Genomic DNA, 115343 nt, shown 5'->3' on the forward strand with positions numbered 1-115343 from the left:
ACTACGGCCGCCACAATGACGACTCCAGCAATGACGCCGATGATCCGACGACGTTTCTTCGCTGATTCCTGGGCCTCTTGCTGGGCGCGCAGGGCATCCCGCTTCGAGGTGCTGGCGGTTGACTTCTTGTCAGCCATCGGTTGAGGTCCCCTCATGCAATCAATGATGTGTCGCACATGATGGTAGCCGGTCGGCCAACCACCGCCGTATCCCGCTCGCGTATCAGCTGTTGATCCAGCGGTCCACGCACAGGGCGGTGCGGGGGCGCACGACCAGCCAGACGCCGCACAGCGCAAGGCCGAGATCACGCAGGATGTCCAGGGCATAGGTGCGCTGGGTGTGGGCCCAGCTGCGTTCGACGGGCCCACCGTTTCCGAAGCAACCGCAGTCCAGGGAGATGTGGCGAGCCCACACCGACGAGATACCGATGATGAAGACGACCATGGCCAGGGTCCCGAGCAGCCCGGACCACCGCGTCGCAATGCCGAACACGAGCATCAGTCCGACGATGATCTCAAGGACCGGCATCGCCCAGCCCACGACGGGGGCGAAGTCCCACGGAACGATCTGGTACGTGCGAACTGACCAGATGGTCGAGTCGATGTCGGTCGCCTTGATGATCCCTGCGACCAGAAGAGTGCCACCGAGGATGATCCGGGCCAGAAAGCCCACCCAGTCACGGACCTTGGCGGATCGCGACGACGGCTGAGAGTCCATGGCTGCCATCCTAGTTGGGTTCCCTGGCCGCGATCTGTGGGTCATCCGCCCTGCGGACGGCGAATTGCCGTCGGCGTGGGCGATCAGATGTCCGCATTGGTACCGAAGGTCACTTGGCCGCGTCGATGGCCTTGAGGAGCTCGTCGGGAGTGGTGTTGTTGCCGAGCTGCTCCCACCCCTCCCGCAGCTTGTCGTTAACCGCGAAGGCTGGAGTTCCAGGAACATCGAGGTCTTGCATCTTGTGAAGGCCCTTGTCATTGGCCTCGTTGACGAATTGTTCGGTCTGACGGGTGTCATAGATGTGCTGGAACCGGGTGAGGTTCGCACCGGTGATTCCGGCCTCGGAGGCGAATTCCTCGCGCAACTGGTCGTCTGTGTAGCCGACGCCCTCCTCCTTGGGCTGATGGGAGTAGACGGCATCGTGGTAGGCCTCGTACTTACCGACGACGTCTGCTGCGGCGGCTGCCATCGCAGCGCGCTGAGAGTTCTCACCCTCGATTCTCTGGTCGAGGAAGGTCATGGTGTGGTATTGGAGCCTGATCTCTCCCCTGGTGGACAGCTCGTTGAGCTGCTTGCCCAACGCGTCCTCAACGGCCTTGCATTTGGGGCACTGGTAGTCTTGGTAGACCGTCACGGTGGGAGCGCCCTTCTTCACCTTGTCCGGGTTGAGGGTGTACACGCCGGTCTTGGTGGCCGAGGGTGGGGTGATCTGTGTTGACGAGGCGCTGCCGTCGGACTTGTGGTTGATGCCGAGGATGACAGCGAGAATGATGGCTGCCACGACGACGACCCCGACGATGACGGCGATGATCCGTCGACGCTTCTGGGCAGCTGCCTGAGCTTCCTGCTGGGCTCGCAGCGCAGCGCGTCTCGAAGTACTTGTCGGGGTCTTCTTGTTCGTCATCGGTCCGGGGGTCCTCTCACACATGGCCAGCTGACACCCTCGATGGTAGCCACCGCTCCCAGCGGCTGTCGGGATCGTCCCCGGGCGGGGCCAGCCAGGTGGGCGTCGGCGTCAGAGCGAGCAGTTGTACCGCGGCAACCCGATCGAGGCGTCGTGGTCGACCATCCAACTCGTCTCGATCGTGCCGTTGGCCCAGGTGGCCGGCAGGGAGTCATCCCCGGCGAAGACCTTCTCGACGGCGTCTGCCTTCTCCGACCCGCTGACGAGGAACCACACCCGCTTCGACCGATTGATGACCGGCATCGTCACCGAGAGACGGTCCGGCGGGGGCTTCGGAGCATCCGTGACGCCGACAGCCAGTGCGGTCGTCGTGGGATTGAAGGAAGGATGGCCCGGGAAGAGTGATGCGACGTGGCCGTCCGGGCCCATTCCGAGCAGACAGATGTCGAAGACCACGTCGCTGAGTTCCTGGGCGTAGGAGTAGGCGGCCTCGTCGGGATCGGCCTTGCCATCGGCGGCCGGCATGACGTGGGTCTTCGAGGGGTCCAGCCGGATGGCGGCCGACAGCAGAGGCAGGGCCTGCAGGGAGTTACGGTCGGGGTGGCCGGTGGGGATGAACCGATCGTCACCCCACCACACGTGCAACTGGTCCGGACGGATCTGGGTGCACTCGGGAACGTCACCCATCGCGGCATAGACGGTATTGGCGATCCGCCCCCCAGTCAGACACAGGTCGATGCGTTCCTGGTCGGCCTGCACCTTGACGATGGTCTGGACGAGACGGTGGGCAACGCCTTCAGCCAGTCCTTGGGCGGATCGGTATCGCATGAGTCGTCGGTTCGTCATCATTCATCCCCATCACTCGTCGACGAGACACGGCCAGCTCCGTCGTGAATCTCGGCCATGACAGCGGTGAAGACCTCATCGGAATCCAGGCGGCGAAGCTCCTCGCCGATGAGCATCTGAACCTCACGGCGGTCCAGGGCCACACCACGAGCAGGTTCACCCGGAATCCGGTAGACGGCATACCGACCGCTGCGGCGTCGAATCTCGATGTCGCCGCCGGATGTCGACATGACGATGGCCGAGATTCCGGGGGCATCCGTGGACACCCTCTCCACCGGAACACCGAGCTGGAGCCCCAACCAGGCTGCCAGCAGCATGGCCGGTGCGTTGTCGGCGGCCGATTCCACCCGGGCAGCCCTGACGGTGGCGGGATGCTGATCCAGAGCAGCGGCAGCCAGCGCTCGCCATCCCGTGGTGCGAGGCCAGCAGAGGTCAGAGTCGCCTGGCGACAGATGGGCGGCACGTCGTGCCAACGTCCTGCAGGGATCCTTGTCAGCGGCCGAATCAGTGATGCGGCGGTCAGCCAGGGCTCCGATGGGATCAGCGGCGAGATCGTCGGGACCCGAGAAGGGCCACCAAGCGATGACGGGGGAGTCCGGTAGTAGCAGCGGAAGGATGACCGAGGCCGGTCGCTTGGCCATGGCTCCGGAGAACCGCAGCACGATGACCTCTCCGGGAGTTCCCTCGCCAGCGTGTACCTCGGCGTCGAGCTTGTCCTTGCGGGAACGGGTCGTGACCACCATGAGAAGACGCGACGGGTGCTGACGAGCAGCGTCTCGGGCAGCATCGAAAGCGGCGTCGAAGTCGGAGGAATCGCAGACACAGATGAGGGTGTGAACCAATCCGGAACCGGACCCGACGGTGCGACGGGCCTCCACGATGGCGGCGCCGATCTTCGACGCGGTGGTGTCGTTGAGTGTGACGATCATGTCTCCTCCTCAGGGTCTGCGCCAGACGAAGCCGCCCCGGGCGATCATCTCGTCAGCTTCGGACGGACCCCAGCTGCCGGACGGATAGTCGCACGGGGGAGTGTCGGACTCTGCCCAGAAGTCGAGCACCGGATCGAGGATCTTCCACGCCAATTCGACCTCCTCGTGCTGGGGGAACAGCGGCGGATCGCCCAGCAGGACGTCGAGGATGAGCCGTTCGTAAGCCTCTGGGCTTGCCTCCGTGAAGGAAGATCCGTAGGCGAAGTCCATCGTGACGTCGCGGATCTCCATCTGGGTGCTCGGCACCTTGGCGCCGAAGCGCAGGGTGACTCCTTCATCGGGCTGAATTCGCAGGACGACGGCGTTGGTGCCCAGGGCCGCAGTGTCGGAGAACGGCAGGTGTGGGGCTCGTTGCAGGTTGAGGGCCACCTCGGTGACCCGTCTCGGCATCCGCTTGGCGGTGCGCAGGTAGAACGGCACTCCTGCCCACCGACGGTTGTCGATGGTCAGCCGGACGGCTGCGTAGGTCTCGGTGCGGGAGTGCGGATCGACGCCGTCCTCCTCGAGGTATCCGCGTACCCGTTCTCCTCCCTGACTACCGGCAACGTACTGCCCGCGGCAGGTCTGGGTGGCCATGTCCTCAGGGGGCTGGATGGCGGCCAGGACCTTGGTCTTCTCGGCACACAGCTGCTCGGCGTCGAAGCTCGTCGGCTCCTCCATGGCGGTCAGGGCCATGAGCTGTAGCAGGTGGTTCTGGATGACGTCACGGGCAGCCCCGATGCCGTCGTAGTACCCCGCTCGCCCCGCAATGCCGATGTCCTCAGCCATGGTGATCTGGACATGGGAGACGTAATGGTTGTTCCAGATGGGATCGAAAATCTGGTTGGCGAACCGGAACGCCATGATGTTCTGGACGGTTTCCTTGCCCAAATAATGGTCGATGCGGAAGATCGACTCCGGGCTGAAGGCGCTCCCGGCGATCTCGTCGAGATCTCGCGCGCTTTCCAGGTCATGGCCGAAGGGCTTCTCGATGACGACCCTGCTCCAGTGGGAGGAGTCGTGGCCGGTCATGCCGTGGCGCTTGAGCTGGCTCACCACGGACTCGAAGGACTTCGGCGGGATCGACAGGTAGAAGGCATGGTTGCCGCCCGTTCCGCGTTCCTCGTCGAGCTCGCGGATCGTTCCTGCCAGTCGCTCGAAGGCTTGGTTGTCGTCGAATTCGCCGCGAACGAACCGGATTCCCTCGAGCAGTTGTTCCCACACCTCCTCGCGGAAGGGGGTACGAGCGTGCTCGGCCACCGCGTCATGAACGACCTTGGCGAAGTCCTCGTCCTCCCAGTCGCGTCGGGCGAATCCCACCAGCCCGAACCCTGGTGGCAGCAGGCCGCGGTTGGCCAGGTCGTACACGGCCGGCATGAGCTTCTTGCGTGAGAGGTCGCCGGTGACACCGAACATCACCAGGACGCACGGGCCCGCCACGCGGGGCAGCCTGCGGTCGGCTGGATCGCGTAACGGATTGATGCGATCGCCGCGCAGCCTACTGGTCGCCCTGGTGGTGCTTCCTGAAGCGTCTCGACCCGCCACCTCACCCGTCCTTCCGAAACCGGTTGTCATGATGCGGAACTGAGGTTCCACCAGCCCAACGGTAGTCGGTCGAGCTGTTCGGCTGGTTACCGTGTTCAGCGACAGGCGGACGGATATGTCCCGTTGCCGCACTCGACGATGAGGACATCCTGGGCAGGAAAGCCTAAAATCGTGAGGACGACCTTTCGCGGCACACCCTGTCTCACGGGTGTACCACGCCCAGAGGCGGTCTCAGCACATCTTCCGATTTCGAAGGACACCGTGAGCAACCAGACGACGCACGTGGCGACGGCGCCAGCCTCGCAGCGTCCCGACCCTGTCGAGACGAAGGTGGAGCAGACGCAGGAACGTACCCGACTGTCGACCCGCGACGTCGTGGGTGCTTACATTTCCTTGACCAAGCCGCGCATTATTGAGCTGCTTCTGGTGACGACCCTGCCAGTGATGTTCCTGGCGTCCCACGGGTTGCCCAAGCTCGGGCTGGCTGTCGCGACGATGCTTGGTGGTTTGCTTGCTGCGGCGAGCGCAAACGTCTTCAACTGCGTCATTGACGCCGACATCGACGAGAAGATGCGCCGGACTCGGCGTCGCCCCCTGCCGCGCCATCAGGTGCCGCGTCGGAGTGCCTTGATCTACGGAGTGGTCCTCGGTGTCGTGGCCACCCTCGTGTTGGGATTCGGTACGAACTGGTTGTCGGCCGTCCTGGCTCTGGTTGCCAACCTTTTCTATGTCTTCGTCTACTCGATGCTCCTCAAACGCCGTACCTGGCAGAACACGATCTGGGGCGGTATCGCTGGATGCTTCCCGCCTCTCATCGGCTGGACAGCCGTCACCGGACATGTTGGCTGGGAACCTCTCGTTCTGTTCCTCATCATCTTCTTCTGGACTCCGCCGCATACTTGGGCGTTGTCCTTCCGTTACCGCGAGGATTACAAGGCCGCCGGCGTGCCGATGCTCCCGGTGATCAAGGAAGCGCCCGAGGTCGCCGTCCAGATCCTCGTCTACACCGTCGCCACCGTTGCGATTTCCCTGGTGTTGTGGCCGGTGGCCCAGATGGGGTGGGTCTACGGCGGCGTCGCAGTGCTGGCCGGGGCGGTCTTCATCTTCGAGGCCATTCAGTTGCTGCGTCGTGCCAACGCTGGTCTACGTGACGCTCTGTTGAAGCCGATGCGCCTGTTCCACTGGTCGAACACCTATCTGTCCCTGCTCTTCCTGGCCATCGCGATCGATCCGCTCATCCATCTGTGACGGTCAAGGTCCTCAATTGGCCACCCCACGAGGCCATCGACGAGTACAGGAGCCGTCGGGGCCGGTGGCGTGGCATGGGAGCGTGATGGCATCCACTCAGGGTCCGAGCCTCGCTCCGGCACCACCGAGAGGAGCATATTTCGGCGCCGTCGTGCCACTGCATCCGGTAGCGTCGGATTAAGCAACGTGGCTGTGACAGCGCGTGAACACGCGACCCGAGGAGTATTTATGCCCACCATGTCAACTATTCGATAGACTCTGGGTACGAAGGTCGACCAGGCGGCCAAGCTGCTTGCCGACGGCTACCTGTTCCAGGAGAGGCTACGGGCGTCGAAGGGTCGTCAGGCCGGGGACGGCAGCCCCATTGATTTCACCTTCATGGGCAAACCGGCCACCTTGGTCCGTGGCAGCAAAGGTCTCGACCTCTTCTACGACACCAAGCGCATGATGCGCGAGGAAGCCATGCCCCTGCCCGTGCGCGGCCCGCTCTTTGGAGCTGGAGCTGTTCACGGCACCGACGACGACGTGCATCTGGCCCGCAAGGCCAACTTCGTCAAGGTGGTCTACGACGATGCTCAGATCGAGCGATTCAAGCCGATCATCGAGGACGAGATACGCAAGATGGTCCAGACGTGGGGCCGTCGAGAGGGCAACGTCTACGACGACACGGTGGTGGCCTACGGTCGCGCCGTCCTCAAGTGGGCCGGAGTTCCCGGTAGCGACGCCGATCTTGACCCGTGGGCCAAGCGCCTCGGCCAGATCGTCGAGGGCTTCGGTCACATGCCGGCCGGGCACACGCTGGCCTGGGTGAACCGTGCCCGCTGTGACAAGTGGGCCGCAGGTCTCATTGAGCAGCAGCGCAGTGGCCAGATCAACGCTCCGGAGGGCACGGCCCTGTGCGAGTGGGCTCGCTACCGCGGCACGGACGGCGAACTCCTTGACGCCAAGCTGGCCGGTATTGAGCTGCAGAACTCCACCCGTCCCGCCATCGCCGTGAGCCGTTTTGCCGCCTTCGCAGCCAGGTTCCTCGTGCTGTACCCCCAGTACCGCGAGGACATCGCTCGCGAGGTGGAGACCTCGGGGACCCTCGTCGACAACGAGCATGCCGTCGCTTTCGCCCAGGAGGTGCGCCGCCTCAGCCCCTTCGTGCCGATGCTGCCGGCCTTCGCCCGTGAGGACTTCGAATGGGAAGGTCGCCAGATCAAGGAGGGTCAGCGAGTCATCATCGACATTCTGGGCACGAATACCGACCCGAGTGAGTGGGATGAGCCACTGCGCTTCAAGCCGGAGCGTTTCCTGGGCGTCGAGCACGCCGAGGCCATCAAGGCCTTCGTCCCGCAGGGCGGTGGAGACGTCGCCACCGGTCACCGCTGCCCAGGGGAGAAGGTCGCTGTCACGGAGCTGGCTGCTACCGTCTCGGCCCTGTGCCAGCCGGGAATCAACATCGATCCGGGCGACCTGGATTACGATCCCACGATGATGCCGACGAGGCCGCGCAGTGGCGGCCGCGTGCAGAAGGACTGACGCCGAGCACGCTTGGTCGTTCGACGGGCACAGACTTGTAGTCGCACAGACAAACATGGCGGGCGGGCCAGGGAACGATTCCCTGGCCCGCCCGCCGTCGTGAGGAAGGTCGTCAGGACTTCCGGTTGAGCACCGGTGAAGGAGTGGGACGCACGCTGCACCACAAGGCTCCAACCGCCGCCGCTGAGAGCGCGACGCCCACCATGTGCCAGATCACCAGCCATGGGCTGAGGTGGGTGAAGTACTGGGAGTATCCGACGATGGCCTGGTAGACCTCGACGGCCATCAAGACAATGCTCCAGCGGCGCATCATGGCCAGCCCGCGGGTGGTGGCAATGGCCAGGCATGCGATCGTCAGGGCGACGGTGATCCACACTGAGATGCCATGCAGACGAGCGACGGTCTGAATGTCGAACCCGGTTCGTGCCGAGCCTGAGTCTCCGGCGTTGGGACCAGATCCGGTTACCACTGTTCCCAGCCACATCACGACGCACATCGTCGCCACGGTGGCTCGCACCAGCCCCATCGTCAGCCCGTCGACGGCCTCGCTCGAATGAGGACCGGCCAACCAGATCATCTTGACGTCGACAAGGATGATCGCCACTGACAGCAAGAGGTGCAGGGCTACGACAAACGGGTTGAGCTCGAGCAGCACCGAGATCCCGCCAATGACCGCCTGCAGAGCGATGGACACGAGGTTGATCCACGCCAAAGCCATGAGCTGGGCCGTGACATGAACTCGGTAGCAGCGGACGAGCAGGCCGATCGCCACCGCGACGAGGACGAAGGTCAGCAGGCGGTTGCCGAATTCGACGTAGGAGTGGATCCCCATCTCCTCGTGGGGCGTGAACGTCCCGGCGGTGCAATGCGGCCACGTGTTGCACCCCAGTCCAGAACCGGTCAGGCGCACCACCGCACCGGTGACGATGATGCCCATGTTGGTGATGAGAGCGGCGATGCACCAGCCGTACAAACGGCGATCTCGGGAGGTCATGAGATCCACTTGAACACCTTTCGTGCCAGTAGTCCGAGCAGAAGCGCCCAGATCAGCAGACTTGCCAATGGCCACCAGAGAGTCTGTCCGACGCCCCAGGCTCGCAGGGATTCCCCGAGCGCGGTCGTCGGGAGGACGGCGATGACGGGACGAATGGCCTCCGGGTAGTCAGCGAACGGCCACAGGATGGCACCGGCGACCAGGCCAACGATGTACACCAAGTTGGCCAGCCCGAGAGTGACCTCGGCCTTGAGGGAACCAGCCATCGCCAGGGCCAAGAAACTGAATGCCGACATGGCAAGGACGACGCTCACGAGGGCTGGCAGCCAGGCCAAGGCCGAACCGTGGGGACGCCATCCCAGGATCAAGGAGACGATGACGAGGAGGACCACCTGGGCAAGGCTGATGACAGAGTAGGACATCGCCTTGCCGGCCAGCAGGCCCGATCGTCCAAGGGGAGTGGCGGACAGACGTTCCATCACTCCGTATCTGCGTTCGAACCCGGTCATGATGGCTTGGGACGTGAAGCAGGTTGACCAGATGGCCAGTGCCAGGATCGATGGGGCCAGGAGGTCCATCGTCAGTCCGACTCGGTCGCCGAGGAATCGTCCGGCGACGAGGATCCCGATGGGGATGACGAGGGCCAGCAGCAGCTGTTCACCATTGCGCATCACGAGACGAATCTCTGTGCGGGCATGATTGCGGATTCGCGCAGCCGCCGGTGCCGCCTGTGGCGCGGGGTGAAGATCGAGTGTCGTCACGTCAGTGCCTCCCTGCTGCCCGGTCGCTGGTGTGTGTCAGGAACACGTCTTCCAGACTCGCCTCGGCGGTGAGTTCCGGCACGGTCCCGTGGACGGCGACCTTTCCTTGGTCGACGATCCAGACGTGGTCGGCCAGTCGCTGGGCCTCGTCCATGGCGTGGGTGGTCAGGACGACGGAGACCCCGTCGTGTCGCATCTGCTCGATGATGTCCCAGGTGTGGTGACGCGCATGGGGATCCATTCCCGACGTCGGTTCATCGAGGAAGACCAGCTGGGGACGTCCTATCATTGCGGCAGCGAGGTTGACCGCCTGCTGCTGACCACCGGAGAGACGTCGGTATGTGGTGCGTACGAAGGGCGTGATCGCCAGGGCGTCGATGAGGAGATCGGGATCGATCGGGTCGGCATGCAGACCTGCCATGTACTGCAGCAGCTCACCGGCCCGAATACCGCTCCAGGCGCCCGCGCTTTGCGGCATGAGACCAGTGGCGGCGGTGGCCTCGGGGCTGCCCGGGGCATGGCCGAGGACGTCGATACGCCCGGAGTCGGGGGAGACGAGAGAGGTGCAGCAGCGCATCATCGTCGTCTTGCCCGCACCATTGGGGCCCAGCACAGCGGTGATGGCGCCGGTGGCGGCGGACAGACTCAGCCCGTCGAGGGCCGTGACACGACCAAAGGTGACCCTCACGTCCTCGAGAATCAGAGCTTCTCTCGGAGCGTGAGGGTCACCACTCGGGGTCAAAGGGGTTCCTGGCACGACGGCCAGTGTAGAACCCTTCCACCAGTCACAGCCCGCTGCCAGCCTCCTTGGCGACGGCGCCGTACTCGTCGTTGCCGCCAGCTGAGTCAATCCGCATGCCGTAGAAGGAGCGGTAGACGAAGAAGCAGGCGACGAGGAAGAACACCGCAGCGAGGATGTAGGTGAGCGGTCCGGCACCGATCGACACTGCCAGCTCGACGGCCAGCAGACCGAAAAGGGTTGTGAACTTGATGACCGGGTTCAGGGCCACCGAGGAGGTGTCCTTGAACGGGTCACCGACGGTGTCACCAACCACGGAGGCATCATGCAACTCGGTGCCCTTGGCGTCCAGGTCAACCTCGACGATCTTCTTCGCGTTGTCCCAAGCACCGCCTGCGTTGGCCATGAAGATGGCTTGGTACAGGCCGAAGATAGCGATCGAGATCAGATACCCGATGAAGAAGTACGGATCGACGAAGGCGAATCCCAAGGCTGCGAAGAATACGCCCAGGAAGATGTTGAGCATGCCCTTCTGGGCGTACTCGGTGCAGATCTGGACGACCTTCTTGGAATCCTCGGTGGAGGCCTTCGTGGCGTTCTCATCGAGTTGCATGTTGTTCTTGATGAATTCAGCGGCTCGGTAGGCGCCGGTCGTCACGGCCTGCATCGAGGCTCCGGAGAACCAGTAGATGATGGCACCGCCGGCGATCATGCCGAGCAGGAACGGAGCGTGGGTCAGACCGAGCTTGTTGACCTCAGCAGCATTCGACAGACCGTCGGTCAGCATCATGATGATCGAGAAGATCATCGTGGTGGCGCCAACGACGGCGGTACCGATGAGAACCGGCTTGGCCGTGGCCTTGAAGGTGTTACCAGCGCCGTCCTGAGCCTCCAAGATGTGCTTGGCGACATCCCACCTGGGGGTGAATCCGTACTGCTTCTCGATGTCCTCGGAGACGTTCGGGATCTCCTCGATGGTCGACAACTCGTAGACGCTCTGGGCGTTGTCAGTGACCGGGCCGTAGGAGTCGACGGCGATCGTCACCGCGCCCATGCCAAGGAAGCCGAAGGCCACCAAGCCGAAGGCGAAGACAGCCCACTTGACCTCGCTCATGGCTCCCATGTCGCCCAGACCGGATCCGGTGCCGGAGACGAGGAAGGAGACACCCATGAGAGCGACGATGATGATGCCCAGCCAGAATCCGGAGAAGTTACCGGCAACCAGACCGGACAGGATGTCCAGGGAGGCGCCGCCTTCGCGCGCACTCGTGACGACCTCACGCACGTGACGGGAATTCGTCGAGGTGAAGGCCTTGACGAGCTCTGGGATGAGGGCGCCGGCCAGGGTGCCGCAGGAAATAATGATGGACAACTTCCACCACATCGTCCCGTCGCCCATCGAGCCGAGCATCCACCAAGTGGTGATGACGGTCAGCAGGATCGACATGACCGAGGTGATCCAGACCAAGGAGCTCAGCGGCTTCTCGAAGTCCATCTCGGTGACCTTGCCGTAACGCGCCTTGGCGACCGCGTTGTTGATGAGGTACGACACGAAGGAGGCAATCAGCATGACGACGCGAACCACGAAGATCCACACCAGCAACTGAACTTGCTCGGTCTGGTCCGGGACGGCTCCCAGTACGAAGGTGATGAGGGCGACGCCGGTGACGCCGTAGGTCTCGAATCCGTCAGCGGAGGGGCCAACCGAGTCACCCGCGTTGTCACCGGTGCAGTCAGCAATGACGCCGGGGTTACGGGCGTCGTCCTCCTTGATGTGGAAGGCGATCTTCATGAGGTCGGCGCCGACGTCGGCGATCTTGGTGAAAATACCGCCAGCGATACGCAGGCAGGCCGCGCCGAGGGACTCGCCGATGGCGAATCCGATGAAGCACGGACCAGCGAGATCACCGGGCAGCACCAGCATGATGAAGAGCATGAGGGTCAGCTCGACGCTGATGAGGACCATGCCGATGCTCATGCCGGAGCGCATCGGGATGTCGAAGGTCTCCCAGGGCGAGCCACGCAGGGAGGCGTGGGCGGTACGGGAGTTGGCGAAGGTGTTGACGCGAATGCCGTACCAGGCGACTCCGAACGACCCCGCCATGCCGACGAGGCTGAACAGCAGGATGATGAGCACCTTGGCGCCCATGTGCTCCAGGAGGAGGAAGTACACGACGATGACCGCCGCGATGAACGCCCACAGCAGCATGAGGAACTTGGCCTGCTGCTTGAGGTAGGTCTTACAAGTTTCGTAGATGAGCTCGGAAACTTCGTGCATCGCCTCGTGGACGGGCAATTTCTGCAGTTTGGAGTACGTCACCAGACCGAACACCAGACCGAACAGGCAGATCACCAGTCCGATCCACAGCAGTGCCGTTCCGGAGACGTTTCCGACTTGCTCATTGAGAGGGGGCAGTTTCAGATTGGCCTCACCGCCACCTCCTTCCTTGGCCTCCCCGCTGGAGCCGCATCCGGCTAGAGCGAGGGTCGTGAGAAGTACGGGTAGTGTGCAGCCAAATAGCCGCTTCATGGGGGAGGACCCCTTGTCAATCGTGTTCACGATCCTGTCTCTTCCCTGAGAACTCTCGTGCACCTGCGTCAGTGCAGGCCTTGTTTCTAACCGTATGACTTGTTCACGGCATTGTCAGCACTCGGGGTCCCAGATGTGCAGAATGTCACCGCGCCGGGCAAGTATCGCTCACGGGTACAGCGCGGCTCGGCATGCCCGGGCGAGACGGCGCCGAAAACAGCATCCTCGATGGGTGCTCAGGGCATGTCCCCCCGAGGCTCCTCACGACGACAGATCGGACGTCGATGATCTGTGCGGATATCGCGAGATGCGTAATGCGACGACGTCGTCGGGGCAGGAGCACGCCGGTTGTGCGGATGCACCACGCCAAGGCCGAGAAGCACATCGAGGTGAAGGTTGATGGACTGTGCCGGAGGTCGCAGGGTCGCACCGTCGCACCCGGCTGCCACTCCGCAACGGCGGACTTGCGACATCGTCGGTTGGTTCGGCGCCGACTCGTGAGCCCGTCGACGAGTCTCAGGCTGCCGGCGCGAGCCGGATCGGGCCCGTCGTACCGCGCTTCACCAGTTCGGGACGCACCAGTCTCTCTCCGAGGAAAGTGGCATCACCGCGTATCAGACCCATGAGGGACTGCACGGCCATCGTCGAGATGAGCCCGACATCCTGACGCAGGCTGGTCAGTGGAGGATTGGTGTACCGCATCAGCGCCGAGTCATCGCTACCGATCACCGAGACGTCGTGCGGGACCGTCAACCCCTGGGCGCGGGCGGCGCGGATCGCTCCCAGGGCCATGAGGTCGGAGCCGCAGATGATGGCACTGACCCCTTGATCGAGCAGGTTGACCGCGGCGCGAGCCCCGCCATCGACGGAGAAGACGGTGTTGCTGACGGTCACCTTGCCACGCCCCGCGAGACGACGAGCCATGGCTGCGCGTATGCCTTGCTCCTTGCGCTGCACCGGGACGTAACGTCGCGGACCCACCGCGAGGCCGATGTGCTCATGGCCCAGAGCGACGAGGTGGGCGACCGCTTGATCCATGGCTGACATGTCGTCGTCACTGATCTGCGGGGTAGCGATGTCGGGGGCATATCCATTGACAAGCACCAAGGGCAGCCCGACGTCGACCAGTTCCCGGTAGATCGCCATGTCTGCCGTGGTGTCGGCGTGAGATCCGGAGATGACGACGATTCCGGAGACCTGACGAGACCTCAGCACCCGGATGTAGTCGTCCTCGCGCATGCCGCCGGGGGCCTGGGTACACACCGCAGTTGCATACCCTTCCTTGGCCAGCAGGGTCTCGATTGCCTGGGCGTGGCTGGCGAATATGGGGTTGGTCAGCTCCGGGACGATGAGCCCGACGAGACCGGCCGTCACGGGTTTGAGATGCATGGGCCGCTGGTAACCCAGGACGTCGAGGGCGGTGAGTACGCACTGTCGGGTGGAGTCCGAGACCCCGGGCTTGTCATTGAGGACCCGGGAGACGGTGGCTTGACTGACACCTGCCTGGTCAGCGATCTCCGCAAGGGTTGGTCCGTTCATCTCTCCTCCTCCCGGCAGTGTGTCACGTCACTTCACCGCGCCGCCGGTCAGGCCGGAGACGATGTACTTCTGCAGCCAGAGGAACAGCACCATCGGGGGAAGGGCGGCGAGCACGGCGCCGGCCGCGAAGACTCCCCAGTTGGAGCTGGTCTCGGTGGACACGTACTGGTACAGGCCGATGGCCAAGGTCGAGGTGCGCGGGTCAGCTCCGAGGATGACTGATGCCACCACGTACTCGGTGAAAGAGCCGATGAAACTCAGTAGACCGACGACCGCCAGGATTGGGGCCACCAGCGGCAGGATGAGGGTGAAGAAGATGCGGGCGTGGCCGGCGCCGTCCACCCTGGCAGCCTCGTCGAGGGATTGGGGTACGGTGTTGAAGAAGCCGTACATGAGGTAGGTGTTCGCTCCCAGGGCTCCGCCCAGGTAGACCATGATGAGGGCCAACCGGGATCCGATCCCCAGGGCGGGGTAGACGTCACCGAGCCACGTCAGCAGCAGGAAGATGGCGACCACCGTCAGGAGCTGGGGGAACATCTGCACCAGCATGAGGGCCAGCAGGCCGCCGCGACGTCCCTTGAATCGCATACGGGAGAAGCTGTAGGCAGCCAGCGCTCCCAGGAAGACGGTGAAGATCGCGGTGAGCGCGGCGATGATGATGGTGTTGAGGTACCACTGGCCGTATGGACGCACCGGATCGCTCATCAGCTTGGTGTAGTTCGAAAAGTCCACCTTCGAGAACAGTTGGTTGGATCCCGTCAGGGTGCCAGATGGCGACAGGGATGCCGAGAGGACGTAGACCAGTGGGAAGGCTGCGAAGACGACGGCGATGATGCCCAGGAGGTGACGCCACCACTGAGACTTGAACCGCTTGGAAAACGGGGTGCGACGGTTGGCTTCCTTGATGGCAGAGGACACTGTTTCGGTGCTCATCAGTTGACCTCCTCGAGGGCCTTGGTCTGGCGGAATCCGAGCCAGGAGATCACGCCGACGATGATGAAGATGATGACGGAGAAGGCGCTGGCCAGACCGTAATCACGTCCGGCACCGGAGAAGGCGACCTTGTAGACCATCGAGATGAGGATGTCGGTGGCGCCGACGTCGAGGCTGGTGTCGGTGAAGCGAGGGCCACCGAGGGTCAGCATGTAGATGAGGACGAAGTTGTTGAAGTTGAAGGCGAAGGAGCTGATGAGCAACGGCGCCAACGGCACCATGAGTAGCGGCAGCTTGATCTTCGTGAAGGTCCGCCAAGCGCTCGCGCCGTCGATTCGAGAGGCCTCCAGGATGTCGCCCGGGATGGACTGCAGAGCGCCCGTCGAGACGATGAACATGTAGGGGAACCCCAGCCACAGGTTGACGATGAGGACGGCCGCCTTGGCGATCCACGGGTCCGTCAACCACGGGATGGACGCCCCGCCCAACAGCACCTGGTTGATGAAGCCGAATTCCTGGTTGAACATGCCCGACCACACCAAGGCGGACAGGAACCCTGGGAAGGCGTAAGGCAGGAGCATGAGGATTCGATAGAGCTTCTGGCCCTTCATGGACGTGTCGTTGAACAACAGGGCAAGGGCCAGACCGAGGGCGAAAGTCGTGAGCACCGACAGCACTGCGAAGGCGAAGGTCCATGCTGTTACTCGTAGGAACGGCCCGCGGACGTCCTGGTCGGTGAGAGCCTTCTTGAAGTTCTCGAATCCGACGGTGACCTTCCATCCGGGCTCCAACGCTTTTCCTGAGGCCGAGACGAAATTGCCGTGACCGTCATCCTTGTAGACGGTGCCCTTCTTGTCGGTCATCGTCCCGGTCTTCTTGTCGTAGGTCATCGTCGAGGTGAACTCGAAAGCCTGGGAGCCGGTGGTGGTGCGAATGAACCCTGCGGACGAATCCTTGGAGACGGGGACTTGCAGCTTGGAAATCTCATCGCTGCGCTGGGAGACCTCGGAGAAGGGAAGGACGCGGTAGCCAGGCAGGGATGTGATCTTGCCCAGAGAGTTGAGTTCAGCTCCCTCTACCGGCTCCAGTGCCTGGTCGGAGGTGCCGGCCCGCACCTGCTTGGTCTGCGGATCGATGACGATGAGGGCGAGCGTACCGTCCTGCTCCGCAACGGCGGAGTCGTAGACCGGGGCGTTGGGGACGCGTTCCTGGTTGTTGCGCTGGATGGCTGCGACGGCGTCGTCGCGACTGCCGTTGTGCCCGTCACCGTAGTTTGTGAAACCCACGTAGATCGTGTAAGCCATCACGCCCACCGAGAAGATGAGCATGAAGACGATGCCCGGAGCAAGGTACTTGGCCGGCAGCATCCGGTTGGGCGGCAGGTAGATGAGGGTGATGATGACGGCAATGGCACCGACGCCGATGGCCATCAAGGTCGATCCGTGGGCGATGGCGGTCATGACGCCGTAGATGGCGATCGCGTCGAGGACGCCCAGAAGTGCGATCTTGATGATCCAGGCCCACAGCGACCTGGAGTATTTGCCGCTGGCTGCGGCGACACGCTTTTCTCGTGCCTCGTGATCGGTGGTTGACGATGACGACATGATGTGGGGTTCTCCGGTTCAATGCGGTCAGGGAGGAAACGCCATCATTGGCGTTGTGGGGGGTGGGGCGCACGACCTCGTGCGCCCCACCTGAAGGCTGAAATCAGCCCTTCTTGATCTTGTCGTTGATGGATTTGACGGCCTTGTCCCAGGTGGCCTTGGAGTCAGAGGCCTTGCCGCTGATGATCTGAGCCTCGGCGACACCCCAGTCAGCCCACACCGAGCCCATGGCGGGGACGTTCGGCATTGGGACGGCCTTCTGGCCGACGGTACCGAATGCAGCGACGTCCTTGTCGGCGTTGGCCTTCTCGAAGGCTTGCTTGTTGGCCGGCGGTCGGTTGCCGACCTTGAACAGCTCGGCCTGCACGTCCGGGTTGCCGACGTACTCGACAAGGAACTTCTGGGTAGCGACGGCGTTCTTGGTCTTGGCGCTCATCCAGAATCCCTGCACACCGACGAACGGGGTGGCGGGCTGGTCACCAGCGGAGGGAACCTCGCTGATGTCGTACTTGATGCCAGCCTTCTTGAAGCCGCCGAGGCTCCACGGCCCGGTGAGGATGAAAGCAGCCTGTCCCTTACCGAACAGGTCCTTGGAGATGTCCTGGGAAATGTTGAGGTTGAGGTTCTTCGCCTTGCCCTGCTCGGCCAACCAGGCAGCGAATTTCTCGCCGTTGGCACCGCCCATGGTGACCTTGCTGGCGTCGAAGCCGTTGTCCTTGAGTTCGAAGACGGGGGCGCCGAAGGAAGCTTGGAACGGGTACAGGTGGTACGGATCGGCCTGCTTGGGATCAAGGCCGACGAGGAAGGGGTACTTCGCACCGGACTTCTTGCCCATCTCGATCATCTCGTCGAAGGTCTTCGGGGCGTCCTTGACGAACTTGGTGTTTCGAACCAGGGCAATGTTCTCGGTGGCGTATGGAACGCCGTAGATCTTGCCGTTGACGGTGAAGGCCTGGATGGCGACATCCTGGTAAGCAGAGGTGTCACCGAGCTCCAGCGGGGCGACGACACCGTTCTGGACCATGCGGCCGGTGCCGTCGTGGGCTGCGATGGCGGCGTCCGGACCCTTTCCGGTCGGAACCTGAGTGATGAAGTCGTCGGGAATCTTGGCGATGTCCTTGACGGCCAGGTTGACGGTGACGCCGGTGTCGTTCTTGAACTGCTCGGCGACCTTCCGAATGACGGGCTCACGGTTGGAGTCGGTCCACACGAGGATGGAGCCGGCGGCAGCGGCAGGGGAGGACTTGCCGGCGGCAGAGGGCGACGACTTCTCGGCGGAGTCATCATTGGCGCCACATGCGGACAGGACGCCGACGGCGGTAACGCCGAGGCTTCCAAGAAGCATTGAGCGACGGCTGATGTTGGACATGGGGTCACACCTTTCGGGGCAGCTCGACGCTCATCGTCGAGCATGGGTTGCGCATCGGGAGGACATCTCGTTGTCATTCCCTTGCAAGCTGCTGCAATTCTTGCAAAGTTTTTCATCGCTGCCCAGTGGCGCGGCCGGGTTTGTGACCTTTTTCACAGGATCGTGCGGTTGCCGCGGGCGGGGAGCGGCCCGCTCATGGTGACCCCGGGATAACGTAGGGTGTCCTAAGTTGCGTCGGAGTATCTTTAGGCAACAATGAAGTTGTGAAAAATTCGACCGACACCGAGATGGCCGCCGCAGGTCGCGACGTCGTCGGCGAGCACAAGCAGGGGAACATGGACAGCTCCACGAGGGATCGTGTGATGTCGTCCATCCTGCACAATGGCCCGTCGACGGCCAGCGAGTTGGCTGATCGTCTCGGTCTGACAGCAGCGGCAGTGCGCCGCCATCTCAGTTCCCTCGTCAATGAGGGCCTCGTCGATTCCCGTGAGAAGAGGATCTTCGGGGCCAGGGGGCGAGGCCGTCCCTCGCGCGTCTTCTTCCTCACTGATCATGGGAGGGCTGATTACTACACCGCCTATGACGACCTGGCGATCTCGGCTCTACGGCAACTTGCCGACGCCGTCGGACCGTCGGCACTCGATGCGGTGGCCAAGGCCCGAGTCGATGACATTGAGTCGCGGTATCGCGCCCTGCGGGAGAAATGTCCCGACGAGGTTCCTGCCCAGTTGTTGGCCGAGGCCCTGTCGGCAGACGGGTACGTGGCGACCACTCAGCCGGCGGGTGCCGGGCAGCAGATCTGCCAGCACAACTGCCCGGTTGCCGAGGTGGCCAAGGTCTTTCCGCAGCTGTGCGAGGTCGAGACCCAGTTGTTCTCCGAACTCCTCGGGTCGCACGTCCAGCGGTTGGCAACGATCGCTCACGGTGACGGGGTGTGCACCACCCACATTCCCGTCGACGTCGAGATCACCCGTCGGGCACTCTCCGAGCCGTCCAAGCGTCCATCCATCCGAAAGGATCACTCATGACCCAGGTTGACACCCCCACAAGCCTCCCGGGCACCGGCGCCAGCCAGGACGAACACCTGGCTGCCCTCAGCGGCTACAAATATGGCTGGCACGACTCCGATGCCTACGCAGCAGCTTCTCAGCGCGGACTGTCCGAGGATGTCGTGCGCGGCATCTCGGCCATGAAGCACGAGCCGCAGTGGATGCTTGACATGCGTCTCAAGGCCCTCAAGCTCTTCGGGCGCAAGCCGATGCCGACCTGGGGCGTCGACATCAGCACGATCGACTTCGACCAGATCAAGTACTTCGTGCGCGCTCAGGAGCGTCAGGCCCAGTCCTGGGAGGACCTTCCGACCGACATCAAAAACACCTACGACCGTCTGGGCATCCCGGAGGCCGAGAAGGATCGTCTGGTTGCCGGTGTGGCCGCCCAGTACGAGTCCGAGGTCGTCTATCACAAGATCAACGAGGAGCTCGGCAAGCAGGGAGTGCTGTTCCTCGACACCGACACCGCCCTCAGGGAGGAGCCCGAGCTCTTCCGTGAGCACTTCGCCAGCGCCGTCCCGCTCGGCGACAACAAGTTCTCCGCGCTGAACTCCGCCGTGTGGTCCGGTGGTTCCTTCATCTACGTACCGAAGGGCGTCCACTGCACCATCCCGCTGCAGGCATACTTCCGCATGAACACCGAGAACCTCGGCCAGTTCGAGCGGACCCTGATCATCGTCGACGAGGGTGCCTACGTGCACTACGTCGAGGGCTGCACCGCCCCGATCTACAAGTCGGACTCGCTGCACGCGGCCGTCGTCGAGATCATCGTCAAGAAGAACGCCCGTTGCCGTTACACGACCATCCAGAACTGGTCGAACAACGTGTACAACCTCGTCACCCAGCGTGCTTACGTCGAAGAGGGCGGCACGATGGAGTGGATCGACGGCAACATCGGTTCCAAGGCCAACATGAAGTACCCGGCCTGCTACCTTATGGGCCCGCACGCCAAGGGCGAGGCACTGTCGGTCGCTTTCGCCGCCGAGGGACAGCACCAGGACACCGGCGCGAAGATGGTCCACAACGCCCCGTACACGTCCTCGACGATCGTCTCCAAGTCGATCTCCCAGGGTGGCGGACGCTCGGCTTACCGCGGCCTCGTCGCCGTCGGCAAGGATGCCCATCACTCCTCCTCGGCAGTGCGCTGTGACGCTCTGCTGGTCGACGACATCTCCCGCTCGGACACCTACCCCTACAACGACATCCGTACCGATGAGGTGTCCATGGCCCACGAGGCCACCGTCTCCAAGGTCAGTGAGGACCAGCTGTTCTACCTCATGCAGCGTGGTCTGACCGAGGAGGAGGCCATGGCCATGATCGTGCGCGGATTCATTGAGCCGATCGCCAAGGAGTTGCCGATGGAGTACGCCCTGGAGCTCAACCGGCTCATCGAGCTGCAGATGGAAGGTGCGGTCGGCTGATCCGGCCCCGCCCCGACGAACCCCACTTTTCCCAGAAAGAGAGACACCGCGTTGAGCGCACCAGCCGCTGCGCCCCGAAAGGGCCACAACGTCGCCATCGAGAACGACGTCGAATCCCATCTGCACCCCACCCCGTCGTGGGAGGTCGCCGATCACCCCATGCCCACCGGGCGTGAGGAGATCTGGCGGTTCACTCCGATCAAGACCTTCACCCCGATCCTTTCCGAGCTCGCTCTCGAGTCGAGCCAGGAGGCCGGCGTCATCGACGTCGACGTCAGGGGGGCCGAGGGCATCACCGTCACCGACCTGGCCGCCAGCGAGCTGAATGGCCTGGCCGAGACCCCGCAGGACCGTCTGTCGGCTCTGGCCGCAGCCGACCCGCACGCCGTCAACCATCGTCTGGTCATCCCGGCCGAGGCCGAGCTCAAGGTCCCGGTCGAGATCACCGTCAATGGTCACAACGACGAGATCTCCTGCCACCACAACGTGGTCGTCGAGATCGGCAACCATGCCCAGGCCACCGTCATCGTTCGTCACCGTGGTGTGGCCCGTCTCGGTGAGAACTGGACCTTCCGCGTCGGTGACGGTGCCCAGGTGACCGTCCTCTTCGTCCAGGAGTGGGACGACACCGCCATTCACGGTGCCCAGATCTCCTTCGAGATCGGTCGTGACGCCACCGTCCGCACTGCCCAGGCCAGCTTTGGCGGCAAGGCCGTGCGCATTTCCCAGACCGCCTCCTACAACGGTCCCGGTGGCAACCTGACCCAGCTCGGTGCCTACTTCGCCGATGCCGGCCAGCACATCGAGCACCGCCTGTTCGTCGACCACAATGCCCCCAGCACCGAGTCCCACGTGGACTTCCGTGGTTGTCTGCAGGGCAAGGACGCGCACTCGGTGTGGATCGGTGACGTCCTCATCCGTCCGGTGGCCGAGGACATTGAGACCTACGAGTCCAACAAGAACCTCGTCCTCACCGAGGGCTGCCGTGCCGACGCCGTGCCGAACCTGGAGATCCAGACCGGCAATATCCGTGGCGCCGGACACTCCGCCTCCACCGGACGCTTCGACGCCGAGCAGCTGTTCTACCTGCAGTCGCGTGGCGTCGAGGAGGCCGAGGCCCGTCGTCTCGTCGTGCATGGCTTCTTCACCGACATCGTCCGCAGGATCGGCGTGCCAGAGATCTCCGAAGAGCTCGTCGCCCGCATCGAGGCCGAGCTCGTCGAAAACCTCGGCGCCTCCACCACGGTGGAGGAGGGCTGATGCCGGTCGTCACCAGTTTCTCGGCCCTCGAGGAGGATTCCCCGCAGGAGTTCGAGGTCGACGGCACCGAGATCGTCCTGGTACGCACCGAGGGTGAGGTCCACGCCATCGGAGCCATCTGCACCCATGCTCAGGTGCCGATGGCTGACGGTGACGTCGAGGACTGTGGCCTCGAGTGCTACATGCACGGGTCGATCTTCGACCTGCGCACCGGCAAACCCCGCAACCTTCCGGCCACCGAGCCGCTTCCCGTCTATCCCGTGACCATCGACGGCGACGACGTCCTCGTCGACGTCGCCAACCCCATCACGAAGGAGTCCTGAACCACCATGGCAACCCTGCAGATCAATGACCTTCACGTCGACGTCGAGACCGAGGCCGGTCCCAAGCAGATCCTCAAGGGAGTCGACCTGACCATCAACTCCGGAGAGGTCCACGCCATCATGGGCCCCAACGGTTCCGGCAAGTCGACCCTGGCCTACACCCTGGCCGGTCACCCCAAGTACACCGTCACCGGTGGTTCCGTCACCCTTGACGGTGAGGACCTGCTGGCGATGACCGTCGACGAGCGTGCCCGCGCCGGTCTGTTCCTGTCGATGCAGTACCCGGTCGAGGTGCCCGGCGTCTCCGTCGCCAACTTCCTGCGTACCGCTCGTACCGCCACCGACGGTCAGGCCCCGAAGCTGCGCACCTGGGTCAAGGAGGTCAATGAGGCCCTGACCCGTCAGGAGCTCGACCTCGACTTCGCCGAGCGGTCCGTCAACGAGGGATTCTCCGGTGGTGAGAAGAAGCGTTCCGAGATGGCCCAGCTCGAGCTGCTTCACCCGAGGTTCGCGATCCTCGACGAGACCGACTCCGGCCTGGACATCGATGCCCTCAAGGTCGTCGCCAACACCGTCAACCGGTACATGACCGACCCTGAGCACGGGCTCATGCTCATCACCCACTACACCCGAATCCTGCGTTACGTTAAGCCCACCCAGGTTCACGTCTACGTCGATGGCCGGGTGGCCGCCACCGGTGGTCCGGAGCTGGGCGAGGAGCTCGAGGCCGAGGGCTACGAGAAGTACGTGTCCGCTGTCAAGGCCAACTCCTGATCATGAGCTACGACGTCGAGAAGATCAGGAAGGATTTCCCCATCCTGTCCACCAGGGTGGGGGAGTACCCGCTGACGTACCTCGACTCGGCCAACACCTCCCAGAAACCGCAGGTCGTCATCGACGCCCTGAGTGAGCACTACGCCCGACACAACGCCAACGTTGCTCGGGCCATGCACCAGCTCGGGTTGGAGTCCACCCAGGCATACGAGGGCGGGCGTGAACGCATCGCGCGGTTCATCGGGGCGTCTCGTCCCGAGGAAGTGGTGGCCCTGTCGAACGCCTCGGAGGCTCTCAACCTGTGTGCCCACACCTTGGGTGAGCGTCTCGGACCCGGCGACGAGGTCGTCATCTCGGTGATGGAGCATCACTCCAACCTGGTGCCATGGCAGCTCGTGTGTCAGCGCACTGGAGCCACCCTGCGGTGGTTCGACATCACCGATGAGGGCCGTCTCGACCTCGAGAAGGCCGAGGCGGAGGGCCTCATCAACGAGCACACCAAGGTCGTCTCCCTGACCTTGGCCTCCAACGTGCTCGGCACGATCAACCCAATCGGGATGATCGCCGAGCAGGCCCATGCCGTCGGTGCCGTCATGGTGGTCGACGCATCCCAGGCCGTCCCACAGATGCCTGTTGATGTGTCGGCCCTGGGAGCTGACCTGGTGGCCTTCACCGGCCACAAGATGTGCGGCCCGACCGGTATTGGCATTCTCTGGGGGCGCTACGACCTACTCGCCGAGCTCCCGCCCTTCCTCGGCGGTGGCGAGATGATCGAGGTCGTGCGCATGGAGGGATCGACCTACGCCGAGCCCCCGCATCGTTTCGAGGCCGGCACCCCGCCGATCGCTCAGCTCGCCGCCCTCGGCGTGGCCGCTGACTATCTGGATGGCATCGGGATGGAGGCCATTGCCGAGCACGAGCACGAGCTCGCTGCCCGGATGCTCGAGGGTCTGCAGACCGTCAAGGGGGTGCACATCCTCGGACCGATCGACGCCACCGCCCGTACCGGCACGGTGTCCTTCACCATCGAGGGAGTACATCCGCACGACGCCATGAGCCTCATGGACGGTCACGGGGTCGCGGTGCGCGGTGGCCACCACTGTGCCAGGCCGTTGCACGAGTGGCTGGGAATACAGTCGTCCCTTCGTGCGTCGTCATACCTGTATTCCACCGCGGACGAGGTGGATCGGCTCGTCGAGTCCGTCGAGTACGCTCGGAGCTTCTTTGCCGGAGGTGTCGCATGAACGTCGAGGAGATGTATCAGCAGATCATCCTGGATCACTACCGGGAGAAGCACCACAGTGGTCTGCGCGAGGACTACGACGCCGAGGTGACCCAGGTCAACCCGTCCTGTGGCGACGAGTTGCTGCTGCGGGTTCACCTGGATGGCGACGTCATCTCCGACGTGTCCTATGACGCGGTGGGGTGCTCCATCTCCCAGGCGTCGACCTCGGTCATGACCGATCTCGTCATCGGCAAGACCATCGACGAGGCCCAGGAGCTCTACCGCGGCTTCCAGGAGATGATGCGCTCTCGCGGCACCATCGAGCTCGACGAGGACACCTACGAGGACGCCATTGCCTTCGAGGGAGTCGCCAAGCTCATGGCGCGAGTCAAGTGCGCGATGCTCGGCTGGTCAGCACTGGAGGACGGTCTGCTCAAGGCGACCGAGAAGGCTCCGGCCACTGCCGACGCGATCGCTGAGAAGAACGAGACGAAGGAGGAGGGCTGATGAGCGATGACAACGCCGTGCCCGCCCAGGAAGTGACGCTGACGGCCATGCCGACCGTCGACGACGTCATTGAGGCGATGAAGGACGTCATCGACCCCGAACTCATGGTCAACGTCGTTGACCTCGGCCTCGTCTACGGGGTCAACATCGACGACGAGGGCAATGTCACCATCGACATGACGCTGACCAGCCCCACCTGCCCGCTGACGGATCGGCTGGAGTACGACACCCAGACGGTGCTGGAGGGGATCGTCAAGTCCGCGACGATCAACTGGGTGTGGCTGCCGCCGTGGGGTCTGGAGCGCATCACCGATGATGGCCGGGCGCAGCTCCAGGCGATCGGCTTCAACGTCTGAGTCTGTCGTCACGCCCCTGTGCCCGCAGGGACTGACGGGAGGGGCCGGGGAAGACCCAGCCCCTCCCCGGGCACTCAAATACTGGAGGCCACCTCGTAGGCGTCCCAGATCGCGTACATGATATTGGCAGGCTTGCGGGCGTCCCCGATGATGTTGAACGGCAATCCGGTCGCCTCGACGGCGCCACGCAGGTCCTGCTCGGGCAGGTAGCCGATGGCGGCGACGACCGAGTCGGCGGGCAGTTCCTTCTCGTGGCCGTTGACCTCGACCATGAGCCCCTTCGGCGTGGTGTGCAGGGCCTTGGCATCAGCCATCACCTCGATCCCACGGAAGGGAACCAGGCGACGCAGCATGTCCTCATTGGCAGCGCACAGCGGGGCATTTCGGGTGAGAATGTCGGGTTCGGCCTCGACGATCGTCACCTCGGCCTCGGCTTCCCGCATTGCCAGAGCCAGCTCGCAACCCGTCAGGCCGCCGCCGATGATGACGATCCTCTTACCCAGTGAGTCACGATGGAGCAGGGCGTCGGTGGCGTCGACGACCGTGGTGTCATCACCCAGATCGAGTCGACGTGGTGTCGACCCGGTGGCCAGGATGATGTGATCGGCCCGGAAGGACGCGATGAGGTCGGCGGTTGCCGAGGTGTTGAGACGGATCTCCACGCCCAGCTCCTCCAGGGTCGTTCGGTACCAGTCGAGCAGGGCCAGGTCGTCCTCCTTGAAGGAGGGTTGGCCACCAGCGAGTACGACACCGCCGATGTGGTCGCTGGCCTCGACGATGACGGCCTCATGTCCGCGTTCGCTGAGGACTCGCGCTGCCTCCATGCCCGCCAGACCAGCACCGATGATGAGCACCCTCTTGGCGTGGTGCGGCAACACCGGATGCAGATGGGTGTCGGCCTCGCGTCCGGCCTCCGGGTTCACCGAGCAGTTCAGCACGGTGAACTTGCCGATACGACCGATGCAGCCCTCCTGGCAGGAGATGCAGGGACGTACTCGTTCCGGATGGTCGGTCTGCAACTTGATGACGATGTCCGGGTCCGCCAGGGTTGGTCGGGCCAAGGACACCATGTCGACGATCCCGTCGGAGACCGCATTGGCGGCAAGGTCAGGATCGTCCATCCGCCCTGCGACGATGAGCGGGATGTCCGGCAGAGCCTCCTTGAGTTCAGAGGCATAGGGCAGGTAGAGCCCCTTCTCCTGGTACATCGGCGGATGGTTCCAGAACCAGGCGTCGTAGCAGCCGACGTCGATGTCGAGGGCCTCGTATCCATAGGAGTGCAGCAGGCGAGCGGCCTCGATGCCCTCAGGCATGTCACGACCGACTTCCTCGAACTCCTCGTCGGGAAGGGCACCGACGTTCCAGTCCTTCATCATGGACTTCGGCGAGAAGCGGATCTGGACCGGGAAATCGTCCCCGACCGGCTCGTGGATGGCCTCGACGATCTCGCGCGGGAACCTCAATCGGTTCTCCAGCGAGCCGCCGTATTCGTCGGTGCGGTGGTTGAACCTCTCGATGGCGAACTGGTCAATGAGGTAGCCCTCATGGCAGGCATGCACCTGGATGCCGTCGAAGCCAGCTTCATAGGCAACCTTCGCGGCGATCCGGAACTGGGCGACGATCTGGTGGATCTCGTCCTTGGTGATCTCGCGGCAGGTGATCCTCGGATTCCACATGTAGGGGATTTCCGACGGGGCGGCCGGCTTCTCACCGGGACGCAGCACGACAGGCATGATGACTCGTCCGAACCCGGCGCCGACCTGCAGGACGATGCGGGAGTCATGGGCGTGGACCCGTTCCGTCATCTCCCGTGATGTCCGCAGGAAGCAGGCAGGAGACAGTGTCGGATTGGGCAACGTGCCGCTGGGCAGGTGTTCGATCGGGTTCGTCACCTGGCAGACGCCGGTGATGATGAGGCCGATACCGCCGGCAGCTCGCCGGACGTAGTAGTCGATTCCTCGTTGGTTCCAGCCGCCCTCAGCGGTGGACATGCCCAGTGGGCCCATCGGGCCCATGGCGTAGCGGTTCTTGACGTGGATGGAGCCGATGGTCGTCGGCTCGAACAGAATTCGATGGATCTCGCTCACAACAACCTCCCCCGGCCGGCGTCATCGATGACGCACTGAATTGGATGCCGTGTGCGTCCCTATTGTATTCGCTGGATGCGAACGCGGCGTCTGAATCCATTCAGACGCCGCGTCGGGGGCTGTAGGTCAGGTCGTGTGAGCCGACGGCTCACACGTCACCCCAGGTCATTGGTGGAGAAGGTGTCGCACTGGGCCGGGTCGCCGGTGTCGAAGCCGCGCTGGGCCCAGTGGACTCGCATCCCCGACGAGCCGTGGGTCCACTTGTCGGGCTGCACGCCGCCACCGTACTGACGCTGGATGTGGTCATCACCGACTGCTCGAGCGGCCTCGACGACCTTGGCCAGGTCGTCACGGGTGACATTGTCGATGACGTCGGCCTTGTTCTTCGAGGTCCACTTGAGATAGGTGCCGGCATAGCAGTCGGCCTGCAACTCCAGGCGTACTGACGCCGACTTCGGGCCGGTCTGGTTACCCGATGCGTGAGCCTCGGACAATGTCCCCAGCAGGTCCTGGGCGTGATGACCGTACTCGTGGGCCATGATGTAGGCCTCGGCAGCGGTGGAGGACTGAGTACCAAGCTGCTGCAACAAGGTGTCGAGGAAGTTCGTGTCAAGGTAGACCATCTTGTCCGGCGGGCAGTAGAAGGGCCCAGTCTGGGCGTCGGCGTGACCACACCCGGTGCGCGCCGAACGGCTGAACGGAGTCGTTTTGGCCTTGGTGTAGCCCTCGATCTGGGTTTCCCAGTACTCGTTGATGCTGGTGGCGTAGGCCGCCCAGCGGCAGTTGGGGTCCCTTTTGACGTCGGCTCCGCTGCGGCAGTGCGACACCGCGGCCGTCGAGTTGGCCGGGACGGTTTGTGATTGATCGTTCTGACCGAGCAGATCGCCAGGATTGACGCCCAGCAAAACCGCAATGAGAAGGACGACGACCCCGGCACCTCCTCCGATGGCGACACGTCCACCGCCGCCACCGCCACTGGGGGAGCCGATGGAACCGGGATCAATACCTGCGTCGTCCTTGAAATCCATGACGCCCCGTTTCAGACGGCGAACCAGCAGATGACGCCAGCGACGACCAGCACGGCTGGAATGACGATGGCCAACAGGTGCCACCACCGTTTCTCCAACCAGATCTGCGTCAGGACGCCAATGATGAGGCCAAGAACGCCCAGGGCGACCACCGAGCACCAGTAGGTGACGGGTTCACCACGCTGGCACACGTCGGCGGCCTGGTCGCAGAGGGACCACCACGCGAGATATCCGAATATCCCCAATCCAAGCACGGCGACGACAACACCGCAGATGACGAGAATCAGGTACCGGCGCCATGAACGGACGACGTCCTCAAGGTCGTCGTCATCCTCTGGTGCTGCTCGGCGTGGCGTACTCATGTCTGACATTCTGTCAAGATGTGGGGCATGATGTCTCCTTTCGCGCGGGGAAATGAACCCAACGTCGCCCGGAAAGACCCTGGAAAAGGCGTTGTCACCCTTCATCACGATCACGCCACGCGGATGGACGCCACCACCCTCTACGAATGTCTGTGGCTGCGCAGCGCAGTGTTCAACGGGGAGCAACAGTGCACTGAGCCGGACCTGGACGGACGAGAACTCGAACCCACCACGGTCCTGGTGTGGGCCTCGGTCGATGGGCATCCAGTTGGAACCCTGCGCATCCTTGACGACGACCACATCGTCATCGGGCGAGTCGTCGTCGACGACGACCACCGCGGCCTCCATATTGGCCGGCGCATGATGGATCTGGCCCTTGAACTTGCGCGCGCAGCCGACAAGGAGATCACCTTGCACGCTCAGTCGTACCTGGAGAACTGGTACGGCGATTTCGGTTTCGTCGTCACCGGGCCGCACTTCGACGAGGCAGGTATCGATCACGTCCCCATGACCTTGGGACGCTGATTCCTCCAGACTCCCCATTTGGTCCAAGGCGTCAGGACGGGGGAAGATGGGCCGGTGCTGCAGGTCAAGGATGTGGAGGTGCGAGTCGGAGCCAGACTCCTGCTCAACCCAGTGAGTTTCCAGGTCACCGCTGGGGACAAGATCGGTTTGGTGGGTCGAAACGGTGCCGGCAAGACGACCCTGACCCGCATCCTGGCGGGTGAGGGGCTACCCGCCGCAGGTTCGGTGAGACGTACCGGGGAACTCGGCTACCTGCCTCAGGACCCCCGCGATCCTGACATGGAGACCATCGCCCGAGCACGAATCCTCTCGGCCCGTGGCCTGGACCACATGCTCGAACGGATGCGTACCCTGGAGCACCAGATGGCCAACGGCTCCGACGAGGAGCGGGCGGTCGCGATGGACAAGTACTCCAAGGCGGAGGACCGTCTCATCGCCGCTGGCGGTTACGGAGCCTCTGCCGAGGCTGCTCGGATCGCGTCGAACCTGGGACTTGACGATCGCGTGCTGTCCCAGCCACTCAAGAACCTTTCTGGTGGTCAGCGTCGTCGAGTCGAGCTGGCGCGCATCCTGTTTTCCGGGGCAGACACCCTCCTCCTGGACGAGCCGACCAACCACCTGGACGCCGACTCCATCGTCTGGCTGCGCAGCTTTCTGCAGTCCTACTCGGGCGGGGTTCTCATGATCTCCCACGACACCGGTCTGGTGGAGGCCACCGTCAACAAGGTCTTCCACCTCGACGCCAACCGCGCCACCCTCGACATCTACTCCATGGGGTGGAAGCTCTATCTGGAGCAGCGGGCTGCTGACGAGAAGCGTCGTCACAAGGAGAGGATCAACGCCGAGCGCAAGGCTGCTGCCCTGCAGGTTCAGGCTGACAAGCTGCATGCCAAGGCGACGAAGGCCGTTGCCGCCCAGCAGATGGCCCGGCGCGCCGAGAAGCTGCTTGCCGGGGTAGAGGGAGAGAGAGCTGTCGACAAGGTGGCCGCCATCCGCTTCCCCGACCCGGCCCCCTGTGGCAAGACGCCTCTGATGGCCCGCAACCTCACCAAGACCTACGGTTCCCTGGAGGTCTTCACTGGGGTGGACCTGGCCATTGACCGGGGATCCCAGGTCGTCGTCCTGGGGCTCAATGGTGCCGGAAAGACAACCCTGCTTCGGATCCTGGCCGGCAAGGAGACCCCCGACACCGGCGAGGTCATCGCCGGGCATGGCCTCAAACTGGGCTATTTCGCCCAGGAGCACGACCTGCTGGACATGGATCGCACTGTGCTGGAGAACATGGCCAGCGCAGCGGCTGATCTCGACGAGACCGAGATGCGCAAAGTGCTGGGCTCCTTCCTCTTCACTGGCGACGACGTCCACAAACCGGCTGGGGTGCTCTCCGGCGGCGAGAAGACCCGTCTTGCCCTGGCCACCCTCGTCGTCTCCTCGGCCAATGTGCTGCTGCTCGACGAGCCGACCAACAACCTTGACCCGGCCAGCCGAGAGCAGGTCCTCGACGCCATTGGCCACTTCGGTGGGGCGATCATTCTCGTCACCCACGACGAGGGAGCCGTCCATGCCCTCGACCCTGATCGGGTGCTTGTGTTGCCCGACGGCACTGAGGACATGTGGAGCGCTGACTACGCCGAGCTCATCAGTCTGGCCTGATATTGCAGTCCTGACGACCATGACATGCCGTAGCATGAGGGCGCACAGGACGTTGTCGAGGAGGGTTGATGGTCACACGTGCGCCCAGACTGGTTGGAGAGGCCAGACAGGCGATGGCCGAGGAATTGGCGGGTCGATACAACCAAGGTGCGTCCATCCGGTCGCTGGCACGCGAGTCCGGACGGTCCTACGGACTGGTGCAGAAGCTCTTGCGGGAAGCTGGGGTTGAGTTTCGTCCTCGTGGTGGTGCGGACCCGGCGTCGCCTGAGACCAAGGCCGAGCGTGAGACCGTGCAGCAGGAACAGGCAGATGATCAGCCCGACGTCGAGGCCCTCCGCCTGGCCGTCGAGACCGCAGTGGCCCGTGCGGAGAAGGCCGACCGCAAGGCACGCAAGGCTGAGAAGGCATTGCGCAAACTGCGTCGCAAGGGAGCCGGGAAGTCCCGCCGCAAGGCGGCCAAGGCGACCCTCAACAAGCATCGTGCCAAGGCCGAGAAGGCCGACCGCAAGGTGCGCAAGGCTCGTCGTCGCCTCGACGAGGTCGAACACGCAGCAGAGCCTCGTCAGTTCTGAGGGTCGTACGCGTCGACCGTGATCAGCGCGGGACCAGGGTGGTGATCTCCACCGCTGAGGTGACTTCCACCGCATCCACATGAATGTCCTGGACGTGGTGGGCGCTGGGCCCCATCGCGACGACGTCTGAGGCCGTCGGCCCGTCGAGGCCGACGACGGTGCTGATCTCCTCATGTCCGGCGACCTCGAACTGTGATTCCAGACCGGCCACGAGTTCGTCATGCTTGTGGGGCTGGATACCGATCATCCCGGTTGTCTCGCGCAACTGGTGCAGATGCTTGGGCAGGGGAGTGACGACGACGAGGAGGCCGTCGGGACGCAGTATGCGCTTGAACTCGTCGCGGTTGCGCGGCGCGAAAACGCACAACACGGCGTCCATGCACCCGGTGCGGATCGGTAGACCGGCCCAGGTGTCGGCGACGACAGCTGCCATCCGAGGATGGGCTCTCGCTGCCTTGCGAATGGCTGCTGATGAGACATCGGTGGCCAGACCGTGGGCAGTTGCGTGACCTTCGAGGACCTGTGCCAGATGATGTCCCGTTCCAGCCCCGACCTCGACGATGCTCCTGCGTTCGGCGAGGATCTCGGTGAGACGCCCGTCGAGGTCGTGGAAGAGACCGGCGTCAAGTACCCGCTGACGTGACGTGAGCATCGCGGAGGTGTCAGCGTTCGCCCCGGCTGGGGAGGTCGTCATCGTCACATGGCCCTGTTTGGCGATGTCGAGACAATGGCCTTCCTCGCAGCGCAGGGACCTCCCATCGAGGTCCATGGGTCTTTCGTGGCCACGGCGTTGACAGGTCGGGCACACCAGCCACGGCAGGGCCAGGGACAAGGTCGGCGTCACTTGGTGGTCGTCCTCGTCTCGGTAGTCTCGGACTCCTTGGGCGCCGAGATCCTGTTGGCCTTGGCCCGGCGCTTCTGACGATCCTTGACATCACCTCGGATGAGCACGAAGAGACCGATCACCGCGATGGCGGTGAAGCAGAACCACTGGATGGCATAGGACAGGTGCGGGCCATCATCGAGTTCTGGAAGTTCCAGGGGAACCAGACCCCTCTGGGCCGGCGCCATCGAGGTGGCCGTGATGTAACCGTTGACGTAGGTAATCCCCTGCGCCTTGCCGATGGCGTCGGAGTTGATGAGCCTGACCTTGCCCCGTACCGGGTCGGTGGCGGTGGGCTTGCCGTGTTCATTGCCCTTGACCCGCCCGGTGATCGTCACGGTTCCAGAAGGCGCTGGTGGCAAGGCCTGATTGTCACCGGTGGTGGAGGATCGCTTGAGGAAGCCGCGATCGATGAGAACGTGCTGACCATCCTTGGTGACGATGGGGGTGACGACCTCGGACCCTTCGTCATCGCCATTGCTGCGATAACGCACCTGAAGCTCGTGAGCCGTGTCGAAGGTGCCGGTGATGGTGGCCGGGCGCCACTGTTCCTGCGCGGTCACCGGGTGCTGACCCATGAGGGTCGACCACTCGACCGGTCGCTTGTTCTCGTTGGTACGGATGATCTCATTGGCTTCGCGGCGGCCCGACAGTCGGTGCAGTTGCCATTCGCCGAGGCGTACCATGACCAGGCCCAGCACAATGACCAGGAGGGTCAGGGCCACCCATCGAACCCACAGCTTCTTCACGTCCTCGAGCCTAGTTGGTCCTGCCACGTTGGCTGCCAACAGGTCTCAGGCATCCGATCCATGCCCAGGATTCAGTTCTCGTCGACCTCTCCATGGATCGTCACGGCCGGGTTCAGCTCCCCGCGAGTTTCCTCAGCGTGCTGGGAGGGCAAGGTGTCAGTGGTGCGTCGGTCCGCCGCATTGCCGAGGACGACAGCGATGGCAGGGATGACGGCAGCCCCCAGCAGGAAGGTCCACCGCCAGGGGCTAGGGGTGATGACGAGCCCGATGAAGCACAAGGTTCGCACCAGCATTGACCACAGATAGCGACGCTGACGCATCTCCAGGTCCTGGCTGGCAGATCTCTTGGCGGACGTGATGGAGTGCCGGGAGTCATGGTTCCCCCTGTGCCACCGAACACGTGCAGCGTCACTCACCCGTCCAGCCTAGGTCTGTGACGCCAATCAGGTCGAACCGTCCGAGCTCTTGGTGGTGGCCTGCGATAGGTTCATTCCATGAGTCCAGACACCCCGGGCCGCGTTGCCCTCGTCACAGGTGGATCGCGCGGTATCGGTGCTGCGATCGCCGCAGATCTGCACGCACAGGGATACCGAGTGGCTGCCACGAGTCGCTCGGCCACCGCACCTGAGGGGGTGCTGCCGGTCGCCTGCGATGTCACCGACGCGGACTCTGTCGACGCAGCATTCAGCCAGGTGGAGAAGGAGTTCGGCCCGGTTGAGGTGCTCATCGCCAACGCAGGCATCACTCGGGACGGACTCCTCGCCCGTATGAAGGAAGAGGACTTCACCGACGTTCTCGACACCAATCTCACTGGTACCTACCGCGTCATTCGTCGCGCCGCCAGGGCGATGACTCGCGCCCGGTTCGGGCGCATCGTCCTGACCTCCTCAGTGGTCGGCCTGCTCGGTTCGCCTGGCCAGGTCAACTATGCCGCGTCGAAGGCCGGCATGGTCGGTATCGCCCGGTCCGTAACCCGCGAGCTCGGTTCCCGTGGCATCACCTGCAACCTCGTCGCTCCCGGTTTCATCTCCACCGACATGACTGACGAACTGCCCGAGAAGGTCGTCGACGACTATCTGGAGCGTATCCCGGCCAAGCGGTTGGGAACGGTTGACGATGTCGTCGCCGCTGTCCGGTTCCTCGTCTCCGACCCCGCCGGGTACATCTCTGGTGCTGTGATCCCCGTCGACGGCGGGCTCGGCATGGGCCACTGACACCACGTACATCCATCCCCATCGACTGGAAGGACATCACCATGGGGCTTCTTGAAGGACGCACCATCCTCGTCACCGGCGTGACGATGCACACCTCGATTGCGTTCAAGGTGGCTCAGATCGCCCAGGAGCAGGGTGCACGGGTCATCGTCTCCAACCTGCCTCGGGCGGTCGGGGTCACTCGTCGCGCAGTGCGCAAGCTCGATCCGGTGCCGGAGGTGCTGGAGCTTGACGTCACCGACGACGACCAGCTCGCCGCCCTGCCCCAGCAACTGCGCGACCTCGGGGTGGAGAAGCTCGACGGCGTCGTCCATGCCATCGCCTTCGCCAACCCGAAGACGGCCCTGGGCGGCAAGTTCCTCGAGACCGAGTGGGAGGACGTCTCGGTAGCGGTGCACACTTCCACCTACTCCTACGTCTCCCTCATCACCGCCCTCGACGGGATGCTCGCCGAGAATGCCTCCGTCGTCGGTCTGACCTTCGACGCCACCGTCTCCTGGCCCTTCTATGACTGGATGGGAGTTGCCAAGGCTGGGCTGGAGTCAGCCAACCGTTACCTGGCTCGCTACATGGGTCCCAAGGGAGTGCGCTGTAACCTCGTCTCGGCCGGCCCGTTGGACACCATGGCCAAGACGGCCATTCCCGGCGCCGACGCCTTCAACGACCTGTGGGGAGAGCGTGCCCCGCTCGGCTGGGACACCAAGGACACCACTCCTGCCGCCAAGGGGATCGTTGCCCTGCTGTCCGACTGGTTCCCCGCCACCACCGGCGAGATGATCCACGTCGACGGAGGCATGGGTTCGACCGGAGCCTGATCAGGTCAGCGGCCACGAGGTGGCTGCTGTGATCGCTTGGGAGGCGGCGTTGCGCAACTGGCGCAACGCCGCCTCCCGCGTGTGCGCGCTGTGGGCCGTGATCAGCTGGTGGGTGGAGGCGAGTCCGGCGTCACAGGCGGTCAACACGGTCCATGCCGAGTCGAGGAGCCTCTGGTCGGAGGGGCGGTGACCGGTTAGATGAGGGGCAATGGCTTCAGGACGTTCCCCGGCAACCATGCCCAGATCACTGAGCCGGGATGCCGTGGCCGTCATCGCTGAACGAAGCAGGGGAGCCGCATCGGTGGGAGTTAACGGGGGCGGCGGAGCTACTGCTCGAGCGATAGCCCACTGCATGGCAGAACCGACAGGCTGGGGGATCCACGCCGTACCGGCGGGCACGGCAGCTGAGCCTTGATGACAGATGATGACAGCCCCGGCGTCGAGAGCCGCGTGATTGACCCGAGCTGGACCGCGCAGACCGGCGAGCTGGCCGGGAGCGGGCAACAGGAGGCCCCAGAACACCGGGGAGTCGTGGGGGGCGTGGGAGATCCGGGCCAGGGCCATCCGTATCGGGACCGAGGACAGCGGATCGTGCTCGGACAGGCCGAGGACTTCCTCAGGATCATGAACGTGGTGGGCCGCCGCCATCCCCAACAGCTCCGCCTCGGCATGGGGAGCGGTCGTGCGACCGGTACACAGCTCGTTGAGCAGACAGGTGAGACGGCAGCAGATCTCGAGCACCTGCCCAGATTAGACGCCCTGAGATGACATCGAAGGCCGCAGTTCCCGGCAACACCACGCCGACCTCGTCGCGCCAGCCAGTGAATGTCGCCGACACAAGGTAAGTTCATACTCATGAGTGCAGTGGCGCAGTTGGCAGGCGTGGGAGTCCGACGCGGGGAGCGATGGATCCTCGACAATGTCGACCTCGACGTCGAAGAAGGCCAGCGTTGGGTGCTGGTTGGTCCCAATGGGGCGGGAAAGACGACCCTTCTGCAGGTCTTGGGAGCTGAGCTTCATCCCACTGAGGGATTGGTCGAAATCCTCGACGAGATCCTTGGAGCCGTCGATGTCTTTGAGCTGCGCCCACGTATCGGCATGGCCTCCTCGGCCCTGGCACACCGCATCCCGGCCCAGGAGAAGGTCGGGAACATCGTTGTCTCGGCTGCCTGGGCTGTCGTCGGACGCTGGCGTGAAGCCTATGACGAGCAGGATGTCACCCGCGCCGATGATCTGCTGGAGCGTATGGGTCTAGTCGGCATGGTTGATCGCACCTGGGGCACCCTCAGCGAGGGGGAGCGTAAGCGGGTCGAGATTGCCCGAGCACTCATGACTGATCCTGAGCTGCTGCTCCTGGACGAGCCCGCGGCGGGCCTCGATCTCGCCGGTCGTGAGCAGTTGGTTGACGTGCTCTCGTCCGTCTTCACCGATCCTGATGCTCCTGCCTCAGTGCTCGTCACCCATCACCTGGAGGAGATCCCGGCTGGCGTCACCCATGCCCTGATCATGGCTGACGGCCGCATCGTGGCTGCTGGGCCGGTTGAGACGACCCTGACCTCCGAGGTTCTCTCGGGTGCCTTCGGAATGCCGCTGACCGTCAGCCATGTCGATGGCCGATGGAATGCTCGCGCCGCTCACTGATATCTGACGACGGGAGAACGCCGTGATGGAGCCCTTCGAGGACTGGCCGTGGCTGGTCTGGCTGGTCGGCTCGGCGGTGCTGGCCTGCACTGAGATGCTCACCGGTGATTTCACCCTGCTCATGTTGGCTGGTGGAGCGGTTGCTGGTGCCTTCACAGCTTTCTTCCTGCCGGGGATGATCCTGGTCCAGGCGATCGTGGCCGTGGCCGTCGCTATCCTCATGCTGGCGGTGCTGCGTCCCACCCTGTTGCGACGGGTGCGAGAGGCTCCCGGATACCGTTCGTCCTTGGACAAGTTGGTTGGCTCCAACGGCGTCGCGACCAGTGAGATCACCGATGGGCACGGACAGGTCAAGGTTGACGGGGAGGAGTGGTCGGCTCGGTCGGTCGAGCCCGGCATGACAATTGCCTCAGGCGAGAAGGTCGAGGTCTTCGAAGTGGACGGGACGACCCTCGTCGTATATCCAGTTTTCAAGAGCCTCGGTCCGTGATCTGGAGATTTGCCCCTGATCTGGGATGATGTAGACGGTGCCGGGTTGTGACCGGCACGGTCCAAGATCCCTTGCAGGAGTTTCCATGCCCCAGTTCATCGTGGTTCTGGTGGTCATTGCGCTGCTCGTCGCCTTCCTGGCCTCGAGCATCAAGATCATCCACCAGCAGAAGATTGGCTTGGTCGAGCGGCTCGGAAAGTTCAACCGACGACTCACCCCCGGCCCCCACCTGGTCATCCCCATCATCGATCGCGTGCAGTACAACCTCGACATGCGTGAGCAGGTCGTCCCCTTCCCGCCGCAGGGAGTCATCACCGAGGACAACCTGATGGTGAACATCGACTCGGTCATCTACTTCCAGATCGTTGACCCCGAGCGCGCCGCTTACGAGGCCCAGTCCTACAAGACAGCCATCGAGCAGCTCACCATGACGACGCTGCGAAACATCATCGGTGGCATGGACATGGAGGCCGCCCTCACCAGCCGCGAGGAGATCAACCAGAAGCTTCGGTCGGTCCTCGATGAGGCCACCGGAAAGTGGGGTATCAAGGTCAATCGCGTGGAGTTGCGGGCTATCGAGCCACCGCCCACCATCCGCGACGCGATGGAGAAGGGTGCGCGGGCCGAGCGTGACAAGCGGGCCGCCATTCTGTTGGCGGAAGGCCAGCGTCAGTCTCAGATCCTGTCGGCCGGTGGTGACCGGGAGTCTGCCATCCTGCGTGCCCAGGGTGATCGCGAGGCTGCCGTGCTGCGAGCCCAGGCCGACCGTCAGGCCCAGATGCTGCGGGCCGAGGGCGAGGCCCAGGCCATCACGACGGTGTTCAATGCCATCCATGCCGGCCAGCCCGACCAAGGTCTGTTGGCCTACCAGTACATGCAGATGCTGCCGACCCTGGCTCGCGGCGACTCCAACAAGGTCTGGGTCGTACCGTCCGAGCTCAATGACGCCCTCAAGGGGTTGGGATCGATGGCCGGCGGTGCACCTCAGGGGTCCGACGAGGGCGGGTTCTCGGTCGCCGATCCGAGCCGGTTCACCGCGCCGGAGAAGGTTGACGTCTTCGCCGAGATTGAGGCTCAGAAGGCTGAGGAGAAGGAGGCTTCCGAGGCCACCGTCCAACAGGCCATTCAGGAAGCTGCCAAGCTGGAGAATCCGGGGCTGTCAGGCAAACGTCACAAGGAGCCGAGCCAGGTTCTTGGCGCCTCGGCCCCTGTCCAGGTTGAAGCTCAGTCCGAGTCGACTGCTGCTGATCAGGGGCGACAGGGAGCTCCTGGAGACCAGGTTGATCAACCGGCCAACACCCAGTACGTCGGTGATCAGCACTTTGGAGGGCAGCGGCCTTCACAGGATCAGTGAGGTAGTTGGGCCGGGGCCATGATGGCCTCGGCCTCTCTGCTATCAGCGGACGGGGCGCCGATACGCGGCACGCTACGACGATGGGGTCCATTGACACCGTGCATGTTTTCTTGCATGATTATCGTGCAGGAAAACATGCACAGTTGTCGTATCCGTGTTGAGGAGTCCCTATGTCCCCCTCTCGAACATATGTCCATCCTGACGCGTCGGAGATTCTCCTTCCTCGGGTTCTCTATGCGTTGAGTGATCCGATTCGTCTTGAGATGGTGCGCCGCCTGTCGCTGGTCGAGGAGGCAGACAGTCTTGACTTGGCGGATGATCTGCCGCGCTCAACCTTGACGTATCACACCCGTATCCTTCGGGAGAACGGGATCACCTTTACCCGCTCTCAAGGCAGGTCTTGCCTGATTTCGCTGCGTGCCCGAGACCTCGAAGACCGTTTTCCAGGTTTACTCGACTCGGTCCTTGCTGGCTTGGTGGCCGACGCCTCCCGTGAGGACTCAGCCTCGTGATTGGCAGGTTGTGGCCTTATTTTGTGGGAACCGTCGCCCTCGGTCTCGATGCTTATGTCATTGCAGGCATGTTGCCCGAGATCGCATCGGATCTCGGCAGCGGTCCGGGCACGGTCGGGCTGGGTGTTGCTGCCTTCACAGCTGCCTACGCGATATCCGGGCCTCTTCTCGCAGGTGTTGCGGCCGGTGTTTACTCTCCACTGTCGTCTGCGGTGGCCGCACACAGTGTTTCGGCTGACCGGAGGGGACGCGCGTTGTCCTATCCTTGCGGGTTTGGCATGCGGCACTGTGTTTGGGGTTCCTCTTGGGCTGATGGTGGCTGACTGGGCCTCGTGGAGGTGGACCTTTGGCCTCATCGTCGGGGTCGGGCTATGCGCGATGCTGGGAATAGGTCTGCTTGGTCGTGGCCGGATAGCGAATGTGGAAACCCCCTCTGCGGGTGCACGCTTTGCGACTCTCGGCAAGGGGTCAAACGTGGTTACCATGCTGGTGACTCTATGTACCGGGATCGCTTCGCTGGGGTTGTACACCTATTTCATACCTCTGCTTGATGGCCTGGGCCTGAGTTCGGCCCGTGTATGGCTGATATGGGTGTGGGGGATTGGTGGTGCCATAGGTGCATTGTTTGTAGGTCGCGTGGTTGACGCGGTGCAACGTTCGACTGTCGTGACGGCCATGATCACCGCATTGCTCCTACTCTCATTCCTGATGCTGGCCTGGAATCCATCGGTCATTGTTGTGGTCATGAGCATTTTGTGCTGGGGGATGTTGGGGTGGGCTTCACTTGCCCCTCAGCAGCACACCCTTATGGCGGACAATCCCCATGATGGTACAACTGCTGTTGCCGCAAACGCGTCGGCAAATTATTTGGGATCGGCGATTGGATCGATGGCTGGTGCGGCCCTGGTTGACCAAGGTCTCGTCGGTGAAAGTTTGGCATGTGTCGCCGCACTCCCGGTCATTGTTGCGTTCCTGCTTCAGCTTGTGCGAATTCGCATGTCGACATGACGCGTCATCGTGTGGTTTCCCACTGGCGGGCATAACGTCCCGCCAGCACCCCGCAAGCGATGAGCTGGGCCAGGTGGAAGATCATGAGAGGCAGCACGATGAGACCGACCGGCTGTCCCGCGAACAGCACCGTCGCCATCGGTAGACCGGTGGCCAGCGATTTCTTGGTGCCGCAAAACTGTATGGCGATGCGGTCGTCACGGTCGAAGCCGAGCCATCCGGCTCCTGCCCAGGTCAACCACAGCATGAAGAACAACAGGACCAGGCATATGAGGGTCAGGACGATCATCGATGCGGGTGATACCAAGGCCCACATGTGTTCGCGCATACCTTCTGAAAATGCCGAATAGACGACGAGGATGATTGACCCCTGGTCGACAAATTTGAGTGGCTTACGTTGCCTCGTGACGAAATCTGCGGTCCACCGACGTGACAGCTGGCCCAACACAAACGGCAGCAGCAGTTGAATGATGACATCAAGAAAGCTCGACGCCTGAATCGTCAGCCCACCGCTCGTCGACATCATGAGGAGGGCCAGGACGGGGGTGAGGAAGGTCCCCAAGAGATTCGACGTGGTTGCTGCAACGATGGCCCCTGCGACGTTGCCGTGGGCGATCGAGGTGAAGTTGATCGACGACTGCACCGTCGAGGGCACCAGGCAAATCCACAACATGCCGACGTACAGGGTTTTGGGTATCGCCCAAGGCACTAGGCCGTGCATTGCCAGTCCGACGAGCGGAAAGACGACGAAGGTAGCGACCAGGATCGCTCCCTGTAACTTCCAATTCTTGAGACCGTCGAGAGTTTCGCGGGGTTCCAGCCGGGCACCATAGAGGAAGAACAGGATAAAGATAAGGACAGTGACGCCGTGATCGACGACGAGTACAGCCGGCCCCGTGGCAGGAAGGATCGACCCAATGATGGCCGTCACGACGATGGCGATGACGAATCCGTCGATGGGCAGCTTGCGGCGTGGCTTGGCGGAACTCACCTGCCCACGATAGCCACCGGTAGGTTGGAGCGGTGGCAACGTTCATAGACATCGACGATCCGGCCGATTCGCGCCTGGCCGACTACGTCAGCTTGCGCGACGTCAACTTGCGAAAGTCCTTGGAGGCTGAGCAAGGGCTCTTCATCGCGGAGGGGGCCAAGGTCATCCGGCGCGCTTGTGAGGCGGGGTACCCGCCCAGATCATTCCTGCTGGCTCCTCGCTGGATCGACGGTCTGCGCGATCTCTTCGACGACCTTGACGTCGAGGTCTACGTCGTCTCCGAGGCCCTGGCCGAGCAGGTGACCGGTTTCCACGTCCACCGTGGTGCTCTGGCGTCGATGTGTCGACAGACCCGCTGGAGCGCCGCCGATCTCACGGATGCTCGCCGGTTGGTGGTGTGCGAGGACATCGTGGACCACACCAATGTCGGCGCGATCATCCGGTGCGCCGCAGGCATCGGGTGGGACGGTGTCCTGTTGGCCCCCCGCGCCGCCGATCCGCTCTACCGTCGAGCCATCAAGACGTCGATGGGAACCGTCTTCCAGCTGCCCTGGGCCAGGCTCGAGGACTGGTCAGGTGGTCTCGACGAGCTGCGAAACCATGGCTTCACGGTGGCGGCAATGGCCCTGAGTGACGACTCGGTCACCCTGGACGGATTCTCCGCGGACCTGCGAGCCAAACCTCGGAAGGTTGCCCTGCTCATGGGCACCGAGGGGGCGGGTCTGTCGGCTCACTGGATCAGTCAGGCCGACGTCGTGGTGCGTATCCCGATGGCCGGAGGAGTTGACTCCCTCAACGTCGCAGCAGCCGCAGCGGTGGCTTGCTACGAGTTGCGGGACGTCACGCCCTCACGAATCAACCCTTCGGGGTGAGCGGCCAGTCGTCGGGGTAGAGATGGGCCACCTTGTCGTGCTGCTCGTCGAGCTTGCGACGTGAACGCTTGGACAGCCGATCCCCGAAGACGACGCCGTTGCAGTGGTCGGTCTCGTGCTGCAGACAGCGGGCGAAGAAACCGGTTCCGGTGACGGTGATGTCGTTGCCCCAGGGATCCTGGCCGGTACAGGTGGCCAGGTCGGGGCGGGCCAGGGACTGGAATCCGCCGGGCCAGGAGAGGCAGCCTTCGTCAGCAGCCTCGAGGCGACGATCGCGTCCCTCCGGCAGGGTGACGACCGGGTTGCAGAAGGCACCGTGGTGGACGATGCTGTCGGAGTCCGGGCAGATGTAGACGAACAGAGACAGGTCAACCCCCACCTGGGTTGCGGCCAGACCCACACCGTCGGCGGCGTCCATGGTGGTGAACATGTCACGAATGAGGGTCGTCAGGTCCTCGTCGAACTCGGTGACGGAGCGGGTCTGGGCGTGGAGAACAGGCTCCCCCCACCGGGTGACCCGGCGCAGGGACCCACCTTTGAACAGATCCTCCCAACGGGGGTCGTCATTGGGGGTGTGCTTGCGCATGGCTGATCTCCTGAGGTTGATGAATGTCCGGGGGTGATTGTCTCACGAGTGGGCAGGTGCCCGTGATCACCCGATGGTTGGGCCAACGAGCACCCGCATGACCCCGGGTTGGTCAATGGTGGTTTCGACCTGCCACTCGCCGGTCTGGTCGTCGCGGCAATGAACCGCGATGTGGCCCTCTTCCGGCAGTGCGGCCCAGACTCGGGTGCCGCTTTGCGTAGTCACGGTGATGTCACGCGGATTGGCCCCAGTGCTGTCGAATTCGTCAACCAGTTCGAGTCGTCCGAACCGGCCTTCCAACACCCCGACACTTCCCACCAGACGGTTGGCGACGAAGTGTTGGCCATCCGGGGAGGACACGATTGCAGACGGCTGGGCAGGTGCTTGGGAGAGATGGCCTCTCCGAGTAGGAACCTTTGACCAGCGCGATGACGGCGTCTCGGTGACGAATCGCCATTCTCGAGCCCACATGTCGTGTCCGGTGGGCCGGGACCAAGTGCTGACCGTTCCGGACAATTCTCCGGCGACGGTCAGGATCTGCTTGCGGCCGTTCTCGGTGAGGGTGAGGTGACGAGGGCCCATACCGGCAGGGGTCTTGAGAGAGCCAATGATCTCAGGACCAGCCTCGCTCCAGCGCAGGAAACAGACACGGTCGGCCCCCAGGTCGGTGACGGCGAGGTGAGCGCGATCCAACCAGGTCACCTGGTGGGCGTGAGGCCCTTCCTGACGGTCAGGCAGCGGGCCGGGGAAGGTGCGGTCCTTGCCCAGATCCAGGACGTGACGAACCATCGGCCGGGTCAGGTCCGACAGATCCACGAACTCAACCTGGCCGGAGGCGTAGTCGGCGATCGCCATGAGTCGACCGGTGGGATCGACGGCACCGTGACAGGGCGATTGGCCTTCCAGCTCGATGGTTCCGACAACCTGGAACTGGCGTCCGGGGTGGACGAGCCACAGGGTGTTGTCACGTTCGCAGAGCACGGCGACCACGTTGTACAGCGGTGTCGCCCAGGACGCGTCCCCGAGCTGGCAGCTACCGACGATCTCGGTGTGGATCCCGTCGGAATCATCGGTCAGCTGCCACGCGGTGATACCTCCGACCGAGACATCGGTGGTGCGATGGCAGGCAAGAACTGGGGTGACAGCCATGATTGGCAGCCTACTCACGATGAGCCTTCCACAAGGCCACATGATGCAGGACGGGGATTATCCACAAGCAATGACATCCAATGTCATGTGGTTGTCCACAGGACAGAAAATGATGGCGGATTTCGCGGGCTCGGACGACAACTGAAGATGTGAGGAGATCTGTCTGTATCAGTGTGTTGATCATCGTCATCGGGACGTGCCTGTTGGTTTTTCCTGCCCCTACGCGCAGCGTTGCGGCGCCGTCCGCGAAAGCTCTGTCGTGGCGAGCCCGACCGATGGGTGACCTTGGCGTGCCGGCCCGGAGGCGTCCTCCCGTGCCCGGTCGCGTCGTCAAGGGGTTCGATCCTCCGGCCAAGCCGTGGTTGCCCGGTAGCCGTGGGGTGGAGTTCGCGGCATCGCCGGGGGAGCCGGTGAGGACCGTCACCGCTGGGGTCGTCGTCTTCGCCGGACAGGTCGCCGGCACTGGGGCGGTCAGCATCATGTTGCCCGACGGACGGCGGACCACCCACATGCCGGTGGTTCCTGTCGTGGCAGTCGGTGACGTCGTCATTCCCGGTCAGGTCATTGGGCTGGTGGGCGTGGGACCGCCATGTTCCCGGACTTGTCTGCACTGGGGACTCAAGAAAGGAACCGAGTATCAGAATCCGATGACCCTGTTGGACACCGGGGTACGTCTCCTGCCAATGCAGGGGCGAGCTCGGGTGGTGTCGGTCAGACGGGGCCTTCGCCATCCCTTGGAGCTTCCCGGCGCGAAACCTCGTATGAGGTCTGCCGGCACGTTGATGCCGCCATGGCTGGGAGCCGGTCGTGATGGGGTGATCCTCGTCGACGAGCAGGTGGCTCGGGCCGTGGCCCGGAAGGGGTCACGCCCTGGGGTGAGCCTGACGAAAAGCCGTCCGTAGTCTCTCGGTGGACACGTGTGTGTAGATCTGAGTGGTGGCCAGTGACTCATGTCCCAGCATGTCCTGGACGGTTCGTAGGTCAGCTCCGCCCTCCAGAAGGTGCGTCGCCATGGCGTGACGCAGTCCGTGGGGCCCCAGGTCGGGGGAGTCCGGCTCGGCTCGCAGATGGGTGTGAACGATGCGTCTCACCACTCGTTGGTCGATCCGACCACCACGGGTGCCGAGGAAGAGTGCTCTTCCAGAGGTGGGGCAGACCCATTCCTGACGACGCCCCAGCCATTCGTCGACAGCGCGCAGCGCGGGCCCTCCCATCGGCACGGTGCGTTGCTTGTTTCCCTTGCCGGTCACTCGTACTGTCTGGCGAGAGTGGTCGACGTCACCCAAGTCCAGGCCACACAGCTCACCGACGCGCAGGCCACCTCCGTAGAGCACTTCCAGGATGGCGGCATCACGGGCACCCTGCGGTGACTCATCGCTGCGCGCCTTGGCAATCGCATCGTCAAGAATGTGGCGCGCCTGTTCGACGCTAAGGGTGGCCGGCAGACGTTTTGGAACCTTGGCCGAGGACAGGGCGGCCGTCGGGTCTCCGTCGATGAGCCCCTCGTTGGATGCCCATCGGAAGAAGACCCGCGCCGCTGACCAGCGGCGCTGCATGGTGGCCGCCGTTGCGCCAGCCAGCCTGGTGTCGGCCAGCCAGGCCCGCACGCGGGCTGTATCGATGTGTCCGATCGAGTTGACGCCGTGGTCGTGCACGTGCTCCATGAGGTCGGTGAGGTCAGCTCGGTAGCCACGAATGGTGTTGGGGGAGCGATGCAGGGTTGCGAGATGATCGGAGAAGTCCTCGATGGGCACCGAGAGCGCACTCGGAAGGCGCGGGGAGTCAGGGCGAGGATTCATCCTTCCCACTGTGGCCTGCCGCTGTCGGGATGGCGAGGTGGACACGCGGAGAGGAATGGTGATCTGAGAGGGAGGAGCACAGCTACGAGGAGGACGCCGGCGATTGGCTTGATCACCACTTCATGTCATAAACTGGCCGGGCAGTCCGGACTCTTTCGGGCTGACTTCGCATGCATCGACGTCATCGACACCGGACGTCCACGGTCCTGCCACGGCAGGCGGGCGAACGGTGATGCATCAGGAGGTGACGCAATCCCGCGTCGCCGCACAACCGTTTGGCACACCCGTGGTGTGCCCTGATGAGGAAGGACACGGTCATGGCCGTCGTCACCACTCGCCAGCTCCTCGAGAGCGGCGTTCACTTCGGACACCAGACCCGTCGCTGGAACCCGAAGATGAAGCGTTTCATCTTCACCGAGCGCAACGGCATCTACATCATCGACCTGCACCAGTCGTTGACCTACATCGACAAGGCTTACGCCTTCGTCAAGGAGACTGTCGCCAAGGGTGGCCAGATTCTCTTCGTCGGCACCAAGAAGCAGGCTCAGGAGTCCATCGTCGAGCAGGCCAGCCGCGTTGGCATGCCCTACGTCAACCAGCGTTGGCTCGGCGGAATGCTCACTAACTTCCAGACCATCTCGAAGCGCATCGCCCGACTCAAGGAGCTCGAGGCCATGGACTTCGACAAGGTCTCCGGCTCCGGTCTGACGAAGAAGGAGCTGCTCATGCTCTCCCGTGAGAAGGACAAGCTGGCCAAGGACCTCGGTGGCATCCGCGACATGCCGAAGACTCCTCAGGCTATCTGGGTTGTCGACACCAAGAAGGAGCACCTCGCCATCGACGAGGCTCGCAAGCTCAAGATCCCGGTTGTCGCCATCCTCGACACGAACTGCGACCCGGACGAGGTCGACTACCCGATCCCGGGCAATGACGACGCCATCCGTTCGGTGTCCCTGCTGACCCGCATCATCGCCGACGCCGTCGCCGAGGGCCTCATGGCTCGCTCCTCCGGCAAGTCCGGTGACCAGGCTGCCGAGGCTGAGCCCATGCCTGACTGGGAGCGTGAGCTCCTCCAGGGGGGCGACGCCAAGGCTGAGAACAAGACCGAGGCCAAGGCCGAGGAGCCGAAGGCCGACGCCCCCAAGGCCGACGAGGCCGAGAAGTCCAACTGAAGTTCGCCCACGTCTAGACAGGACTGAGATTACCCATGGCTATCACTGCTGCTGAGGTCAAGAAGCTGCGCGACGTCACCGGCGCCGGCATGATGGACGCCAAGAAGGCACTCACGGAGGCCGACGGCGACTTCGACAAGGCCGTTGACATCCTGCGCGTTTCCGGCGCCGCCAAGGCTGCCAAGCGTTCCGACCGCGAGGCCAGCAACGGCCTGGTCGCCGCTGCCGGTACTTCTCTGGTGCACATCGGCTCCGAGACCGACTTCGTCGCCAAGAACGAGGAGTTCATCGCCACTGCCAAGGAGATCGCCGAGGCCGTCGAGAAGGCTGGAGCCGACTCCAAGGACGCGGCCAACGCCGCCACCCTGGACGACGGCACCACCATCGCCGACAAGCTCGGTGAGCTCGCCGCCAAGATCGGCGAGAAGATCGAGCTCGCCAACGCCGCCCACGTCGACGGCAACGCCCACGTCTACCTTCACCGTCGTTCCCAGGACCTGCCCCCGCAGGTCGGCGTGATGGTCGAGTACGAGGGTGACGACAAGGAGGCCGTGCACGGCGTCTGCCTGCAGATCGCCGCCATGAACCCGCGCTGGCTGTCTCGTGACGAGGTCCCCGCCGACGTCGTCGAGCACGAGCGCACCGTCGCCGGTGACATCGCCCGCGAGGAGGGCAAGCCCGAGAAGATCATCGACCGCATCGTCGAAGGTCGTCTCAACGGCTTCTACAAGGAGAACTGCCTGCTCGACCAGCCGGCCATCTCCGACGACAAGATGTCCGTCGCCCAGACCCTTGAGGCCGCTGACGTCACCATCAAGCGCTTCGTGCGCTTCTCCGCTGGAGAGTGACTCCTTCCCGGTGTGAACCGGGGATGACTGACACGAACGGTCCCACCACGTGGTGGGACCGTTCGTCGTTCTCGGACTCGAGGGTTCGCTGGAGTTCAGGGGTCCCGGGCCATCCATGACGGGATCCCCGGGTAGTGAATGCCGGTCAAGACCACGGTGAACTGCGGCGGTAGCCATCCTCGGGCTAAGCTGAAGTGACGCATCCCGCGTCAATGTCCGCCGACCAGGAGAGATGATGCCAGAGCGCTACAACCGAGTTCTTCTCAAATTGTCCGGAGAGGTTTTCGGAGGGGGAGGAATCGGTGTCGACGCCGATGTCGTGGCCGCCAAGGCCCGCGAGATCGCCGATATCGCCAACAGCGGCGTCCAGGTGGCCGTCGTCGTCGGAGGTGGGAACTTCTTCCGTGGAGCTGAGCTTCAGCAACGCGGCATGCAGCGTGACCGCGCTGATTACATGGGCATGCTCGGCACTGTCATGAACTGCCTCGCCCTGCAGGATTTCTGTGAGAAGGCCGGAGTCGACACCCGCGTCCAGACCGCCATCACCATGGGCCAGGTCGCCGAACCGTACATTCCCCGCAAGGCTGAGCGTCACATGGAGAAGGGACGAGTTGTCATCTTCGGCGCTGGGTCTGGGATGCCGTACTTCTCGACCGACACCGTTGCCGCCCAGCGAGCCCTCGAGATCGGCGCGGATGCCCTGCTCATGGGCAAGCAGGGGGTGGACGGCGTCTATGACAGCGATCCCAAGACCAACCCGAACGCCCACAAGTTCGATGAACTGACCTACGACGAGTTCCTGTCACGTGACCTCAAGGTCGCCGACGCCACCGCCGTCGCCATGGCCAGGGACAACGATCTGACGATGATCTTCTTCAACCTCGAGACCCCGGGCAACATCGCCCGTGTCATCAATGGTGAGGAGATCGGCACCACCGTCCATCGCTGAACCATCGAAGACATACCAAGGAAGGACTACACAGTGAGCGACATCATCAAGGACGCCGAGAAGAAGATGGGGTCAGCGGTCGACCATGCCCGCGAGGAGTTCGCGGCCATTCGCACCGGACGTGCCAATCCCGCCATGTTCAACAAGATCATGGTCGATTACTACGGCGCCCCCACCCCCCTGCAGCAGCTCGCCAGCTTCCAGGTTCCGGAGGCTCGCACCGTCCTCATCGCCCCGTTCGACAAGAGCTGCGTCAACGAGGTCGAGAAGGCCGTCCGCGACTCGGATCTGGGGGTCAACCCCTCCAACGACGGCAACGTCGTGCGTTGTGTCCTGCCGGCCCTCACCGAGGAGCGCCGCAAGGAATACATCAAGATGGCCAAGGCGAAGGCTGAGGAAGGCCGTATCGCCGTCCGCAACGTCCGTCGCGCAAGCAACGACATCGTCAAGAAGCAGGAGAAGGACAAGGAGATCTCCGAGGACGAGATGACTCGTCTGGAGAAGGAGCTCGACCAGGTCACACGCAAGTACGTCGAACAGATCGACGAGCTCCTGAAGTCCAAGGAGAGCGAGCTCCTCGAGATCTGATCGGATTCAGGATGGACAACTCGCAGCAGAAGGCCACGGCCACACGTACCCCACGTGCTGGCCGTGATCTTCCTGCCGCCATCACCACGGGTGTGGTGCTGTGCGGGGCCGTCATCGGCACCGTCGGGTGGTGGCACTGGGGGTTCGTCCTGCTGATGGCCCTTGCTCTGGTGGCCGGAGCCATCGAGCTTCATCGAGCAATGGCTCGGCTGGGCATGGATTCTGCAGTTGTGCCGATCTGTGTTGGCACCGTGATGATGGTCGTCGGGGCCTACGCGGCCTCGACGATGGACCTCCACATCCTGCCCAACACCTTCCTCATTGCCACCCTCGGGGCGACGACGGTCGCGGCGATGGCATGGCGTCTGCCGCGCGGTTCCGACGGATTCGTCGAGGATGTCGCAGCGAGTCTGTTCACCATCGCCTACCTGCCGCTGTTGGGCTGCTTCGTCCCACTCATGATGGGAGACGACGGAGGCAGTCGGCGCATCGCCACCTGGATCCTCAGTGTCGTCGCCTCCGACACTGGCGGCTATGCCATCGGGGTGCTTTTCGGCAAGCATAAGATGGCCCCGATGATCAGCCCCAAGAAGAGCTGGGAGGGATTCGCCGGATCCGTCATCACGGCGGCCCTCGTCGGATGGGCCTGTCTGGGCGGCCTGCTCTCAGCTCCGGCATGGGCCGGTTTGCTCCTCGGCGTGGTTCTCGCGTTCACTGGGACTGCGGGAGATCTCGTCGAGTCGATGATCAAACGCGATGCCGGTATCAAGGACATGTCGAACTTTCTGCCCGGCCACGGTGGAGTGATGGACCGGCTGGACTCGGTGCTGTTCTCAGCACCCTTCGCATGGCTCGTCATGTCCCTGGTGCTGTGACCGTAGTCGCGGGGTCACTCCGCTATGAGCTTGACCAAGGTCCGATGATGTACTATTTACTGAGTAGTAGCTATTAGATATAGATGGGGGCGGAGATGGACATTATTATCATGGTCCTCATCGCCGTGTTGGTGCTGACAATGATACTACGTGGTGTCAGGAAGTCGGTATTCATTGTTTCCGTCATGGTCATCGCAGCGCTTTGCGTGATTCTGTTGTCGCTGCATGCGACGAGTGATCTGGGGCTGTCATGGTAAGGAACGACGACATCGAAGTCGAAAGTCAAACGGTGTCAGATGCGGAACGAATCCCGACTGGAGCAGGGCGGGTGTTTCCTACCGTGGGCTTCTGGGGAGCGAACCTCTTCCTGCTGGCCTACATTGGGGTTCTAGCGGGTGGATTCATCGTGCAATTCGGGTTGCATGAATACCCATGTCCACTGTGCATGCTTCAGAGGTATTCGATGATGCTTGCTTCTTTGGGGCCTCTTTACATCATTGTACGCACTCGGCGCGGGTCCGTGATGATGGCTGATTTTTGCCTGGGCTATGGCGTATCGATCCTCTCGGCGGTCCTTGGCGCAGCGGAATCGGCACGTCACATCCTGTTGCATATTCAGCCCGGGGATCCTGGGTATGGTTCCAAAGCTTTCGGGTTGAGCACCTACACTTGGGCCTTCATCACCTTTGCCATCGTCATAACATTCTGTGGCGTCATGATGATCTTCGCTCCGTGGCTTACCCCTCGTGGTGTCAAGGCCCACGCCATATCCGCTGTCATCATGTGGCTATTTGCCCTCATCGTCGTGGCGAACCTCGCCATGATCGTCTTTCTTGAGGGATTCCACTTCCTCCTGCCCGGTGATCCGGCCTGCTACGAGCTGGTGCAGAACTGTTCGCCGAGATGACGTCGCGGAACCGTACTTAGCAGACGTCGACTCGTGTGGTCGGATGGTGGGAGCTGGGGATAATGGGGGCATGATGTCATCGACCGGAAGTCCCGTCAGCACGTCAGGTCTTGTTCTCCCCTCCACGCCGCTCGCCGAGCCGGGCAAGGAAGTGCCACTCGTGGTGAATACCCCGAGTCGTGCGAAACCTCCTCTTCACTGGATCGATCTGAGCGTCGAGGAGAGGGTGCAGGCAGTCAAGGATCTCGGTCTGCCGGCCTTCCGCGCGCGCCAGATTTCCACCCACGTCTTCGACCGTTGGGAGGTTGACCCCACCGAGTGGACCGACCTGCCCAAGTCAGCCCGTCAGGAAGTCGCCGACGCCTGGTTCCCGACCCTGTTGACCCAGGTCTCCCGGCAGTCCTGCGACCGTGGCATGACCGTGAAGACTCTGTGGCGGCTACATGGCGGGGCGCTGGTGGAGTCGGTTCTCATGCATTACCCAGCCACCCGTCATTCTGCGGCTCGCACCACCTTGTGCATCTCCTCCCAGGCCGGCTGCGGCATGGCCTGCCCGTTCTGCGCGACCGGGCAGGGCGGTATCCAGCGCAACATGTCCACCGCTGAGATCGTGAGCCAGGTGCTGGCGGCCAACCGTCTCATCGAGGCTGGAGAGGTTCCCGGGGCCAGCGGCCGGGTTCACAACATCGTCTTCATGGGTATGGGCGAGCCGATGGCCAATTACCGTTCGGTGCTCACTGCGATTCGCACCTTGACCGCTGAGGGGCCCGACGGGGTTGGCATGAGTGCCCGGGCCCTGACGATCTCTACCGTTGGTCTCGTGCCGCGTATCAAGGCGCTGACTGAGGAGGGGATACCCGTCACCCTGGCCGTCTCCCTGCATGCCCCCGACGATGAGTTGCGTGATGAACTCATCCCGGTCAACCGTCGTTGGAAGGTCGACGAGCTCCTCGATGCAGCCTGGCAGTACGCCGAGAAGACCAAGCGTCGGGTCTCGATCGAGTACGCCCTCATGAAGGACATCAACGACCAGGCTGACCGGGCCGCCGTGCTGGCTCGCCAGATCCGTCGTCGTGGCGACTGGACCTGGGCTCACGTCAACCTCATCCCGCTCAACCCGACCCCGGGTTCGCGCTGGACGGCGTCACGCCCGGAGGATCAGGACGCCTTTGTCGAGACCCTGGAGCGCTGGAAGATTCCGGTCACGGTGCGCGACACCCGAGGCTCCGAAATTGATGGCGCATGTGGTCAGTTGGCTGCTGTGGGACGCTCGGAAGGTTTGGGCAACTAGTCCATTGGGCGAGCCAGGGGGATGGCTCGGGGCGATGTGGTGCGAAAATCATCCGAAGGACGTCTGCACATGAAGGAGGTCGCTGGATGGACAGCCAGCTCGAGGACGCCTACGAGGCAGTGCTGAAGCGCAATTCGGGAGAGGCCGAGTTCCACCAGGCCGTGCGGGAGATCTTCGAGTCCCTCGGCCCGGTGCTCGAGAAGAACCCGCAGTACGTCGAGGCAGCAGTCCTGTCGCGTATCTGCGAACCGGAGCGTCAGATCATCTTCCGGGTCCCGTGGGTCGATGACAAGGGCAAGGTGCGCATCAACCGTGGCTTCCGTGTCGAGTACTCGTCGGTACTGGGGCCGTACAAGGGCGGACTGCGATTCCACCCCTCGGTGTACCTGGGAACCATCAAGTTCCTCGGTTTCGAGCAGGTCTTCAAGAATGCGCTGACCGGTATGCCGATTGGTGGTGCCAAGGGCGGCTCGGACTTCGATCCGCACGACGCCTCCGAAGGTGAGGTCATGAGGTTCTGCCAGTCGTTCATGACCGAGCTCTACCGCCATCTCGGTGAGCACACCGACGTCCCTGCCGGTGACATCGGCGTTGGTGGCCGTGAGATTGGTTTCCTCTTCGGCCAGTACAAGCGGATCACCAACCGTCACGAGTCCGGGGTTCTCACCGGAAAGGGACTCACCTGGGGTGGTTCCTTGGTGCGCACCGAGGCCACCGGCTACGGTGCGGTCTTCTTCGTCCAGCGCATGCTGGCGACCAATGGGAGGTCCTTGGACGGCCTGCGAGTCACCGTCTCCGGGTCGGGCAACGTCGCCATATACGCCATCGAGAAGGCCCAGGACCTCGGTGCGACCGTCGTCGCGTGCTCGGACTCCAACGGGTACGTCGTGGATGAGAAGGGGATTGACGTCGCCCTGCTCAAGCAGGTCAAGGAGGTCGAGCGGGCACGCATCAGCGAGTACGCCGCTCGCCGCGACTCGGCCACCTTCCGCACGGACGGCTCGATCTGGGACACCACGGTTGACGTAGCCCTGCCCTGCGCGACCCAGAACGAGCTCAACGGTCAGGCGGCCGCCACGCTCATCCGGAATGGTGTGGTTGCCGTGGCCGAAGGTGCCAACATGCCATGTACCCCCGAGGCTGTGCACGCCTTCCATGACGCCGGTGTCCTCTTCGCTCCCGGCAAGGCCTCCAATGCTGGTGGTGTGGCCACCTCGGCCCTGGAGATGCAGCAAAATGCCGCGCGCGACTCCTGGGACTTCGACGCCACAGAGGCCCGCCTGCAGCAGATCATGGCTGACATCCATGATCGCTGCATTGAGACAGCTGACGCCTATGGCCACCCAGGCGACTATGTCATGGGTGCCAACATCGCCGGATTCACCAAGGTGGCGGACGCCGTCATCGCGATGGGTGTCGTCTGAGCTCCTCCATCCCACCTGGTCCGCCGCCGGTGGCAGCGAGATGATGGACGTCAGCAAGGGTGGCACACTCGGTCAGATTGGCCCCTTCACGAGTCCGGACGGATCCGGTGCTGTCTGCTCCGGCTGCTCGACCATCTCGATCTCGATGTGGGACGGGCTCATCGATGCGGCTCTGGGTGGACCAAACCAAACAGACCGCGGGGATCGAGGGGGACACAATCCCACTGGATCGTCGTGGAACCCGGCGACATCCGCACAGTCAGGCCGTGGGGACTGGAGATGACGTCAAGTTTCGCGATGAAGGTCTCGCCCTGCCAACCACCGCTTGCCGCGATGTCTATGGAACCCTCACCGACACGGCAGTGACACGTCAGCCACTCGTCATGGCCGACGACGAGGTCGAGGGCGGCGTCGAAGATGCCGAACTGGGGTTGGGCGCAGTGCCAGGACATCGCCCAGCCGTCACCGTCACCGCGAGGGGACACGACAATGTGAGAACCATCGACGATTCCCTGCACCGAGCGCGCCGGGTCGAACTTCCCGGAGACCGTGGGCAGGGTGCGGACAATTTCCTCGGGCTTGGGATCGATCCCCTCCACCAGCGCCGGAACGAGATGATCCCAGACGATCTGCAGAATCGCCTGTTTGTCCCCGGGGCCCTCGCCGACCTCATTGGTCATGACGACGACAGCGTCGACCTCGGGGATGACGAGGGCGAACTGGCCGAAGGCGCCGTCAAGACGGTAGCCGTGGCTCGAGATCCAGGTCTGCCAGCCATAACCCAGTCCCCACTCGGGGCCGGTGAGGCCATCGGATCCGACATGCTTGACGCGGTGCTGCTCGATCCATTCCCGGGGGAGCAGACGCTTGCCGTCATGGATGCCGTCGTCGAGGAGGAGCTGGGCGAACCGACCCATGTCCTCGGCGTCGATGTGCAGGCCACTGAACCCCAACGGAATGCCATCCATGTCGCCGGCCCAGCTGTGTGGCCCACAACCCAGCGGTTCCAGTACCTCTCGGGTGATGATGGCGTCGACATCCACCCCGGTGTGTCGACGCACGATCCGAGAGAGCAGCCAGGTGCCGAGATTGTTGTAGGCGAAGTCGGCCCCGGGACGTCCGGCAGGTTCGGTCGCCAACCACAGCTGAGCGGTCTCGGTGCTGGGAATTCGCAGTACGCCCAGGGGAGGCTCGGTGAGTTGTTCGGGGGAGTGGCCACTCGCCATCGCCAGGACGTCACGGACCCTGATGGATCTGGCTATCGGGCCGGTCTCACCGGTGCAGGAGGTGGGCAACAGGTTGGCCAGGGTGTCGTCGTACCCGAAGGCGCCACGGTCCACTGCGATGCCGACGGCAGCAGAGGTGAAGGTCTTCGAGCAGGAATAGACGAGGCCGGGGACGTCGGGGCTCCAGGGTGCCCAGCGACGCCGCCCGACGACCTGTCCGTGCTGACGGACGATGAGTCGATGGGGGTGGGCCCCGGCTTCTTCGAGGGCATCCGCGGTGATGTCGAGGACACTGTCGATCATGAATCCACTGTAGGGCCGCTGACCAGGGCATTGAGACGACGATTGAACGGATTCTCCCTCGAATCGGCCCTTCGGAATGGTCGTGACAGACTGGCAGGGTGAAGAAGGTCATCATTCTCGGCTCCACTGGATCGATCGGAACGCAGACCCTGGAGGTCATTGCGTCACGCCGTGACCAATTCGAGGTCGCCGGCATATCGGCAGGTGGTTCAGACGTTGGCCTGCTGGCCCAGCAGGTACTCGACTTCTCCATTCCCGTGGTGGCGATCGCACGGGAGGACGCAGCCGAGGAACTCATGAGAGCACTGGCTGTCCAGGCCGGGTCCCGCGATGTCCCGGTGCCCGATCCTCAGATCCTGGCTGGTCCGGAGGCTTCGACTCAGCTGGCCGGGATGCCCGCTGACGTCGTCTGCAATGCCATCACCGGAGCTGCCGGTCTGCGCCCGACCCTGGCAACCCTTGCTGCCGGGACGACCCTGGCCCTGGCCAACAAGGAGTCCCTGGTCATCGGTGGCAGGCTCGTCACTCAGGCGGCCGCTCCCGGACAGATCGTCGCGGTCGACTCGGAGCACTCCGCCTTTGCCCAGTGTCTGCGCGGAGGTGGACGCAATGAGGTGCGCCGTCTCGTCCTGACGGCCTCCGGTGGTCCGTTCCGCGGCCGTGACAGGGAGTCCCTGGCTGACGTCACCGCCTCCGACGCCATGAAGCACCCCACCTGGAACATGGGCCGCGTCATCACGATCAACTCCTCGACCTTGGTCAACAAGGGCTTGGAACTGCTCGAGGCCGCCCTGCTCTATGACGTCGACCTCGACGACATCACCGTCGTCGTCCATCCCCAGTCCGTCGTCCACTCCATGGTGGAGTTCTGGGACGGTGCCACCATCGCCCAGGCATCTCCACCCGACATGAGGCTGCCGATCGCCCTGGGTCTGTCGTGGCCCGATCGCATCCCTGACGCCGCGGCTGGTTGTGACTGGTCGACGGCCACCCAGTGGACCTTTGAGCCGCTGGACAACGAGACCTTCGGGGCTGTCGAACTGGCGCGTTGCTCGGGTAAGGCGTCCGGCACCGCTCCGGCCGTCTTCAATGCCGCCAACGAGTCCTGTGTCGACGCCTTCTGCGAGGGCCGCATCGGATTCCTCGACATCACTGACACCATCGCCACCGTCCTCGACGAGCATCTGTCCGGTGACGGCAATGGCGCGCCTGGCGCTCGTCACATCGGTGACGAAGCCCTCAGCCTCGACGCCGTGCTGGCGGCCGACTCGTGGGGCCGCCGCCGCGCCGCCGAGCTGTGCGCACGGGGACGCGGCCAGTGACCGTACTGGTCGAGGTGCTGGCGGGGATCCTCTTCTTCGCCCTCATCATCCTTTCGGTTCTGCTGCACGAGTGTGGCCACTTCATCCCGGCCAAGATCTTCGGGGTCAAGGTCACCGAGTTCTTCGCCGGATTCGGGCCCAAGATGTGGTCGGTCGAACGCGGCGAGACCGAGTACGGGTTCAAGTGGATACCGCTCGGCGGCTACGTGCGCCTGGTCGGGATGTATCCCGCCGAGGTGCATCACCGTCATGCCAACAAGCTGACGAAGCTGGCCGACGAGGCCAGGGCGGCCGAGGCCGAGGAGATCACTGACGCGGACTGCGGACGTCTCTTCAGCGACAAGCCCGTCTGGCAGCGTCTCATCATCATGAGTGGCGGAATCCTCACCAACCTGCTGCTGGCCTTCCTGTTGTTCTGGGGAGTGTTCGGCATCTACGGCCGGCCCGCCGAGACGACCACGGTGGCCGCGGTGACTCCGTGTGTCCAGATGGCCAGGACACAGGAGTGCTCGTCGGACGACCCGCCGGCCCCGGCAGCGAGAGCCGGGCTGCAGCCGGGGGACCGCATTGTCTCCTTCAACGGCGAACAGGTCGAGTCCTGGTCCCAGTTGCAAGAACTCATCCGTGACAACGGGGACGGGGGAGTCCGTCTGGAGGTGGAGCGGGACGGTCACCCGGTGGCTCTGAAACCGACTCGGACCATCCTCAATGAGATGCCAGACATCAACAACCCTGGCCGCAGCGTCAAGGTGGGATATCTGGGATTCAGCCCGACGATGGTGATCGTTCATTCCGGGCCGGGGGACACCGTCTCCCAGATGTGGGTGATGTCGCAGCAGTCGTTGAGCGCCCTGGCCAGACTCCCCGTGCTGACCTGGAATGTCGCCTCCGACATGGTCACCGGCAAGACTCGTGATGTCAACAGCCCGATGAGCATCGTGGGAGCGTCGCGAGTTGCCGGAGACATCGCAGGCAATGGGCAACTGACTTTCGGGGACAAGGTTGCCTCGGGAACGAGCTTGCTCGGTGGCCTCAATCTCTTCCTCTTCTGGTTCAACGTGGTGCCCCTGCCACCCATGGATGGCGGACATATCGCCGGAGCCATCTACGAGGCGTGCAAACGGCGGATCTTCCGGCTTGCGGGAAAGCCTGATCCGGGCCCGGCCGATACCGCGATGATGCTGCCCGTGGCATGGGTCATCGGCGTCCTCATGCTTGCCATGGGGCTCATCCTCGTCGTCGCTGACGTCGTTTCCCCAGTCAAGATCTTCTGACTCTCCGGCAATCCTGTGAATTAGCCGTGAGATGCCGGGTTGCCACGGAATGATGGGGGAAAGTTCGGTGAATTGTCGGTGACAACCGTTTCTGCCGTCGTATCTACCGTGGCAAGGTGGCGCGCGAACGTTCCCTGCCACGAGATGGGATTTCTCATGACCACAATGTCCAGACGCGTCCTGGCAGGCCTCTCTGCATTGTCGTGCGGCGCCGCCACTGTCGTCGCGGTCCAGCCGGCCCATGCCGATCCGACAGCAGCCAGCCACGTCGTCATCAATGAGGTCTACGGAGGTGGCGGTAACTCCGGTGCCACCTGGACCCACGACTTCGTCGAATTGCTCAACCCCACCTCCACGGACGTCTCCGTCAAGGGGTGGAAGCTGGAATACCTCACTGGCAAGGGCAAGGTGGCCAACACCTGCAGCCTGACCGGCACCGTCAAGGCTGGTGGCCACTTCCTGGTCCAGGAGGCCAGGGGAGACAGCGGCAGCAAGGCCCTCCCGACTCCCGACGCCGAGTGCTCGGCATTCATGAGTGCCACCAAGGGTTCGGTACGTATTACTGACGCATCTGGGGCCACCGTTGACCTGGTTGGTTATGGTGCTGCATCGGTGGCTGAGAAGAAGGCAGCTCCCGCTCCGTCGAACACCACCTCGATCGAGCGTCGTCATGGTGCCGACACCGACGACAACTCGGTTGACTTCGAGGTCGGAGATCCTACTCCGACGAATTCTGGTTCGGCCCCGGCACCCACCCCGGCCCCGGCACCCACCCCGGCGCCGACGCCCACCCCGACTCCCGTCCCGGACCCGACCGAGACCCCGATTTCCACGATCCAGGGCAATGGCCCGGCCAGCCCACTGGTCGACAAGACCGTCACCACGGTGGGCGTCGTCACCGCTGCCTATCCGACCGGCGGATTCAACGGCATCTACATCCAGACCCCGGGAACCGGTGGCACCCCGAAGAAGGCCACGGACGCCTCGGACGGTGTCTTCGTGTACTCGAAGTGGGCCGCCGCCAACGTCAAGGTCGGCGACTGCGTGACCGTCAAGGGCACCGTCATGGAGTACAACGACCTCACCGAGATCGGTGGCAGCACCCGAGTCGACCGCAAGTCCGGTTGCGCCCCCGTCAAGGCCACTGAGCTGACCTCCCTGCCGGCCACTGACGCTGACCGGGAAGCCTACGAGGGCATGCTCGTCAAGCCCACCAGCGGCTACACCGTCACCAACAATTACGGCCTCAATCAGTACGGCCAGATTGGCCTGGCCGATGGCGACAAGCCCCTCTACCAAGGCACCGAGATTGCCCTTCCGGGCAAGCATGCCGAGGCCGTCGAGGCTGCCAACAAGGACAAGTACATCAACCTTGACGACGGTTCGTCATGGAACTTCATGACGAACGCCGACGCCAAGAACTCCCCGCTGCCATACCTGTCCCAGGACACCCCGATACGCACCGGCACCCACGTCGACTTCACCTCGCTGGTCATCATGGACCAGCGGTTCGGCTGGAACTTCCAGCCCACCGGTCAGGTCGTCGGCGCGGACTCCAAGCTCTCCCCGATCAAGGTCGGCAACAACCGCCCGACCACCCCGCCGGCGGTCGGCGGCAACGTCAAGCTGGCCAGCTTCAACGTACTGAGCTACTTCACCGACCTGGGCCAGGACGAGCCGAACTGCAAGGCCTATGTTGATCGTGACGGCAACCCGGTCTCGGCAAACTACTGCCTGGTGCGTGGCGCCTACACCCCGAAGACCTTCGCCGACCAGCAGGCCAAGATTGTCACCGCGATCAACGGTCTGGGTGCCGATGTCGTCTCCCTCGAGGAGGTCGAGAACTCCGCTCAGATCACCTGGCATCCGGGACAGTCCCGCGACGCCTCCCTGGCCAATCTTGTTGCCGCCCTCAACAAGGCCGCCGGTGAGAAGGTGTGGGCCTTCGTGCCCAGCCCGACCGTCGTTCCGCCGAACGAGGACGTCATCCGCTCGGCCTTCATCTACAAGATCGGCAAGGTCTCCCCGGTTGGCGCCTCGCAGATCTTGACCGACCCGGCCTTCGCCAATGCCCGTCAGCCGCTGGCCCAGCGCTTCCAGCCGGAGGGTTCCAGGCGAACCTTCGTGGCGGTCGTCAACCACTTCAAGTCCAAGGGCTCGGGTGAGGACGACGGCACCGGCCAGGGCAAGTCGAACCCCAGCCGCGTCTCCCAGGCCAAGGCTCTGACAGAATGGGTGAACGCGACCTTCAAGGATGACCCGGTCTTCATGCTCGGTGATTTCAACGCCTACGCCATGGAAGATCCGATTCGCGCCATCAAGGACGCCGGATTCAGCGAGGTCGTCGAGGAACACGATCCGGGTGCTGCCAGCTACCAGTACTCCGGCCGTGTTGGTTCGCTCGACCACATCTTCACCAATGCCAAGGCCCATGAGCTGGTCTCCGGTGCCGGTATCTGGGACATCAATGGCTCCGAGTCGGTGGCCATGCAGTACTCGCGTCGTAACTACAACGTGACTGACTTCTACACCACCAGCCAGTTCGGTGCCTCGGACCATTCCCCGGCACTGGTCGGCTTCTCGATGCAGGCTCCGTCCCCGACTCCGTCGATGACGCCGACGACTGCCCCTGTGACGACTGTCCCGACGGCGACTCCGTCGGTGACCGTCCCGGCACCGACCACTGCCCCCAGCACGACGGTCGCCCCGGCTCCCGAGTATGTGCCGGGACCCCGCCCCGGTCTGCCTCACACCGGAGTCTGACGAACCCTCGCAGCACCCGCCCCGTCACCACGACGGGGCGGGTGCTCGCTGTCAGCGTCACCACACTGGTGGACGTAGGTGACACAATGGAAATGACAATCCACGATTTCAGGAGTGACACGTCAATGACCGTGAACCTGGGTATGCCCACCCCTCCCGTTCCGACCCTGGCGCCGCGTCGCAAGACGCACCAGATCAAGGTGGGAGATGTGCTGGTCGGTGGGGATGCACCCATTTCGGTGCAGTCCATGACGACAACCAAGACTCATGACATCGGTGCCACCCTGCAGCAGATCGCCGCCCTGACCGCGGCCGGCTGCGACATCGTCCGCGTCGCCTGCCCGACCGACAAGGACGCCGAGGCGCTGCCGATCATCGCCAAGCAATCCCAGATCCCGGTGATCGCCGACATCCACTTCCAGCCCAAGTACGTCTTCCAGGCGATTGAGGCCGGCTGCGGTGCGGTGCGCGTCAACCCGGGCAACATTCGCAAGTTCGACGACCAGATCGAGGCGATCTGCAAGTCTGCCACCGAGCACGGCACCAGCATCCGCATCGGCGTCAATGCTGGCTCCCTCGACAAGCGTCTGCTCGACAAGTACGGCGCCCCGACTGCCGAGGCCATGGTGGAATCGGCGCTGTGGGAGGCGAGCCTCTTCGAGCAGTACGGGTTCCGCGACTTCAAGATCTCGGTCAAGCACCACGACCCTGTCGTCATGATCCGCGCCTATCAACAGCTCGCCGAGAAGTGCGACTACCCGCTGCACCTGGGGGTCACCGAAGCCGGACCCGCCTTCCAGGGCACCATCAAGTCCGCGGTCGCCTTCGGGCACCTGCTCGCCGAGGGCATCGGTGACACCATCCGCGTCTCGCTGTCGGCCGACCCGGTCGAGGAGGTCAAGGTCGGCATCAAGATCCTGGAGTCCCTCAACCTGCGCCCCCGCGGCCTGGAGATCGTCTCCTGCCCCTCCTGCGGACGCTGCCAGGTCGATGTCCTGTCCCTGGCCAACGACGTCACTGACGCTCTCGAGGGAATCGACGCCCCGCTGCGCGTGGCCGTCATGGGATGTGTCGTCAACGGTCTGGGCGAGGGTCGTGAGGCCGACCTTGGTGTTGCTGCCGGCAATGGCAAGGGCAAGATCTTCAAGCACGGCGAGGTCATCCGTACCGTCCCCGAGAGCGAGATCGTCCAGACCCTCGTCGACGAGGCGAACCGGATGGCCGAGACCATGAACGAGACCGGGGAACCGGAAGTCGCGGTCTCCTGACGTGTTCACCAGGATCAGGGTCCTCGACGACACCGACGTTGGTCAGGTCACTGAATTCCTGCAGCAGGACCCGGTGGGAAATCTTTTTCTCTTGTCGCGCATCCAGGCCAACGGCTTGGATCGCGGCAGGCTCGGGTGCCCTGTCGTCGGGGTGGTGCATTCCCGAGAATTGCAGGGGGTGCTCCATCTGGGCGCCAACGTCGTACCGGTGGCCTCCGACGAGTCAACGATCGAGGAGCTGTCCTCCAAAGTTGGTCCGTGGCGGACGTCCTCGTCCATGATGGGCCGTTCCGCTCCGGTGATGGCTCTGCAACGCATCCTGTCGCAGCGCTACCCGCGCGCCTGGGGGAGACCCCGCGAGGTCCGTGCCAGCCAGCCGTTGTTGGAGCTGCAGGAACCGTCCCGCGTCGCTCCAGATCCCCGTGTCACGGCTGCGACGATGGGTCATTTCCAGGCCTATTTCCAGGCTGCGGTGGCGATGTACACCGAGGAGGTCGGCGTCAGTCCGATCGAAAGCTCCGGCGGGTACATGCGACACATGCGCGCTCTCGTCCAGAAGGGACACTGCTTTGCCATTGTCGATGACGACGGAACCGTGCGATGGAAGTCGGACATCGGCGTTGGCTGGCGGTCGCACTGTCAGATTCAGGGAGTCTGGCTGGATCCGGCGTGGCGAGGCAAGGGCCTTGCGGATGCTGCCATGACTGCCGTGGCACACCTGTGCCAGCGACGCTACGAGTCGGTGTCCCTCTACGTCAATGACTTCAACATCCGAGCCCTGGCGATGTATGACACCGTCGGTTTCCGTCAGGTGGGAGAAATGGCCACCGTGCTTTACTGAGGGCCCGCTGCTACCAGGGTGTAAAAGCGGATGAACAGGGTCAGCGTTCATGTCAGTGACCGTGCCCCGCGTCGCAGACACCAAGTGAACGCTCTCAACAGCGGGGCCTTTCGACGCTGTCTCTGGAGATCGGTGTGTGACAATGCCATCGGTGGTGAGTAACCCGGGGCACATGGTCGCTTACCAAGGACGTACATGGGTGCTTCAGCTGGGCGATTTCCGCTGTCGGGAATTTTGTTCACCTGAACCCATCGATCCCTCGTTTCGCTCAGAGATGCGCTGTCACGCGTGCCTTTGAGCCCGAGAAGGAGAAATGGATCCTTCCAATGGGTATGCACGCTCACGGTTCTAGTGGCGCCCCAGATCTTGAATCGTCGGCAGTGATGTGTTTTCCGGAGACCGTCGGCTCTGATTCCATGGAACTCCACGGTGCTCCAACAGACCAATCGGAGGTGCCGGAATGATCGGCTCCACATGGTGAGCGGTGTACGGCAGGGGGCGGGATAGGGAGGAAACAGGACCGCCTCAGGCGACCCGGCGCCGCATCCCCCCGAGCAGCCCGCGTGGCGCGAGGACCCAGCACAGGAGGAACACCGCCGTCGCGACGAGGACGATCGTCCCGCCGGCCGGAAGGTCGATCGACCACGACAGGTACAGGCCCACCAGGGCACTGAGGCCGCCGATCACCGGCGCCAGGACCATCATTCGACCCAGCCGATCGGTGAACAGGCGGGCGGTGGCGGCCGGGGTCACCAACAGGGCCAGGACGAGGACGTTGCCGATGACCTGCACAGAGATGACGACGGTCATCGTCACCAGCACGTAGAGCAGCAGGTCGAGGGCGAAGACCGGAAGGTTGGAGGCCCGCGCAGTCTCCCGGTCCAGGCCGACGGTCACCAGCTCCTTGTGGACGGCGCGTTCCAGGAGCAGCACGATGGCCCCGGCCACGCACACGACGACGATGTCGTCGTTGGTGATACCCGTGATGGATCCGAAGAGGAACTGTTGCAGGGAACCCGAGTACCCAGGAGCTCTGGAGATGATGACGATTCCCAACGCGAAGGCACCCGCAAAGAGGATTCCGATGACGGAGTCCTCCTTGAGGCGTCGGTTCTGGGAGACGATGGCCACCAGGACGGCAGTGACGAGACCGGCCACAGCACCACCGACGAGCAGCGATCCCTGGAGTAGGAAGGCCACCGCCAAACCGGGGAAGACCGAGTGGGCCACCGCGTCGCCGATGAAGGCCATGCCTCTCAGCACGACATGGGAACCGATGACGCCGGCAACCATCGAGCAGACCACGGCAACGAGCAGGGCCTTCGGTAGGAAGACCAGCAGGGGATTGGTGAGATCAGTGAAGAACTCCCATGGAGTGAGCATTGATGGTTCCTTGTCAGACGGGGGTGTGGACGGGTTCAGCAGCCCCGACCATGGTCAGCAGCGGGGAGTTCGCGGTGACCCCGAAGGCCTTCATCCACATCGCCGGATCACGCAGTTCCTCCGGGGTGGAGTCGGCGATGACGGTGCGGTTGATGAGGCACACCCGGTCAGCGGTGGCCATGGCCTGGGCGAGGTCGTGGGTCGTCATGACCAGTGTGGTGCCGTCGGCTGCCAAGCGGCAGAACAGCTCGGTGAGCATCTCTTGGGTCGGCATGTCGACCCCGGTGAACGGCTCGTCCAGAAGCAGCACGGAGGGACGCGTGGCCAGGGCTCGGGCAATGAGAACACGCTGACGCTGACCGCCGGAGAGTTCTCCCACGGTGCGATTTGCTAAGTCCGCCATGCCGGCGATCCGCAGGGCGTCGCGCACCGCGATGTGGTCATCCTTGCCAGGACGACGCAGCCACCCGATGTGGCGGGTTCGTCCGCTCATGACGACGTCGGCGACGCTGATGGGGAAGTCCCAGGCAAATTCGTGACGCTGGGGGACGTAACCGATGTGACGCCATCCCTTGCCGGGAGCGGACCCAGCGACCTCAACACTGCCCTTGGCCGGTTTCACCAAGCCGAGCATGCTGCGCAGAATGGTCGTCTTGCCGGCGCCGTTGGGGCCCAGAAGTGCCAGCAGGTCACCCCTGCTGGCTGACAGGTTGACGTCGTGGAGCACGCGGAGGCCGCCCAGGTTGACGGCCATGTCAGTGATCTTGATGGATCCGAGGTCACTCATGTGAACTCGTTCCGCTGTCGGAGGTCTTGGCCGATGTTGCGTCGGTACCCTCGTCCTTCCACACCTCGTCGTGCATCTTCCTGATCTTCGAGCGTCCCACCAGAGCAGCGATGATGAGGGCGATGATGACGACTCCGGCGATGATCGCGATGATCATTCCCCACGGGGTGCCATGGTCGGAATTATCAGTGGAGTTGGTGGTAGCTGTTGACGGGGATGCCTTCGCAGGGGCCGAGGCAGCGGCGGAGCCGCTCGTTGAGGCCATGCCGGACGCCGAGGGATCCGATGCCGTGGCAGCCTGGGAGGATGCCGAGGCAGAGGCCCCCATGGTTCGAGCCTCGTCGGCCGAGCCCTTGTCACCGACGACGAATCTCAGCTTGGTCGAGTAGGAGTGCTTGGCGCCCTTGGCGTCGGTGCCGCGGACATCGACGGAGATGGTCTGCGCTCCCGGATCGGAGAACACCCAGTTGGCGTGCACATGGGTGTTGGTCTCCATGTGCACTAACTGCTCACCGGACTTGGTGGAGCCATACAGCGGTGTCGGGGCGTCGAAACCGTTCTCGATGAACATGTGGGCCTGGCCTGGGCCCTCGTGCCCGGTGAAGACGAGTTCGGCGCCACGAGGGAAGTTCTTGACGATCTCCGGGGCCTGGGTGTTCCAACCGAGCCACACGACCTTCTGGTCCTGGGTCTGCGGAATGACATATGCCTTCTTGCCACGCATGTCGCCGAGGAAAGAGTAGGTCTCGTCGTTCGGCACATCGATACGGGACGCATCGACCACGCGTAGCACGGCGTCATCGGTGCTGCGCCACACCGGCGGGTTGGCGGTGTCGTCGCGGGCCATGAGGGTGAACTTGCCGTCAACGATGCGAGGGCCGACGTCGACGTGTCCTCGCCTGATCTCGGCGGGTTCCTTGGCCACCTTCTCGTTGTCGGTCACCGTCTGCTTGAGGGCAGGATCTGGTGGCGGGGTAGGGGAGGCATGAGCTGGCTGCGAGAGTGCGAAACCAGTACTGAGCGCGATGAACATGGCAGACAGGGATGCCAACCGACGGTGTTTCGTAATCATGGATTCCTCCGCAGGAGCCTCATCCCAGGCACTTGGCCAGGGAGTCGGCGTCGAATTTCATAAGGTCGATGTAGTTCGTGACTCGGTCGTCGAAGGTGTCGCCGTAAATGGGGCACACCTGGACACCGTTCTCGGTGGCAATGGCCGCGAGCACTGAGGAGCCACGCAGCACATTGGGTTCCAGGAACACGGCCGGCACCTTGAGGTCGGCGATGGTCTGGTTGAGTTTGCGTCGTTGTGCCATGGACGGCTCGACACCGGGATTGGCGGTCACGAATCCGGCCACGTGCATGCCGTGGGCCTGAGCGAGGTAGCCGTAGGCGTCGTGGCTCGTGATGAGCTGACGCCGCCCCTTGGGAATGTTGGCGATCTTGCGATCGACGTAGTGCGAGGTCTCTTCCAGCCTCGCCAGGTATGTCTTGGCGTTCTCTCGGTAGGGCTGGGCGCCGTCGGGGTCGGCCTTGATGAGAGCGTCACGGATGACCTGCACGTAGGCCTTGGTGTTCTTGATGCTCATCCACAGATGGGGGTCGATCTCACCATGAACGTGCGCGCCTAGAACGGCCTGGGGCAGCTGGTGGATCGAGTCACCAGGGTGGCCCAGGAATCGAAACGCCGGAGTCGGTGGGATTTCGGTGAGTGCCTTCGGGGGCACCCACACCACGGACTTGTCGGGGCTCAGACGCTTCTGGGTGCGGACGCCACCGCCAGTCGGATCGGACAGGATGATCATCTTGCCCTCGTCGATGTCAGCGGAGAGGTCCGCGTGGCCCTTGTCGATGACCGTCCGATTGGCGAGTCCGGGGATCGTGCGTGGATCAGCTCCGACGGCAATCGTCAGGGTCTGGGTGCCGATGGGGGTGTTTCCCTTGGCCGTGGACAGGGTGGCCGCGAAGGTCGCCTTGTAGATGCCAGGCTTGCTGAACGCCCACGACATGTGGGTGTGGGCGTCAGCGGGAAGCTCGACGTCATCACGCTCGTCGACGCCGTCAGTCGTCGAGTAGTAGATCTGCGGACGACCAAAGGTGCCGGTGATGTAGGCGGTGAGATCGCCAGGACCGTCGACGGATTTCAATTGGAGATGGACCGAGGACGAACGGTCGGCCCCTCGAGCAGTGCCCTTGCCGATGACCCGCAGGCCCAGCCAGACGGTGTCCAGGTTGGCATTCTCGACGAGCGGGATGACCTCAGCGCCATACTTCTGTGCCTCCTCAGCCAGAGAGACGTTGATCGATCCGGCAGGCAGGGAGGCGTCGATGGTCTTGATGACCGAATGGGGTTCGAGCATGAGGTAGTTCGACAGCGCGACCTTCGAGTACACGACGGTCCGGACATCACGCAGCGACGGCTCGTAGGTGTGGGGGTCTGCGCCGGAGGGCACCATCGAGGTGACGGTGGCACGATCGCCGGCGACGTTGCGCGTCAGGTCAGCGAGGATGGGCGTGGTCGTCACCACGGAAAGCTTGTCGTTCTGGGAAGCGGGCGCGTGGCCGCACCCAGCCAGAAGGCTGAGTGCGGCCACGACGCACACCAGGCGTTTTCTCACCCGCGTCGTCTCCTCGCCACGAGGAGAGCGCCGGTCAGACCGATAACCGCGAGGGCTCCGGCCACCAGACCCTGGTTGGTCTGGGAGGCGATACCGGAATCGCCGAAGGTGCCGTTCTCACCGGAGCGTGGCAGCCCGTTGAGATCGCAGGGCTTGCCATCGGGGGTGCGGCCCACGATGGTGTAACTCGGCTCGGTGTTCTGGTCGGCACCGGTGGAGGCCGACACCTTGCCGATGGAGGCGGCGACCGACTTGGGATCGATACCCACTGCGAAGTGGAGGGTGCCGGTGGCGCTGACCTTCTTGCCGGCCTTGGTGGTGGCCGTCTGGGTGACGGTCACGGCGTAGTGGCCGGGGGCGGTGAACACCCAGTTCGGGTGAGCATGGGTGTTGGCCGGGACGGTGTAGCTGGTGGGTCCGCCGACGTTGTCAAAGACCCGCTGGCCCACTCCACCACCGAAGGTGCCGGACATGAACACGGCCATTTTGCCGGGGCCGCTGACCTTGTCCAGGTGCATCTGGACCGGGCCGGTGGTGCCGTTGACGATGGACTCGTGCATGGTGTTGACGCCGAGCCACGGCACGCCGGGAACCTGGGTCGCACCGATGTGCCACACCTTGCTGCCGCCCTTGGCAATGAACTCCATGCCGGCGGGAGCGGTGGTGTTGGCCTTGTCACCGACAGCCATCACGATGCTTGACGGCGCAACCCACTTCGCCGGAGCGGAGCGGTCGTCCTTGAGAGTGGAGATGAGCTTGCCGGACTGCAGCTGGACGCCCCAGTCGAAGTGCCCCTCGGTGGCGATGGACGCAGGATGGGTGGCAGGCTGAGCCGTCTTCTTCACGGCAGCGGCAGCCTTGTTGGGGATCTTCACCGGACGGCAGATCTCCTTCTGGGCCGAGGCGCCGCTGGTAGCAGTTCCCTCGGTCGATCCGTTCGAGTCGGAGTTTCCGCCAACCTCGTTGGTCGGCGTGGTGCCGACAATACCGAGATCATCGAAGGGCTTGTCGGAACCGCCCTTGGTGCTGTCATTGCCGTGGTCACCGGTGGGGCAGGTGTTGGCAGCGGCGATGGCCTTGGAACCGACCATCCAGGTGTAGGTGTGGGCTCCGGTGCTGACGGTCTTGCCATTGCGAACGGCGGTGGCGTCAACAGTCATCTGGTAGCGGCCGGGCTTGGTGAACACCCAGTTGGCGTGCACGTGAGACGGCTGCTTGACGGTGATGGTGCCCGGGAGGGTCTTGGAGCCACCGTCGAGAAGGGCCTTGACTCCGCCGAAGGAGCTCTGCGAGAACAGGTGCACTTGGCCGGGGCCCTTGACGTTGCGGACGTTGATCTTGACCTCGTTGAAGCCATTGCGATTGACGTCAAAGGTCTCCCAGCCTGGCCACAGCAGATCCTGGTTCTGCGTGATGGGCAGCAGGTAACCCCTGGGGGCACCGGGGTACCCGCTCGGGATGGTGGTCAGGGCAGAGTCCTTGACGGCAAGCAGGACGTTCTCCGGGGTGTGAAGCACGCCCTCGCCGGTCACGTCCTCCTTGATCTGCAGGTCAAGACCGTTCTTGGCGGCCGAGCCGACGCGGAAGACGTCGGAATGACCGTGGTCAAGAACGAGCTTCTTGTGGCAGGGCTCCTTGCCGTTGCTCGGTTTCGGGGCCGGGGTCACAGACGACTTCGGGGTGGCCGAGGGCTTCGGGGTCGGCGTCACGGACGGGGTAGGTGTCGGCATGGGGGTCGGCTTGCCCCACGGGGCCGGAAGGGCCGTCTGGTCGCCAACCACCCAGGTATAGGTGTGTGGCTTGGTCTGGAAGGTCTTTCCGGACTTCTCGGCCAAGGCCTGGACGGTCATGGTGTAGAGACCTGGCTTGCTGAACACCCAGTTGGCATGCACGTGGGACGGATGATGAACCGTGATCGTGCCCGGCAGGGTGTTGGAGCCACCGTCGAGCAGTGCCTGAAGGTCTCCGAAGGACCCCTGCGAGAACAGGTTGACCTTGCCCGGTCCCTTGACGTTGCTGATGTTGATCTTGACGGCGCTGAAGTCATTGCGCTTGACGTCGAAGGTCTCCCAACCCGGCCACAGAACCTCCGGGTTCTGGGTGAGGGGGAGGACATATCCCCTGGGAACTCCCGGCAGACCTGCCGGGATGTCCATGAGCGCAGCGTCCTTGATCTTGAGAAGCACGTTCTCCGGGGCGTGCAGGATGCCCTCTCCGGTCACGTCCTCTTTGAGCTTGAGGTCGAGTCCGCCATTGTCGGTCGATCCGACGCGGAAGATGTCAGTGTGACCATGGTCGAGGACCATAGGCTTGTCGCTACCCGGGTCGGCATCCGATCCAACTTGGGCGTAGACGTTGTTGGGATCCCTGAGGTCATCACTGCCCCAGAGACCCTTGATGATCGGCCTGTCGCTGCCCGTACCCCACTCGACGTGGGCGGTGTCGACAAGGCCGTTGTGCAGGAGCTCCCGGCTCGGCGCTGCTGCGTTCGCTGAGGATGGGTTGATCATCAGGAACGTCAGCAGGACGGCAAGGAGCGATGCGAACCGTTTCACGGTGGCCTCCATTGTCTTCCTGTGATTTCCGACTAACTGTATAATGAGAACAGTTATCACCGCTACCGGGGCCTGATATGGGTTCTTGATAGAGAACCGTGTTGCGACAGGCAATCCTCGGGTTGTCGACGTCAAGAATTCATCTTGCCGATGAGCCCTCCTTGGCTTCATGTGGCTGTGAAATGTGATGTTTAACACTCCCCACCGGGGTCGTGTTTGCTTGCTGGTGACCCTGGCCGTGGTATAGGTCATGGATCGACGGCGCGAATCGGGGCCATGGAGATCACACCTGGCTGCATTCTGAGGCCGCACGAGATTACTTGCGTAGAGGGATCGGTCGGAGTCGATACACGCGCTGCGCGTGACCTGTTGAGAGTCCGACGGACTGTCGAGGGTGAGCTGGCGAAGTCGGCCACCATCCTCCCTGCCGCTAGGATTCAACGTGGTCGTGGCCGGTCACGTCGAAGGGCGGCGGAGGGTCGAGCGCGGCCGGGAAGGTACACGTCGTGTTGACGCGCATGTCACAGCTCTTCGTCCGAACCCTGCGAGAGGATCCGGCCGACGCCGAGGTTCCCAGCCATCGTTGGCTGGTGCGGGCCGGGTACATCCGTCGGGTTGCTCCCGGCATCTACTCATGGCTGCCACTGGGCCTCCGGGTGATGCGCAAGATCGAGGCCATCTGTCGCGAGGAGATGGCTGGAATTGGAGCTCAGGAGGTGTGCTTCCCCGCACTCCTCGCCTCCGATCCTTACAAGGAGACTGGTCGCTGGGTTGAGTACGGCGACAACCTCTTCCGTCTCAAGGATCGCAAGGGGGCGGAGATGTTGCTTGGCCCGACCCACGAGGAGATGTTCACCCTCATGGTCAAGGACCTGTACTCCTCGTACAAGGACCTGCCACTGTGTCTCTACCAGATCCAGAACAAGTACCGAGACGAGGCTCGTCCGCGCGCTGGCATCCTGCGTGGCCGCGAGTTCGTCATGATGGACGCTTACTCCTTCGACGTCGCCCCGGTGGGCCTCGACGAGGCCTACCAGGCCCAGCGCGACGCCTACATCCGCATCTTCAACCGTCTCGGTCTCGACTATGCCATCGTCAAGGCGATGTCCGGTCCGATGGGTGGTTCCCGCTCCGAGGAGTTCCTGGCCATTGCCGCCAATGGTGAGGACACCTTCGTGCGTTCTCCCGGTGGCTATGCGGCCAATGTCGAGGCGGTCCGGATGACTGCCCCGGACCCGCTGTCGATCGAGGGATTGCCGGATGCGGAGGTCGTCGACACCCCCGAGGTTCCCACCATCGAGTCCCTGGTCCGGATGGCCAACGAGGTGCGTCCTCGCGAGGATCGTCCTTGGACCGGGGCTGACACCCTCAAGAACATCGTCTTCATGGTGACCCATCCTGACGGCAAGCGTGAGCCACTGGCCATCGGTCTGCCAGGAGATCGCGAGGTCGACGAGAAGCGGCTCGAGGCCGCCCTCGAGCCGGCCGTGGCTGAGCCCTTCACGGAAGAGGACTTCGCTGCCAACCCACAGTTGGTCAAGGGGTACATCGGCCCGGGGTCCCTGGGCGAGGAGAACTCCTCAAAGGTGCGCTATCTCGTCGATCCCCGTGTCGTCACCGGCACGTCCTGGATCACCGGTGCCGACCAGACGGATCGTCACGTCTTCAACATGGTGGCAGGACGAGACTTCACCCCCGACGGAGTCATCGACGTCGCCGAGATCCGTGAGGGCGATCCCGCTCCCGACGGCAGTGGTGAGCTGCACCTGTCCCGCGGTATCGAGATTGGCCATATCTTCCAGCTCGGCAAGAAGTACGCCGACGCCCTGGGGCTCAAGGTGCTCGACCAGAATGGCAAGCTCGTGACCGTCACCATGGGTTCCTACGGTCTGGGTGTTTCGCGCGCGGTGGCCGCCATCGCCGAGAGTACCTGTGACGACAAGGGTCTGGCCTGGCCTCGCGAGGTCGCTCCCTTTGACGTCCAGGTGCTCGCCACCGGCAAGGGTGCTGAGGTTCTCGAGGAGGCGACCAGGATTGCCAGTGAGCTGGCCGAGGCCGGACTCGATGTGCTCCTGGACGACCGCAAGGCGTCCCCGGGCGTGAAATTCGCCGACAGTGAGATCCTCGGTATGCCGACCTCGGTGGTCGTCGGTCGGGGGCTCAAGGACGGGCTCGTTGAAGTTCGCGATCGTGCCACGGGTGAGAATCGTGAGGTCAGTGTGGCCGAGGCGGTATCCGCCGTCCTTGAGGAAGTGCGCGGCTGAGCGCTGATTCGGAGGTGATCGTTTAACCGGCCGACATCCGCACGTGGCTGTATCGTCGTCAACTGTTCTCGAAATCTGGCGCGCAAGTGACCCAATGCCCCTATGACAATGGGTTTCGTACGTCGGGCCGAATGGCCCCTCGACCTTGCGAAAGGTAAATTGATGCCAGAGGACGAAGACAAATTGACCAGAATTGACGACAACGTGGCCCGGAACACGCTGGGACGACGGAGCTTTCTCGGCGGTATGACCCTGGTTGCTGCGGCAGCGGTGACCGGCACGGCCCCGGCATTGGCTCATGCGTCGAAGCGTCTCCATTCTACGGCCGGAACCACCCTCGAGCAGGTGGGCCTGCGGGATCCGGGCAGCGGATACCGCAGACTCAAGGCACAGCGCGGGTACCCGCTCGTTGTGCGCGAGGAACTTGCCAGGGGCAAGAGCGGGCGTGACGACCGACGCCACGGCTTGGCGTCGGTCGTTCAGCTCACTGACCTGCACGTGACCGATGTGCAGTCGCCGATGCGGGTCGAGTTCCTGCACCTGCTAGCTGGCCCGGCCTTCCGCCCGCACGAGGCCTTGGGCCCACTTGCCACGGCCTCCTTGGTGCGTCGCGTCAATTCCCTCCGGGGCGGTCCGGCCACCGGACGGGCTTTCGACGCTCTCGTCAGCACGGGTGACAACACCGACAACCATGAGCACGTCGAACTCGACTGGTACCTCACCTTGTTGGCCGGGGGAACGATCGTCCCGAATACTGGTGCTCGTGATCGCTGGGAGAGTGTGCAAACCTTCGGGGATCCGCTGTTTTACAATCCTGAAGCGCATCACGACGACATGTACAAACGTGCCGGCTTTCCTCAGATCGACGGCTACTTCCGTCGCGTCATGGCCCCGGTGTCGTCCTCGGGTGTGAAGATCCCGTGGTATGCGGTGTTCGGAAACCACGACGACTCAGTCCAAGGCACGCTGCCTGCTGATTGGGAATTTCTGAAGGCGATGTACACCAGCGATCGAAAGATCACCGGTTTCGCCAGTGACAGGGACGCCAAGGCTTACGTCCAGGCAGCCCAAGGCGGCGGACCGGTCGCGCTGTCCAATGATGCCGTCTCGCTGACTCGGCGGGTCACTGCGGATGAGCGGCGCGTACCCTTCACTCCTTTTGAGTTCATCCAGGCTCACTTGCGTGAGGGTGCTGATGGTGCGGGTCCGCATGGTCACGGTTTCAGCGAAAATGACCTCAACGCGGTACGCGGTTACTACACCTTCCCGATCGCAGAAGGCGTGACCGGTATCAGCCTGGACTCCACCAACCGGGCCGGCTACACCAATGGTTCCATCGACGACCGTCAGTGGAAGTGGTTGAAGTCCGTGCTGCGCGCCGGTAGCAGTGTGTACTACGACGATCTGGGTGTGCGGCATCATCACGACGCCAGCGACACCATGTTCGTCCTTTTCAGCCACCATGACTCGAAGACGATGAACAACCCCGTCCTCCCCGGTGACGGCACCGGTATTCGTCATCTCGGCCCTGAACTGGTGTCCCTGCTCTCGCACTACCCGAATGTGGTCGCGTGGGTCAACGGCCATGTGCATGCCAACAACATCACCGCTCACCGGCACGCTCTCGACGCCCGCCGTAGCTGGTGGGAGATCAACACGGCGTCGCACGTCGACTTTCCCCAGATGGCCCGTGTCATCGAGCTTGCCGACAATCACGACGGTACCGTGAGCATCTTCACGACCTTGATCGAGTCCAATGCTCCTTATCAGGCCGACTACGACACCACGGACCCGGATGGTCTGGCCAGTCTGTACCGAGAGTTCGGGGCAAACGACATCCATACGATGGCACGTAGGCTTGGTACATCGGTCGATCACAACACGGAGTTGCTACTGGCGCATCCGTGGGCCTGAGGCACCTCCAGACCGAGAACGTGTCGGGCCCCGCCTTTTCAGGAGGTGGGGCCCCTAATTTGTTGGTGTCATACGGAAGGTTGACACGTGACGTCGTGGGTCTTTGCTGGTCTTGTCCTCGCCGCCTTCATGGCAGGGTGGGTCAACGCCGTCGTGGGTGGGGGCGGACTCATCATGCTGCCGTCCTTGTTGGTTGGCTTGCCGACCGAGACGCCGGTGGCGACGATCGTCGGGACGAATAAGACGGCCCAAGTCGTCGGGAACCTCACCGCTGGAGTGGGGTACTTGCGCAAGCAACGACCGGACTGGCGGATGTTTCTCTCAGCGGCCGGCATGGCCGTCATCGGCGCGGTGATCGGGGCTCGGATCGTCACTTACATGTCCCGAGCGGTCTACACGCCCATCCTGCTCATCGTCCTCGTGGTCATAGGGATTTACACCTGGAGACGACCAGCCCTGGGCGTGAGCTCGCACGGAGAGGGCGGGAAACACCCCCTTCTGGTTCCGATCATCGGCCTCTTCCTGGGGTGTTACGACGGGGCCATCGGACCGGGGGTCGGGACCTTCTGGGTACTCACCTATGTCGCCGTGGGCGGCTATTCCTTCCTCAAGGCCTCCGGGATGGCCAAGATCTGCAACACGGTGACGAACCTCGTCACGATCACGACGCTGGCCATTCACGGTCACGTCTGGTGGCACGTCGCCTGGCCGCTCGTCATCGCCAACGTCGTTGGTGGGTTCATCGGCGCTCGGACCGCCATGAAACATGGCAATGGTTTCGTCCGGACGATGTTCCTCATCATCACCAGCGTGCTGGCAGTACGGATGCTGGTTCAGCTGATCTGGGGAGTCTGAGTCGTGTTGCCGCCGGGTCGCGGCTTCCTGCTCACACCCAGCCGGGCCAGGTCGTCACCCCAGTGCCCAGATGGGCAAGGACCTCAGTCTGGCTGGCCATAGCGGCGACGGCGTGCGGACGTGCTGGCGCCGGGCTCGCGGCTGTCACCCGGCCCCAGCCAGACAGCACGTTGTCTTCCAAGTCGGACCACAGTGAACGGGTCGCTGCCGCATTGGCAGGAGGTGTCGACATGGGGTAGCCAGGCAGATCAGGGGTCGGGGTGGCAGAGGCATCGCGGATTCCCCGACGGACCTCGGCGCGCTGGGCGATGACCTGGTCGCGTCGCCGCCATCCCCAGGCGCGAAGCGGGTCTCCCTCGGCAAGGCGACCGATACCCCATTCCAGGCCTGCCACGAGGGCATTGAGATGGGTCAGGAGCGCCTGCTGGGCATTGACGAGAGGTTCCTGTCCGACGGAGACCGGGACAACCTTGGGCGTGGGACGTGGAGCGGGGGCGTCGGGGTCGAAAGCTGAGCAGAACACCGAGAGACTGGCCCACACCAGGGATTCCGAGGGGTCACCTGCGGCTCGGCAATTCGACAGATATTGGGTAGCGGCAGCCTTTTCGTGACGCTGCAGCAAGGCAACTGGCGATCCCTGTCCGGCGGTCAACGGTGAAGGTGAGACCGAGGGGGATGGAGAGCCTGTGTTTCCGGAGAAGGGGTCAGTCTGGCTCAGCACCTGACAATGCCGATGATGGGCAGCGGCGACGCGCTGGTACATCACCTTCCGGCTGCCACCGACGGTACTCGCGGCTTTCGTCGCCAACTGCGCCAGAAGGGCTTCCTGGGACACGGCATCGCGACGTTGTGGGGCTGCGCTGGCAATGGTTGAGCGCACCGGGATCGTCCTCTTGCCGGACTCATGATCGCAACCTGCCAGCCCGACGGCGACGAGACTGGCTCCACTGGCAAGAAGGGTTCTCCGAGCGATCATGTGCTCACCCTATCCATACTGAAGCTATACCTCCGACCTGACACCAGGGATCACCCAGGTGGGGAGGCGATGACATCCAGGTGACAGGACTGAGCGGCTAGACTCGGTGCGGACAATTTGCAACGACAACAGGATGAGACACAGATGAATGCAGAGAGGCTCACCAGCCTGCTGGAACCGGTCGTGTCCCAGCTCGGGCTCGAACTCGATCGCGTCGAGGCCGTGCCTGCCGGACGACGTCGCCTGGTACGAGTGACGGTCGACGGGGATGGCCCTGACGGCCACGGACCCAGCCTTGACGAGATCTCCGAGGCCACTGCCGAGATTTCCCGCTGCCTCGATGATGCCGATGCCATGGGGGAGTCGCCGTACACCCTCGAGGTGTCTTCGCGTGGTGTCTCCACTCCGTTGACCCAGCCACGTCACTACCGACGCAACGTCGGACGCTTGGTGCGGTTCACCCTCAACCCAGGCGAGGGGCAGAAATCCGGGGAGACCTTCGATGGCCGCATCATCGCGGCCACGGAGGAGAAGGTCACCCTCGAGGTCGAGGCAGAGAACTCGAAGCCTCACAAGCCCGTGTACACCACCCGCGAGGTCCAGCTGGCTGACGTGGCGAAGGCCATCGTGCAGGTGGAGCTCAATCGTCGCGACGCACAGGCGTCGGAGGAGGAGAACTGAGATGGACATCGACCTGTCGACCCTGCGCATGATCGAGCGGGACAAGGACATCCCGCTCGATTACCTGCTGACGACCTTGGAGGATGCTCTCCTCAATGCCTACGACAAGACGGATGCTCCTGCGAAGGGTGCCAAGGTCCAGCTCGACCGCAAGACCGGGAACGTCGCCGTCATGATCCCGGAGAAGGACGAGGAGGGGGAGATCGTCGGCTGGTACGACGGCACCCCCGATGACTTCGGGCGCGTGGCTGCCTCGACGGCTCGCCAGGTGATCTTCCAGCGTCTGCGCGAGGCCGAGGACGAGCAGAAGTACGGCCATTTTGCGGCGGTCGAGGGTGACGTCATCACTGGCGTGGTCCAGCAGTCCTACCGCGACACCCGCACGGTTCGCGTCGATCTGGGCGCCCTCGAGGGCATCATGCCCCCGGCTGAGCAGGTTCCCGGTGAGGACTACTCGCATGGCCGTCGTATTCGTGTCTACGTCGTGGCAGTGCGGAAGGAGGCCCGCGGCCCGCAGGTGATCGTCTCACGCACCCACCCGAACCTGGTGCGCAAGCTCTTCGCCATGGAGGTACCGGAGATCGAACAGGGTGTCGTCGAGATCAAGGCCCTGGCTCGTGAGGCCGGTCACCGCTCCAAGATCGCCGTCGTTTCCCACAATCCCGACGTCTCGGCCAAGGGCGCCTGCATCGGACCGATGGGTCAGCGAGTGCGCGCCGTCATGCATGAGTTGGGCGAGGAGAAGATCGACATCATCGACTGGTCGGAGGATCCCGGCGAGTTCGTGGGTGCGGCTCTCTCGCCTGCCAAGGTGGCGTCGGTGACGGTCATCGATCCCAAGGCCAAGGCTGCCAGGGCCGTTGTCCCGGACTACCAGCTCTCCCTGGCCATTGGACGTGAGGGCCAGAACGCCCGTCTGGCAGCTCGTCTCACCGGGTGGCGTATTGACATCCGTCCTGACAACCAGGTCTGAGACCGCTTGAGGTAGCCGACGACGTCCGACCTTCCCCGCGAAGGTCGGGCGTCGTGCCTTTGTCCCTCCCTCTGGCCTAGGGTTGTCGGGTGATCAGACGACCCCAACGCACCTGCGTCGGATGCCGACGCGTCGACGATCCAGCCCACATGAGGCGTTATGTGCTGATTGACGGGGTCGTCGTGGCAGACCTGACTGGCAGTGCAGCTGGAAGGGGAGCTCACGTCCATCTTGACGATGAGTGCTGGAAGCGCGCCGTGGCCGGGGGATTCGCGCGATCCTTTCGTCAGCGGGTGACCGTCGACCAGATTGGTGGGTGCAAGTGACCAACGCGGTGAATTGGGCTCAACAGGACAGTTTCGGTAAAGTTGTTCCTGCATGTCCGCCGGGAGGTCCGGCGGCCTCACCGAATCGTGTCCCTGGACGGTCGGTCATTCTGGCTCGAAGGGACTGAATAGGAAGTGGGCACAAGCTCATGAACACTCGATGAGTTCGCACCAATGAGGATTCACAACAACTAGGCCCAGGTCCACCGCGGCCGGGCCCGAAGGAGAGTAGTGGCCAAGGTCCGCGTCTATGAGCTCGCGAAGGAGCTCGGACTGTCAAGCAAGCAGCTTCTGGGGAAGCTCAACGACATGGGCGAGTTCGTCCGTTCGGCTTCCTCAACCATTGAGGCACCAGTTGTGCGGCGACTGCGTGACCAGATCGGTTCGGCTGAACCGACTGGCGACGCCAAGCCCGCGAAGCCTGCGGCTCGCAAGTCGCAGGCAGCATCCAAGGGAAAGTCCAAGGAGACCCCGTCGGCCAAGCCGACTCCCGGTCCCAAGCCGGGCCCCGCGCCGAAGCCGGCGCCTGGTCCCCGTCCCGGTTCCAGCGGAGGCCCGAAGCCTGGGCGCAGCTCTGCAGCTCGCACCAGTGCGACTCCGCGTCCGGGTCTCATGAAGTCTTCCGGTGGCTCCAAGAAGCAGGAGACCCCGGCACCGAAGAGCGACGCCAAGCCGGCTCCCAAGCCTGGTCAGAACGCCGCCAAGCCCCATGCACCGACCCCCGGCCCCAAGCCTGGTGGGTCGGCCAAGCCTGCCACCCCGAAGCCGGGTGCCCGTCCGGGCCCGCGCCCGGGGGGATCCGGCGGGCTGCCGTCGGGTGCTCGCCTCGGTCCGCGTCCGGGTGCTGGTCGTCGTACCGGAACCCCGCGTCCCGGGAACAACCCGTTCGCCTCCAGCCAGGGAATGGGCCAGTCCCGTCATCGCCCTGAGGGCGGGCGGCGCTCCGGTGGAGCTCCTCGTTCAGGTCAGGGCGAGCGTATGCCGCGTCCGGGCGGCAGCCAGGGATCGCGTGGCGGTTCCGGTATGCCTCGTCCGAACCCGGCCATGATGCCGAAGCACCAGTCCTCCCAGATTGGTCAGGCAAGTACTGGTCGTGGTGGACGCGGCGGTGGCCGTGGTCGCGGTGGATCCCGTGGCGGCGGTTTCGGCGGTGGCTTCGGCGGAGGACCTCGCGGTCCCGTCGGCGGTGGTCGCGGTGGTCGCGGTGGTCGCGGCACCCAGGGTGCCTTTGGCCGTGGTGGTTCCCGTCGTGGTCGCAAGTCCCGCAAGCAGCGCAGGCAAGAGTTCGACGAGATGCAGGCGCCGCTGGTCGGCGGTGTGCGCGTCCGCAAGGGCAATGGTGAGACCATCCGACTGCGTCGTGGTGCCTCGCTGACCGATCTCGCCGAGAAGGTCAATGCCGAGCCGGCGCAGCTCGTGCAGGTGCTGTTCAACCTTGGCGAGATGGTGACTGCCACCCAGTCGGTGTCCGACGACACCCTGGAGATCCTGGGCGGCGAGCTCAACTATGACATTCAGGTCGTGTCCCCGGAGGACGAGGATCGCGAGCTGCTGGAGTCCTTCGACCTTGAGTTCGGCGAGAACGAGGGCGATGAGGAGGATCTCGTCGCACGTCCACCGGTCGTCACCGTGATGGGCCACGTCGACCACGGCAAGACGAAGCTGCTGGACGCCCTGCGTCACACTCATGTGGTGGAGGGCGAGGCCGGTGGCATCACCCAGGCCATCGGTGCTTACCAGGTCGAGACCGAGGTCGACGACGTCGAGCGCGCCATCACCTTCATCGACACCCCGGGTCACGAGGCCTTCACGGCCATGCGTGCTCGTGGCGCCAAGTCCACCGACATCGCGGTGCTGGTTGTTGCTGCTGATGACGGCGTCATGCCGCAGACCGTTGAGGCGTTGAACCACGCCAAGGCTGCCGATGTGCCGATCGTCGTGGCCGTCAACAAGATCGACAAGCCGGAATCCGATCCGGACAAGGTGCGCGGACAGCTCACCGAGTACGGCTTGGTTCCTGAGGAGTACGGCGGTGACACGATGTTCGTCAACGTCTCCGCTCGTACCCACGAGGGTCTTGACGACCTCCTCGAGGCCATCGTCCTGACCGCTGACGCGGCGCTGGACCTGCGTGCCAACCCGGACATGGCTGCTCAGGGTGTTGCCATCGAGGCCCACCTTGACAAGGGTCGTGGCCCGGTGGCCACCGCCCTCATCCAGCGCGGAACCCTGCACATCGGTGATTCCATCGTTGCCGGGTCTGCCTACGGACGTGTGCGCGCCATGATCAACGATCAGGGCGAGAGCGTCGACGAGGCTGCGCCGGCCGCCCCGGTGCAGGTGCTCGGCCTCACCTCGGTGCCGGGCGCCGGCGACAACTTCCTGGTCGTCGACGATGACCGGATGGCTCGCCAGATCGCCGAGAAGCGTGAGGCTCGGATGCGTGCTGCCCAGCAGGCCAAGTCGTCGCGTCGCAAGACCCTCGACCAGCTGTTCGAGCAGCTCGAGAAGGGCGAGACCGAGGAGCTGCTGCTCATCCTCAAGGGTGACGGCGCCGGCTCGGTCGAGGCGTTGGAGGATGCCCTGGCCAAGATCGACGTGGGCGACGAGGTCGACCTGCGCGTCATCGACCGTGGTGTCGGTGCCATCACCGAGACCAACGTCTCGCTGGCTGCCGCCTCCAACGCCGTCATCGTGGGCTTCAACGTTCGCCCGACCGCTCATGCCCAGCGCATGGCCGACGAGGAGAACGTCGACATTCGGTACTACTCGGTCATCTACGACGCCATCGACGAGATCGAGGCCGCCCTGCGAGGCATGCTCAAGCCGATCTACGAGGAGAAGGCAATGGGCACCGCGGAGATCCGCCAGATCTTCCGCTCCTCGAAGGTTGGAACGATCGCGGGCTGCATGATCACCGACGGCACCATCCGTCGTCATGCCAAGGCCCGTCTCGTCCGCGACGGCGTGGTGATCCAGGAGACCGAGATCAACACGCTGCAGCGCGAGAAGGATGCCGTCACCGAGGTGCGTGAGGGTTACGAGTGTGGTCTGACCCTGACCAACTACTCCGACATCCGCGTCGGCGACGAGGTCCAGTGCTACGAGATGGTGGAGAAGCCTCGCGACTGAGCTTGGTCACTGTCCTGAACGGGGCGTCCACGTGGAAGCGTGGTCGCCCCGTTCGTGTGTTCCCGACTACTTGACCCATCGTCACCCGAATGATAAAATTCCCCTGCTCGGTCGGCAAAGAGGCTGGCCTTGCCCTCTTGCGTATTCTTTTGGATGGATGGTTGATGAATGTACAAAAAGAGCCGAATTGTAGTTATGTTTGCATTTGCCGAGTCTGTCTTTGGCTTGTGTTCTGCTGCGCCGGGACTTGCTGATACTATCAGAGCGACTCCTGTGACATCGTGGAAGAGTCTTTCTGTCACAGGAGGATCGGCGAAAGCATCAGGAAAAACCCAAGGACATAAGAAAGCCTACATGTCATCAGATGGTGTCTGGCATTCTCAGGCTAATTACATTTTCACTGTCGCGGGTCACAAGAAAACTGACAGGGGCGGTTACGGAAAGGTCGACGCATCCGTTCTTTATTACAAATGCCAGCCCATGCCGGGTGGAAACTGTATACCGAAAGTCTTAAGAACCGGGGCATCAGGCAGCACTGGGCGTTTGGTTGGTGGAAAGGCGTACAGATGGGATGCTGACGCCAAGATCCGCCTTGGTCGTAATCAAAGAGGCGGTTGGCAACGTTCTTCTAAGATTTGTATCGACCTAGTGGCTCGACGTGATAAGTGCAGCGATGGGTTGAATTGGTGAGTTCTGACACGATTGAACTTGACGAGGTGGTCGTTCGATACCGGTCGGGTTGGCAACTGGGGCCGGTATCGGCCACCTTTCCGGTGGGGGTGAGTGCCCTTGTCGGCCCCAATGGTGCGGGCAAGACGACGATGCTTGCTGTGCTCACCGGAATCAAACGACCGAGGGCCGGGACGCTACGTCGTGACGGGCAACCCGTGAGGAGACGACGGGAGGGCTCTGGGTACCGGGCCCACATCGGGTACGTTCCGCAGGAATGCACCTGGTCACCGTCGTGGCCGGTCGAAGACTTTCTCGCCTTCTGTGCGCGCATGTATCGAGTACCGTCCACGCAGGTCAGGCACAGGTGCCAAGGCGTCATGTCCGATCTGAACGTCGGTCAATTCGCCCACCAGCCCATCGGTACTCTGTCGGGCGGTCAAAAGCGTCGGGTCTTCCTCGCGGCGGCACTGGTTCACGACCCCGAGGTGCTCATTCTTGATGAGCCGACCGTGGGCCTGGATCCGGGGGAGCGGATCTCGTTTCGCCGCCACGTCGTCGAGCAGGCGGCCTCACGGGTCGTCGTGCTGTCCACCCATCTCATGGATGACGTCGCCTTGTCCGCAGACCAGGTGCATCTGGTCGATGGGGGACACATTACCTGGAGCGGCACGCTGCCCGAATTGATGGCTGCAGCAGGAGAATCTGATTCACAGGACCACGTGTCAGTGGCTGAGCAAGGTTACCTGCACCTGATGCAAGGTCGCGCAGAATCCGAGCTCCTTGAGGGGGACCGATGAAAGCCTGTCTTCGGCAGGCCGTCTGGTCTGGGCTGGGGCTTGCCGTGTTGTGGGTCGCCACGAGCGTTGGCCTGATGCACATGTATCCCCGCGTGTGGAAGTCCTTCGCCTTGACGACGGGGAGTGTCTCGGTGGACACGGTCATCCTGTCTCCAGTGTGCTGCGGAGTCGGGGTGGCGTACGGCGCCCGTCTTCGCCGCACCGGGGTCACGCGTACATCCCGAGCCTGGCCGCGCAGCGCCACCGCCGCCATCGTCACCACCTGGCTGATGGGTGTCGGAGCCGTTCTGCTTCTGGCTGTGGGGGTAACGACCGCAATCCTCGCATTGGTGGCTTCCGGTGACGCCGATCCGCGACTCGTGATGGGTTCGGTCCTCACCGCCATGGCCGCCACGGCATTCCTGGCCCTGGGGGCCGTCCTTGGAGTGGCGGCTGGTTCCTATCTGCTCGCCGCTGTCGCTGCCATCGCGGTCTACTTGGTGGCGGGGGCCGTTCCTGAGGCCTATGACCTGCTCATCGGATGGTCTGGTCCTGCGGCCATCGACGGCGCCCCTTCGCATCTCACCTGGCACGCCATCGCGTTGTGGGCTGGACTCGATTGTGCCGCCATCGTCGTCTCCTTGGTGCTCGTGGCCGTGATCACGACACCCGGTGGTGGGCCTTGGTGGCGGTGGCTCACGGCGACGATTCTGGTGGCAGCGGTCATCGTTGACGCCGCAGCGACGATTCGGTTGGAGGAGGTGTGGGAATCCACGGATGATTGGCGGTGTCGTGAGGTCGGCAAGCACGGATCCATGGCATGCGTCTCCGGTGACCTGTCCTGGCGGCTGGAGGAGTACGCGACGGCGATGGGCCGCGTCGATGACCTGTTGATGGCCAGCGGGGTCCAGAGACGCATTGTCTACGCCCCCGAGGGAGGGCCAGGGAAGGCCGGTTACCTGCCGGTGCGGACGCACGTGTCGACCTCCTCCACAGCGAGAGAATGGGCCGGGGATCTCAACGCACCCCTGCTGGGTGACAACCTGTTGGGAGTCGAGGATTCCACGTCCTCACAGTGTGACGGGACGGTCGAAATCCTTGACGACGCACTGGTGTCGGTCATGGACGGTCAACCCCTCGCCCGGGACTCGCTGCGATCCATGGTGGCACAGGTGAGGGCTTGTCCATGACGGGTCGGCTCTCCTGCTTCGGATGGTTCCTGCGCAGTCGCGGTCTGGTGGCCGTAGTGGCCTATCTGACGGTGGGAATGGTCTGTGCCCATCACCTTGGCGGCGACCTCGTCACCGTCCCGTTTGCCGGCAGCAGGTCGGTTGATGTGGGGCTGGGGCCTTCGAGCCTGAGTGGCATCCTCGCCTCCGTACTGTTCTCCTCCCCGGACCCACAACGGGAGCAGGCCTTCCCCGACCGTCCCATTCGCACCATGAGGGTGGTGTGGGCCGTCATCGTTCTGGTGTGGCCAGTGGCATGGGCCGTCCTGTTCAACGGTGACCAACCCATTTCTCAGTGGTGGGTGCTGTGGTTTGCGCGCAACCATGTCCTGCTGGTGGGACTGGCGATGGTCGCCAGCGTCGTACTGTCGGTGGCCTGGGCGTGGCTGCCGGGAACCATCTTCGTCCTGTCGTGCTGGATCCTGGGTACCAAGGATTCCGCGGCGACTCCCTACTGGTGGGCGCTGTTGAACCAGAGCCCTCTCGCCCCCCTGAGCCTGGCCGTTTCGGCCGCGTTGGTCGTCGTCGGGATGGTGCTGCAGTGGAGTACCCCCGGACCCCCGCGTTGACACTGGCTGCCGCGTGCGTCGGTGGGGACGGTGTGCAAAAATGGTTGATCCGCTCAGGACACCGATGGCGAGGAGAGATCATGAACACACCGAATCCGCGTGTCGCCAAGTTAGCCGATCAGATCCGAGTCGTGGTGGCCGAGACCCTTGAGCGCCGTGTCAAGGATCCCCGCCTGGGCTTCGTGACGATCACCGATGTGCGTCTGACCGGGGACTCCCGTGACGCCACCCTGTTCTGGACCGCGATGGGCGCCGACAAGGAGATCGCCGGCACGGCTGCCGCTCTCGAGTCGGCCAAGGGCATGCTGCGCTCCACCGTCGGCAAGAGGCTCAAGCTGCGCTACGCCCCGACCCTGACCTTCGTGCGTGATGCCACTCCTGAGACCGCCAAGTCGATCGAGGACGCCCTGGCACGAGCTGCCGCTTCTGATGCCGAGATCGCTCGACGCTCCCAAGGTGCCATGCCTGCCGGTGAGGCTGACCCCTACCGTCACCGCGACGAGGACGAGGCCGAGTGACGACCGTGCTTTCGGCGCGTCTTGAGGTTGGCCGATGAAGGGCAATCCTGACGTTCCCTCTGGCGTCCTCGTCGTTGACAAACCCGCCGGCGTCACCTCGCACCAGGTCGTCGGACGGGTGCGTCGCCTCATGGGCACCCGCAAGGTCGGGCATGCCGGAACCCTGGACCCGATGGCCACCGGAGTTCTGGTCATCGGGATCAATCGCGCCACCCGACTCCTCGGCCATCTGTCCCTGCACGACAAGGACTACACCGCCACGATGAGGTTGGGGGTGAGCACCGTCACCGACGACGCCGAGGGCGATGTCACTGCCATCACCGACGCATCTGGGATCGATGACGACGCCATCCTCGCCGCGATGGCACGCCAGACCGGTGAGATCCTGCAGGTTCCCACCGCCGTCAGCGCGATCAAGATCAACGGTCAGCGCGCCTACGCCAAGGTGCGTGCCGGGGAAGACGTCGTCCTGAAACCGCGTGCGGTGACCGTCTCCCGATTCGAGGCCACTGAGATACGACGCCATGGGGAGGTGATCGACGTCGACGTCGAGGTCACCTGTTCTTCCGGCACCTATGTGAGGGCCCTGGCCCGTGACGTGGGTGCCGATCTTGGAGTGGGGGGTCACCTCACTGCGTTGCGGCGAACCCGGATCGGACCTTTCGACCTCACCGCGGCTTGCCCTGACATCTTTGCCGATGATGAGGTCGCCCCGACCCCGATGACGATGGCTGAGGCTGCCGGGCTGAGCTTCCCCGTCGTCGAGGTCACCGATGACCAGGAAGCTGCCATTCGGGTCGGACGACGTCTGGACCTGACCGTCCCCGCTGACGTGACCGCGATGGTCGCCCGAACCGGAGAGATGTTGGCCCTTTATCGGCCAGATGGCGAGAAAAAGGAACGGAGTCGCGCAATCTGTGTGCTGGTTTGACCACAGTACAGTCACAGGTGCGTGTGAGCCTGTCAGGATGCGGTCAGACTGACACCATCATGTGGCGTGAAATATCCCACATGAGTTTGAATTATTTGGTACTCATGCTGCTGAAGCAGGATATTACCAAGTATTCATTGAAATTAATTTAGTCACGGCGACAATTCCTTCTGGTTGCAGGTGTAAATATGACGTGATAGCTTCAAATAGCTATTTTGCGCTGGGGGAGACGTGATTTTTAGGCGGTTCACGGCACCGTGACGCGAGGTCGTGGTGCCCTCGTGATCCGCATGAGTTGTTTTCAACTACCCCTTTTTGACTCCATCGCCCATGTGAAAGGTGCCGTACGACGTGGATTTGGTTCGAGCATCCCATCTGTACAAGGTTTTCGGTAAACACGAACGAGAAGTGATCGAAAGACTCAAAGCAGGGGAGTCTCGAGAAGATCTTGCCTCTCTCGGTACGGCGGCTGTCATCGATGTCAGCTTGGAGGTCGCCAAGGGAGAGACCTTCGTCGTCATGGGCCTCTCAGGGTCCGGAAAGTCCACCCTCATCCGGATGATCAACGGGTTGTGGGCGCCCTCCGAGGGCACCGTCGAGGTGGCCGGAAAAGTTGTCTCTGACATGAACGACTCCCAATTGCGGGAGCTTCGTCGCGACCATGTGTCGATGGTATTCCAGCATTTCGCCCTTCTTCCTCATCTGACTGTTCGCGAGAACGCGGCTTACGGGCTGAAGTTGCAGGGTAAGCTCAAGCCGAAGGACCGCCTCGAGAAGGCCGATGAGTGGCTGCGGACCGTGGGTCTCAACGGCTGGGGTGGCAAGTACCCCCATCAGCTCTCAGGTGGTATGCAGCAGCGTGTCGGGTTGGCTCGTGCCCTCGCCGCGGAGACCGACATCCTTCTCATGGACGAGGCCTTCTCCGCTCTTGACCCGCTCATCCGTCGTGAGATGCAGGATCAGCTCCTCGAGCTGCAGGGCACCCTCAACAAGACGATCATCTTCATCACCCACGACCTCAACGAGGCCATGTACCTCGGCGATCACATCGCGGTCATGCGCAATGGTCGTGTTGCTCAGATCGGTACCTCTGACGAGATCCTCACCCAGCCGGCCGACGACTACGTCGCTGACTTCGTCCAGGATGTCGATCGCACTCGGGTTCTGACGGCGTCGGCTGTCATGCGACCCACCGAGGCCGTCGTCTCCAGGTCGGCAGATCCCCGCCGTGTCCAGCGCATCATGGATCAGCGTGATTGGGCTGGCGTCTTCGTCGTCGACGAGCACCGTCGTCTGCTCGGCATGGTTGGGGACCAGGAGGTCATCGAGGCTGCTCGCCGTGGCGACCGCAGCATCGCGGCAGTCGTCGAGACCAGCGGCATCCTCACCGTTCGCACTGACACCCCGCTGTCCGAGTTGTTCGCTCCGTCGAAGGATGCGCGAGTGCCTCTCGCCGTCGTCGACGAGGACTTCCACCTCATGGGCGTCATTTCCCGAGTCGCTCTGCTCGACTCCATGTCGAGGTCCCAGGACAAGGTGTCCGAAGGATCCGTGATGTCCCTGGAAGACACTGGGAAGTTGCCTGTCATCAAGGATGTCGGAGATCCCGTCGGTCTCCCGCCTGCTGACCAGACGACGACCGCGACGGTCGCATCCGCCCCGACCACCGAGAAGGAGGCCTGATCGAGATGAGCTTCAATTTCGCCAACCCCCGTATTCCGCTGGGAAGCTGGATCGAGACCTTCTTCGATTGGTTCCAGCACGCCTTTGACTGGCTCATCACCTTCACCAACGTCGTCATCGGCGGTATGTACGACGGGCTCAACCTCGTCCTGTCCAAGCCGCTGTACCTGGTCATGATGGTCGTCCTCGCCGCCATCGGCTGGGCCTGTGCCAACTGGAAGGTGGGCCTCTTCGCGCTCATCGGCTTCTACCTGGTCCGGGCCATGGATCAGTGGAACAACACCATGCAAACCTTGTCCCTGGTCGTGGTGGCCGTGGTCCTGGCCCTCATCCTGGCGATTCCACTGGGGATCTGGGCTGCCAAGTCGAAGCGATTCTCGGCCATCATCAAGCCGATTCTCGACTTCATGCAGACGATGCCGTCGCTGGCGTACCTGGTCCCGGTCATCGTCCTCTTCGGTATCGGTCAGGTTCCTGGGGCCATCGCGACGATCATCTTCGCCCTGCCACCTGGCGTGCGGTTCACTGAGTTGGGCATCCGTGGTGTCGACACCGAGACGGTAGAGGCCGGCGCAGCCTTCGGTGCCAGCCCGCGTCACATTCTGTGGCGTATCCAGATGCCGTTGGCCATGCCGACGGTGATGGCCGGCGTCAACCAGGTCATCATGTTGGCTCTGTCCATGGTCGTGCTGTCGGGCATGGTCGGTGCCGGTGGTCTTGGCGGCGACGTCGTTGCGGCCCTGTCTCAGGTCGACATCGGTCTGGGTATGGAGGCTGGACTGGCAGTGGTGGTCGTGGCCGTTTACCTGGACCGCATCACCAACGGACTGGCCAATCGCACCCCGCTCGCCCGGGCACAGCGCGCCAACTGAGCGCAACAGGATAGCTGAACACAGCAGGGGCGACTGAGTCCCATGCAGAACATGAACGTACGTGAACACGAGGGAGTAACGATGAGCACAAGTATGGTTCGACGCAAGGTCATCGCCGCGGCCTCCACCCTGACGATTGGGGCTCTGGCCCTGTCCGGATGCGGTGCCACCAACAGCGGAAACGGAGAGTCCGGCAGCTCCGACACGGGCTCCGACAACGTCAACACGAAGTGGGCCGACTGCACCCCGGGGACCGGATCCAAGGACACCACGTCCATGAAGACTGATGATGACAACAAGATCACCATCGGTGCCTTCAACGGCTGGGATGAGTCCTTCGCCACCGCCGGAATCATCAAGAACGTCCTGGAGAAGGACGGTTACAAGGTGAAGATCAAAGGATTCGACGCCGGCCCGGGCTATGCCGGCCTCGTCGCCGGTGACATCGACCTCATCACTGACAGCTGGCTTCCCCTGACTCACGCCGACTACGTCAAGCGCTACGGCGACAAGATGGAGAACCTTGGCTGCTGGTATGACAACGCCAAACTCACCATCGCCGTCAACAAGGACTCCAAGGCGCGCACCATTGGCGACCTCAAGACCATGGGGGACGAGTACGACAACACCCTGTACGGCATTGAGGCGGGCGCCGGACTGACGAAGGCCACCAAGGATTCCGCCATTCCGAAGTACGGCTTGAAGAACATCAACTTCAAGATCTCGTCGACCCCGGCGATGCTGGCCCAGCTCAAGAAGTCCACCGACGCCGGCCAGGACATCGCGGTGACATTGTGGCGTCCGCACTGGGCCTACGGCGCTTTCCCGGTCCGCGATCTCAAAGACCCCAAGAAGGCCATGGGCGAGGCTGAGGTGCTCTACAGCTTCGGCAGGCCCGGGTTCGAGAAGGATCATCCCAAGGCCGCACAGCTGGTGCGCAACATGGTCTTCGACGACAACACCCTCTCGAGCCTCGAGAACACCATGTTCTCCGCGGAGAACTACGGAGGCAAGAACCAGGAGAAGGCCGTGGCGGAGTGGATCTCGCGCAACAAGGCGTGGGTCGACAAGCTCAAGTCCGGCGAACTCGCCGAGAGCTGATCGGCAGGACGGGCCGCCCAGGTGGGCGGCCCGGCTCGCGTCCTGACGCGGTGGGACGCCTGCCAATTCCGCGATGACGATGCCTAGTGATGATTTTCGGATTCGGGCCATGGGCGGTTGTCCCCATAGACTGCCGGGCGTGTCTGTTCCCGAGGAATCGTCAACCGTCGTCATCGGAAACTTCGATGGTGTGCACCGTGGCCACCAGGCCCTTGTCCAGCAGGCCAAGAGGCTTGACCCGGACGGTTACGTTGTCGTCGTCACCTTCTGGCCCCATCCGCTGACCGTCCTGGCCCCTGACCAGGCCCCGGCCCTGCTGTGCCCGCTGGAGCGACGCATTGACTGGTTGAAGGAGGCCGGTGCCAGCGAGGTGCGCGTGGTCAATTTCACTCCGGAGATCGCGAATTGGTCCCCGGCGGCCTTTGTCGAGCGAATGATCAGCCCTTTGCAACCCGAGCATGTCTTGGTGGGCCAGAACTTCCGCTTCGGACGTCACGCCGTGGGCACTCCGCAGGCCCTGTCGGAGATTGGCTGTGGCCGCTTTGAGGTTCATGCCATGGATCTCGTCGCCATTTCCGGTGTCACGGTGTCGTCGACCCGGGCTCGCGAGGTGGTGGCAGCCGGCGATGTCGCCGAGGCCGCCGAGTTGCTCGGACGCCCCTTCGAGGTCGGTGGGGTCGTCGTCATGGGGGACCAGCGCGGACGCGAGCTGGGATTCCCGACGGCCAACCTCGTCCTGCCGGAAGGGCGTGCCGTTCCGGCTGACGGGGTGTATGCCGGATGGTTGGAGCCTGGTAGCGGTCCGGACGCCGGTCGCCGACTTCCCTCTGCGATCTCGGTGGGGACCAACCCGACCTTCGACGGTGTCGAGCGTCGAGTCGAGACCTACGTCATCGATCGCGATGATCTCGAGCTCTATGGAGTCGACGTCAAGGTCACCTTTGCCGAGCGACTGCGTGGGCAGATCAAGTTCGACGGTATCGAGCCGCTGATCTCGCAGATGACCGACGACGTCGACGCGGCACGGAAGATCCTGGCCTGAGGCTGGCAATCACGTCCGGCAGTTCGGGGGCGGTGCGGGTGTGAACGCCGTGGGGATACCCAGTAGGCCATGTTGCCGTTGACCATGTATCGAAAGGTCGTCCAGTCGTGGCCAGTTGCCGATCCCTGGTCGCGAGCCATCCCCGCGTCACCGCCGTCGTTGTTGCCGCTCTCGGTATCCTGTCCCTGTGCCTCGGTGGAGTTGTGACGGGCCACCTCGCTTCGCCCACTCCCCATGGCTGTCGGTGGGTACATCGTCATGACCATCGGTGCCGCGATCTTCGAGGAAGTGCTGTGCCGCGGAACCTTCGCCAGGTCGGATACGCCTTCTGCATGGGAATGCCCGGCTGCTGTCCGGCACATGCGAATTCGCACTCGACAGGGAAGAGCTGATACTCTCACCCAGTTGCCGTCAGATCGGCCGCGGCCTTGGAAGAGTCCCCTGCAGTAAGAGCGTCGGGGACGCCGCGCAGCGGACAGGAAGGAACCCACCGAGATGGATGCTGCCGAGAAGAAGAAGATCATCGAAGAGTACGCGACCCACCCCGGAGACACCGGTTCCCCGGACGTCCAGGTCGCCATCCTCACCAAGCGCATCGCTGAGCTCACCGAGCACCTGAAGGTCCACAAGGGTGACCACCACTCCCGTCGTGGCTTGATGCTCATGGTTGGCCAGCGTCGTCGTCTTCTCAACTACATCGCGAAGAACGACATCGAGCACTACCGCGAGCTCATCGCTCGTCTCGGTCTGCGTCGCTGAGCGCCGCGGATCGCACGAATTGACGGGGTGTCCCTTCGGGGGCGCCCCGTTTCGCATCTCCTGACTCTGTTGATCAGGGCGGTTTCGCACCAGTTGCGCCGTGACTGAGCAGTTGCGCCGCGCAATACCGGCGCAACTGCACGTCCGTGGCGCAGCTGGGTTCAGCGCGTCCCGGCTGACTGGGGCCGGATCATGTCTGGGGAATCGTGTGCGAATCCTGCGGCGACGACCGGGCAGGTATCGGAGATTCGTGGGATTGCCCGCGGATGCCGTAGACTCAACGTCACAATCAGAATTACTGTAACCGTCGACTGCCTCCCCATGACACATGGGTCCTCGGTAGTGGTCACCGGGGCACGGTCCCGGCGGCTTCGATCGAAGACCGGTGTGGTTCTACAAGAGGCGCCTTCTGGAGCGCCAGCGGGCGGCGGTCGGCCCTGCGAAAGGACATCCCTGTGGAGGGACCCGGACTCGAATTCACCGAGGCCATCATCGACAACGGAAAATTCGGCAAGCACGTCGTCCGCTTTGAGGCGGGATTGCTCGCCCAGCAGGCGGACGGATCGGCTGCCGTCTATCTCGATGGTGACACCATGTTGCTGTCGGCCACTACTGCGGCCAAAACACCCCGCGATTCCATTGACTTCTTCCCGCTGACGGTTGACGTCGAGGAGCGCATGTACGCCGCCGGACGCATCCCCGGCTCTTTCTTCCGTCGTGAGGGACGCCCGTCTGAAGGTGCCATCCTCGCCTGCCGTCTCATCGATCGCCCTCTGCGCCCCTCATTCGTCAAGGGTCTGCGCAACGAGGTTCAGGTCGTCGTGACCGTCATGGCCCTCAACCCGGCCGTCTACTATGACGTCGTCGCCATCAACGCTGCCTCGATGTCCACCCAGCTCGCCGGTCTGCCGTTCTCCGGTCCGATCGGGGGCGTGCGTATGGCTCTCATCGACGACCAGTGGGTGTGCTTCCCCTCTGTGGAACAGCGCAAGGAGTCGACCTTCGACATGGTCGTCGCTGGTCGCGTTCTCGCCGACGGTGACGTCGCTATCATGATGGTTGAGGCCGAGTCCACCCCGGCTACCTGGGACCTCGTCCACGGCGGACGGACTGCCCCGACTGAAGAGGTCGTCGCCACCGGGTTGGAGGCCGCCAAGCCCTTTATCAAGGTGCTGTGTGACGCCCAGGTGGCCCTGGCCTCCAAGCTTCCCAAGGAAACCTACGACTTCCCGGTCTTCAAGGATTACGAGGACGACGTCTACGCTGCCGTTGAGGAGAAGGCTGCCGACGAGCTCTCCCGCATCGAGCAGATCGCTGCCAAGCTGGAGCGTCAGGACGCCGAGTCCGAGCTCAAGGCTCGTATCAAGGCTGAGCTCGCCGAGACCTTCCCGGAGCGTGAGGCTGAGATCTCTGGCGCCTTTAAGGCCGTCATGAAGAAGATCGTGCGTAAGCGCGTCCTCGATGAAGGTGTGCGTATCGATGGTCGCGGACCTCGCGATATCCGCGCCCTTTCAGCTGAGGTCGGCATCATTCCTCGCGTTCACGGATCCGCCCTCTTCCAGCGCGGCGAGACGCAGATCCTGGGTGTGTCGACTCTCAACATGCTCGACATGGAGCAGAAGCTCGACACCTTGTCCCCGGAGACCACGCGGCGCTATATGCACAACTACAACATGCCGCCGTACTCCACCGGTGAGACTGGCCGTGTTGGCTCCCCGAAGCGCCGTGAAATCGGTCACGGCAACCTCGCTGAGCGTGCCCTCATCCCAGTGCTGCCGACCCGCGAGGAGTTCCCCTACGCCATCCGTGAGGTTTCTGAGGCCATCGGCTCCAACGGTTCCACCTCGATGGGTTCGGTCTGCGCCTCGACCCTGGCCCTGCTCAATGCAGGTGTGCCGCTGCGTGCCTCGGTCGCTGGCATCGCGATGGGCCTCATGAGCGAGACCAACGAGGACGGCGAGACCAAGTACCTTGCGCTGACCGACATCCTGGGAGCCGAGGACGCCCTCGGCGACATGGACTTCAAGGTCGCTGGTACCAGTGAGTTCGTGACCGCCCTGCAGCTCGATACCAAACTCGACGGCATCCCTGCCGATGTGCTGGCGGGTGCCCTCAAGCAGGCCAAGGAGGCTCGTACCACGATCCTCGAGGTCATGAATGACGCCATCGACTCTCCCGATGAGATGGCTCCTACTGCTCCGCGCATCATTACCGTGCACATCCCGGTAGACAAGATTGGTGAGGTCATTGGCCCCAAGGGCAAGATGATCAACCAGATCCAGGACGACACCGGCGCCAACATCTCCATCGAGGATGACGGCACCATTTTCATCGGTGCCGACAACGGCGATTCCGCCGACGCTGCCCGCACGATGATCAACTCCATCGCCAACCCGCAGATGCCAGAGGTCGGTGAGCGTTACCTGGGCACCGTGGTCAAGACGACGAGCTTCGGTGCCTTCGTCTCCCTGCTGCCTGGCAAGGACGGCCTGCTGCACATCTCCAAGATGCGTGACCTCAACGAGGGCAAGCGCGTCGAGGCCGTCGAGGACGTGCTGTCGGTCGGTCAGAAGATCGAGGTTGAGATCGCTGAGGTCGACGACCGGGGCAAGTTCTCCCTGGTCCTGGCCTCCCACGAGGAGGACGACGACACCGAGGAGTGAGTCATCAATCCTGGAGTCGTTGATCCTGTGAGGGACTGACATCAACGGGATGTCCTGGCACTTTCGCCAGGGCATCCCGTTCGTTGTGCGCGGATGGATCATTCCTCGGGAACGTCAGAGCATCTGGGTAGTCTGGACGCGGCGCCGGGCAGGTGCCGTCGTCAGGAAGGAAGGTCCAGATGATCAAGGTTGCCGTATTCGGAGCCAAGGGACGTATGGGAGCTTCGGTGTGCCAGGCCGTCGAGGAAGCCGAGGACACCGAGCTCGTGGCCGCCATCGACAGTGGCGATGATCGTTCAGCCGCTGAGGGAGCCGATGTCGTCGTCGATTTCACCACCCCCGACGCCGTCATGGACAACCTCGCCTGGGCCATCGACCACGAGATCAACACCGTCGTCGGCACCACGGGTTTTGACGAAGACCGCTACCAGACCTTGCGCGACCAGCTCGCCGACCATCCCAACACCGGCTGCCTGGTCGCCCCGAATTTCTCCATTGGCGCCGTGCTCATGATGCACTTCGCCGAGGAGGCTGCGAAGTTCTACGAGTCGGTCGAGGTCATCGAGCTGCACCATCCCAACAAGGTCGATGCCCCCTCAGGCACCGCCCGCACGACCGCTGGCAAGATCGCGGCTGCCCGGCAGAAGGTCGGCATGGGAGAGGTCCCGGATGCCACCCAGAGCCAGCTCGACGGGGCTCGCGGAGCCGTCGTTGACGGGGTCCACGTCCACGGTGTCCGCCTGCGCGGCCTCGTCGCCCACCAGGAAGTGCTCTTCGGAGCCGAGGGGGAGACCCTCACCATCCGCCATGACTCGATGGACCGCGTCTCCTTCATGTCGGGCGTTCTCACCGGCGTGCGCGGTGTCCTTGACCGTCCGGGTCTGACCATCGGCATCGAAGGGTTGCTCGGACTTGAATGAGCGTCCTGATTTCTCGATGACGCCGTCTGAGCCGACTCAGGTGCTGCCGCCCAGGCCTCAGATTGATACCGGGGCGGTGGTGACGGTCGAACGTGATTGTCGTCACCACCGCCTCATCAAGTGGCTCGTCATCATCGTCGTCATCGCCTTGGTCGCGGTTGCGGCAGTGATCACCGATCAGACCTTCCGGGCGAGAAGTGAGAAGGCCATCGCGGCCAATATTGCGAAGTCATTCGGGGCCGACGAGTCAAGCGTCGGTGTCGCGATCCGCAATCGCCCCTTCCTCGGGGTCTTGCTGACCGACGAGCTCCAGGGACTTGACGCGACCATACCGACGGCGACCGTCGCTCGAGACGAGACGACGGTGACCTTCCATGACGTGAACATCCACGCCAATGGGATCCGTCATGCCCGTGAGGAATCCCGGACGGTCGCCGAGACGATGTCTGCAACTGGCCGGGTCGACTGGCCCGAGCTGTCTCGGCTGGCAGGCGGCAAGATTACGTACAACGATGACGCCGGTGAGAACGGCAAGGTGACCATTGTGCGCGACATGTCGGTTCTGGGAGCTCGAGTGGGTGTCAGTATCTCAGCCGTTCCTGGCGTCGCGACCACATCGCGGCGGGTGACGTTGACGAGCCCATCGGCGAGCTTGGACGGTATTCCGATTCCGGACATCCTGCTCAACTCCGTTCTGGAAGGCATCACAGATCGATTCACCCTCCCCGATCTGGGTAATCTGCATTACGAATCCCTCAAGGCGACGCCGAAGGGATTGGAGTTTTCCCTTGTCGGGACCGAGGTGAAATTGTCCGACCTCACCGGAAAGTGATCAGCTTGGCGCGAATGATGAGGTGAGGCTAGGCCAAGAAGTCGTATGCTGATGAGCGGCCCCTTGGCCGCTCATCAGATGTCGTCAGTTCCGTGGAGGTCCCTTTCATGAATGTTGCCGAACAGCTCGTCCAACAGCTCCTCGATGCGGGGGTGCGACGGATCTACGGCATCGTCGGTGACTCCCTGAACCCCGTCGTTGATGCAGTTCGCAGGACCGGCGGTTCTGTCAAGGGCGGTATCGACTGGGTCCACGTTCGTCATGAGGAGGCTGCGGCCTTCGCCGCTGCTGCCGAGGCAACTCTGACCGGCGAGCTGGCTGTCTGCGCAGGCTCCTGTGGTCCGGGAAACCTGCATCTCATCAATGGTCTGTTCGACGCATACCGCTCCCAGGTCCCGGTTCTGGCCATCGCCTCCCACATCCCCAGCGTCCAGATTGGCATGAGCTACTTCCAGGAGACCCACCCGGATCGCCTCTTCGTGGAATGCTCTGACTACTGCGAGCTGGTCTCGACCCCTGAGCAGGCACCTCGCGTCGTCAACTCGGCCATTCGCCATGCTGTCGCGGGCAGCACCGTCTCGGTCGTGACCCTCCCGGGCGACATCACCGACAAGAAGGCTGCCGCTCCGTCGCCGGTCTTCGTCCCGAGCCGTCGTCCCTCCACCGAGCCGAACCCGGAGGACGTCCGTCAGCTCGTTAAGCTTCTCAATGACGTCAAGAAGGTTGCCATTTTCGCCGGTGCCGGCGTCGAGGGTGCCCATGACGAGGTCTTGGCCCTGGCCGACAAGCTTAAGGCCCCGATCGGTCACTCCCTGCGCGGCAAGGACTTCATCCAGTACGACAACCCCTTCGACGTCGGCATGACCGGTCTGCTGGGTTACGGTGCCGCAGCCGAGGGCATGAATGATGCCGACGTACTGATCCTGTTGGGAACCGATTTCCCCTACAACCAGTTCCTGCCTGGCACCCTCACGGTTCAGGTTGAGAATCGCCCGGAGAAGTTGGGTCGTCGTACCGACGTCTCCTTCCCGATCCACGCCGACGTCAAGGCCCTGTGCAACGCTGTCACCCCGCTGCTCAAGCAGCATGATGACAAGTTCCTCAAGGCCACCATCAAGCGTCACGCCAAGATCATGAAGGCTCCGGTCGGCTCGTACACCCGCAATGTCGAGCACATGAAGCCGATCCACCCTGAGTACGTCGCTCACCTGCTCAACGAGCTGGCCGACCGCGACGCGATCTTCACTGCTGACACCGGCATGTGCAATGTGTGGACCGCTCGTTACATCGATCCGCTGGGTACCCGTCGTCTCATCGGATCCTTCCTGCACGGATCGATGGCCAATGCCTTGCCGCATGCCATCGGTGCCCAGGCATCTCACCCTGGCCGACAGGTCATTTCGGTGTCCGGCGACGGCGGCCTCTCGATGCTCCTTGGCGAGCTCGTCACGGCCCGTATGCTCAACTTGCCGATCAAGGTGGTTGTCTTCAACAACTCCACCCTCGGCATGGTCAAGCTGGAGATGCTGGTCAATGGGTTGCCTGATTTCGGGACTGACGTCCATGACGTGAACTATGCCGGGGTTGCCAAGGCGATCGGGTATCACTCCGAGCGGGTTGATGATCCGCGCAATATTCGTCGTGCTCTTCGTGATGCCCTCGACTTCGACGGACCGGCCCTCGTCGAGGTGCTCACTGATCCCAACGCCCTGTCCCTGCCTCCTGAGATCAAGGGTGAGCAGATGATTGGGTTCGCCACCGCCATGAGCAAGATCGTGCTCAACCGTGGTGCCGGTGAGGCCGTCTCGATGGCCACCTCGAACATGCGTAACATCCCAAGATTCTGAGAGATCACGTTTTGGGGTCCGTCCGACGAGGACGGGCCCCACAGGCATTTTCGGACCAGGATCACGGGACCGAGGTTGGATGGCGTCAATGCAGGCAATGAACAGCGGTGGTGCTGCCGCATGAGGATCCTTCTTGTGGTCGACGCCCTCCAACCAGGAAATGGGACGACGGCCTCGACCCTTCGTTTTTCCCACGCATTGCGTGACCAGGGTCACGAGGTGCGTTTACTCAGCGTCGGGTCGACCCCGGTGCCCAGCACTCGCGGGATTCCCGTGGTCAGTGTGCCCGTCCTCTACCTGCCGCTCATCACCCACCTGGCTGACCTTCAGAACGTCGATCTTGCGCGCCCAGTCAGGGCCATTGTCTCCTCAGCGGTAGCCGAGGCTGACCTCGTGCATGTCGTCATGCCGTCGCCATTGGGGGCTTGTGCCAAACACGTGGCGCAGCATGCCGGTGTTCCCGTCACCTCGGGTTTCCACATCCAGCCTGAGAACATCACCTACAACGTGCACCTGGCCAACGCTCGATGCCTTGCCGACCGCATTTATCGCATGTTGTGGCGGGCGTTCTACCACGATGTGTCCCACCTCCATGCCCCCAGTGAATTCATCGCCGAGCAGTTGCGCAGACACGGTTACGACCAGCACCTTCACGTCATCTCGAATGGGGTGCCGCCAGAGTTTCGGCCCGGCCCGCCACGAGAGACGTGGGCTCTGGACAGCTCTGGCCCTGCCACCGTCATGACTGTCGGCAGGCTCTCACCGGAGAAGAGGATCGAGGTCCTCGTCGACGCCATTGCCCGGTCTCGACATCGCGATCGGATCCGTCTGGTGGTCGCCGGTCGAGGGCCGCAGCGAGAATGGTTGCAGAGGCGAGCTGAGCGCGCTGGGGTTGACGCCTGCTTCGTCAGCCACGACCGTCCGGAGGACCTCATCGCTGAACTGCGAGCCGCCGACCTTTACGTTCACCCCGCAGACGTCGAGATCGAGTCCTTGGCTGCCCTGGAGGCGTCCTCGGTCGGGTTGCCCTGCCTTATCGTCGACAGCCCGCTGTCGGCCACCAGCCAGTTCTGTCGTGTTCCCGAGCACGGTCTGTGCCCGCCGCGCGATCCGGAGAGGATGGCGGCTGACATCGATTGGTGGCTGGAGCACCCGAAGGAGCGTGAGACCGCGGGCAAGGCTCAGGCACGCTGTGGCCAGGAGTACGCCCTGGACAGGTCGGCTCGGTTGCTGGTCGAGATGTTTGACGCCGCCATTTCGGGGCCGACCGGATGAAGAAGGTCCAGCGACTGGCCTATCTGACGATTGTCGGCCCAGCTGCGGTGATTCTCACCGGGGTGACCTTCGCTTTTCGTCGGCGAGGACACCACCATCTGGAGCCAGGGACGATCGTCGTCAGCAACCACGTCCACGATTTCGACTGTCTGGCCCTAGTGCGGGTGTTCTGGCCGACCGGTCTGAGGTTCAACTCGCAACTTTCCAACTTCGACATCCCGGTGGCAGGGCTCATCCTGCGAGCCTTCGGAACGATTCCGGTTGACGTTTCTGATGTACGAGGTTTCTTCTCGGCCAATGCGCAGGCGCTGGCTGACGGTGACTGCGTCGTCATTTATCCAGAGGGAGACATCACCTGTTACGAGACCTCCGCAGGGACCTTCCGTCCAGGGGCCTTTGCCCTGGCGGTGCGCACCGGTGCCCCGGTGGTGCCAGTGGCACTGGTGCGGTCTGGGCGGAAGCTCGGAGTCAAGTGGTGTCGTCCGCAACTGGAGGCCAAGGTGGGGCCGCCGATGTATGCCGATGAGACCCTGCCACGATGCCAGGCCAGGGAGGAATTGCGCCAGCGAGCTGAGAACTTCGTCTCCCAGGCCCTTGATGAAGCGGTCAGGACACATCGGGGCGAAGCTGTCGGAGTTTCCCGATAGGCTTCACGCCGTGGCTAATACTGGATTGACGACACCCCCGGATCTGAAACCGGATGTTCTGCGCATCATCCCCCTCGGCGGCTTGGGGGATGTCGGACGCAACATGTCGTGCTACGAGATCAATGGGGAGATGCTCCTCATTGACTGCGGGGTGCTCTTCCCGGAGGATGACCACCCCGGCGTCGACCTGCTGCTGCCAGGACTGGACTACCTCGACGATGAGAAGCTGGCCAAGGTGAAGGCGCTGGTGCTCACCCACGGCCACGAGGACCACATCGGGGCCGTGCCCTACCTGCTCAAACGTCGCCCCGACATCCCGATCTACGGGTCCAAGCTGACCTTGGCGCTGGTTGAGGCCAAACTGCGTGAGCATCGCATCAGGGGATACAAGCTCAATGTCGTTCACGAGGGAGACGTCGCCGAGGTCGGCGAACAGTTCGATCTTGAGTTCATTGCCGTCAACCACTCCATCCCTGACGCTCTGGCAGTGTGCGTGCGCACCGACGCGGGAACCCTCATCAATACCGGCGACTTCAAGATGGACCAGCTTCCGTTGGACGGTCGCATCACCGACCTGCGTGCCTTCGCACGTCTTGGCGAAGAAGGCGTAGACCTGTTCATGGTCGATTCCACCAATGCCGAGGTGCCGGGCTTCGTGAAGTCCGAGACCGAGATCGAGCCGGCCATCGAGAGGGTTTTCGAGAAGGCGAACAAGAAGCTCATCGTCGCCTGTTTCGCCTCTCACGTGCATCGTGTCCAGCAGGTGCTCAACATGGCGGTCCGCCACAACCGTAAGGTCTGCTACGTCGGTCGATCCATGGTCCGAAACATGGCGGTGGCTCAGGAACTGGGTTACCTCCACGTGCCGGACAACACCGTCATCGAGCTGCGTGAGCTTGATCATTACCGTGACAACGAGGTGGTCATCGTCTCGACCGGGTCCCAGGGGGAGCCACTGTCAGCCCTGGCCCGAATCGCCAACCGTGAGCACCGCGACATCGAGGTGGGGGAGGGAGACACCGTCTTGTTGGCCTCCTCCCTCATCCCTGGCAATGAGAACGCCGTCTACCGTGTCATCAACGGTCTGACGAAGCTCGGTGCGACCGTCGTCCACAAGGGCAATGCCTTGGTCCACGTCTCCGGCCACGCCGCGGCCGGTGAGCTGCTGTACGCCTACAACATCGTGCGTCCGCGCGCGGTCATGCCGATTCACGGTGAGGTGCGTCATCTGGTCGCCAACGCCGACCTGGCCAAGGCCACCGGAGTCGATGAGAAGAACGTCGTCCTCGTTGAAGACGGCGGGGTTATTGACCTCGTCGACGGCGTACCGCGTGTGGTGGGCAAGATCGACGCCTCCTACATCCTCGTCGATGGATCCGGGGTGGGTGAACTCACCGAGGACACCCTCACCGACCGTCGCATCCTCGGGGAGGAGGGATTCTTGTCAGTCGTCACCGCGGTCGACACCCGCTCGGCCATTGTGGTGTCCCGTCCGGCGATTCAGGCTCGCGGTTTCGCTGAGGACGACTCAGTTTTCGCTGAGATCACCGACCAGATCGTCACCGAGCTTGAGAACGCCATGAAGGGTGGCATGGACGACGCCCACCGGTTGCAGCAGGTGGTGCGTCGGACCATTGGCCGGTGGGTCGCACGGTCATTGCGGCGTCGACCGATGATTGTGCCGGTTGTCGTCAAGATCTGAGCCTGGTTGACCCGTCGTGGTGTGTCGTCATCGTCGATGAGCCGATAGAGCTTCGGTTTATCTGAGGACGAGTTGGTGAGTGCGGACCAAATTCGTCAGCGCGGCTTGGGCTTGTGGCGAGTAAATGAGATTCCTATAACGTCGACCGTCCTTGTCTTCGCCCTCGTACAGTGCGATGCCCATCATCGCGCCATGTACTGTCGGCATCCACTCATTGATGGCGTAAGTAATCAGGCCGGCCTTAGACAGAGCTTGATTCAATTGAGTAGCACGCACTGGCTGACCTTCGGGTAGCACACCTTCCTTTTTCCACGCGTCGAGGAGTTCCCTGGCAATGCAGTATCCGGGGGTTCTGCGATCGACGAACTTGACATCGCCGGATTCCGGAGTCGACGATTTCTGCGTTGGAGTAAAATACTCGTAGCTCTTGGCTTGAGGTGTGGCAGCGGGAGGTAGAACCGGCTCGAAATCAGGTACTACTGGCTGCACTGGAGTGCTGTTTTCTGCTGGTGGCACAGGAGCGTTGTTCCTTGATCCAGCAAAGTTGCAGTCGCTCAGTGTCGCATGCTTGCGTATTAGTCTAAACACCGGCCCAGTGCCGTTCCATCGCTGGTCGCTACCAAAGACAATGAATAGGTCTTTCGCGCGAGACACGGCAACGTTCATAAGTTCTAGGGTCTTGTCAATGAAGACCGCTTGGTCTGAATTGTTTCCGTAGACGGCGGAGAATAAGACGATTTCTCTCTCTGCTCCTTGTAGCTTATGTGCAGTGCCAACTGTAATTATTTTGCTAAACCTAGGGTCTAGGGCTTTCTTGATTAAGTGTTCTTGGGCTGCAAATGGTGTGACAACCCCGATGATCTCCGCGTCCTTTGCTGGATCGCCATTGGGATTGTAGATAGCTCTAAAGTAATCGAAGTTGGACGCGATCCAGGTCGCAATCTCCTGGGCCTCGTGGCAGTTTATTCGACTCGATCCCTTCCGTTGATCTTCTGAGTTGGCTATCTTCTTGAATAGAAATGGGTGTTCGACTATGTCTTTGAGTTTGTAGGAACCAAGGGGGCGGGACGGCTTGAGAAGGCCCTTGTATAGGAGGTCGTTGCAGAATTGAATAATGTCGTGATGGCAACGAAAGTGTTCAGCCAAGAAGAGTCCAGGCTTGGCATCTTGGCTGTACCGCCAACGGCTCGCCGTCGTCGCCGCGGACATCACCGATGAGGGCTGAGACGACGTCATACCGCGACTGATCATGTCATCCCACTGGCCGGAGAGGTTGAAAACTGACGTCATCTCCTTGTCGCTCTCAGGGTCGATGCTCCATATAGGGGACAGCTGCAAGACGTCACCGACGACAAGCGCTCGTTTCGGGATCGCAAACACAGCCGCGCCAATAGACATATCGACTTGACCGGCTTCGTCCACAATCATCAGATCAGGCCGTCCCAAATCGTATTCAGATTTTTCTCCTGGTTTTGTCCATAGTCTGAAATATTTTGGGAGTTGATACGCCGTCATCACAAAGCATGGTGTCAGTGAGGCTACCTGGGTCCAAAACCTTTCCATGTACTCTGGTGACGTGCGGTTACGTTCCCGCTCTGGGATGAGGTCGTCCCCATCCGCGGCAAGCAGCCATTCCGCTTCATAAATATGAACAGCGAGCCAGAACTCGACATATCTGACGGTGGTATCTAATACCTGATCAAGATTTAACAGATCGGAGGCGTCAGTGAGTTTCTGGAGTTGCTTCTCCGGCAGCGATCCGAAGACCTTAAGCGGCTCTTCAGGATTGAGGGTGTAGTTGTGGCTGGACTGTGTGAGAGTCTGCTGTAGTTGCCCTGTGGGGCTGGGGTGCGTGGAGGGAGGACCCTGCGCGAGGATCGGAGTGTCTAGATCTGTCCTCGTGAATCGCAAGGTCCTCCATGAACCACGCTACCTTCGGCGCTCCTGACCTGACCACATTTGCCCGTCTCGATGAACTCGGTCTGGAGGTCACCGGTCAGCTGATCAGTGCCGAGGAGGCGGTCCTGGCCTGCCGGGTCGTCGAGACCGACGAGTGGTGCCACCGGTGCGGATGCCAGGGGATCCCTCGTGACACGGTGGTCAGGCGCCTGGCCCATACTCCTTTCGGGCACCGGCCCACGATCCTGGCTGTGCGGGTGCGCCGGTACCGGTGCACCGGCTGCGGGCGGGTATGGCGCCAGGACACCAGTGCTGCCGCCCAGGCGAGGGCGAAACTGTCGCGGGGTGGGCTGGCCTGGGCACTGGAGGGCCTGGTACTCGATCATCTGCCGGTCTCGAGGATCGCCGCATCCCTGGGCGTGGACTGGACCACCGCCAATGATGCGGTGCTGGCCGAGGGCACCCGTCGGCTCATCGACGACCCGCACCGCTTCGACGGCGTGGAGGTCATCGGGGTCGACGAGCACGTGTGGCGCCACACCAGAGGCGGCGACAAGTACGTCACCGTGATCATCGACCTGACACCGCTACGCGACGGCACCGGGGCCTCCCGGCTGCTCGACATGGTGGCGGGCCGCTCCAAGAAGGTCTTCAAAACCTGGCTGGCCGGCCGTGACCAGGCCTGGCGCGACCGCATCGAGGTGGTGGCCATGGACGGGTTCACCGGCTTCAAGACCGCAGCCGCCGAGGAACTGCCAGCCGCGGTCGAGGTGATGGACCCCTTCCACGTCGTCCAGCTCGCCGGCGACCAGCTCGATGTCACCCGCCAACGCGTCCAGCAGGACACCACGGGCCATCGGGGCCGCAGGGGCGACCCCCTGTTCGGGGTCAGGCTGACCCTGCACACGGGCCGGGACCTGCTCACCGACCGGCAGGCCGCCCGCCTCGACGCTGTGCTCGCCGATGACGCCCACGCCCCGGTCCAGGTGACCTGGGCCGTCTACCAGGAGGTCGTGGCCGCCTACCGCGCCGAAAACCGTGCCGAGGGTCGGGCGATCATGGCCCACCTGATCGACGCGATCGCCACCAAAGTCCCCGCCGCACTGCCCGAAGTGGCCACCCTGGGCCACACCTTGAAGAAACGGGCCGCCGACATCCTGACCTACTTCGACCACCCGGGGACCTCGAACGGCCCTAGTGAGGCCATCAACGGCAGACTCGAACACCTCCGCGGCATCGCCCTGGGCTTCCGGAACCTCACCCACTACATCACCAGATCCCTCCTGGAGACCGGAGGATTCAGACCCCGACTACACCCTGGATCCTGAAGAGCCCCTTAAGCTCAGTTAAGCACCTATGAATCTTCTTTTTATATCTCTTTTGAGCTTTCGCTGCGGCAGTTTCAGATTTTCTGATCCTCCGTTCTATTCGCTTCAGGAGCTTCCGAGATGAGGCGATGCTTGACTGGTAAAAACGAACGAATTCGCCAAGAGTTCTGAGATGAGGGGCAGGTTCGCCTTCTTTGTAGTTCATGTCGATCACAAGCGCTTCCTCTGCAGGGTCGACGCTTGTGGATCGTTGTCTGAGTCCGGTGAGAATCCGCGTCCATGAATTCAGGTGATGCCGGTAAACTTTGAGCTCTCTGGAGAGGGTGTCTTTCTTCTCCCTGAATTCGGTCAGCTTTGTGACGGCATGACTATCAGCCCGAGCGCGTTCTTTGATAAGTTCTCGGAGCGCTGTCTCATATTTAACGAGAACCTTTCGTAATATTTCTAATGCATCTTTGATGGTGGGTGGCGGTGACGCAATGAAAGCTTGACTATACTCGGTAAAGCGTTGTGCGAAATATGATGCCGCGCTGGCTATGTACTGGGGTGATGAGTAATAGGTGTAGACACCGCTCTTATGCAAGTTTTCTGTGAGGTAGCCGTGGCGTTGTGCTTCATCCATCCTGGACTGGGACGGGCAATATGTGGCCAAGCTGTGTAACGCATCTGGGGTCGCACCATCTTCTGTAGCCACAGGCAACCACCGTTGGTCAAGGACGCCCGGTTGCTTCTTGGTGACCTTACTAAAAGAATCAATGATATTTGTGACGGCTTGATTATTTGTCGACGTACCAACGATTAAAGGAGCCGGCTTGTCTTCAAGGGCATGGGTGACGATCATGCTCGCGATGACAGATTGCAGTAGGGTTGTCTTTCCGGTGCCAGGAGGGCCGCTGACTGCAGTAATAGATGCTGGCTCGTCGGATGTATCACAGAGAAAAGCGTGCACAGCTCGACGCTGGGATTCCGTGAGGGGATATTCATCACTCATGCTACCCGTTGACAGTATTGCTGACTTTTTCAAGGTATCGACATTGGCATCGATATAGTCAGAATCCAGGCGCTGCTGTGGATCGCGCGATAATAGGTTCGCGTATACTGGAGCAGCGGAATATGCTCCGTTCTCCAGATATTTGTAAAGATCAAGAATCGCGCGGTTGGACGTAATCACCTCACCTGGAGTGATGTAACACGTGCTGGTGATGATCTGGGTATCATCGACCTTGCCGAGATTCTTGAAATTGTTGGAAACCTCGGAAAAGAGATTGAAACAGAGGTCCAGGGTGTCTTGCCAGGTTTCGGCGTTGGAGGCAAGCTCAGCGCCCTTGCCGCGACGCCATTTCCACAATGATGAGAGGTCTCCGACCATCACCTCACGGTCGGTCATGCCAGGCGTTCTCAGCCGGGATACTGGGATCCACGGCTCGTCGTTTTGTGGGTCGGCAGTGAGCGTGCCGTCGGGTGTCAATGACGCAGGGAGAAGGAGGATCCCAGAGCTTGATCGCCTTTGCCTCAACGTGATGAGAGAAATGATGAGCTTGATCGGGTGGGCGTCCTGGCGGGGGCAAACTGGCTCGCGGCGCTGGCCACTCTTGCGCGGTTGGCGCCGGGAACGTGAGTTCGCAAGGGTGAATAATTGGGCTACGGATCGTTCATCAAGGGTACCTTCCCGCACCTGAGTCAGATCGACGGTGATATGTGGCTTCTGGGCGGTAAAATCCTGGTCCACTAAATTAGATCGCCGCTGGATTTCAGAGTAGTACTTCGTGAGTTCCAAAACTCGAGATGACATGACACTCCAAACCATGAGGAAGGTTACGTACTCTGAGAGTATCGGAGTCACCTCCTACTCAGAATGACAAAACTCTAGAAACCACGTAATTGTTGTTGTGCGGTAACTGGGCAGGTGATGGGGGATTGGTGCGTGTCGTGCCCCAAACAGGGCAGCGGACGCATTCGGTTACTGGCCCATTGGTCGTGTCGATGGGGCCTATGATCGTGCCTGTCATGGTCAAGATCTCAGGTCTTCGACGCTGGAGCCGACTGCACAAGGAGGCTCGGGTGGCTACTCGAACTACTGTCCATCATGTTATTGAGCAGTTCCGGCAAGAGCCTTCGGCGGCGCGGCGGGGGGCGCGCTTCGAGGACCTCATGGTGTCTTACTTCCAGACGGACCCGACGCTGTCATCCGAATATGACGAGGTACGCACCTGGCCCCAATGGGTCCACAACGAGAACACCCACGGCTCTGGTATCGACTTAGTGGCCCGTAATCGCTCCACTGGTGAGTGGACGGCGATCCAGTGTAAGTTCTACGACCCTGGCCACGCTTTACAGAAGCAAGGCATTGACTCGTTCTTCACGGCGTCGGGTAAGGCGTGGGACCACGTGTGGTTCACCAACCGCATCATTATCTCAACCACGGATCGGTGGTCGACACACGCAGAGAAAGCGCTCGAGGATCAGTCCATCCCCGTCCAGCGCATCGGCCTGACCGAGATCGCCGAGTCACCCATCGACTGGATGCAGCAGTCCCGCGACAGCCTGAACTTCGAGCCACGACGAGCTGTGCGTTACGGGCTGCGTCCCCACCAGAAGGAGGCCCTCGCCAAGATCCACGAGGGATTCCAGACCCACGACCGAGGCAAGTGGATCAGCGCCTGCGGTACGGGCAAGACGTTCACCTCACTGAAGCTCGCAGAACAGCTGTGCGCCGAGAATGGCGGTCGGCTCAAGGTACTCTTCCTGGCCCCCTCCATCGCCCTGGTTTCTCAGACCCTGCAGGAATGGATGGCCCAGTCCCAGACGACTATCCGGCCCATGGTGGTTTGCTCCGACACCCGGGCTTCCAGGAAGGCCGAGGACATCACCACCCACGACATCCCCATCCCCACCACGGACGCGGCCCGGCTTGCCGAACAGATGGCGGTCGGTGGTCGCCGGGGCAAGCAGATGATTGTGGTGTTCTCCACCTATCAGTCCATCGATGTCGTCGCCCAGGCCCAGCGCACCTCGGGCGAGCAATTCGACCTCATCTTGTGTGACGAGGCCCATCGCACCACCGGTGCCTCCCTTGTCGGCGGCCAGGACGAGTCCGCTTTCGTCAAGGTGCACGACAACACCTATCTGCCAGCCGCCAAGCGGCTGTACATGACGGCCACTCCTCGCATCTATGGTCAGGAGGCAAAGAAAAAGGCCGAGGAAAACTCCGTCGTGCTGGCGTCGATGGATGACGAGTCCCTCTACGGCCCCGAATTCCACCGCTTGGGTTTCGGGGAGGCCGTAGAGCGTAATCTGCTTGCCGACTACAAGGTCATGATCCTGTGCGTAGAGAACGCGGCAATTGCCGACACCTTCCAGTCCCAGATTGCTGATGAGACCGGCGAGATCGGTTTGGACGATGCCGCCCGGATCATCGGTTGCTGGAACGGTCTAGCCAAGCGCACAACCGATATGGACTTCGGGCCCCACCCGGTGCCGATGCAGCGTGCAGTCGCATTTGCCCAAAACATCAAGGCATCCAAGGCCTTCGCCGCCACGTTCCCGCAGGTCACGGAGGCCCTCTCGGCTGATGGCGGCCTCGACACCCCTGCACTGGAGGTGGCGTCGCACCACGTTGACGGCACGATGAACGCCCTCGATCGTGGTGACGAAATCGCCTGGCTCAAGGCACCCATCCCGGAAGGAGAGTGCCGCATCCTGTCCAACGCCCGCTGCCTGTCGGAGGGCGTCGACGTGCCTGCCCTGGACGCCGTATTGTTCCTGTCACCGCGCAACAGCCTGGTAGACGTCGTGCAGTCGGTGGGCCGCGGCATGCGCAAGGCCCCCGGCAAGGACTACGGCTACGTCATCCTCCCAGTTGCGATCGATTCCAGCGAATCACCTGAGAAAGCCCTGAGCAACAACAAACGATTCAAAGTGGTCTGGGACGTCCTTAATGCCCTACGCGCCCATGACGACCGGTTCAACGCGATGATCAACTCCATCGACCTGGACAAGGACACCAAGGGCAAAATCGGCATCAGTGTCTTCGGCGGCACCGCTCCCGAGACCGGTCACGACACCAACGGCTCGCGGGCTGCCATCCAGCCGATGCTGTTCCAAAACCAGATGCGTGACGCGATCCTCGCGCGGATCGTCAAGAAGGTCGGCGAGCGCGACTACTGGGATTCCTGGGCCGACGATGTCGTTCACATCCATTCCAACCAGGTCACCCGCATCACGAGTATCTTGGCGCAGGCCCGCGCCACCGATGGTCCGCTGGCTGGCGAGTTCGACACCTTCCTCGCCGGGTTGCAGGCCACTATTAACGACTCCATCACCGTCGACGGTGCGATCGACATGCTGTCCCAGCACCTCATCACCCAACCGGTGTTCGACGCGCTATTTCCCACCGGCAGCTTTGCGCACACCAACCCGGTATCGGTGAGTATGCAACGCATGATCACTGCCCTGGAGGGGCAGGGGCTGCAGGCCGAGACTGACGCGCTGGCCGGTTTCTACGCCTCGGTGCGTCGCTCTGCATCAACGGTCGAGAGCCCGGCGGGTCGGCAGACGGTCATCCACCGGCTCTACGAGGATTTCTTCAAGAAGTCCTTCCCCGCTCAGGCCGCCAGCCTCGGAGTCGTCTACACCCCGGTCGAGGTGGTCGACTTCATTGTGCGTGCCGCCGATCAGGTATGTCGTGAGCAGTTCGGCTTCGGCCTTACTGACAAGGGGGTCCACGTCCTCGAGCCAAAGACGTCGAGTTTGATAAAGGCGGCGTGAACCACCGAAACACACTCTGACTAGGGAGTTTGTTTGCTTCCCTGTTGTTGAGGTGCCGTCCGAAGGCGGTCGAGCGGTCGGCAGGAATCTGCCTGGGGTGCCGGGTCGGCTCCCCCTGATGCCCGGAGGGGGTCAGTTGCAAGGCTGGGCGTGAGCGTGTCGAGTACGCGGGGCTAGCCGCGCTGGTACCATCTATAGTAATTACTTTCTGGGTTGGTAAAAGCGCTACCGAATGGTGCTGGAACCCGGTCGCATGGGAGGTGTCGCGCGTGGATGCTGCGCCCGAGAAGACGACAATGGACTTCTACAACATGTCGGATTTTCTGCGTGGCCAGTCGTCCAAGATCATCACGAAGCTGTCCGAGAACGACGAGGCGGCGTTCGTGTTGAAGAACGGCAGGCCGATGGCTGTGCTGATGTCGATTGAGCGCTACGAGCGGCTCATGAAGGCCGGTATCGACATCACTGAGTACTGAGAACTTTCGACGAGGGGTTTTGGATGGCAGTGAAAAAGACAGAGCTTTATTCCTTGCTGTGGGAAGCTGCGAATAAGCTTCGCGGCGGGGTTGAGCCTGCTCGTTACAAGGACTACGTACTCACCCTGCTGTTCTTCAAGTACGTCTCAGACCGGTACAAAGGTCAACGCTACGGCGACTTCACTGTCGAAGAGGGTGCATCTTTCGATGACTTGATTGCTGCCAAGGGCAAGAAGGACATCGGTGAGCGCGTCGACAAAATCCTCTCCGCATTCCTGGAAGAAAACCAGCTCCAGGGCTCACTGCCGGAAGTGTCGTTCAACAACGAGGACGAGCTGGGGCGCGGCAAAGAACTGGTGGACAAGGTCACGGGGCTGATCGCGATCTTCGAGAACCCTGCGATCGATTTCAAAACCAACCGTGCCAGTGGTGACGATATCATCGGTGATGCCTACGAGTATTTCATGATGAAGTTCGCCCAAGAATCTGGCAAGAGCAAAGGGCAGTTCTACACGCCGTCTGAAGTGTCCAGGATCATGGCCAGGTTGGTTGGGATCTCAAGCATTCAGCCACGCACAGGTCGCCCGTGGACGCTGTATGATCCGGCGTGCGGCAGCGGTTCCCTATTGATTCGTGCTGCTGATGAAGCGCCGGTGAATCGCCAGGGCAATGCGATCGTGTCGATCTACGGTCAAGAGAAGGACAACTCGACGGCTGGCTTGGCGAAGATGAACCTGGTGCTCCATCAAAAGGGTACGGGCGAAATCAAAACTCACTCGACTTTGTCGTCGCCGCAGTACATCGACGAATACGGGCAACTGACAAAGTTCGACTTTATCGTGATGAACCCGCCGTTCTCCGACAAGTCGTGGTCGGACGGCATATCCCCGGCCAACGATGCCTATCGCCGATTTGACGGCTACGGGATTCCCCCGGAGAAGAACGGCGACTGGGCGTGGTTCTTGCACGTTTTGAAGTCCTTGACCGAGGAGGGCAAGGCCGCAATCATCATGCCGCACGGTATTTTGTTCCGGGGTAATGCGGAAGAAGCGATCCGCAAGCAGGTACTGGAGCGCAAGTACATCACGGGGATCGTGAGCCTGCCGGCAAACCTCTTCTACGGCACTGGCATCCCGGCGTGCATCGTCGTGATCGACAAGGAGAACGCCGACGATCACGAAGGCATCTTCATGATCGATGCCAGCCAGAGCTTCAAAAAGGACGGCAACAAGAATCGTCTGCGCGAGCAGGATATCGAGCGCATCGTTCTGACCTTCAACCAGCGGCTCGAAGTCGACGGCTACTCCCGGATGGTCGGCTACGACGAGATCCTCGAAGACAACGACGGCAACCTCAACGTCCCCCGCTACATTCAGCGGCCCAGCACCGAGCTGCCACAGGATATTGCCGCACATCTGCAAGGCGGCATCCCAGCCTCCGACCTTGATTCACTGGCTACCCTGTGGCAGGTGGCGCCAAACCTGAAACAGCGCCTGTTCGCTCAACAAGACTCAGGCAGGTTCGCGCTGCTGCACAACCCAGACGAACTCGCCGCGCAAATCACAGCAGACGAGATGCTCACCGCACAAAAGACCGTCGAGACGACCGATCTGCTGACTCGATGGGCGGGAGCATACGCTAGGCCAGCACTGCTTGGAGTGGATAGCGACACTGATCCTCGGATGATGATTCGTGAGATCGGCGAGGAACTACTGGGTCACTACGCTGACGCGAAGATACTTGATCCGTACGATGCGTTCGACGTCCTCATGAACTACTGGAACGCCCACCTCCAGGACGATGTGTACATCATCAAAGCTTCCGGCTTCGAAGCTGGCCGTGAAGTGGAGTACACCTCCAAACAGAAGCAGATCGAAGATGGGCAAATGGTCAGCACCGGCCAAGTGAAAGGATTCACGGGGATCTTGATCCCCACTGCCATCATCGAGGCCGAGTACTTCTCGCAAGATCAGGCACAGCTCGCCGAGCTTGACCGCACACTGCTCAGCATCGAAGCTGACTTGGAGACCCTCCTGGAGGAGCAGCCCGAAGAAGACAACCCGTTCGCCGAAGTCCTCAGCTCCACCGGCAAGGTCGTGGAGAAGGAACTCAACGCCAGGCTCAAGACACTCGACGACATGAAGAAGTCGCCGCAACTTGACGTCCTGGACGAGCTGATCGACAAGTTCATGCAGAAGAACACGATCCGCGTCAACTGGCTCCTCGAACAACACCCTGACATCGCCGAACTGGATCTGTACGGCAAGAGCGGCAAGCCCATCAAGACGAAACTGACTGCTGCTCGCCAGCAACTGGCAGCCACGGTTCCCGTGCCAGAGGCCTACCGTGACGAGCACGCAGCCCTGGCCAACTACCGCGACAAACTCGATCTCCTCAAAGCGGTGAAAAAGCAGGCCAAGGCAGCCCGCGATGACCTAGATCAGAAGGTTCTCGCCCAGTACGGCAAGCTTACCGAAGACGAAATCAAGCACCTGCTGTTCGACCGCAAATGGCTCCCACACCTACAGTCGCAGATCTCCTACATCTTCGACCAGCAGGTCAACACCTACGCGACCTGCATCACCAACATCGCCCGACGCTACGAACGCACCCTCCCATCCATCGAGGACGCCGTCGAGCGTTCCCGCGCCAACGTGATGCGCAGCCTGGAAAGGATGGGCTACATATGGTGAATGTGTTGAATTCCTGGCGACATGTTTCACTGAGTGAACTGGTCAGTTTTCACAAGGGCGGCACACTCTCCAAAATGGATTTAGCCGAATCTGGCATTCCGTGTGTTCTATACGGCGAGCTATATACGAGATATGGCGAGGTCACGAATCGCATTCACTCGCGCTGCTCCGCAGTACTCCATGAGTTGACCTTATCGAAGGAAGAAGATGTTCTTCTCCCTTCCTCTGGCGAGACCCCCGAGGAAATGGCGAAAGCCACCTGTGTAACGATTGCCGACGTAGGCATTGGTGGGGACATTATAATCGCCAGGCCAAAGCCGGGCGCAAGTGGGAGATTTATAAGTTACCAGCTAAATCACACCTTGGTTAATCAAGTTGCCTCCATTGCCCAAGGGAATGCGATCGTGCATTTGAATGCGGGGCGTCTTGCGTCAATCCAAACAGTTGCCCCCGGAGAAGCTGAGCAGCGTGCGATTGCCGAGGTCCTGTCGGGGTTTGATGAGCATCTGGCGAACCTGGATGAGTTGATCACGAAGAAGAAGGCGATCCGCGACGGCGCAGTTGAGGAGCTTGTAACGGGGCGTACACGGATAGCGGATTATCGAGCTCCATGGGTGACACGGAGTGCAAGAGAGCTACTTTCCGATGTGATAACTGGAGGCACACCCTCAACCACGATCGCTGAATATTGGGACGGTGGCATTCCTTGGCTCTCATCAACCGAAATACACCAAAGGACGGTTTCTCGACCCACTCGTTATATTTCGGAGGAGGGGCTGGCGAATTCGTCTGCTCAGATCGCGTCTGCCGGATCTGTACTTATCGCACTTGCAGGTCAAGGAAAGACGCGTGGAACCTCCGCCTACCTAACTCGCGACATGGCACTGAATCAGTCCTTAGCCGGGCTAGTAGCGGACGAAACTGAACTTTATCGAGGTTACCTTCTCTACGCAGTGACCCGACGCTACGAAGAACTAAGAGGTCTATCTTCCGGCGATGGCGGTAGAGGGGGACTCAATAAGACGTTACTTTGGGATTTGCGGTTCACGCTTCCCTCATCTCTAGAAGAACAGTGTGCAATTGCCGAGGTTTTGTCTGGCATGGATGAGGAGATTCGTTCGCTTGTTGAGGAGCGGGCGAAGGTGGAGCGGTTGAAGCTTGGTGCGATGGATGATTTGTTGACGGGGCGGGTTCGCCTGCCTTTGAAGGAAGAAGCAGCATGAGCGTCGTTGTGAGTAGCGAGTTCGAGACCCAGAAGCGTTTGATTAAGGACTGTTTGGTCAACGATTTGGGCTACGACTACATCGGGAATCTGCACGACCAGTTCAATAAACCTGTCGACGAGAAACGCCTGACCGCCTACCTGTATAGCAGGGGCTACCCGAGGTCGGGCGTGGTGAAGGCCGTCAAGGAGTTGCGGGACTTGGGCGAAGACCGTGTTACCTCGCTCTACGAGTTGAACAAGAAGGTCTATTCACTGCTGCGCTATGGCATTACTTACAGTGAGCCTGGTCAAAAGGAAAAGAAGCGGCTCCACTACATTGACTGGGAGCATCCTGAACTGAACGAGTTTGCTGTGGCCGAGGAGGTCACGGTTCGTTACACCACCGGCAAGAAGTCGAAACGACCAGACATCGTGCTGTACGTCAACGGGATTGCCGTAGGCATGTTCGAGTTGAAGAAGTCGTGTGTCGAAGCCTCCCAGGGCATCCGCCAGCTGATCACGAACCAGAAGCGTGAATACATTTCTGGATTCTTCACCACCCAGCAGCTACTGTTCGCAGGCAACGTGACCCAGGGGCTCTTCTACGGAACCATCGAGACGCCGGAGAAGTTCTACCTCCAGTGGCGCGAAGACCCGAAGGCTACTGACCCAGTGTCAGTTGATGTTCAACACTTGCGGGATCAGACCAAGAACCCGCTGCGGCAGGGAGTGATCTCGCTGTGCGAAAAACGGCGCTTGCTGCAGATCATCCACGACTTCGTGATCTTCGATGCTGGGGTCAAGAAGGTTCCTAGGCCTAATCAGTTGTTCGCAAACTTGGCTGCCCGCCCTTTCATTGAGCGTGGTGAAGGTGGCATCATCTGGAACACCCAAGGCTCGGGCAAATCGCTGATTATGGCTTGGCTGGCCAAATGGATTATCGAACATGTCGACGATTCACGCGTGGTCATCATCACCGACCGCGACGAATTGGACAAGCAGATCCGTGACCTCTTCATTGACATCGATGAGAAGATCCGGCGGGCAAAAAGCGGCGCTGACCTGCGGGCGATCCTCAACAAGTCAGACGATCGCGTGGTGTGTTCTCTGATTCATAAGTATGGTCACAACGCTGGCAAGGACTCTGACATTGACTCCTACCGGAGGGAGTTGTTGGATAACCTCCCTGCGGACTACGAGGCCAAGGGACATATCGTTGCGTTCATCGACGAGGCGCACCGCACCAACTCCGGCAAGCTCCACGAAGCTGTCCGCCAGCTCATGCCGGGAGCAACCCTGATCGGATTCACTGGCACGCCCTTGTTGAAGAAGGATAAGAAGACCACGCTGGAAGTCTTCGGCCCCTACATCCACACCTACAAGTTCAACGAAGGCGTGGCTGACGGTGTGGTGCTTGACCTGCGCTACGAAGCGCGTGACATTGATCAGGATCTGTCCAGCGAAGCCAAGATCGACCAGTGGTTCGAGGCGAAAACCGCGGGGTTGACCCAGACCGCGAAGGACAAGCTGAAGGCATCCTGGTCGACATTGAACAAGCTGTACTCGTCGAAGGAACGCTTGCAGAAGATCGTCAACGACATCATCTTCGACATGCAAACCAAGCCGCGGCTACAGCGCGAGCGCGGCACTGCCATGCTGGTTGCAGGCAGCATCTACCAGGCTTGCAGGTACTGGGAGCTGTTCCAGATGGCAGGCTTCAAGCGCTGCGCGGTTGTGACTTCCTACGAGCCGACCGATGCCTCCGTTCGCACCTCCACGTCTGACCCGGATCAGGAAAGCGAGGACGAGTACAAGAAGCGCATCTACGAGCGCATGCTTGGCGGCCAGACAGTCAAGGACTTCGAGGATGAGGCCAAGCGCCTGTTCAAAGACGAGCCCGCGAAAATGAAGTTACTGATCGTCGTCGACAAACTGCTCACTGGTTTCGATGCGCCGAGCTCCACCTACTTGTACATCGACAAGTCGATGCGGGA

Annotated in this window: 100 protein-coding genes and 1 pseudogene (2 of these 101 only partly in view); 67 read left to right on the forward strand and 34 right to left on the reverse strand. The window is 62.6% G+C overall.

Annotated features, from left to right (window positions below; translation table 11 throughout):
* From PALO_RS03170 to zwf, 6 genes are all read right to left on the reverse strand, one after another.
* Window positions 1-137 carry the start of a DsbA family protein gene (locus tag PALO_RS03170; RefSeq protein ID WP_015582385.1) on the reverse strand. It extends 658 nt beyond the left edge of the window, so the window shows 137 of its 795 coding nt (coding positions 1-137); its start codon is at window positions 135-137; its stop codon lies off the left edge, out of view.
* 85 nt (window positions 138-222) lie between these two features.
* Entirely contained in the window at window positions 223-726 is a 504-nt protein-coding gene (locus tag PALO_RS03175) for a DoxX family protein (RefSeq protein ID WP_004808759.1), read from the reverse strand.
* A 100-nt stretch (window positions 727-826) separates the two neighbouring features.
* Window positions 827-1621, reverse strand: coding sequence for a DsbA family protein (locus PALO_RS03180; protein ID WP_015582386.1), 795 nt, complete (start codon window positions 1619-1621; stop codon window positions 827-829).
* A 111-nt stretch (window positions 1622-1732) separates the two neighbouring features.
* Window positions 1733-2467 carry a 6-phosphogluconolactonase gene (pgl, locus tag PALO_RS03185; protein WP_021107629.1) on the reverse strand — a complete coding sequence of 245 codons (735 nt, stop codon included), beginning with the start codon at window positions 2465-2467 and terminating at the stop codon, window positions 1733-1735.
* Complete coding sequence (locus PALO_RS03190) at window positions 2467-3396, reverse strand: glucose-6-phosphate dehydrogenase assembly protein OpcA (protein ID WP_015582387.1); 930 nt, start codon at window positions 3394-3396, stop codon at window positions 2467-2469. The genes pgl and PALO_RS03190 overlap by 1 nt, the downstream gene beginning before the upstream one ends.
* Before the next feature lie 9 nt (window positions 3397-3405).
* The gene (gene zwf, locus PALO_RS03195) at window positions 3406-4980 is read right to left on the reverse strand and encodes a glucose-6-phosphate dehydrogenase (protein WP_015582388.1); all 1575 of its coding nucleotides are present in this window, start codon (window positions 4978-4980) and stop codon (window positions 3406-3408) included.
* Window positions 4981-5241: 261 nt separating this feature from the next.
* On the opposite strand from zwf, the gene PALO_RS03200 reads away from it, so the two are divergent.
* The gene (locus PALO_RS03200; RefSeq protein WP_015582389.1) at window positions 5242-6228 is read left to right on the forward strand and encodes a heme o synthase; all 987 of its coding nucleotides are present in this window, start codon (window positions 5242-5244) and stop codon (window positions 6226-6228) included.
* A gap of 378 nt (window positions 6229-6606) precedes the next feature.
* Entirely contained in the window at window positions 6607-7752 is a 1146-nt protein-coding gene (locus PALO_RS03205; RefSeq protein WP_015582390.1) for a cytochrome P450, read from the forward strand.
* A 112-nt stretch (window positions 7753-7864) separates the two neighbouring features.
* Here PALO_RS03205 and PALO_RS03210 read toward each other — a convergent pair whose 3' ends face one another.
* From PALO_RS03210 to PALO_RS03245, 8 genes are all read right to left on the reverse strand, one after another.
* Window positions 7865-8746 carry a COX15/CtaA family protein gene (locus PALO_RS03210; protein WP_023033489.1) on the reverse strand — a complete coding sequence of 294 codons (882 nt, stop codon included), beginning with the start codon at window positions 8744-8746 and terminating at the stop codon, window positions 7865-7867.
* Window positions 8743-9507, reverse strand: coding sequence for an ABC transporter permease (locus tag PALO_RS03215; RefSeq protein ID WP_015582391.1), 765 nt, complete (start codon window positions 9505-9507; stop codon window positions 8743-8745). The genes PALO_RS03210 and PALO_RS03215 overlap by 4 nt, the downstream gene beginning before the upstream one ends.
* 1 nt (window position 9508) lies before the next feature.
* The gene (locus PALO_RS03220; RefSeq protein ID WP_171023551.1) at window positions 9509-10264 is read right to left on the reverse strand and encodes an ABC transporter ATP-binding protein; all 756 of its coding nucleotides are present in this window, start codon (window positions 10262-10264) and stop codon (window positions 9509-9511) included.
* Between the two features lie 28 nt (window positions 10265-10292).
* Window positions 10293-12776 carry a sodium-translocating pyrophosphatase gene (locus PALO_RS03225; protein ID WP_015582393.1) on the reverse strand — a complete coding sequence of 828 codons (2484 nt, stop codon included), beginning with the start codon at window positions 12774-12776 and terminating at the stop codon, window positions 10293-10295.
* 516 nt (window positions 12777-13292) lie between these two features.
* On the reverse strand, window positions 13293-14315 hold the full coding sequence (locus PALO_RS03230) for a LacI family DNA-binding transcriptional regulator (protein ID WP_015582394.1): 1023 nt from the start codon (window positions 14313-14315) through the stop codon (window positions 13293-13295).
* Window positions 14316-14342: 27 nt separating this feature from the next.
* The gene (locus PALO_RS03235; RefSeq protein ID WP_004808745.1) at window positions 14343-15248 is read right to left on the reverse strand and encodes a sugar ABC transporter permease; all 906 of its coding nucleotides are present in this window, start codon (window positions 15246-15248) and stop codon (window positions 14343-14345) included.
* Window positions 15248-16852, reverse strand: coding sequence for an ABC transporter permease subunit (locus PALO_RS03240; protein ID WP_015582395.1), 1605 nt, complete (start codon window positions 16850-16852; stop codon window positions 15248-15250). The genes PALO_RS03235 and PALO_RS03240 overlap by 1 nt, the downstream gene beginning before the upstream one ends.
* A 103-nt stretch (window positions 16853-16955) precedes the next feature.
* Window positions 16956-18062: a sugar ABC transporter substrate-binding protein gene (locus tag PALO_RS03245; RefSeq protein WP_041710236.1), complete on the reverse strand. Its 1107-nt coding sequence runs from the start codon at window positions 18060-18062 to the stop codon at window positions 16956-16958.
* Here PALO_RS03245 and PALO_RS12465 point away from each other — a divergent pair.
* From PALO_RS12465 to PALO_RS03285, 9 genes and pseudogenes are all read left to right on the forward strand, one after another.
* Window positions 18046-18347, forward strand: a pseudogene (locus PALO_RS12465) (hypothetical protein); the annotation flags it as partial. The gene PALO_RS03245 and the pseudogene PALO_RS12465 sit on opposite strands and share 17 nt — an antisense overlap.
* Window positions 18348-18484: 137 nt before the next feature.
* A complete protein-coding gene (locus PALO_RS03250) occupies window positions 18485-19249 on the forward strand; it encodes a helix-turn-helix transcriptional regulator (RefSeq protein ID WP_015582397.1) in 765 nt (254 codons plus the stop codon).
* Window positions 19246-20694, forward strand: a complete 1449-nt coding sequence (gene sufB, locus PALO_RS03255) for a Fe-S cluster assembly protein SufB (RefSeq protein ID WP_015582398.1) — start codon at window positions 19246-19248, stop codon at window positions 20692-20694. The genes PALO_RS03250 and sufB overlap by 4 nt, the downstream gene beginning before the upstream one ends.
* A 159-nt stretch (window positions 20695-20853) precedes the next feature.
* Window positions 20854-21954, forward strand: coding sequence for a Fe-S cluster assembly protein SufD (gene sufD, locus PALO_RS03260; RefSeq protein WP_036910512.1), 1101 nt, complete (start codon window positions 20854-20856; stop codon window positions 21952-21954).
* On the forward strand, window positions 21954-22277 hold the full coding sequence (locus tag PALO_RS03265; RefSeq protein ID WP_015582400.1) for a non-heme iron oxygenase ferredoxin subunit: 324 nt from the start codon (window positions 21954-21956) through the stop codon (window positions 22275-22277). Before sufD ends, PALO_RS03265 begins: the two co-directional genes overlap by 1 nt.
* Before the next feature lie 6 nt (window positions 22278-22283).
* Window positions 22284-23051: a Fe-S cluster assembly ATPase SufC gene (sufC, locus tag PALO_RS03270; RefSeq protein WP_004808738.1), complete on the forward strand. Its 768-nt coding sequence runs from the start codon at window positions 22284-22286 to the stop codon at window positions 23049-23051.
* A gap of 2 nt (window positions 23052-23053) precedes the next feature.
* Window positions 23054-24295, forward strand: coding sequence for an aminotransferase class V-fold PLP-dependent enzyme (locus PALO_RS03275; RefSeq protein ID WP_015582401.1), 1242 nt, complete (start codon window positions 23054-23056; stop codon window positions 24293-24295).
* Window positions 24292-24783: a Fe-S cluster assembly sulfur transfer protein SufU gene (gene sufU / locus PALO_RS03280; protein ID WP_015582402.1), complete on the forward strand. Its 492-nt coding sequence runs from the start codon at window positions 24292-24294 to the stop codon at window positions 24781-24783. The genes PALO_RS03275 and sufU overlap by 4 nt, the downstream gene beginning before the upstream one ends.
* The gene (locus PALO_RS03285) at window positions 24783-25139 is read left to right on the forward strand and encodes a metal-sulfur cluster assembly factor (protein WP_004808735.1); all 357 of its coding nucleotides are present in this window, start codon (window positions 24783-24785) and stop codon (window positions 25137-25139) included. The genes sufU and PALO_RS03285 overlap by 1 nt, the downstream gene beginning before the upstream one ends.
* 74 nt (window positions 25140-25213) lie before the next feature.
* On the opposite strand, the gene PALO_RS03290 is transcribed toward PALO_RS03285, so the two are convergent.
* From PALO_RS03290 to PALO_RS03300, 3 genes are all read right to left on the reverse strand, one after another.
* Window positions 25214-27226, reverse strand: a complete 2013-nt coding sequence (locus tag PALO_RS03290; RefSeq protein ID WP_015582403.1) for an oxidoreductase — start codon at window positions 27224-27226, stop codon at window positions 25214-25216.
* Window positions 27227-27381: 155 nt separating this feature from the next.
* Window positions 27382-28341 (reverse strand): KPN_02809 family neutral zinc metallopeptidase, encoded by a 960-nt coding sequence (gene ypfJ, locus PALO_RS03295; RefSeq protein WP_244834304.1) that lies wholly within the window; start codon window positions 28339-28341, stop codon window positions 27382-27384.
* Complete coding sequence (locus tag PALO_RS03300; RefSeq protein ID WP_036901342.1) at window positions 28266-28625, reverse strand: hypothetical protein; 360 nt, start codon at window positions 28623-28625, stop codon at window positions 28266-28268. Before PALO_RS03300 ends, ypfJ begins: the two co-directional genes overlap by 76 nt.
* An 18-nt stretch (window positions 28626-28643) precedes the next feature.
* On the opposite strand from PALO_RS03300, the gene PALO_RS03305 reads away from it, so the two are divergent.
* The 3 genes from PALO_RS03305 to PALO_RS03315 all read left to right on the forward strand — a co-directional run bounded on the left by PALO_RS03305 (window position 28644) and on the right by PALO_RS03315 (window position 31366).
* The gene (locus PALO_RS03305; protein ID WP_171023552.1) at window positions 28644-29141 is read left to right on the forward strand and encodes a GNAT family N-acetyltransferase; all 498 of its coding nucleotides are present in this window, start codon (window positions 28644-28646) and stop codon (window positions 29139-29141) included.
* A gap of 54 nt (window positions 29142-29195) precedes the next feature.
* A complete protein-coding gene (locus tag PALO_RS03310) occupies window positions 29196-30794 on the forward strand; it encodes an ABC-F family ATP-binding cassette domain-containing protein (RefSeq protein WP_015582407.1) in 1599 nt (532 codons plus the stop codon).
* A 68-nt stretch (window positions 30795-30862) separates the two neighbouring features.
* Window positions 30863-31366, forward strand: a complete 504-nt coding sequence (locus PALO_RS03315; protein WP_015582408.1) for a helix-turn-helix domain-containing protein — start codon at window positions 30863-30865, stop codon at window positions 31364-31366.
* A 22-nt stretch (window positions 31367-31388) separates the two neighbouring features.
* Here the strand turns inward: PALO_RS03315 and PALO_RS03320 are convergent, their stop codons facing one another.
* The 3 genes from PALO_RS03320 to PALO_RS11880 all read right to left on the reverse strand — a co-directional run bounded on the left by PALO_RS03320 (window position 31389) and on the right by PALO_RS11880 (window position 33357).
* Window positions 31389-32060, reverse strand: coding sequence for a methyltransferase domain-containing protein (locus PALO_RS03320; RefSeq protein ID WP_036910514.1), 672 nt, complete (start codon window positions 32058-32060; stop codon window positions 31389-31391).
* A 146-nt stretch (window positions 32061-32206) separates the two neighbouring features.
* The gene (locus PALO_RS03325; protein ID WP_015582410.1) at window positions 32207-32998 is read right to left on the reverse strand and encodes an SURF1 family cytochrome oxidase biogenesis protein; all 792 of its coding nucleotides are present in this window, start codon (window positions 32996-32998) and stop codon (window positions 32207-32209) included.
* Between the two features lie 71 nt (window positions 32999-33069).
* The gene (locus PALO_RS11880; protein WP_308982372.1) at window positions 33070-33357 is read right to left on the reverse strand and encodes a DUF3099 domain-containing protein; all 288 of its coding nucleotides are present in this window, start codon (window positions 33355-33357) and stop codon (window positions 33070-33072) included.
* 135 nt (window positions 33358-33492) lie between these two features.
* Between PALO_RS11880 and fabG the strand changes: the two genes are divergently transcribed.
* On the forward strand, window positions 33493-34212 hold the full coding sequence (fabG, locus tag PALO_RS03335) for a 3-oxoacyl-ACP reductase FabG (protein WP_015582411.1): 720 nt from the start codon (window positions 33493-33495) through the stop codon (window positions 34210-34212).
* Window positions 34213-34253: 41 nt separating this feature from the next.
* The gene (gene fabI, locus PALO_RS03340) at window positions 34254-35027 is read left to right on the forward strand and encodes an enoyl-ACP reductase FabI (protein WP_015582412.1); all 774 of its coding nucleotides are present in this window, start codon (window positions 34254-34256) and stop codon (window positions 35025-35027) included.
* Here the strand turns inward: fabI and PALO_RS03345 are convergent, their stop codons facing one another.
* The gene (locus PALO_RS03345; protein WP_015582413.1) at window positions 35028-35768 is read right to left on the reverse strand and encodes a hypothetical protein; all 741 of its coding nucleotides are present in this window, start codon (window positions 35766-35768) and stop codon (window positions 35028-35030) included. It abuts the gene before it with no gap.
* A gap of 114 nt (window positions 35769-35882) precedes the next feature.
* Here PALO_RS03345 and PALO_RS03350 point away from each other — a divergent pair, with 114 nt between their 5' ends.
* From PALO_RS03350 to PALO_RS03370, 5 genes are all read left to right on the forward strand, one after another.
* Window positions 35883-36668, forward strand: a complete 786-nt coding sequence (locus PALO_RS03350) for an ABC transporter ATP-binding protein (protein WP_041709996.1) — start codon at window positions 35883-35885, stop codon at window positions 36666-36668.
* Window positions 36669-36693: 25 nt separating this feature from the next.
* Window positions 36694-37158, forward strand: a complete 465-nt coding sequence (locus PALO_RS03355) for an NfeD family protein (protein WP_023031696.1) — start codon at window positions 36694-36696, stop codon at window positions 37156-37158.
* A gap of 85 nt (window positions 37159-37243) precedes the next feature.
* Complete coding sequence (locus PALO_RS03360) at window positions 37244-38512, forward strand: SPFH domain-containing protein (RefSeq protein ID WP_015582416.1); 1269 nt, start codon at window positions 37244-37246, stop codon at window positions 38510-38512.
* Between the two features lie 170 nt (window positions 38513-38682).
* Window positions 38683-39024, forward strand: a complete 342-nt coding sequence (locus PALO_RS03365; protein ID WP_015582417.1) for an ArsR/SmtB family transcription factor — start codon at window positions 38683-38685, stop codon at window positions 39022-39024.
* A 312-nt stretch (window positions 39025-39336) separates the two neighbouring features.
* Window positions 39337-40032: an MFS transporter gene (locus PALO_RS03370; protein ID WP_015582418.1), complete on the forward strand. Its 696-nt coding sequence runs from the start codon at window positions 39337-39339 to the stop codon at window positions 40030-40032.
* A gap of 4 nt (window positions 40033-40036) precedes the next feature.
* Here the strand turns inward: PALO_RS03370 and PALO_RS03375 are convergent, their stop codons facing one another.
* Window positions 40037-41023 (reverse strand): bile acid:sodium symporter family protein, encoded by a 987-nt coding sequence (locus tag PALO_RS03375; RefSeq protein ID WP_015582419.1) that lies wholly within the window; start codon window positions 41021-41023, stop codon window positions 40037-40039.
* A 32-nt stretch (window positions 41024-41055) separates the two neighbouring features.
* Between PALO_RS03375 and PALO_RS03380 the strand changes: the two genes are divergently transcribed.
* On the forward strand, window positions 41056-41895 hold the full coding sequence (locus tag PALO_RS03380; RefSeq protein ID WP_015582420.1) for a TrmH family RNA methyltransferase: 840 nt from the start codon (window positions 41056-41058) through the stop codon (window positions 41893-41895).
* On the opposite strand, the gene def is transcribed toward PALO_RS03380, so the two are convergent.
* Both def and PALO_RS03390 read right to left on the reverse strand, forming a co-directional pair.
* On the reverse strand, window positions 41879-42481 hold the full coding sequence (def, locus tag PALO_RS03385) for a peptide deformylase (protein WP_015582421.1): 603 nt from the start codon (window positions 42479-42481) through the stop codon (window positions 41879-41881). The two genes, PALO_RS03380 and def, sit on opposite strands and share 17 nt — an antisense overlap.
* 66 nt (window positions 42482-42547) lie before the next feature.
* Window positions 42548-43630 (reverse strand): lactonase family protein, encoded by a 1083-nt coding sequence (locus tag PALO_RS03390; protein ID WP_015582422.1) that lies wholly within the window; start codon window positions 43628-43630, stop codon window positions 42548-42550.
* Between the two features lie 19 nt (window positions 43631-43649).
* Here PALO_RS03390 and PALO_RS12975 point away from each other — a divergent pair, with 19 nt between their 5' ends.
* Both PALO_RS12975 and PALO_RS03395 read left to right on the forward strand, forming a co-directional pair.
* Entirely contained in the window at window positions 43650-43775 is a 126-nt protein-coding gene (locus PALO_RS12975) for a hypothetical protein (protein ID WP_259902909.1), read from the forward strand.
* 4 nt (window positions 43776-43779) lie between these two features.
* Window positions 43780-44532, forward strand: a complete 753-nt coding sequence (locus tag PALO_RS03395; protein ID WP_051048689.1) for a M23 family metallopeptidase — start codon at window positions 43780-43782, stop codon at window positions 44530-44532.
* On the opposite strand, the gene PALO_RS03400 is transcribed toward PALO_RS03395, so the two are convergent.
* Window positions 44494-45429, reverse strand: a complete 936-nt coding sequence (locus tag PALO_RS03400) for a tyrosine recombinase XerC (RefSeq protein ID WP_015582424.1) — start codon at window positions 45427-45429, stop codon at window positions 44494-44496. The two genes, PALO_RS03395 and PALO_RS03400, sit on opposite strands and share 39 nt — an antisense overlap.
* Window positions 45430-45746: 317 nt before the next feature.
* On the opposite strand from PALO_RS03400, the gene rpsB reads away from it, so the two are divergent.
* The 8 genes from rpsB (at window position 45747) to gdhA (ending at window position 53483) form a co-directional block, all read left to right on the forward strand.
* Window positions 45747-46601 (forward strand): 30S ribosomal protein S2, encoded by an 855-nt coding sequence (rpsB, locus tag PALO_RS03405; protein WP_015582425.1) that lies wholly within the window; start codon window positions 45747-45749, stop codon window positions 46599-46601.
* Between the two features lie 35 nt (window positions 46602-46636).
* Complete coding sequence (tsf, locus tag PALO_RS03410; protein ID WP_015582426.1) at window positions 46637-47449, forward strand: translation elongation factor Ts; 813 nt, start codon at window positions 46637-46639, stop codon at window positions 47447-47449.
* Window positions 47450-47681: 232 nt separating this feature from the next.
* A complete protein-coding gene (gene pyrH, locus PALO_RS03415) occupies window positions 47682-48398 on the forward strand; it encodes a UMP kinase (RefSeq protein ID WP_004808709.1) in 717 nt (238 codons plus the stop codon).
* 33 nt (window positions 48399-48431) lie between these two features.
* On the forward strand, window positions 48432-48986 hold the full coding sequence (gene frr / locus PALO_RS03420) for a ribosome recycling factor (protein WP_004808708.1): 555 nt from the start codon (window positions 48432-48434) through the stop codon (window positions 48984-48986).
* Window positions 48987-48997: 11 nt separating this feature from the next.
* Entirely contained in the window at window positions 48998-49861 is an 864-nt protein-coding gene (locus PALO_RS03425; protein WP_004808707.1) for a phosphatidate cytidylyltransferase, read from the forward strand.
* 250 nt (window positions 49862-50111) lie between these two features.
* Window positions 50112-50768, forward strand: a complete 657-nt coding sequence (locus tag PALO_RS03435; protein ID WP_021107600.1) for a disulfide bond formation protein B — start codon at window positions 50112-50114, stop codon at window positions 50766-50768.
* A gap of 73 nt (window positions 50769-50841) precedes the next feature.
* On the forward strand, window positions 50842-52059 hold the full coding sequence (rlmN, locus tag PALO_RS03440; protein WP_036910518.1) for a dual-specificity RNA methyltransferase RlmN: 1218 nt from the start codon (window positions 50842-50844) through the stop codon (window positions 52057-52059).
* Window positions 52060-52145: 86 nt separating this feature from the next.
* Window positions 52146-53483: an NADP-specific glutamate dehydrogenase gene (gene gdhA, locus PALO_RS03445; RefSeq protein WP_015582430.1), complete on the forward strand. Its 1338-nt coding sequence runs from the start codon at window positions 52146-52148 to the stop codon at window positions 53481-53483.
* Window positions 53484-53641: 158 nt separating this feature from the next.
* On the opposite strand, the gene PALO_RS03450 is transcribed toward gdhA, so the two are convergent.
* Complete coding sequence (locus PALO_RS03450; RefSeq protein ID WP_004808702.1) at window positions 53642-55012, reverse strand: serine hydrolase domain-containing protein; 1371 nt, start codon at window positions 55010-55012, stop codon at window positions 53642-53644.
* Window positions 55013-55110: 98 nt separating this feature from the next.
* Between PALO_RS03450 and dxr the strand changes: the two genes are divergently transcribed.
* From dxr to PALO_RS03475, 5 genes are all read left to right on the forward strand, one after another.
* A complete protein-coding gene (gene dxr, locus PALO_RS03455) occupies window positions 55111-56334 on the forward strand; it encodes a 1-deoxy-D-xylulose-5-phosphate reductoisomerase (protein ID WP_015582431.1) in 1224 nt (407 codons plus the stop codon).
* Window positions 56331-57608, forward strand: a complete 1278-nt coding sequence (locus tag PALO_RS03460; protein WP_015582432.1) for a M50 family metallopeptidase — start codon at window positions 56331-56333, stop codon at window positions 57606-57608. Before dxr ends, PALO_RS03460 begins: the two co-directional genes overlap by 4 nt.
* Window positions 57609-57764: 156 nt before the next feature.
* Window positions 57765-60371, forward strand: a complete 2607-nt coding sequence (locus tag PALO_RS03465) for an ExeM/NucH family extracellular endonuclease (protein ID WP_015582433.1) — start codon at window positions 57765-57767, stop codon at window positions 60369-60371.
* Window positions 60372-60457: 86 nt separating this feature from the next.
* Window positions 60458-61639, forward strand: a complete 1182-nt coding sequence (gene ispG / locus PALO_RS03470) for a flavodoxin-dependent (E)-4-hydroxy-3-methylbut-2-enyl-diphosphate synthase (RefSeq protein ID WP_036910520.1) — start codon at window positions 60458-60460, stop codon at window positions 61637-61639.
* Between the two features lies 1 nt (window position 61640).
* Window positions 61641-62480, forward strand: coding sequence for a GNAT family N-acetyltransferase (locus PALO_RS03475; protein ID WP_004808697.1), 840 nt, complete (start codon window positions 61641-61643; stop codon window positions 62478-62480).
* Window positions 62481-63005: 525 nt separating this feature from the next.
* On the opposite strand, the gene PALO_RS03480 is transcribed toward PALO_RS03475, so the two are convergent.
* Genes PALO_RS03480 through PALO_RS03500 form a run of 5 tightly spaced genes read right to left on the reverse strand, consistent with a single transcriptional unit; the run spans window position 63006 to window position 69835 of the window.
* Window positions 63006-63863, reverse strand: coding sequence for an anchored repeat-type ABC transporter permease subunit (locus PALO_RS03480; protein WP_015582435.1), 858 nt, complete (start codon window positions 63861-63863; stop codon window positions 63006-63008).
* A gap of 13 nt (window positions 63864-63876) precedes the next feature.
* Window positions 63877-64650, reverse strand: a complete 774-nt coding sequence (locus PALO_RS03485) for an anchored repeat-type ABC transporter ATP-binding subunit (RefSeq protein WP_004808695.1) — start codon at window positions 64648-64650, stop codon at window positions 63877-63879.
* Window positions 64643-65722 (reverse strand): choice-of-anchor M domain-containing protein, encoded by a 1080-nt coding sequence (locus tag PALO_RS03490; protein WP_015582436.1) that lies wholly within the window; start codon window positions 65720-65722, stop codon window positions 64643-64645. Before PALO_RS03490 ends, PALO_RS03485 begins: the two co-directional genes overlap by 8 nt.
* Before the next feature lie 19 nt (window positions 65723-65741).
* Window positions 65742-67268: an anchored repeat ABC transporter, substrate-binding protein gene (locus PALO_RS03495; RefSeq protein WP_015582437.1), complete on the reverse strand. Its 1527-nt coding sequence runs from the start codon at window positions 67266-67268 to the stop codon at window positions 65742-65744.
* The gene (locus PALO_RS03500; RefSeq protein WP_015582438.1) at window positions 67265-69835 is read right to left on the reverse strand and encodes a TIGR03773 family transporter-associated surface protein; all 2571 of its coding nucleotides are present in this window, start codon (window positions 69833-69835) and stop codon (window positions 67265-67267) included. The genes PALO_RS03495 and PALO_RS03500 overlap by 4 nt, the downstream gene beginning before the upstream one ends.
* A gap of 506 nt (window positions 69836-70341) precedes the next feature.
* Here PALO_RS03500 and PALO_RS03505 point away from each other — a divergent pair.
* From PALO_RS03505 to PALO_RS03515, 3 genes are all read left to right on the forward strand, one after another.
* The gene (locus tag PALO_RS03505) at window positions 70342-72087 is read left to right on the forward strand and encodes a proline--tRNA ligase (RefSeq protein ID WP_036901335.1); all 1746 of its coding nucleotides are present in this window, start codon (window positions 70342-70344) and stop codon (window positions 72085-72087) included.
* Window positions 72088-72246: 159 nt separating this feature from the next.
* Complete coding sequence (locus tag PALO_RS03510) at window positions 72247-74001, forward strand: TIGR03767 family metallophosphoesterase (protein WP_174266647.1); 1755 nt, start codon at window positions 72247-72249, stop codon at window positions 73999-74001.
* 87 nt (window positions 74002-74088) lie between these two features.
* Window positions 74089-74856: a sulfite exporter TauE/SafE family protein gene (locus PALO_RS03515; protein ID WP_004808689.1), complete on the forward strand. Its 768-nt coding sequence runs from the start codon at window positions 74089-74091 to the stop codon at window positions 74854-74856.
* A gap of 31 nt (window positions 74857-74887) precedes the next feature.
* Here PALO_RS03515 and PALO_RS03520 read toward each other — a convergent pair whose 3' ends face one another.
* Window positions 74888-75832 carry a DUF4439 domain-containing protein gene (locus tag PALO_RS03520; protein WP_015582440.1) on the reverse strand — a complete coding sequence of 315 codons (945 nt, stop codon included), beginning with the start codon at window positions 75830-75832 and terminating at the stop codon, window positions 74888-74890.
* A 144-nt stretch (window positions 75833-75976) separates the two neighbouring features.
* On the opposite strand from PALO_RS03520, the gene rimP reads away from it, so the two are divergent.
* The 21 genes from rimP to PALO_RS03625 all read left to right on the forward strand — a co-directional run bounded on the left by rimP (window position 75977) and on the right by PALO_RS03625 (window position 100982).
* Window positions 75977-76513, forward strand: coding sequence for a ribosome maturation factor RimP (gene rimP / locus PALO_RS03525; protein WP_015582441.1), 537 nt, complete (start codon window positions 75977-75979; stop codon window positions 76511-76513).
* Between the two features lies 1 nt (window position 76514).
* On the forward strand, window positions 76515-77486 hold the full coding sequence (gene nusA, locus PALO_RS03530; RefSeq protein ID WP_015582442.1) for a transcription termination factor NusA: 972 nt from the start codon (window positions 76515-76517) through the stop codon (window positions 77484-77486).
* A gap of 89 nt (window positions 77487-77575) precedes the next feature.
* Window positions 77576-77812 (forward strand): YlxR family protein, encoded by a 237-nt coding sequence (locus PALO_RS03535; RefSeq protein WP_036901333.1) that lies wholly within the window; start codon window positions 77576-77578, stop codon window positions 77810-77812.
* 231 nt (window positions 77813-78043) lie between these two features.
* Window positions 78044-80944, forward strand: coding sequence for a translation initiation factor IF-2 (gene infB / locus PALO_RS03540; RefSeq protein ID WP_041710000.1), 2901 nt, complete (start codon window positions 78044-78046; stop codon window positions 80942-80944).
* A gap of 665 nt (window positions 80945-81609) precedes the next feature.
* On the forward strand, window positions 81610-82413 hold the full coding sequence (locus PALO_RS03545; protein WP_002516968.1) for an ABC transporter ATP-binding protein: 804 nt from the start codon (window positions 81610-81612) through the stop codon (window positions 82411-82413).
* The gene (locus tag PALO_RS03550) at window positions 82410-83582 is read left to right on the forward strand and encodes a hypothetical protein (protein ID WP_015582445.1); all 1173 of its coding nucleotides are present in this window, start codon (window positions 82410-82412) and stop codon (window positions 83580-83582) included. The genes PALO_RS03545 and PALO_RS03550 overlap by 4 nt, the downstream gene beginning before the upstream one ends.
* Complete coding sequence (locus PALO_RS03555; RefSeq protein WP_002516886.1) at window positions 83579-84190, forward strand: hypothetical protein; 612 nt, start codon at window positions 83579-83581, stop codon at window positions 84188-84190. The genes PALO_RS03550 and PALO_RS03555 overlap by 4 nt, the downstream gene beginning before the upstream one ends.
* 80 nt (window positions 84191-84270) lie before the next feature.
* Window positions 84271-84708 carry a 30S ribosome-binding factor RbfA gene (gene rbfA, locus PALO_RS03560; protein WP_015582446.1) on the forward strand — a complete coding sequence of 146 codons (438 nt, stop codon included), beginning with the start codon at window positions 84271-84273 and terminating at the stop codon, window positions 84706-84708.
* A 34-nt stretch (window positions 84709-84742) separates the two neighbouring features.
* Window positions 84743-85639, forward strand: a complete 897-nt coding sequence (gene truB / locus PALO_RS03565) for a tRNA pseudouridine(55) synthase TruB (protein WP_015582447.1) — start codon at window positions 84743-84745, stop codon at window positions 85637-85639.
* A 339-nt stretch (window positions 85640-85978) separates the two neighbouring features.
* A complete protein-coding gene (locus tag PALO_RS03570) occupies window positions 85979-87322 on the forward strand; it encodes a quaternary amine ABC transporter ATP-binding protein (RefSeq protein ID WP_036910488.1) in 1344 nt (447 codons plus the stop codon).
* Between the two features lie 5 nt (window positions 87323-87327).
* Window positions 87328-88194, forward strand: coding sequence for an ABC transporter permease (locus PALO_RS03575; RefSeq protein ID WP_015582449.1), 867 nt, complete (start codon window positions 87328-87330; stop codon window positions 88192-88194).
* Between the two features lie 93 nt (window positions 88195-88287).
* On the forward strand, window positions 88288-89295 hold the full coding sequence (locus PALO_RS03580) for a glycine betaine ABC transporter substrate-binding protein (RefSeq protein WP_015582450.1): 1008 nt from the start codon (window positions 88288-88290) through the stop codon (window positions 89293-89295).
* A gap of 73 nt (window positions 89296-89368) precedes the next feature.
* Entirely contained in the window at window positions 89369-90337 is a 969-nt protein-coding gene (locus tag PALO_RS03585; protein WP_373430382.1) for a bifunctional riboflavin kinase/FAD synthetase, read from the forward strand.
* A gap of 495 nt (window positions 90338-90832) precedes the next feature.
* Window positions 90833-91096 carry a 30S ribosomal protein S15 gene (rpsO, locus tag PALO_RS03590; protein WP_002514283.1) on the forward strand — a complete coding sequence of 88 codons (264 nt, stop codon included), beginning with the start codon at window positions 90833-90835 and terminating at the stop codon, window positions 91094-91096.
* A 455-nt stretch (window positions 91097-91551) separates the two neighbouring features.
* A complete protein-coding gene (locus tag PALO_RS03595) occupies window positions 91552-93759 on the forward strand; it encodes a polyribonucleotide nucleotidyltransferase (RefSeq protein ID WP_015582452.1) in 2208 nt (735 codons plus the stop codon).
* Between the two features lie 179 nt (window positions 93760-93938).
* Window positions 93939-94679: a 4-hydroxy-tetrahydrodipicolinate reductase gene (gene dapB / locus PALO_RS03600; RefSeq protein ID WP_004808670.1), complete on the forward strand. Its 741-nt coding sequence runs from the start codon at window positions 93939-93941 to the stop codon at window positions 94677-94679.
* A 16-nt stretch (window positions 94680-94695) separates the two neighbouring features.
* Entirely contained in the window at window positions 94696-95511 is an 816-nt protein-coding gene (locus PALO_RS03605; RefSeq protein WP_015582453.1) for a DUF2993 domain-containing protein, read from the forward strand.
* Window positions 95512-95618: 107 nt separating this feature from the next.
* Complete coding sequence (locus tag PALO_RS03610; protein ID WP_004808668.1) at window positions 95619-97358, forward strand: pyruvate dehydrogenase; 1740 nt, start codon at window positions 95619-95621, stop codon at window positions 97356-97358.
* A gap of 120 nt (window positions 97359-97478) precedes the next feature.
* Window positions 97479-98633 carry a glycosyltransferase gene (locus tag PALO_RS03615; protein ID WP_004808667.1) on the forward strand — a complete coding sequence of 385 codons (1155 nt, stop codon included), beginning with the start codon at window positions 97479-97481 and terminating at the stop codon, window positions 98631-98633.
* Window positions 98630-99280: a lysophospholipid acyltransferase family protein gene (locus tag PALO_RS03620; RefSeq protein WP_015582455.1), complete on the forward strand. Its 651-nt coding sequence runs from the start codon at window positions 98630-98632 to the stop codon at window positions 99278-99280. The genes PALO_RS03615 and PALO_RS03620 overlap by 4 nt, the downstream gene beginning before the upstream one ends.
* Window positions 99281-99290: 10 nt before the next feature.
* Entirely contained in the window at window positions 99291-100982 is a 1692-nt protein-coding gene (locus tag PALO_RS03625) for a ribonuclease J (RefSeq protein ID WP_041710004.1), read from the forward strand.
* A 57-nt stretch (window positions 100983-101039) separates the two neighbouring features.
* Here the strand turns inward: PALO_RS03625 and PALO_RS03630 are convergent, their stop codons facing one another.
* A complete protein-coding gene (locus tag PALO_RS03630) occupies window positions 101040-102893 on the reverse strand; it encodes a DEAD/DEAH box helicase (protein ID WP_015582457.1) in 1854 nt (617 codons plus the stop codon).
* 8 nt (window positions 102894-102901) lie between these two features.
* Between PALO_RS03630 and PALO_RS03635 the strand changes: the two genes are divergently transcribed.
* Complete coding sequence (locus tag PALO_RS03635) at window positions 102902-104209, forward strand: ISL3 family transposase (RefSeq protein ID WP_015582132.1); 1308 nt, start codon at window positions 102902-102904, stop codon at window positions 104207-104209.
* On the opposite strand, the gene PALO_RS11550 is transcribed toward PALO_RS03635, so the two are convergent.
* Window positions 104181-106001, reverse strand: a complete 1821-nt coding sequence (locus tag PALO_RS11550; protein ID WP_187290331.1) for an AAA domain-containing protein — start codon at window positions 105999-106001, stop codon at window positions 104181-104183. The two genes, PALO_RS03635 and PALO_RS11550, sit on opposite strands and share 29 nt — an antisense overlap.
* 269 nt (window positions 106002-106270) lie before the next feature.
* Here PALO_RS11550 and PALO_RS03645 point away from each other — a divergent pair, with 269 nt between their 5' ends.
* The 5 genes from PALO_RS03645 to PALO_RS03665 all read left to right on the forward strand — a co-directional run.
* On the forward strand, window positions 106271-108976 hold the full coding sequence (locus tag PALO_RS03645) for a restriction endonuclease (RefSeq protein ID WP_161493741.1): 2706 nt from the start codon (window positions 106271-106273) through the stop codon (window positions 108974-108976).
* Between the two features lie 269 nt (window positions 108977-109245).
* Window positions 109246-109452 carry a type II toxin-antitoxin system Phd/YefM family antitoxin gene (locus PALO_RS03650; protein ID WP_015582460.1) on the forward strand — a complete coding sequence of 69 codons (207 nt, stop codon included), beginning with the start codon at window positions 109246-109248 and terminating at the stop codon, window positions 109450-109452.
* 23 nt (window positions 109453-109475) lie between these two features.
* Window positions 109476-112145, forward strand: a complete 2670-nt coding sequence (locus PALO_RS03655) for a type I restriction-modification system subunit M (protein ID WP_015582461.1) — start codon at window positions 109476-109478, stop codon at window positions 112143-112145.
* A complete protein-coding gene (locus tag PALO_RS11555; RefSeq protein WP_015582462.1) occupies window positions 112139-113368 on the forward strand; it encodes a restriction endonuclease subunit S in 1230 nt (409 codons plus the stop codon). The genes PALO_RS03655 and PALO_RS11555 overlap by 7 nt, the downstream gene beginning before the upstream one ends.
* On the forward strand, window positions 113365-115343 hold the 5' portion of the coding sequence (locus tag PALO_RS03665) for a type I restriction endonuclease subunit R (RefSeq protein ID WP_015582463.1). The gene runs 1177 nt beyond the window's last position; only the first 1979 of its 3156 coding nucleotides appear in the window; its start codon is at window positions 113365-113367; its stop codon lies off the right edge, out of view. Before PALO_RS11555 ends, PALO_RS03665 begins: the two co-directional genes overlap by 4 nt.

The sequence above is a fragment of the Cutibacterium avidum 44067 genome, from assembly GCF_000367205.1.
Lineage (GTDB): Bacteria > Actinomycetota > Actinomycetes > Propionibacteriales > Propionibacteriaceae > Cutibacterium > Cutibacterium avidum.

Excerpts from the sequence above, each read along its gene's own strand:
- PALO_RS03175 (WP_004808759.1), bottom strand. The coding sequence starts at position 726 with ATGGCAGCCATGGACTCTCAGCCGTCGTCGCGATCCGCCAAGGTCCGT.
- PALO_RS03180 (WP_015582386.1), bottom strand. The coding sequence starts at position 1,621 with ATGACGAACAAGAAGACCCCGACAAGTACTTCGAGACGCGCTGCGCTG.
- pgl (WP_021107629.1), bottom strand. The coding sequence starts at position 2,467 with ATGACGAACCGACGACTCATGCGATACCGATCCGCCCAAGGACTGGCT.
- PALO_RS03190 (WP_015582387.1), bottom strand. The coding sequence starts at position 3,396 with ATGATCGTCACACTCAACGACACCACCGCGTCGAAGATCGGCGCCGCC.
- PALO_RS03205 (WP_015582390.1), top strand. The coding sequence starts at position 6,607 with ATGGGCAAACCGGCCACCTTGGTCCGTGGCAGCAAAGGTCTCGACCTC.
- PALO_RS03210 (WP_023033489.1), bottom strand. The coding sequence starts at position 8,746 with ATGACCTCCCGAGATCGCCGTTTGTACGGCTGGTGCATCGCCGCTCTC.
- PALO_RS03225 (WP_015582393.1), bottom strand. The coding sequence starts at position 12,776 with ATGAAGCGGCTATTTGGCTGCACACTACCCGTACTTCTCACGACCCTC.
- PALO_RS03230 (WP_015582394.1), bottom strand. The coding sequence starts at position 14,315 with ATGAACGGACCAACCCTTGCGGAGATCGCTGACCAGGCAGGTGTCAGT.
- PALO_RS03235 (WP_004808745.1), bottom strand. The coding sequence starts at position 15,248 with ATGAGCACCGAAACAGTGTCCTCTGCCATCAAGGAAGCCAACCGTCGC.
- PALO_RS03240 (WP_015582395.1), bottom strand. The coding sequence starts at position 16,852 with ATGTCGTCATCGTCAACCACCGATCACGAGGCACGAGAAAAGCGTGTC.
- sufB (WP_015582398.1), top strand. The coding sequence starts at position 19,246 with ATGACCCAGGTTGACACCCCCACAAGCCTCCCGGGCACCGGCGCCAGC.
- sufD (WP_036910512.1), top strand. The coding sequence starts at position 20,854 with ATGCCCACCGGGCGTGAGGAGATCTGGCGGTTCACTCCGATCAAGACC.
- PALO_RS03265 (WP_015582400.1), top strand. The coding sequence starts at position 21,954 with ATGCCGGTCGTCACCAGTTTCTCGGCCCTCGAGGAGGATTCCCCGCAG.
- sufC (WP_004808738.1), top strand. The coding sequence starts at position 22,284 with ATGGCAACCCTGCAGATCAATGACCTTCACGTCGACGTCGAGACCGAG.
- PALO_RS03275 (WP_015582401.1), top strand. The coding sequence starts at position 23,054 with ATGAGCTACGACGTCGAGAAGATCAGGAAGGATTTCCCCATCCTGTCC.
- sufU (WP_015582402.1), top strand. The coding sequence starts at position 24,292 with ATGAACGTCGAGGAGATGTATCAGCAGATCATCCTGGATCACTACCGG.
- PALO_RS03285 (WP_004808735.1), top strand. The coding sequence starts at position 24,783 with ATGAGCGATGACAACGCCGTGCCCGCCCAGGAAGTGACGCTGACGGCC.
- PALO_RS03300 (WP_036901342.1), bottom strand. The coding sequence starts at position 28,625 with ATGTCAGACATGAGTACGCCACGCCGAGCAGCACCAGAGGATGACGAC.
- PALO_RS03305 (WP_171023552.1), top strand. The coding sequence starts at position 28,644 with ATGATGTCTCCTTTCGCGCGGGGAAATGAACCCAACGTCGCCCGGAAA.
- PALO_RS03315 (WP_015582408.1), top strand. The coding sequence starts at position 30,863 with ATGGTCACACGTGCGCCCAGACTGGTTGGAGAGGCCAGACAGGCGATG.
- PALO_RS03320 (WP_036910514.1), bottom strand. The coding sequence starts at position 32,060 with ATGACGACCTCCCCAGCCGGGGCGAACGCTGACACCTCCGCGATGCTC.
- fabG (WP_015582411.1), top strand. The coding sequence starts at position 33,493 with ATGAGTCCAGACACCCCGGGCCGCGTTGCCCTCGTCACAGGTGGATCG.
- fabI (WP_015582412.1), top strand. The coding sequence starts at position 34,254 with ATGGGGCTTCTTGAAGGACGCACCATCCTCGTCACCGGCGTGACGATG.
- PALO_RS03350 (WP_041709996.1), top strand. The coding sequence starts at position 35,883 with ATGAGTGCAGTGGCGCAGTTGGCAGGCGTGGGAGTCCGACGCGGGGAG.
- PALO_RS03355 (WP_023031696.1), top strand. The coding sequence starts at position 36,694 with ATGGAGCCCTTCGAGGACTGGCCGTGGCTGGTCTGGCTGGTCGGCTCG.
- PALO_RS03360 (WP_015582416.1), top strand. The coding sequence starts at position 37,244 with ATGCCCCAGTTCATCGTGGTTCTGGTGGTCATTGCGCTGCTCGTCGCC.
- PALO_RS03365 (WP_015582417.1), top strand. The coding sequence starts at position 38,683 with ATGTCCCCCTCTCGAACATATGTCCATCCTGACGCGTCGGAGATTCTC.
- PALO_RS03370 (WP_015582418.1), top strand. The coding sequence starts at position 39,337 with ATGGTGGCTGACTGGGCCTCGTGGAGGTGGACCTTTGGCCTCATCGTC.
- def (WP_015582421.1), bottom strand. The coding sequence starts at position 42,481 with ATGCGCAAGCACACCCCCAATGACGACCCCCGTTGGGAGGATCTGTTC.
- PALO_RS03390 (WP_015582422.1), bottom strand. The coding sequence starts at position 43,630 with ATGGCTGTCACCCCAGTTCTTGCCTGCCATCGCACCACCGATGTCTCG.
- PALO_RS12975 (WP_259902909.1), top strand. The coding sequence starts at position 43,650 with ATGAGCCTTCCACAAGGCCACATGATGCAGGACGGGGATTATCCACAA.
- PALO_RS03400 (WP_015582424.1), bottom strand. The coding sequence starts at position 45,429 with ATGAATCCTCGCCCTGACTCCCCGCGCCTTCCGAGTGCGCTCTCGGTG.
- rpsB (WP_015582425.1), top strand. The coding sequence starts at position 45,747 with ATGGCCGTCGTCACCACTCGCCAGCTCCTCGAGAGCGGCGTTCACTTC.
- tsf (WP_015582426.1), top strand. The coding sequence starts at position 46,637 with ATGGCTATCACTGCTGCTGAGGTCAAGAAGCTGCGCGACGTCACCGGC.
- pyrH (WP_004808709.1), top strand. The coding sequence starts at position 47,682 with ATGATGCCAGAGCGCTACAACCGAGTTCTTCTCAAATTGTCCGGAGAG.
- PALO_RS03425 (WP_004808707.1), top strand. The coding sequence starts at position 48,998 with ATGGACAACTCGCAGCAGAAGGCCACGGCCACACGTACCCCACGTGCT.
- PALO_RS03435 (WP_021107600.1), top strand. The coding sequence starts at position 50,112 with ATGGTAAGGAACGACGACATCGAAGTCGAAAGTCAAACGGTGTCAGAT.
- rlmN (WP_036910518.1), top strand. The coding sequence starts at position 50,842 with ATGTCATCGACCGGAAGTCCCGTCAGCACGTCAGGTCTTGTTCTCCCC.
- gdhA (WP_015582430.1), top strand. The coding sequence starts at position 52,146 with ATGGACAGCCAGCTCGAGGACGCCTACGAGGCAGTGCTGAAGCGCAAT.
- PALO_RS03450 (WP_004808702.1), bottom strand. The coding sequence starts at position 55,012 with ATGATCGACAGTGTCCTCGACATCACCGCGGATGCCCTCGAAGAAGCC.
- PALO_RS03465 (WP_015582433.1), top strand. The coding sequence starts at position 57,765 with ATGACCACAATGTCCAGACGCGTCCTGGCAGGCCTCTCTGCATTGTCG.
- ispG (WP_036910520.1), top strand. The coding sequence starts at position 60,458 with ATGGAAATGACAATCCACGATTTCAGGAGTGACACGTCAATGACCGTG.
- PALO_RS03480 (WP_015582435.1), bottom strand. The coding sequence starts at position 63,863 with ATGCTCACTCCATGGGAGTTCTTCACTGATCTCACCAATCCCCTGCTG.
- PALO_RS03485 (WP_004808695.1), bottom strand. The coding sequence starts at position 64,650 with ATGAGTGACCTCGGATCCATCAAGATCACTGACATGGCCGTCAACCTG.
- PALO_RS03490 (WP_015582436.1), bottom strand. The coding sequence starts at position 65,722 with ATGATTACGAAACACCGTCGGTTGGCATCCCTGTCTGCCATGTTCATC.
- PALO_RS03500 (WP_015582438.1), bottom strand. The coding sequence starts at position 69,835 with ATGGAGGCCACCGTGAAACGGTTCGCATCGCTCCTTGCCGTCCTGCTG.
- PALO_RS03505 (WP_036901335.1), top strand. The coding sequence starts at position 70,342 with ATGTCACAGCTCTTCGTCCGAACCCTGCGAGAGGATCCGGCCGACGCC.
- PALO_RS03520 (WP_015582440.1), bottom strand. The coding sequence starts at position 75,832 with ATGATCGCTCGGAGAACCCTTCTTGCCAGTGGAGCCAGTCTCGTCGCC.
- rimP (WP_015582441.1), top strand. The coding sequence starts at position 75,977 with ATGAATGCAGAGAGGCTCACCAGCCTGCTGGAACCGGTCGTGTCCCAG.
- nusA (WP_015582442.1), top strand. The coding sequence starts at position 76,515 with ATGGACATCGACCTGTCGACCCTGCGCATGATCGAGCGGGACAAGGAC.
- PALO_RS03550 (WP_015582445.1), top strand. The coding sequence starts at position 82,410 with ATGAAAGCCTGTCTTCGGCAGGCCGTCTGGTCTGGGCTGGGGCTTGCC.
- PALO_RS03555 (WP_002516886.1), top strand. The coding sequence starts at position 83,579 with ATGACGGGTCGGCTCTCCTGCTTCGGATGGTTCCTGCGCAGTCGCGGT.
- rbfA (WP_015582446.1), top strand. The coding sequence starts at position 84,271 with ATGAACACACCGAATCCGCGTGTCGCCAAGTTAGCCGATCAGATCCGA.
- truB (WP_015582447.1), top strand. The coding sequence starts at position 84,743 with ATGAAGGGCAATCCTGACGTTCCCTCTGGCGTCCTCGTCGTTGACAAA.
- PALO_RS03575 (WP_015582449.1), top strand. The coding sequence starts at position 87,328 with ATGAGCTTCAATTTCGCCAACCCCCGTATTCCGCTGGGAAGCTGGATC.
- PALO_RS03580 (WP_015582450.1), top strand. The coding sequence starts at position 88,288 with ATGGTTCGACGCAAGGTCATCGCCGCGGCCTCCACCCTGACGATTGGG.
- PALO_RS03585 (WP_373430382.1), top strand. The coding sequence starts at position 89,369 with ATGACGATGCCTAGTGATGATTTTCGGATTCGGGCCATGGGCGGTTGT.
- rpsO (WP_002514283.1), top strand. The coding sequence starts at position 90,833 with ATGGATGCTGCCGAGAAGAAGAAGATCATCGAAGAGTACGCGACCCAC.
- dapB (WP_004808670.1), top strand. The coding sequence starts at position 93,939 with ATGATCAAGGTTGCCGTATTCGGAGCCAAGGGACGTATGGGAGCTTCG.
- PALO_RS03605 (WP_015582453.1), top strand. The coding sequence starts at position 94,696 with ATGACGCCGTCTGAGCCGACTCAGGTGCTGCCGCCCAGGCCTCAGATT.
- PALO_RS03610 (WP_004808668.1), top strand. The coding sequence starts at position 95,619 with ATGAATGTTGCCGAACAGCTCGTCCAACAGCTCCTCGATGCGGGGGTG.
- PALO_RS03615 (WP_004808667.1), top strand. The coding sequence starts at position 97,479 with ATGAGGATCCTTCTTGTGGTCGACGCCCTCCAACCAGGAAATGGGACG.
- PALO_RS03620 (WP_015582455.1), top strand. The coding sequence starts at position 98,630 with ATGAAGAAGGTCCAGCGACTGGCCTATCTGACGATTGTCGGCCCAGCT.
- PALO_RS03635 (WP_015582132.1), top strand. The coding sequence starts at position 102,902 with ATGAACCACGCTACCTTCGGCGCTCCTGACCTGACCACATTTGCCCGT.
- PALO_RS11550 (WP_187290331.1), bottom strand. The coding sequence starts at position 106,001 with ATGTCATCTCGAGTTTTGGAACTCACGAAGTACTACTCTGAAATCCAG.
- PALO_RS03655 (WP_015582461.1), top strand. The coding sequence starts at position 109,476 with ATGGCAGTGAAAAAGACAGAGCTTTATTCCTTGCTGTGGGAAGCTGCG.
- PALO_RS11555 (WP_015582462.1), top strand. The coding sequence starts at position 112,139 with ATGGTGAATGTGTTGAATTCCTGGCGACATGTTTCACTGAGTGAACTG.